Below are 88,809 nucleotides of genomic sequence, written 5' to 3' on the forward strand. Positions count from 1 at the left end.
GCGCGGATGATCTGCTTGCCGTCGTACAGGTACTCCGGCCCGATGAAGCCGACCACGGTGTTGGTCAGCAGCGGCGAGAACGCGCGCGCCACCGCGTAGGCGCGCGCCTCGCAGGTCTGCTGGTCGACGCCGTGGTGCGCATCGGCCGACAGCGCCGAGCCCTGGCCGGTCTCGAAATACATCACGTTGGCGGTGGCCGGGTCGCCGACCGTCGCGCGCTTCAACGACAGCGCGGCGGCCTGCGCCTCGCGCAGCAGCGCGAGGTCGATGCCGAAGCTGGCGTTCGCCCGTTGCGTGCCGGCCACCGACTGGAACACCAGGTCGACCGGCGCGCCGGCCTCGATCGCCTGCACGGTGTTGGTGACGTGGGTCAGGATGCACGACTGCGTCGGGATCTCGAAGCGGCGGATCAGCTCGTCGAGCAGGTGCAGCAGGTCGACCAGCGCCGGCATGCTGTCGCTGACCGGGTTGATCCCGATCACCGCATCGCCGGCGCCGTAGAGCAGGCCGTCGAGCATCGACACCGCGATGCCGCGCGGGCTGTCGGTCGGGTGGTTGGGTTGCAGGCGCACCGAGAGGCGGCCGGGCAGCCCGATGGTGTTGCGGAAGCGCGTGACGACGCGGCATTTGCGCGCGGCCAGGATCAGGTCCTGGTTGCGCATCAGCTTGCTGACGGCGGCCGCCATCTCGGGCGTGATGCCGGCGCGAACGCGCGCGAGGGTGGCTTCGTCGGCCGCGTCGGAGAGCAGCCAGTCGCGCAGGCCGCCGACCGTCAGGTGCGATATCGGTGCGAAGGCTTCGCGGTCGTGCGTGTCGACGATGAGCCGCGTGACCTCGTCGTCTTCGTAGGGCACCAGCGCTTCGTCGAGGAAGCGCTGCAGCGGCAGGTCGGCCAGGCACATGCGTGCGGCCATGCGCTCGGCGGCGCTGCCGGCCGCGATGCCGGCGAGCTGGTCGCCCGAGCGCGCCGGGGTGGCGCGCGCCATCACCGCCTTCAGATCGGCGAACTGCCAGGTCTGCGTGCCGATGGTGTGGCGATAGCGCATGCTTTTCCTCAGGGCTGGGCGGCAAGAGCCGCGGCTCGCCGCTCGCGGCCGCTGACCAGGAACAGCACGGTGGCCGCGGCCATCAGCCCGGCGAAGATCAGCGACAGCAACAGGTTGTACCAGACCATCGCGACGAGGCACAGCAGCGCGAGCGCCAGCGCGATGGCGGGAAACACCGGGTAGCCGATGGCGGGGAACGGCCGCTCGAGGGTGGGCTCTTTCTTGCGCAGCGCGAACAGGCTGAGCATCGACATGATGTACATCACGATCGCGCCGAACACCGACATCGTGACGATGTTGGCGGTGAGCGTCTGGCCGCCGAACGAGAACAGCTCGTCGCTGAAGATCGCCGCGATGCCGATCACCCCGCCGGCCAGCACCGCGCGGTGCGGCGTGCCGAAGCGCGGGTGGATGACGGCGAGCCAGGCGGGCAGGAAGCCGGCGCGGGCCAGCGCGAACATCTGCCGCGAGTAGCCGAGGATGATGCCGTGGAACGAGGCCACGAGGCCGAACAGCCCGATCCACACCAGCATGTGCAGCCAGCCGCTGTTCTCGCCGACGACGGTCTTCATGGCCTGGGGCAGCGGGTCGTTGATGTTGGAGAGCTTGCGCCAGTCGCCGACGCCGCCGGCGAACACCATCACGCCGATCGCGAGCAGCACCAGCGTGACGATGCCGGCGATGTAGGCCACCGGGATGGTGCGCTTCGGGTCCTTGGCTTCTTCGGCGGCCATCGCGACGCCCTCGATCGCGAGGAAGAACCAGATCGCGAACGGAATGGCGGCAAACATGCCGGACAGCGCGAGCGGGCTGAAGCTGTCCTGCCCGGCCCAGCCGTGCGCGACGAAGTTGGCGGCCGAGAAGCCCGGTGCGACCACGCCCATGAAGACCAGCAGCTCGAAGATCGCGAGCACGGTGACGATCAGCTCGAAGGTGGCGGCCGTGCGCACGCCGACGATGTTGAGTGCCATGAACACGATGTAGGCGCCGCAGGCCATCAGCTTCGGGCTGGCGGCCGGAAACTGCACCTGCAGGTAGGCGCCGATGGCCATCGCGATGGCGGGCGGCGCGAACACGAACTCGATCAAGGTGGCGAAGCCGGCGATCAGGCCGCCGACCGGTCCGAAGGCGCGACTCGCGTAGGCGAACGGGCCACCGGCGTTCGGGATCGCGGTGGTGAGTTCGGTGAAGCTGAAGATGAAGGTGGTGTACATCGCCGCGACGACGGTGGCGGTGACGAGGAAGCCGAGGGTGCCGGCGCTGGCCCAGCCGTAGCTCCAGCCGAAGTACTCGCCGGAGATGACCAGCCCGACGGCCAGTCCCCACAGGTGCCAGGCGTTCAGCGTGGCTTTGAGATGACCCGTCTGTTGACCCGTTTGCATGAAAGCTCCAATCGCTCAGGACAAGGTTGGGAGGGACTGCTCTTGTGTTTCTCGCAAGATTTGTTCCGTGCGGGCGCTGCGGGTGGCGGGAGGGGGTGGGAGCTCATGCTGGGGCGGTCGGCCCGGGGGCCGACTCCACGAAGAAGATCGGCTTTGGGGATGCATCGGCAAACTCCCTCCACTCACTTCGTTCGTTGTGGTCAAACAGTGCCGATGAGTATGTCTACGAAGCGTGCTGGCGCACGCCATCCCCAAAGCCGATCTTCTTCGTCGCCCCAGAAATCGCCCCCACCCCCTCCCGCCACCCGCCGCGCAGAACCACTTGCTCTGTTTGGGGGGAAAAGATTGAACAGAGGGTTGAGCATGCGAGCGTTGGCGCGCTTCGTCTGTCAGTTCAGTCCTTTCCCCCAAACACAGCGCGGCGGTTCCACAAAGGCGCGGGTGGGGAGGCTGTGGAGCGCCAATAGGGACGGGGCGCCGGAGCTGGCTGGTTTCATGGCCCCGCGCGAAGCGCGTTCGTGAACTGACTGTCGCCGACTGTTTGACCACAACGAACGAAGTGAGTGGCGGGAGTTTCGGCGACGGGCCATGAAACCAGTCAGTGGAGGGTAGTCTTCGCCCCGAGAGGGGCGAAGACCGCATCGGCCGGCGAGCCACGGTCTCCCCACCCGCGCCTTTGTTCAAACGGGAACCGGCCCGCAAACACACCGCGTGCAAGGCGTCACATTCCCCGACTTGCGCTCGGCGGCAACCGTTCTAAGATGGGGCATCCGACCGCAGCCCTGGCTTCAGACCACGGAGAACACCATGACGAGACAACGTTCGGCCCTGGACCTCCTGTCGCAGTACGCGGCCTACCACCGCGACCGCCGCAACATCACCACCCATTTCGCCGGCATCCCGCTGATCGTGTTCTCGATCGGCGTGCTGCTCGCCAAACCAGCCTTCACCCTCGGCAACCTCGCGCTCACCCCCGCCTGGATCGCCTGGGGCCTCTCGGTGGTCTGGTATCTGACGCGGGGCAACCTGGCGCTCGGACTCGCCGTCAGCCTCGTCAACGGCGTGCTGATCGCACTGGCGCAACAGGTGTCGGGCGGCAGCCTCGCCAGCTGGCTGGGCTGGGGCATCGGCAGCTTCGTGCTGGGCTGGGTCATCCAGTTCATCGGCCACTACTACGAAGGGCGCAAACCGGCCTTCGTCGACGACATCGTCGGACTGCTGGTCGGCCCGATGTTCGTGACCGCCGAAGTGCTGTTCGCACTGGGCTGGGGCCGGCCGATCCTGGCCGAGATCGAGCGCCGCGTCGGCCCGACCGTGCTGCGCGACCTCGCCCACCCGGCCGCCTGATTCCCGCCGCCTGATTCGTGCTCCTTCGCTGGGTTCGGCGCGCCGCGCTGGCGCTCGCGGTGCTGCTGGTCCTGGCCATCGCCTTCCTGGTGGTCCAGGCGCGGCGCCATCCTCCCCTCGATGACTACCAGGCCCTGACCCTGCCGCCCGCGCCCGCTGGTGCGGCGGTGACGGTGCGCTTCGCCGGCGTCGCGACGCTGCTGTTCGACGACGGCGAGACCGCCTGGATGACCGACGGCTTCTTCTCGCGGCCCGGGATGCGCCAGACCTTCTTCGGGCGCATCGGGCCCGATGCCGCGGCCATCGACAGCGCGCTGAAGCGCCTGGGCATCACCAGGCTCGCAGCCGTGGTGCCGGTGCACTCCCACTACGACCACGCGATGGATTCGCCCACCGTCGCGCTGCGCACCGGCGCGGTGCTGATCGGCTCGAACTCGACGATGCAGATCGGCTTCGGCGCCGGGCTGCCGCCGGCGCAGTTGCGCGAAGTGCAGCCCGGCGACACCGTCAGGCTCGGCAAGTTCAGCGTGAGCTTCATCGCCTCACGCCACAGCCCGACGCCGTGGAGCGACGGGGTCTCGGTCGAGAACATCATGGCGCCGGTGGTGCCGCCAACGCGGGCGCCGGCCTGGCGCGAGGGCCAGGTGTGGTCCATCGTCGTGGAACATGCGTCCGGCGGGCGCTGGCTGATCGAGGGCAGCGCCGGCTTCATCCCCGGCGCGCTGGCCGGGCGCCGCGTCGACACCGTGTTCCTCGGCGTCGGAACGCTCGGCCGCAAGGATGACGCCTACCGCAGCGCCTACTGGCACGAGACGGTGCAGCTGACCGGCGCCAAGCGCGTCGTGCCGATCCACTGGGATGACTTCTGGCTGCCGCTGGACCAGCCGCTGCAGGCGATGCCGCTGCTGTTCGACGACTTCGGCACGACGATGGCCGATCTCTCGCAGCGGGCGAAGCAGGACGGCGTCGAGCTGCGACTGCCGCCGCTCTTCACGCCCTTCGCTCCCTAGCCTCGCTCCTTTAGCACACCGGGCCATCGGATGCGTGCATGGCGCCATCGCGCGTCGGCATGGCTGACTGCAATTTCTCTGCACAAAGCGAACCTAGTCTCTGCGGCCTCACAGGCTCCCGGAGTGCAGGATGACGATCGATTCGAACTCGGCGGACATGCCGGTCCCCCACACCAGCCCACGGCAGCCGATGCTGCGCTGGAGCTGGACCGGCTTCGTGATGGCGGTGACTTACCTGTACCTGTGCGTTGGCTGCATCACGATCGCCGGCGGCCTGAGCGGCAGAACGCCAGGGCAGCGCGAGTGGCTGTGGTATCCGCTCGCGCCGCAGACCTGGCTGCTCGACCAGACCGGGTTGGGCTGGATGATGGATTGCACCAGTTGGCGCAATGCCTACCTTCAGGTCGGTGGCGCCACCGTGGTGGTTCTGTTCGTGCTGGGATATGGGATCGACTGGGGCATGAGACGGCCGACTCAGCGGAGCGGACGATGAGCGAGCTTGAACCGATCATCGGCAGCCGCATCCAGCTGTTGCGCGACCAGCGCGTGATGCTGGATGCCGATTTGGCGGCGCTCTATGGCGTGCCGACCAAGGCGCTGGTGCAGGCGGTCAAGCGCAATCAGGTGCGCTTCCCCGGCGACTTCATGTTCCAGCTCTCCGCCGAGGAGTTCTCGGCTTTGAGGTCACAGTTTGTGACCTCAAACGCCCCAGGTCGCGGCGGCCGGCGTACGGCACCCTACGCCTTCACCGAGCAGGGTGTGGCCATGCTGTCTTCGGTACTGGGCAGCGCCAGCGCCATTGCCGTGAACATCGAGATCATGCGCACCTTCGTCAAGGTGCGGCAACTCGCCACCACGCATGCCGACCTTGCATTGCGGCTCAGCGAACTCGAGGAGAAAACCGAAGCGCTATCGCTAAGCCACGACACCTTCGGTCGCAATACGCGCAACCAGCTCAGGCAGGTTTTCGACACTCTGCGCGAACTCATGACGCCACCCGAACCACCCAGGCAGCCTATCGGCTTCGTCACCCCCGAAAGCAGCGACAGGAAGACATCGGGAGAAGCAACCTGCGATCAGGCCCTCACTCCGCCCAGGTGACCACCCCGCTCCAGGCCGTCACCAGCACCACGATGCCGAACACGATGCGGTACCACGCGAACGGCACGAAGGTGTGCGTGGAGATGTAGCGCAGCAGCCAGCGCACGCAGAAGAAGGCCGAGACGAAGGCCGCGACCATGCCGACCACCCACATGCCCAAGTCGTCGGCCGACAGCAGCGCGCGCTCCTTGTACAGCGAGTACACCGACGCGACACCGAGCGTCGGGATCGCCAGGTAGAAGGTGAACTCGGTCGCCACCTGGCGCGACAGCCCGAACAGCATGCCGCCGATGATCGTCGCGCCCGAACGGCTCGTGCCGGGGATCAGCGCGAAGGCCTGCGCAATGCCGACCTTCAGCGCGTCCAGCGGCGTCATCTCGTCGACCGAATGCACCCGCACGCTGTGCTGGCGCCGCTCGGCCCACAGGATGACCAGCCCGCCGACGATGAAGGTGGTGGCCACCGTCGGCGCATTGAAGAGGTTCGCCTTCAGCATCTTGCCGAACAGCAGGCCCAGCACCGCCAGCGGCAGGAACGCGATCCCGACGTTCAGCAGCAGCCGGCGCGCCTTCGGGTCGTGACCGAGCCCGCCCAGCACGCCGCCGATGCGGCCGCGAAACTCCCAGACCACAGCCAGGATCGCCGCCGACTGGATCACGATCTCGAACAGCTTGCCGCGCGCATCGTTGAAATGCATCAACGACCCGGCCAGGATCAGGTGCCCGGTGCTCGACACCGGCAGGAACTCCGTCAGCCCCTCGACGACGCCCATCACCGCCGCCTTCAACAACAGTACGAAGTCCAATCGCATTCCCCGGCAAAAATGAGCGCCGATGATAGCGGCCGGCCGCACCCGGCCCGGGCTGCGAACAGGGGGTTCCCCGCCCCGGCTTGACCCTCCGCATCCCCATCGCCTACATTACTGACCAGTCAGTCAGTACCAGTCCATGAGTACCCCTCCCCCGATCCCCGCCCGCCAACGCCGCAAAGAGGCCCGTCCGCAGGAACTGCTGGACGCGGCTTTGGCGTTGTTTTCTGAAAAGGGTTTCTCTGCGACCCGGTCGGAAGAGGTCGCGGCCGCGGCCGGGGTGTCCAAGGGCACGCTCTATCTCTATTACCCGAGCAAGGAAGAGCTGTTGAAGGCGGTGATCCGCGAGCGGGTGTCGACCGAGATCCAGAGCGGCGTCGACGAGGTGCTCGCCTTCACCGGCAGCAACGCCCAGGTGCTGCGCGAGGTGCTGCCGCGCTGGTGGCTGCGCATCTTCGAGAGCCCGGCGTCGGCCGTCTTCAAGCTGATCGTCACCGAGGTGCGCAACTTCCCCGACATCGCCGAGTACTACGGTGAGCAGGTGGTCGAGCCCGGCTCGCAACTGGTCGGTGGCATCGTGCAGCGCGGCATCGACGCCGGCGAGTTCCGCCCCGTCGACGTCGAATCCACCGTGCACTCGCTGATCCTGCCGATGATCATGCTGTGCATGCACAAGCACTCGCTGGGCGCCTGCTCGCCGGTGCCGTCGCTGATGTCCCCCCACGATTTCGTCTACCGACACATGGACACCGTCACCCGCGGCATCGAGCGCCACCCGAAGCCCGACCTCTCATGAAACGCTGGGTGAAGTGGGCCGTTCCCGTCGTCGTCGTCGCGCTGATCGGCGGCTTCGTCGCGCGCGCGCTGAGCGCCCGCAAGCAGGAGCAGGCCGCGCTCGGCGCCCCCAAGGCGCCGTCGGCGCTGGAGCTCTCGCCGGGCGACCTGCTGGTGCTGCACGCGCAGCCGTTTGCCCGCACGCTGGCGGTGTCGGGCGGGCTGAAGGCGGTCAACAGTGCGGTGGTGCGCGCCAAGGTCGCGGCCGAGGTCAAGTCGCTGACGGTGCGCGAAGGCGACACCGTGAAGGCCGGCCAGGTGATCGGCCAGCTCGAGACCACCGAGGTCGAACTGCGCCTGCGCCAGGCCGAGCAGAACGCCGCGTCGGCACGCGGCCAGCTCGACATCGCCAAGCGCGCGTTGGAGAACAACAAGGCGCTTGTCGCGCAGGGCTTCATCTCGGCGACCGGCCTGGAGACCTCGGTGTCGAACGAGGCCTCGGCCCAGGCCACCTATGGCGCAGCCGTCGCCGCGGTCGACCTGGCCCGCAAGTCGCGCACCGATGCGCAGCTGGTCGCGCCGATCAACGGCATCGTCTCGGTGCGCGCGGTGCAGCCGAGCGAGCGCGTCGCCATCGACACCAGGCTGGTCGAGGTGGTCGACCTGTCGCGCATCGAGCTCGAAGCTGCGGTCGCCCCCGAGGATGTCGGCGCGGTGCAGGTCGGCCAGACCGCCATGCTGCAGGTCGACGGCCTCGCGGCGCCCGCGCAGGCCAAGGTCGTGCGCATCAACCCGAGCACGCAGTCGGGCACGCGGGCGGTGATGGTCTACCTCGAGTTGCTGCCGCAGCCCGGCCTGCGCCAGGGGCTGTTCGCGCGCGGCGCGATCGAGATCGAGCGCAAGACCGCGCTGGTCGTGCCGGCCAACGCGGTACGCGTCGACCAGGCCCGGCCCTATGTGCTGGCGGTGGTCGACGGCAAGGTGGCGCAGCGGCCGGTGACGCTGGGCGCGCGTGGCACCGGCACCGAGCGCGACAGCCTGGTCGAGCTGCTGCAAGGCGCCGCCGACGGCATGACGCTGCTGCGCGGTACCGTCGGTCAGGTGCGCGAAGGCACGGCCGTGCGCGTCACCGGCGCGGCCTCGGCCCCCTGAGCCTCCAGCGCCCGCAGCACCATGTGGTTCACCCGCGTCTCGATCGGCAACCCGGTGATGGCCACGATGGTCATGCTGGCCTTCGTCGTGCTCGGGCTGTTCAGCTACCAGCGGCTCGCGGTCGACCAGTTCCCGAACATCGACTTCCCGACCGTCGTCGTGCAGATGGACTACCCGGGCGCCTCGCCCGAGATCGTCGAGAGCGAGGTCACGAAAAAGATCGAGGAGGCGGTCAACACCGTCGCCGGCATCAACTCGCTGTACTCCCGCTCGTATGAAGGCACGGCGGTCGTCATCGTCGAGTTCAACCTCGACGTCGACGGGCGCAAGGCGGCCGACGACGTGCGCGAGAAGGTCGCGCTGATCCGCCCGAACCTGCGCGACGAGGTCAAGGAGTCGCGCATCTCGCGCTTCGACCCGGCCAGCCAGCCGATCTTCAACGTCGCGGTGCTGTCCGCCGACGGCCGGCGCTCGCCGCAGGAGCTGACCACCTGGGCCACCCAGGTGCTGCAGAAGCGGCTCGAGAACGTGCGCGGCGTCGGCGCGGTCAGCGTGATCGGCGGCGTCGAGCGCGAGATCAACGTCTACGTGCGGCCGGCCGCGCTCGATGCCCTCGGCCTGAGCGTCGACCAGGTCGTCGCCGCGGTGCGCAGCGAGAACCAGGAGCTGCCGATGGGCTCGATCCGCACCCGCGAGCAGGAGCGCGTGGTGCAGATCAACGCGCGGCTGAAGCGGCCGGAGGATTTCCGCGAGATCATCGTCGCCCGCCGCGGCGCGAACGGCGGCAATGCCGTCAAGCTGTGGCAGGTGGCCGACGTGGTCGACGGCCCGCAGGAGATCGAGAGCCTCGCGCTCTACAACGGCCAGCGCACCGTGCTGCTGTCGGTGCAGAAATCGCAGGGCGAGAACACCATCGAGGTGGTCGACGGGCTGAACAAGGCGCTGGCCGGTTCGGCCGCGCTGACGCCGCCGGGCATCCGCGTCGAGGTCAACCGCGACAGCTCGCGCGGCATCCGCGTCTCGGTGGCCAACGTCAAGCGCACGCTGTTCGAAGGCGCGGCCCTGACGGTGCTGATCGTCTTCCTGTTCCTGAACTCGTGGCGCTCGACCATCATCACCGGCCTGACGCTGCCGATCGCGCTGATCGGCACCTTCCTGTTCATGTACGTGTTCGGTTTCACGATCAACACCATCACGATGATGGCGCTGAGCCTGTGCGTGGGCCTGCTGATCGACGACGCGATCGTCGTGCGCGAGAACATCGTGCGCCATGTGCAGATGGGCAAGAGCGCGCACCAGGCGGCGCTGGACGGCACCAACGAGATCGGGCTGGCGGTGCTGGCCACCACGCTGTCGATCGTCGCGGTGTTCCTGCCGATCGGCTTCATGGGCGGCATCGTCGGCAAGTTCTTCCACGAGTTCGGGCTCACCATCGTCGCGGCGGTGCTGATCTCGATGTTCGTCAGCTTCACGCTCGATCCGATGCTGTCGAGCATCTGGAACGACCCCGCTGCGCATGGCGTGCGCCACGGCCCGCCGGTGACGCTCTACGACAAGACCATCGGCCGCGTGACCGGCGCATTCGACCGCTTCACGCGGTGGCTGTCGCGCGCCTACCAGGAGATCCTCCGGTGGGCGCTCGCGCACAAGCCCGCCACGCTCGGCATCGCGCTCGCCACCTTCGTCGGCAGCTTCTTCCTGATCCCGGTGCTCGGCGCCGAGTTCGTGCCGAAGGCCGATTTCTCCGAGACGCAGGTCAACTTCTACACGCCGGTCGGCTCGTCGATCGAGGTCACCGAAATGCGCGCGAAGCAGATCGACGCGGTGCTGCGCGAGATGCCCGAGGTGCGCCACACCGTGACCACGATCAACAGCGGCAATGCGCTCGGCAAGATCTACGGTTCCACCTACGTGCGGCTGGTCGACCGCGCGAACCGCAGCCGCAACCTGAACGAGCTCAGCGTGGCGCTGCGCGAGCGGCTGTCGCGCATCCCCGGCATCACCGTCACCAACATCGGCCCGACCGACCTGGGTGGCGGCAAGAGCCTGCAGTTCTCGATCCAGGGCGCCGACCTGGCCGAGCTCGCACGGCTGTCGGCCCAGCTCGATCTGAAGCTGCGCGCGATCCCCGGCCTGGTCGACCTCGACACCACGCTGAAGCCCGACAAGCCGACCGTCGCGATCGACGTGAAGCGCGACGCCGCCTCCGATGTCGGGCTGAACGTCAACGCGCTCGCGAACAGCCTGCGCACGCTGGTGGCCGGCACCACGGTGGGCAACTGGCGCGCCCCGGACGGCGAGAACTACGACGTGAACGTGCGCCTGACGCCCGACAGCCGCCACACGCTCGAAGACCTGCAGCGCCTGCCGATCAACGTCGGCGCGGCGGCCGACGGCTCGGCGCGCTCGGTGCGGCTGTCGCAGGTGGCCGAGGTCACGCCGTCGACCGGCCCGAACCAGATCAACCGGCGCGACCTGAACCGCGAGATCAACATCGACGGCAATGCCTATGGCCGCAGCGCCGGCGATGTCTCGGCCGACATCCGCCGCGCGCTCGACACCATCAGCTGGCCGCCGGGCTACCGCTACGTGTTCGGCGGCTCGACCAAGAACATGAACGAGTCGTTCGCGTACGCGGTCGGCGCGCTGGCGCTGGCGGTGGTGTTCATCTACATGATCCTCGCGAGCCAGTTCCGCAGCTTCCTGCAGCCGCTGGCGCTGATGAGCTCGCTGCCGCTGACGCTGATCGGCGTGGTGCTGGCGCTGCTGATGTTCCGCTCGACGCTGAACATGTTCAGCATCATCGGCATCGTGATGCTGATGGGCCTGGTGACGAAGAACGCGATCCTGCTGGTGGATTTCGCGATCCGCTCGCGCGCCGGCGAACACCGCGGCGACCACGGGCTCGACCACGACGAGCCGCCGATGACCCGCGAGCAGGCGCTGCTGCATGCGGCCGAGGTGCGGCTGCGCCCGATCCTGATGACGACGCTCGCGATGATCTTCGGCATGGTGCCGCTCGCGTTCGCGCTGTCCGAAGGCTCGGAGCAGCGCGCGCCGATGGGCCAGGCGGTGATCGGCGGGGTGATCACCTCGTCGCTGCTGACGCTGGTGGTCGTGCCCGTCATCTACTGCTACCTCGACGACCTCGCGACCTGGGCCAGACGCAGGTGGGCGCCCCCTAAAATGCCGGGTTTGCCCCCACCCCACCCTGCCTCCGGAGGAACGCCGCCATGACCGTCGAACAAGCCCGCTTCAACATGATCGAGCAGCAGATCCGCCCGTGGGACGTGCTCGACCCCGGCGTGCTGACGCTGCTGGGCGTGATCAAGCGCGAGGATTTCGTGCCGGCCGCCTACCGCGCGATGGCCTTCATGGACACCGAGGTCCCGCTGCCGGGCGGCCAGCAGATGCTGGCACCGCGCGTCGAGGCCCGGCTGCTGCAGGAACTGAACGTGCGCCGCCACGAGCGCGTGCTCGAGATCGGTGCCGGCTCGGGCTTCATGGCCGCGCTGCTGTCGCACAAGGCGCGCCAGGTGGTGACGCTGGAGATCGTGCCCGAGCTGGCCCGGCTGGCCGCCGACAACCTGCGCCGCGCGGCGGTCGCCAACGTCAGCGTGGTCGAGGGCGACGGCTCGAAGAAGCTGCCGACCGCCGGCCCGTTCGACGTGATCCTGCTGTCGGGCTCGATCGCCGCGGTGCCGTCGGCGCTGCTCAATGAACTGAAAGTGGGTGGGCGCCTCGCCGCGATCGTCGGGCAGGAACCGGTGATGCGCGCGACGCTGGTCACGCGCGTCGGCGAGGCCGACTTCCGCAGCGTCGAGCTGTTCGACACCGTCGCGCCCCGGCTGCTGGGCTTCGACGAGCCCTCGCGTTTCCACTTCTGATCGACACAGGACACACCGCGACATGCAACAGGTTCGAGTCACCGACGTGCCGGCGCTCCTCGCGAGCTTCGGCCCCGAGGCCCGCCCGGTGATCCTGGACGTGCGCGAGCCGTGGGAGGTGCAGACCGCGTCGCTGGCCGTGCCGGGCGTGCCCACCGTGTGCATCCCGATGCGCGAGATCCCGCAGCGCCTGGGCGAGCTCGATGCGGCGCAGCCCATCCTGGGTTTGTGTCACCACGGCATGCGAAGTCTGCAGGTCGTCGCATTCCTCGAGCGCGAGGGCCATGCCGACGTGTACAACATTGCCGGCGGCATCGACGCGTGGTCCCGCGAGGTCGACGCGTCCGTGCCGCTCTATTGATTCCTGATCACCCATCCCCCAAGGAACGTCCCATGTCCGCTGTGTCCCCGACCCGTTTGCCGAAGCTCAGCCGCCTGGTGCTGGCCTGCGCCGCCCTGACCGGCGCCGCGCCCTTCGCGCAGGCGCAAAGCCTGGCCGAGCTCTACGACACGGCGCGCGGCTACGACGCGACCTACCTGGCAGCCAGGGCGCAGGCCGAATCGACGCAGTACAAGGCCGAGCAGGCGCATGCGCTGCGCCGGCCGCAGGTCGGGGCGCAGCTGCAGGCCGGACGCAGCGACAGCGAGTCGCCGCTGAGCGAATCGACCAGCCGTTCGACCACCGCCGGGCTGAACGCATCGCAGACGATTTTCAACCGTGCCAACGACAAGACGATCGACCAGGCGGACCTGGGCGTCGACATCTCGCGCGCCGACCTGGAGACGGCCGAGCAGGACCTGATCGTCCGCGTGGCGCAGGCCTACTTCGACGTGCTGGCGGCGCAGGATGCGCTCGCGACGGCGCAGGCCAACAAGAACGGCATCGCCGAGCAGCTGGCCTCGGCCAAGCGCAACTTCGAGGTCGGCACCGCGACCATCACCGACACCCGCGAAGCGCAGGCCCGCTTCGACCTCGCCACTGCGCAGGAGATCGCGGCCGACAACGACCTGCGCACCAAGCGCATCGCGCTCGACCAGCTGGTGGGCCGCGACGGCGTCGTGCCGAAGCCGCTGGCGACGCCGGTCGCGCTGCCTGGCACCACACCGAACAACGTCGAAGCCTGGGTGTCGCAGACCGACACCTCGCCGACGGTGCGCCGGGCGCAGCTCGGCTACGACATCGCGAAGCTCGAGACCGAGAAGGCGCGTGCCGGGCACCTGCCGACCGTCGGCCTGAGCGGCAACTACGGGCGCGGCCACACCAAGATCACCAATCCGCTCGACGCGTCGGGCCGGGTGACCAGCTCGGACGTCGCGCTGACGATGACGGTGCCGCTGTTCGCCGGCTTCGCGATCCAGAACCGCGTGAAGGAAACGCTGCAGCTCGAAGAGCAGTCGCGCAACCTGCTCGACTCGGCACGCCGCGGCACCGCGCAGGCGACGCGCCAGGTGTTCTACGGCGTGCAGTCGGGCCAGGCGCAGGTGAAGGCGCTGGAAGCCGCCGAGTCGTCGAGCCAGCTCGCGCTCGAAGCCACGCAGCTCGGCTACAAGGTCGGCGTGCGGGTGAACCTGGACGTGCTGAACGCGCAAACCCAGCTGTTCACGACACGGCGCGACCTGGCAAAGGCGCGCTACGACGTGCTGGTCAACAGCCTGAAGCTGCGCCAGGCGGCCGGCCAGCTGAAGCCCGACGACCTGCGGGCGTTGAACGCGCTGATCGCGCCCTGACGGCTCACGGCCGTTCTGGCTGAGGGACCGGCGCTCCGTCCGGCCCTTCGTGCCGGACGATGGTGTGCATCACCCGCTGCGGGAACGGGATCTGGATGTCTTCCGCATTCAGCACGTCCAGCACCGCCAGGTGCACGTCCGACTTCACCTGCCCCTGCCCGTTCTCCGGGTCGCGGATCCAGAAGTTGATCGTCAGGTCCATGCCGTCGGCCGCGAAGTTCGACAACTGCACGCCCGGCGCCGGGTCGGCGATCACCCGCTCGACCTTCAGGATCGCGTCGACCAGTTTCGGCTGCAGCGCGCGCACGTCGGTGCCGTAGGCCACCTGCACCATCGTCTGGATCAGCACCCGCGGGTCGGCCAGCGACAGGTTCTCGACCCGCTGCGTGATCAGCATCTCGTTCGGCACCACCGCCTCGCGCCCGCCCAGGGAGCGGATCACCGTGTAGCGGGTGCGGATGTCGGTGACGCGGCCCTCGAAGTTGTCGACCTTGACCATGTCGCCGATGCGCAGCGAGCGCTCGGCCAGGATCACGAAGCCGCTGATGTAGTTGGCCGCGATCTTCTGCAGGCCGAAGCCGAGGCCGACACCCACCGCACCGCCCAGCACGCTCAGCGCCGTCAGGTTGATGCCGACCGCCGACATCGCGAACAGCAGCCCGACGAACAGCAGCAGCGCACGCACGATGTTCGACACCATCTTGCGCATCGACAGGTCGTCGCCGGTGCCGTGGATGATCTTGCGCTCGATCGCCGACGACAGCCACAGCGCCATCACCATCACGACGCCGGCCGTCAGCGCGCCCTCGATCATCGTGCGCAGCGACACCATGCCGCCGGCCACCTGCCAGCGCACGCTGTCGAGTTCTTCGAGCACCGCCGGCATCACGCCGGTGATCCACAGCACGACGGCGATCCACGCGATCCACGAGATCGTGCGCTCGGTCGCGCGCATCCAGCTGGAGTTCGGGAAGGCCGCCGACAGCACCCGCACCGCGAAACGGATCAGCGCGAGCGACAGCAGGATCGGGATCGCGACGCGGAACACCGCGACCTTCACGACGCCCATCAGCAGGTGCCGCGCGATCACCGCCAGCACCAGCGCCACCAGCGGGAACAGCACGCCGTCGACCACGTTGCGGCCGAAGATGACCGCGCCGTTGACCTTGACCATGCGCCGCAGCAGCATGCACACCAGCCACGACAGGCCCAGGCAACCGAGCAGCACCGCCGCCTCGGTCAGCGCGCTGGTGGTGGCCAGGTCGCGCAGCAGTTCGTTGAAATCTTGGACGCCCAGGGACGAATTCATCGGTGAATCGCTCGCTTCTTGTCGACAGGGGAAGGGCCGCCGCGCGGCCCGCGGAAATCACAGGTCGGCCAGCACCCGCAGATGCGCCGCGACGCTGCGCGCCAGCGCGCCGAGCGCATAGCCGCCCTCCAGGCACGAGACGATGCGCCCGCCGGCATGGCGGTCGGCCACGGCCTTGATGCGGCGCGTGAGCCATTCGTAGTCGGCCTCGACCAGGCCGAGCTGGCCGAGCTCGTCTTCGCGGTGCGCATCGAAGCCGGCCGAGACGAAGATCATCTGCGGCTTGAATTCTTCGAGCCGCGGCATCCACATCGCCTCGACGATCTCGCGCATCTCGGCACCCCGGGTGTACGGCGGCAGCGGCAGGTTCAGCATGTTGTCGCCCTTCGGCACGCCGCCGCTGTACGGGTACAGCGGGTGCTGGAAGAAGCTGACCATCAGCACGCGTTCATCACCGGCCAGGATGTCTTCGGTGCCGTTGCCGTGGTGCACGTCGAAATCGACCACCGCCACCCGCTCCAGGCCGCGCACGTCGAGCGCATGGCGGGCCGCGATCGCGACGTTGTTGAAGAAGCAGAAGCCCATGGTCTCGTTGCGCGTCGCGTGGTGGCCGGGCGGGCGCACCGCGCAGAACGCGTTGTCGACCTGGCCGTCGATCACCGCATCGGTGGCCGCCACCGCGGCACCGGCGGCGCGCTGCACGGCGCGCCAGGTGCCGGCGTTCGCGACGGTGTCGGGGTCGAGCGCGCGGCTCTCGCCGGAGGTCGCCAGCTCCTCGAGCACCGCCCGCAGCTCGTCGACGTACAGGCTCTCGTGCGCCAGCGCCACGTCGTGCAGGTCGACCAGCGGCGCGTCGCGGCGCTCGAGCGCCATGTCGAGGCCGGTCGCCAGCAGGTGGTCGTTGATCGCGTCGAGGCGCTGCGGGCACTCGGGGTGGCCGCGGCCCATGTCGTGCTGCCGGCACTCGGGATGGCTGAAGAACGCAGTGGGCATCGGTGTTCAGGGTCCGGAATCGAGGCGGTTTCAGGTATGGTGGCTGCATGAGCACGGACCTGTTGAAAGCCCTTCCCCACCTGAACCGCCTGATCGACCAGATTAGCACGATCATCGTCGGCAAGCGCCCCCAGATCCGTGACTGCGTGGCCTGCCTGCTGGCCGGCGGCCACCTGCTGATCGAGGACGTTCCCGGCGTCGGCAAGACGACGCTCGCGCATGCGCTGGCGGTCTCGCTCGGGCTCAAGTTCTCGCGCAGCCAGTTCACCGCCGACCTGCTGCCGTCCGACCTGATCGGCGTCAGCATCTACGAGCGCAGCAAGGAAGCCTTCGTGTTCCACCCCGGCCCGGTGTTCGCGCAGGTGCTGCTGGCCGACGAGATCAACCGCGCCGGCCCGAAGACGCAGAGCGCATTGCTCGAGGCGATGGAAGAGCACCAGGTCAGCATCGAAGGCGAGACGCGCGCGCTGCCGTCGCCGTTCTTCGTGATCGCGACGCAGAACCCGACCGACCAGCTCGGCACCTACCCGCTGCCCGAGTCGCAGCTCGACCGCTTCCTGATGTGCATCACGCTCGGCTACCCCGACCATGCGAGCGAACGCGCGCTGCTGGCCGGCATCGACCGGCGCGAGGCGATCGGCGGGCTGACGGCGGTGATGACGCCGCAGGACCTGCTGTCGGCGCAACAGGACGCGCTGCGCGTGCACGCCTCCGACGCGCTGCTCGACTACCTGCAGGCGCTGATCGGCGCGACGCGCAGCGGCACCTGGTTCGTCGACGGGCTGAGCCCGCGCGCCGGCATCGCGGTGCTGCGCGCCGCGAAGGCGCACGCGCTGCTCGATTCGCGCGACTACGTGGCGCCCGACGACGTGCAGGCGATCCTCGCGCAGACCGTCTCGCACCGGCTGGTGCCGGTGGCCGGTGCCGGCCGCGGTTCACGCGAGCAAGTGCGCGCGATGATCGAGTCCATCGCCCTGCCCTGACCCGACGCCTGCCGCCACCATGCAGGCCGCCGACGCCCTGAAGCTCCCGCTGCGCCCGTTCACGCTCGCCGCCGGCGCGGTGCGCCAGCGCTTTCGCGCCTGGTGGCAGGCCAGGGTGCCGCGCACCGACACGCTGCTGCTGACGCAGCGCAACGTCTACATCCTGCCGACCCGCGCCGGGCTGATGTTCGCGCTGACGCTGATGGTGCTGCTGGTCGCGTCGATCAACTACCAGCTCAACCTCGGCTACGTGCTGACCTTCCTGCTGGCCGGCAGCGGCATCGTCTCGATGCACCTGACGCACAACACGCTGCGCGGCATGACGCTGCACCTGCGCCCGCCGGCGGCCGGGTTCGCCGGCGATGCGGCGCCGCTCGCGGTCACGCTGACGAGCCCGGCCTCCGAACGCTTCGGCATCGGCCTGCGCCTCGAATCCGCCGACACGGCGACGCTGACCTGGGCCGACGTGCCGGCCGGCGGCCAGGCCCCGGCGCACGTCAGCTTCGTTCCCGCCACGCGCGGGCTGCACGAGGTGCCGGCGATCAGCATCGAGACGCGCTTTCCGCTCGGGTTGTTCCGCGCCTGGGCGGTGTGGCGCCCGGCCGCCCAGGTGCTCGTCTACCCGCGCCCCGAGCGCCCGCCGGCCCCGCTGCCGCCCGCCCACCCGACGCCCGGCGGTCCGGCCACCGGCCGGCGCACCGATGGCGGCGAGCTCGAAGGCGTGCGCAGCTACCGGCGCGGCGACCCGATGAAGCTGGTGGTCTGGAAGAAGGCCGCGCGCAGCCTCGAGACCGGCGGCGAGCTGGTCAGTCGCGACACCAGCGCCACCGTGCAGCAGCAACTGTGGCTCGACTGGCAGCGCTGCGCCGGCCTCGCGCCCGAAGACCGGCTGTCGCGGCTGGCCGCCTGGGTGCTGTCGGCCGAGCGCGCCGGCGCCGACTACGGGCTGCGCCTGCCCGGCCTGCAGATCGATCCGGCCCAGGGCGAGCTGCAGCGCCGGCGTTGCCTGGAGGCGCTGGCCTTGCACGGCGGCAGCGGAGCGGGCACATGAACGCGACAGCGACCGCCTGGCTGCCGCGCTGGCCCGGCTGGCGGCACCTGCCGCGCGACACGCGCGACACGCTGTTCCTGCTGCTCGTGATCGCCTGGACCGTGCTGCCGCACCTTCTGCACCTGCCGCCGTGGTGCGCCGCGCTGACCGCCGGCGTGCTGCTGTGGCGCGGCCGCCTCGCGCTGAGCGGCAGCGCGCTGCCCAACCGGTGGGTGCGCGGCGGGCTGCTGGCGCTCGCGATCGGGCTGACGCTGTTCTCGTTCCGCTCGCTGCTCGGCAAGGAGCCCGGCATCACGCTCGCGGTGGTGCTGATGTCGATGAAGACGCTGGAGCTGCGGGCCCGGCGCGATGCCTTCGTCGTGTTCTTCCTCGGCTTCTTCCTGGTGCTGACGCACTTCCTGTACTCGCAGTCGCTGCCGGTCGCGGCCGCGATGCTGCTGTCGGTGTGGGGCCTGCTGACCGCGCTGGTGCTGGCGCACATGCCGGTCGGTCAGCCGCAGCTGCGCAAGGCGGCGCGGCTGGCGCTGCGCAGCGCAGCGCTGGGCGCGCCGGTGATGGTGCTGCTGTTCGTGATGTTCCCGCGCCTCGGGCCGCTGTGGGGCGTGCCGCAGGACGGCATGTCGACGACCGGCCTGTCCAACAGCATGCGCATGGGGTCGGTCGCCGAGGTCGCGAACGACGACAGCGTCGCGATGCGCATCCGCTTCCTCGGGCCGGTGCCGCCGCCCGAGGCGATGTACTTCCGCGGCCCGGTGCTCGCGCGCTACGACGGCGATGAATGGCGGCCGCTGTTCCGCTCCGAGTTCGCGCCGCCACTGCGCGGCGCGTTGCGAACCGACGGCCCGGCGTACCGCTACGAGGTGACGCTCGAGCCGCTGCGCCTGCCGCTGCTGCCGCTGCTGGAGGCGACGACCGAGGTCGAACCGATCGACAACCTGCCGGTGTCGCGCCGCGACGACCTGTCGTGGCGGACGCAGCGGCCGGTCACCGAGCGGCTGCGCTTCACGGCGGTCGCGCACACGCGCTTCCAGCACGGGCCGGTGAAACGCGGCAACGAGTTGCGCGAGTTCGTGCAGCTGCCGACCGGCTACAACCCGCGCACGATCGCGTGGGCCGCGCAGTTTCTGAAGCGGCCCGATCTGGCGCAGGCCGATTCGGGCACGCTGGCCCGCGCGGTGCTGCAGCACATCGCCAGCAGCGGCTTCGGCTACACGCTGGCGCCGGGCGTGTACGGCGAGGCCGATCCGCGCACCGCGGTCGACGAGTTCTGGCTCGATCGAAAGCTCGGCTTCTGCGAGCACTTCGCCGCCGCGTTCGTGATCGTGATGCGGGCGATGGACGTGCCGGCGCGGGTCGTCACCGGCTACCAGGGCACCGACCCGGCGCCGGTCGACGGCTTCTACATCGTGCGCCAGAGCTCGGCGCATGCCTGGGCCGAGTACTGGCAGGAGGGCATCGGCTGGGTGCGCGCCGACCCGACCGCCGCGGTGGCGCCGGACCGCATCGCGCGCAGCACGCGGCTCGCGCCGCAGCCGGGGCTGGTGGCCGGCGCGATCGGCTCGGTCAGCCCGGCGCTGCTGGCGCAGTTGCGCGGCGCGTGGGAGTCGGTCAACAACCGCTGGAACCAGTGGGTGCTGAACTACTCGCGCGGGCAGCAGCTCGATCTGCTGAAGAACCTGGGCTTCAGCTCGCCGAGCTGGGAAGACCTGGCGCTGCTGCTGATCGGCGCGCTGAGCACGCTGGCGCTGCTGGGCGCCGGCTGGGCGTGGTGGGACCGGCACCGGCAGGAGCCATGGCAGCGGCAGGCGCGGCAGTTGCGCGCCGCGCTGCAGCGGCTGGGGCTGGCCGCGCTGCCGCATGACACGCCGCGGGCGCTGGCGGGGCAGGTCGACGCGCGCTTCGGTGCGCGGGGTGCACCGCTGGTGGCGCTGCTGCAGGTGCTCGACGCGCAGCGCTATGGTCGCGGCGCGATCGAGCGGCCTTCGGCACCATGGCTGCGCGCGGTGCAAGCGCAGGTGCGCGCGCTGAAAGACGCGTTGGCGAATGCCCCGAGATGACGAGGCTCGCCGACGCCGATAATTTGCCGATGTCCCCAGGTTCCCGTCGCCCGTTTTCTGCACTGCCAGCGCTGCTGGCCGCAGCCTGCCTGCTCGCCGGCACCGGCATCGCCGACGCCAAGCCGAAGAAGAAGCACCCTGCCCCCGCAGCGGCGCGCGTCGAGAACGCCCCCGACACGGTGAGCTACGCCGGCCGCGACGACGTGATGCGCTTCGGCGCCGAGCTGGCCGAGCGGCAGGGCCTGGACGCTGGCTGGGTGCAGTCTCAACTGGCCGAGGCGCGCTACATCCCGAACGTCGCGAAGTTCATCATGCCGCCGCCGGCCGGCACCGCGAAAGACTGGGCCGCCTACCGCGGCCGCTTCGTCGAGCCCAAGCGCATCCGCGCCGGCCTCGCGTTCTGGCGCGACAACGAGAAGTGGCTGGCGCGCGCCGAAGAGCTCTACGGCGTGCCGGCCGAGATCGTCGTCGGCATCGTCGGCGTCGAGACGATCTACGGCCAGCAGATGGGCGGCTTCCGCGTGATCGATGCGCTGGCCACGCTGGCCTTCGATTTCCCGACCGGCCGGCGCGACCGCAGCGGCTTCTTCCGCGACGAGCTGGAGCAGTACTTCGTGCTGTGCCACAGCGAGAACATCGACCCGCTCGCGCTGAAAGGCAGCTATGCCGGCGCGATGGGCATGGGGCAGTTCATGCCCAGCAGCTGGAACCGCTATGCGGTGGATTTCGACGGCGACGGCCGCGTCGACCTGCACACGAGCGGCGCCGACATCGTCGGCAGCGTCGCCCACTACCTGGCCGAGTTCGGCTGGCAGCGCGGCATGCCGACGCACTTCGACGTGGCCGCGCCGGTCGATGCCGCCGACCGCGCGACGCTGCTGGTGCCCGACATCGTGCCGAGCTTCACGCCGCAGGAGTTCCTCGCGCATGGCGCCGCACTGCCGGCCGCGGCCCGCGAGTTCGGCGACAAGCTCGCGCTGATCGAGCTGCAGAACGGCGATGCCGCGCCGAGCTATGTGGCCGGCACGCCGAACTTCTATGCAGTGACGCGCTACAACTGGTCAAGCTACTACGCACTGGCGGTGATCGAGCTGGGGCAGGCGGTGGCGTTGATACAAGGCCGCACGCGCTGACATGGCGAGCTGCTGATCCACGGATCGGCAACCCTGACGGAGACGATCGGCCCGAGACAAGCGCATCGCTCCATCATGCTGCCCGTTCTCCGGGAACGAAGCATTGCATCGTGCGACTAAAGGCGCTTCGGCACCCCGAAGCCATGACTGCCCGGAAGTTTCCCAATGCAACCCAGCATCCGCCCCCTTCACACGCCCGCGCGACCCCCGACAGGGCCAACCGGCGTCCACGGCACGCCAACCTCGAAGGAAGGGGGGACCACCGCAGCGGACTGGCGGAAACATCTCGAGCTGCAGCGAGGGCTTCCGCCGTTCGATCTTGTTCCCCGCGGCGACACGTGGGTCGACATCGGGGTCCGGGATGAGTTCGGTTCGCCGTTCGCACTGAACTGGGACGCAGGCCGGTCGCTGCTGCGCCGCTTCTATGCCTGCAAAGCATCCACCGACATGCGTCTCGCCGAGCGAGACGGGAAACCGCTGACAGCAAGCGATTTCGTCCGGCAACTGACACGGGTGCTGCACGAGCTGCAGGAAGAAGCGAACCAGACGCAGACGCCGGACTTGCGAGTCACCTACGACTGCGCCACCGAAAGCGAACACTTTGTGCCCATCAGCTGCGTCCTCGTCGAAGGCCGTTGGCACGTCATCGTGGCCGACTCCCTCGAGATGAGCGAACCGCTCAAAGACGCCCTCAAGCAAGCCGCGAGCGAACTGCCCCCGACCGTCCAGCTCCATGTGGTCGAGGCGGCCGGCATGGCGAGCCACGGATGCCGCGAACAGACCTTGCTCTTCGGCCGGCGCCTGACGGCCCGCGATCCAAGCGGAGAACCGCTGATCAGCGCCGCGTCATTGTTTGAAGAATCCAGGAATCCCAAGAGCAAGCGCTTCCCGGGGGCCCTGACGATGCATCTGCCGGACCGGCTGCGCTTCTATGCCGAGCGTCCCGGCCTTCGCAACACGGACCGGGAGGTCGGGCAACCGGTTGTCCACCAACGCAAGAATGCGGATGGCGCGCGCCACGGCGAGACGCTTGAACAGTGGTTCGTGCGCCATTCCCCGGGCAGGCGCATGGAGTACCTGCGCCTGAAAGGATTGCGGCTGGCCGTGCGGGTGCGCATCCAGCACTACCTGGAAAAGCTGGATGCGAACCCGGGCAGCCGGTGGCCGGACGCGGCGAAGCGCAGCTTCATCGTCGAAGCGAAGAAGGTATTGCGCAGCAGCGCAAGGAATCACGTCGCCCGCAAGGATCTCGACAACCTGCACCTCGACCTGGATGCCGTTGATGCGTGGCTTGCCGAGAGCGGGGTTGTCACCTGGTCGGCGCAGGTGCTCAGACAGACCGACGGCTCCGGTGGTACCTCCCTGCTTTCGCAAGTCCGCGACCATGGGTCGGTCTGGTCCCAGTCGCGTGTGCTGCGGCATTGCATGCCCATGCTGATGCAGCTGACGAGCGACGAGCGCGTCTCGCTGCTGTCGATGGCGCTGAACTGCGAGGACGACGCCTGCCTCGCAGACGTGCTGGCCGCCATGGCAGAGCAACACGAGATTTCAGCGGCTTTGGGGCGCCTGGACGCGTTGCAACCAGGGTACGACCTTGGCCGCAACAACCTGTTGTCCGCCTTGAGCCATGTCGCCGCCGCAGGCCTTGCTGAGACCGTGTCCCGTTTGCTGCAGCTCGGGATCGACCCGAAAGGCGACGTGGCAACGGCAGAGCTTCAGAAAACGCTTCTCGCGCAACGCGCCAACGCAGAGGCCGTCGCCGAGAGGCTGGTGCAAGGCGGGGCGCGATGGTCGGACTGGTTGCTGGCGCTGTGGTCCAGCGGCCAGGGTGACACCCCGGCTGCCAAGTGGCTGGAGCAAAGACCGCGCGAGGTTGATGGCGGACGCACTCCCTTCATGCTGGCCGCCGGGGCTGGAAATCTGGAGAAGCTTCGCGCGCTCCACACCGACAGGACACTGAAGGACGTGACCGACAGCGATTGCAACGCGCTCACCTACGCCGCGGCGTCAGGTCATGTCGAGAGCTGCAAGCAGCTTCTCGAATGGGGCGCCGACCCGAGCCGGCACGCGCTGTCCCAAGCCGCCCGCAACGGTCACCCGGCCGTCGTCGAGTTGCTGTTGGGCCATAGCGGGATCGATATCGACCAAGTGGATCCGCTCGGGAACAGACCCGCGATCGCCGCACTGCTCGCCGGACATGTCAACGTGGCAAAGATCCTGACGAACGCTGGAGCCGACCTGGCCGGCGCGCTGGGCCGGCCAGCGGCCACGGACGGCCGCATGGAAATGCGCATGGACGTTTTCCGCTCGGCGATCAATCACGACCGGGTCGACGTGATCAGGGCACTGGCAGAGATGGATGGCTTTGCGGCAGACTACGTCGATCCGTGGGGACGGACACCCTTGTTCTACGCGGCCATGACCCCCTCGCTTCGCAGCGCGAGGGCGTTGCTCGAGCTCGGCGCCAATCGTGACCACTCGGACAATGGCGGGAAAACGGCGTTGCAGTACGCCAGAGGGACTGAGATGACATCCCTCCTCACGACCTACCAGAGAATGTAGAGGTCGTGGCCATCCCGGATTGGCATTCGGGCTACGAGAACAACCGCCGCGCCGCCGCGGTGCCGGCCGCCAGGTCGTGCGTCTCCAGCGCCTGGTACAGCTGCCCCAGTTCCCCGCCGATCGCGGCGAACCCCTCGGGCCGCAGCAACTGCCCGTTGTCGTCGACGATCGCCGCATCCATGCCGAGCGACAAGGCCTGCGCGCTCGCCTGCCAGGCGATGAACGGCTCGGCGCGCGCATCGGTCTGCGGCACGTCGAAGCTCAGCGTCACGTCGCGCACCACCGACTTGTTCGGGTCGTCGGCGAACGCCGCCTGCGAATCGAAGCTCAGCGTCAGCACCGGCGGCGCGCCCTCGTCGCTCGCGGGCAGCACCAGCCTGCCCGGCACCACGCCCGGCACGAAGCCGTGCCGCGCCGCATGCTGGTGGATGTAGCCGACGCTCCACGCCGCCGAGCGCGCCTGCAGGTGCACCGCGAGCTGCGCATCGTGCTCGCCGGCGAAGCCATCGAGCTCGCGCGCCCGGGCGACCGCATCGAGCATGTCGGGGAAATCGGCCATCGCGCCGATCGATTCGGCAAAGGCCTGCAGCTTCTGCACGAACTCGGAGTACTCGATCTCGTTGACCGCGCCCATCCGGTTGGCCAGTTGCAGCCCGGCCTGGAACTCGCCGTAGCGCTGGCCGGCGGTGGGCGGTTCCCATTCGCCGCTGTCGGCGTTCAGGCCTTCGATCAGGAACGGCTTGCTGCCGGCGCGGCGCGTCGGCGGCAGGTGAGGCAGCACCGATTCGGCGCTGACCGGCGCATCGAGCGTCAGCGTCGCGATCGCGTCGATCAGCGCATCGATGCGCACGGTGGCACGCCGCACCGGCGGCGGCTGCAGCGCACTGCCGAGGTCGATGCGCGACGACAGGTCGTTGCCACCCGCGGCCGGCCCCGGCTCGCCGAACACCGGTTCACGCTGCTCGGACGGTTCGCGGCCTGCCATGACAGCGGGCGAGCCCGGCGGCGGCAATGCCTCCATCGGCCGCCGCGGCCCGGCCTTGCGCGCCTGCCACGCGCCATGCGCGATCACGCCGGCCAGCACGACGCCGCCCAGCGCGGCCAGCGAGACGGTCAGCGTGCTCATCGGCGCTGCGGCACGATCGCCATCAGGCCGCCTCGGCCAAGCTGACCGCCGCTTCCATGTCGACCGCGACGATGCGCGAGACGCCCTGCTCCTGCATCGTCACGCCGATCAGCTGCTCGGCCATCTCCATCGCGATCTTGTTGTGGCTGATGAACAGGAACTGCGTGCCCTCGGCCATCTGCTTCACCAGCTTCGCGTAGCGCTCGGTGTTGGCATCGTCCAGCGGCGCATCGACCTCGTCGAGCAGGCAGAACGGGGCCGGGTTCAGCTGGAAGATCGCGAACACCAGCGCGATCGCGGTCAGCGCCTTCTCGCCGCCCGACAGCAGGTGGATCGTGCTGTTCTTCTTGCCCGGCGGCTGCGCCATCACCTGCACGCCGGCATCGAGGATCTCGTCGCCGGTCATCATCAGCTTGGCCTGGCCACCGCCGAACAGGCTCGGGAACATGCGCCCGAAATGCTCGTTGACCTGGTTGAAGGTGCTGGCGAGCAGGTCGCGCGTTTCCAGGTCGATCTTGTGGATCGCGCCTTCGAGCGTGCTGATCGCCTCGTTCAGGTCGGCGTTCTGCGAATCGAGGAAGGTCTTGCGCTCGCGCGACGCGGTGAGCTCGTCGAGCGCCGCGAGGTTGACCGCGCCGAGCGCGTTGATGTCGCGGTTGATGCGGTCGATCTCGCCCTGCAGGCCGTACAGCTTGACGCTGTTGTCGGCGATGTTCTGCGCCAGCGCCGCGAGGTCGACCTCGGCCGCGGTCAGCTGCTCGAGGAACTGCGCGCCGCCGAGCTGCGCCGCCTGCTCTTCGAGCTGCAGCTTGGTGATGCGGTCGCGCAGCGGCTGCAGGCTCTGCTCGTGCGCCATGCGCTGTTCGTCGGCGCGGCGCAGGCGCAGCGTCAGGTCGTCGTACTCGCTGCGCTTGGCACCGAGCGCGGCCTCGCGGTCGAGCTTCAGGGCCAGCGCGTCTTCGAGCCCGACCTGGGCCGACGCATCGGTCAGCATCACCAGCTCGGCCTGCAGCTGCTCGAACGAGGCCTCGTTCGACGCGACCTGCTGCTGCGCGGTCTCGATGCTGCGCTGCAGCTCCCCGCGGCGGGCGGCCAGCGCGCGCGACGAGAACTGCGCCTCCTGCGCCTGGCGCTCCAGCGAACGCAGCTGCTCGCGCGCGTCGGCCAGCTTGCGCTCGGCGGCGATCACGCCCTCGTCGAGTTCGGCGTGGCGCTCCTGCGTGGTCGCGAGCTGCATGTCGAGTTCCTCGAAGCGCGCTTCGCCGGTGGCGCGGCGTTCATCGAGTTCCTCGAGCTGGGCGTCGATCTCGCCGAGCTCGGCGTCGAGCTGCTCGCGGCGCGCGCTGGTCTGCTCGGCCTGCTGCGACAGGCGCAGCAGCTCGACCTGCAACTGGTGCGCGCGGGTCTGCGTCTCGGCGGCTTCGCGGCGTGCGCCGACCAGGCGCTGCGACGCATCGGTGTAGGCCGCCTCGGCGCGCACCAGCGCGCTGCGCGACTCTTCGGCGATCAGCGTCTGCGCCTTCAGCTGGCGCTCCAGGTTCTCGATCTCCTGGGCGCGGGCCAGCATGCCGGCCTGTTCGGAATCGGGCGCGTAGAAGGCGACCGCGAACTGGCTGACCGCATGGCCTTCGCGGGTCATGATGACCTCGCCGTGGGTCAGCTTCGAGCGATCGGCCAGCGCCTCGTCGATGCTGGCTGCCGTGTAGACGCCTTCGAGCCAGTCGTTCAGCAGCGCCTTCAGGCCGGCTTGGTCGTGGTTGTCCAGGCGCAGCAGGTCGCTCAGCTTCGACAGCGTCTGGTGGGTGTTCGAGATGACGCCTTGCGGTGGCGTGTAGAACGCCAGCTTGGCGGGCGGGGCATCGGTCGCGAAGGCGCGCACCGTCTCGATGCGGCTCACCTCGAGCGCGTTGATGCGCTCGCGCAGCGCGGCTTCGAGCGCGGTCTCCCAGCCGGTCTCGATGTGGATCTTGGTCCACAGGCCTTGCAGGCCTTCGAGGCCGTGCTTGGCAAGCCAGGGCTTCAGCTTGCCTTCGGTCTGCACCTTCTCCTGCAGCGCGCGCAGCGCGTCGAGGCGGGCGCTCAGGTCGGCCTGGCGGCCGCCTTGCGCATTGACCTGGTCCTGCGTGTCGCGGCGCGCTTCGTCGAGCGCCGGCACCTGCTCCTGCAGCTCGTGCAGGCGGGCATCGGCGACGCCCTGCTGCTCGTCGGCCGCGGCCGATTGCTGCTTCAGCTCAGCCAGGCGCGCCATGTCGGGCGACGCGAGCTGGCGGCGCTCGCCGTCAAGGCGCTCGCGGCGCGCGTTGAACTGGCGGCGCTGGTCGTCGAGGTTGCGGCTCTCGGCGGCCAGCACCTGGATCTGCTGCTGCACGCCGCTGACGGCGGTGCGCTGCTCGTTGCTGCGGTTCTGCGCGGCACGCACCGCGTCTTCGACCTGCGGCAGGTTGCCGGCCTGCTCTTCGGCCTGCGCGGCCAGCACCTCGGCCTGCTCGTCGGCACCGGCGATCTGCTCGGCGATCTGCTCCAGCTCGTCCTGCGCCTGCTGCGAGCGCTCGGCCCACTGCTCGCTCTGCACCTTCAGCTCGGTCAGGCGCTGCTCGACGCGCTGGCGGCCCTCGACCACGTAGCGGATGCGCTCTTCGAGCCGGCTCACTTCGAGCGAGGCCTCGGCCAGCGCGCCCTGCGCGGTGTGCAATTCGTCGCTCGCGGCGTAATGGGCCTGGCGGATGGTCTCGAGCTCGGCCTCGCCGTGGCGCAGTTCGGCCATGCGGGCTTCGAGCCCGTTGGTGGCTTCCAGCACCTCTTTCTTCACGCGGTCCTGCTCGCTGGCCGCGTCGCGGTGCTTCAGGAACCACAGCTGGTGCAGCTTCAGCGTGCCGGATTCCTGCAGGGCGCGGTAACGCGTCGCGACCTCGGCCTGCTTCTCCAGCTTGTCGAGGTTGGCGTTCAGCTCGCGCAGGATGTCTTCGACGCGGGTCAGGTTCTCGCGCGTGTCCTTCAGCCGGTTCTCGGTTTCGCGGCGGCGTTCCTTGTACTTCGAGACGCCGGCGGCTTCTTCGAGGAACAGGCGCAGTTCCTCGGGCTTGCTCTCGATGATGCGGCTGATGGTGCCCTGGCCGATGATCGCGTAGGCGCGCGGGCCGAGGCCGGTGCCGAGGAAGACGTCCTGCACGTCGCGGCGGCGCACCGGCTGGTTGTTGATGTAGTAGCTGCTGGTGCCGTCGCGGGTGAGCACGCGCTTGACGGCGATCTCGGTGAACTGGTTCCACTGGCCGCCGGCGCGGGCGTCTTCGTTGCTGAACACCAGCTCGACGCTGGCGCGGCTGGCCGGCTTGCGATTGCCGGAGCCGTTGAAGATCACGTCCTGCATCGATTCGCCGCGCAGTTCGCTGGCCTTCGATTCGCCCAGCACCCAGCGCACCGCGTCCATGATGTTGGACTTGCCGCAGCCGTTGGGCCCGACCACGCCGACCAGCTGGCCCGGCAGCTGGAAGTGCGTCGGTTCGGCGAATGACTTGAAGCCCGACAGCTTGATGGAGTTCAGACGCATGGAGAGCAGTCCCGGCGGGCTGCGGCGGAGGGTGCCGCAAGTCGCCTAAGTCATTGATTTATTTAGGGAATTCCACGTGTACGCGGACTTCGGGCGAGGCGCGATGATACCATCGCGCCCTCTTGCGGCAGCCTGCCGAAACCCTCTCAAAACGTGACGCCCCTTATGGCCAAGTTGTCCAAGTTGTCTTCGAAAGTCGCTCTTCCGACCATCGCGCCCACCACCCCGCTGCGCATGCGCGAGGCGCCGGCCAAGCCGCCGTCGATGCCGAGCAAGCAGCTCGACGTGTTCCCGAACCCGAGCCCGAAGCGCGACTACGCGATCCAGTTCCAGGTGCCCGAGTTCACCTGCCACTGCCCGCTGACGGGGCAGCCCGATTTCGCGCACTTCACGATCGACATGATTGCGGACAAGCTCTGCGTCGAACTGAAGAGCCTGAAGATGTACATGTGGAGCTACCGCAACGAGGGCGCGTTCCACGAGAAGGTCACGAACGACATCCTCGACGACATCGTGAAGGCGACCGACCCGCGCTTCATCCGCATCACGGCCAAGTGGTACGTGCGCGGCGGGATTTATACGAACGTGGTGGCGGAGCACCGCAAGAAGGGCTGGAAGCCGCTGCCGGTGGTGCAGATGCCGGCTCACGGGGCTCAGACGGGACTGCTCTGATCTGCATCTGCGCGGGCGCGGCGGGTGGCGGGAGGGGCTGGGGGCTCATGCTGGGGCGGTCCGCGCCCCCACCGGGGGCGCGGACTCCACGAAGAAGATCGGCTTCGAGGGTGCATCGGCAAACTCCCTCCACTCACTTCGTTCGTTGTGGTCAGACAGTGCCGATGAGTCAGTCCACGAAGCGTGCTGCGCACGCCACCCCCGAAGCCGATCTTCTTCGTCGCCCCAGAAATCGCCCCCAGCCCCTCCCGCCACCCGCCGCGCAACACCACCTGCGCTTGTGGGGGGAAAAGACTGAAGTGAGGGTTGGGCGTGCGAGCGTTTGCGCGCTTCGTCTGTCTGTTCAGTCTTTTCCACCCCACGCACAGAGCGGCGGTGTCGGCAAAGGCGCGGGTGGGGAGGCTGTGGAGCGCCAATAGGGACGGGGCGCCGGAGCTGGCTGGTTTCATGGCCCCGCGCGCAGCGCGTTCGTGAACTGACTGTCGCCGACTGTTTGACCACAACGAACGAAGTGAGTGACGGGAGTTTCGGCGACGGGCCATGAAACCAGCCAGCGGAGGGCAGTCTTCGCCCCGCCAGGGGCGAAGACCGCACCGGCCGGCGAGCCACAGCCTCCCCACCCGCGCCTTTGCAAGCACCGATAATCGACAAGATGAACCCGCTGCTCGGCAAACTCCATCCCTATCCGTTCGAGCGGCTGCGCGCCCTCACCCGCGACATCACGCCGAACCCGGCCTTCAAGCCCATCAGCCTGGGCATCGGCGAACCCCGCCATGCCACGCCGCAGCTGATCCTCGACGCCCTGTCGGCGCACTTCAGCGGCCTTGCCAGCTACCCCGCCACCGCCGGCGACATCGCGCTGCGCCAGGCCTGCGCCGACTGGGTCGAGCGCCGCTACGGCGTCACGCTCGATGCCGCCACGCAGGTGCTGCCGGTCAACGGCTCGCGCGAGGCCCTGTTCGCGCTGGCCCAGACCCTCATCGACCCGACCCGCCCCGGCGCGACCGTCGTCTGCCCCAATCCGTTCTATCAAATCTACGAAGGCGCGGCACTGCTCGCCGGCGCACAGACCTTCTTCGCCAACAGCGACCCGGCCCGCAACTTCGCGGCCGACTGGGCCCAGGTGCCCGACGAGGTCTGGGCGCGCACCCAGTTGCTCTACGTCTGCTCGCCCGGCAACCCGACCGGCGCCGTGATGCCGCTCGACGAATGGCGCCGGCTGTTCGATCTCAGCGAGCGCTTCGGCTTCGTGATCGCCTCCGACGAGTGCTACTCCGAGATCTACTTCCGCGAAGACCCGCCGCTCGGCGCGCTCGACGCCGCAATGCGGCTCGGCCGGCGCGATTTCCGCAACCTCGTCGTGTTCACCAGCCTGTCCAAGCGCTCCAACGTGCCGGGCATGCGCTCCGGTTTCGTCGCCGGCGATGCGGCCGTGCTGAAACAGTTCCTGCTGTACCGCACCTACCACGGCAGCGCGATGAGCCCGATGGTGCAGCAGGCCAGCATCGCCGCCTGGCGCGACGAGGCCCACGTGGTCGACAACCGCGACCAGTACCGCCGCAAGTTCGCGCAGGTCACGCCCCTGCTGGCCGAGGTACTCGACGTGCGCCTGCCCGACGCCGGCTTCTACCTGTGGGCCGCCGTGCCCGGGGGCGACGACGTGGCCTTCGCCCGCGGCCTGCTGGCTCAATACAATGTCGCCGTCCTGCCCGGCAGCCTGCTGGCACGCGAGGCGCAAGGCGTCAATCCCGGGGCAGGCCGCATCCGCCTGGCCCTGGTGGCCGAGGTCGAGGAATGCCTAGCGGCCGCCGAACGCATCGTTTCCTTCGTCAAGTCCGTCTGATCTCGAGAACCCCATGAGCCAACAGCAACTGCAAAGCATCATCGACCTCGCCTGGGAAGGCCGCGCCCAGATCAACGCCGTCAACTCACCCGAAGTGCGCGAGGCCGTCGAATCGGTGATCGCCGACCTGAACAAGGGCCGCATCCGCGTCGCCGAGCGCGAAAGCGTCGGCCAGTGGAAGGTCAACCAGTGGGTCAAGAAGGCGGTGCTGCTGTCGTTCCGCCTGAACGACAACCAGCTGATGCATGCCGGCGATCTGACCTTCTTCGACAAGGTCAAGACCAAGTTCTCGCACATCAGCGACGAAGAAGTGCGCGCCGCCGGCGTGCGCGTGGTGCCGCCGGCCGTCGCGCGCCACGGCAGCTACCTCGCGAAGAACGTGATCCTGATGCCGTCGTACGTGAACATCGGCGCCTACGTCGACGAAGGCACGATGGTCGACACCTGGGCCACCGTCGGCTCGTGCGCCCAGATCGGCAAGAACGTGCACCTGTCGGGCGGCGTCGGCATCGGCGGCGTGCTGGAGCCGCTGCAGGCCAACCCGACCATCATCGAGGACAACTGCTTCATCGGCGCCCGCTCCGAGGTGGTCGAAGGCGTGATCGTCGAGGAGAACTCCGTCATCTCGATGGGCGTCTACATCGGCCAGAGCACCAAGATCTACGACCGCGCCACCGGCGAAGTCAGCTACGGCCGCATCCCGTCCGGCTCGGTGGTGGTCAGCGGCAACCTGCCGAGCGCCGACGGCAAGTACAGCCTGTATTGCGCCGTCATCGTCAAGCGCGTCGACGCGCAAACCCGCGCGAAGACCAGCATCAACGAACTGTTGCGCGCCTGACGCTCGAACCCGCCGGCCGGCGTGCCATGATGCTTTCTTCCGTTCAACAAGGTCCCGAAAGGACACAGCGATGACAGCCTCCAACGGCGGCAACATGGAACGCGTGCTGCGGATGATGGCCGACAAGGGCGCCTCCGACGTCTACCTGTCGGCCAACACGCCGATCCTGATCAAGATCAACGGCCAGATCCTGCAGCTGAGCGACCAGCCGCTCACCGCCACGCAGCCGCGCCAGCTGCTGGCCGAACTGCTGACGCCGACCCAGCTCGAAGACCTGGAAGACACCGGCGAGTTGAACGTGGGCATCGGGCTGTCGGGTGTCGGCAGCTTCCGGCTCAGCGCATTTCGCCAGCGCGGCTCGATCGCCGGGGTGTTCCGCTGCATCCCGCACGACATCCCGGCGCTCGGCAGCCTGAACCTGCCGCAGGTGCTGAACACGCTGGTGCTCGAGAAGCGCGGCCTGATCCTGATGGTGGGCGCCACCGGCACCGGCAAGAGCACCACGCTCGCGTCGATGCTGGAGCAGCGCAACCAGCAGATGGCCGGCCACATCCTGACCATCGAGGACCCGATCGAGTTCATGTTCAGCAACAAGCGCTCGGTCGTGAACCAGCGCGAGGTCGGCCGCGACACGCAGTCGCTGCAGGTCGCGCTGAAGAACGCGCTGCGCCAGGCGCCCGATTGCATCTACATCGGCGAGATCCGCGACCGCGAGACGATGACGATGGCGATCTCGTACGCGCTGTCGGGCCACCTGGTGGTCTCGACGCTGCACGCGAACAACAGCTACCACGCGCTCGGCCGGATCCTGTCGTTCTACTCGCCCGAGTCGCGCCCCGCGCTGCTGGCCGACCTGGCCGCCGGCCTGCGTGCGATCGTCTCGCAGCGCCTGGTGCGCGCCACGGCCGGCGGGCGCCGTCCGGCGGTCGAGGTGCTGCTGAACACCAAGCTGGTGTCTGAGCTGATCGAGCAGGGCGACTTCAGCGGCGTCAAGGAGGCGATGGAGAAGTCGATGGCCGAAGGCTCGCAGAGCTTCGAGTCCGACCTGGCCCGCCTGATCACCGAAGGCGTGATCACGCGCGACGAAGGCCTCGCGTTCTCCGATTCGCCGACCAACCTGATGTGGCGCCTCGCCAACGACACCGAGCCGGTGTCGCGCCAGGTTCCGAAGAAGGAAGAAACGGACGACAAACCGACCTTCACCGAGATCACGCTGGACGTGCACGACGAGCGCAACACCGGGTTCTCCACGCGTTTCTAGTTTTCGATGTCCGCGACCCTGCAACTCACCGAGGCCCTGATCAGCCGCCGCTCCGTCACCCCCGATGACGGCGGCTGCCAGGCGCTGCTGATCGAACGGCTCGCGCCACTGGGCTTCGAGTGCGAGACGATCGAGAGCGGCCCGGCCGATTTCCGCGTCACCAACCTGTGGGCGCTGCGGCGCGGCAAGCGATCAGGAAGCAACGGCAAGCTGCTGATGTTCGCCGGCCACACCGACGTGGTGCCCACCGGCCCGCTGGCGCAGTGGCAGAGCGACCCCTTCGTGCCGACGCACCGTGGCGGCAAGCTCTACGGGCGCGGCGCGGCCGACATGAAGACCTCGATCGCCGCGATGGCGGTCGCGATCGAGGAGTTCGTCGCGGCGCACGGCGAGCACTGCGGCGGCATCGCGCTGCTGATCACCAGCGACGAAGAAGGCCCGTCGGTCGACGGCACCGTGAAGGTCTGCGAGCTGCTGAAGCAGCGCGGCGAGCGCATCGACTACTGCATCGTCGGCGAGCCGACCTCCGTCGGCCAGCTCGGCGACATGATCAAGAACGGCCGGCGCGGCTCGCTGTCGGGCAAGCTGACGGTGCATGGCGCGCAAGGCCACATCGCCTACCCGCACCTGGCCGACAACCCGATCCACCGCGCCGCACCGGCGCTGGCGGCGCTCGGCGCGGTCGAGTGGGACCGCGGCAACCGCTACTTCCCGGCCACCAGCTGGCAGATGTCGAACATCCACGGCGGCACCGGCGCCGGCAACGTGATCCCCGGCGAGGTGGTGATCGACTTCAACTTCCGCTTCTCGACCGAATCGACGCCGGAATCGCTGAAGTCGCGCCTGCAGGCGGTGCTCGATGCGCACGGGCTGCGCTACGACCTGGCGTGGACGCTCGGCGGCGAACCGTTCCTGACGCCGGTCGGCGCGCTGAGCGACGCGATGAGCGCGGCGATCCTCGCCGAGACCGGCATTCGCACCGAGCTGTCGACCACCGGTGGCACCTCCGACGGGCGCTTCATCGCGAAGATCTGCCCGCAGGTCGTCGAGTTCGGGCCGCTGAACGCCAGCATCCACAAGATCGACGAGAACGTCGAGGTCGCGAGCCTCGACCCACTGAAGAACATCTACCGACGCACGTTGGAAGGCTTGCTGCTATGAAGTTGATCGATCTCATCACCGCGCAGAGCGCCCGCCTCAAGACGGCGGGCGTTTCGTTTGGGCACGGCACCACCAATGCCTTCGACGAATCGGCCTGGCTGGTGCTGTGGGCGCTGGGCATGCCGCTCGACGCGCTCGAGGAGCACGCGCAGCGCGAGCTGTCGGCCGAAGAAGAAGCGACCGCGCTCGCGCTGGTCGACGAGCGCATCCGCTCGCGCCGCCCGGCCGCCTACCTGACCCGCGAAGCCTGGCTGCAGAACGTGCCGTTCTACATCGACGAGCGCAGCATCGTGCCGCGCTCGTTCATCGCCGAACTGCTGGTCGACGGCGAAGGCGAAGGCACGCTCGACGCCTGGCTGTCCGACCAGACGCACACGGTGCTCGACCTGTGCACCGGCAACGGCAGCCTGGCAGTGATCGCCGCGCTGGCCTACCCCGACGTGGTGGTCGACGCGGCCGACCTGTCCGACGACGCGCTGGCGGTGGCGCGCATCAACGTCGACAAGCACAAGCTCGGCAAGCGCATCACGCTGCTGCAGTCGGACCTGCTGGCGAGCGTCGGCGGGCCCTACGACCTGATCCTGTGCAACCCGCCGTACGTCAACACCACCAGCATGGCGGCGCTGCCGGAGGAATACCGCCATGAACCCGCCATCGCGCTGGCCGGCGGCGACGACGGCATGGACCTGGTGCGCCGCATCCTGCGCGACGCGCCGGCGAAGATGGCGCCCGAGGGCGTGCTGCTGCTGGAGATCGGCAACGAGCGCCCGCACTTCGAGCATGCGTTCCGCAAGCTCGAGGTGGCGTGGCTGGACACCAGCGCCGGCGACGATCAGGTGCTGCTGGTGACCCGCGAAGCGCTCGCGCGCTGGAACCGCTAGACGGCGGCCAATGCGCGTTCGAAATCGGCGCGCAGATCCTCATGGTCTTCAATCCCCACCGACACGCGGATCAGCGAATCCGCGATGCCCATCGCTTGCCGCCGCTGCGCGCCCATCTCCCAGAAGATGGTGTGTGCGACGGGGATCGCGAGCGTGCGGTTGTCGCCCAGGTGGCTCGATTTGATGACCACGTCCAGTGCGTCGAGGAAGGCAAGGCAGTCGCGCGAATCGTCCAGCTCGAAGCTCATCAGCGCGCCGCCGGCCTTGAACCAGCGCTTCGCGTTGGCATGCTGCGGGTGCGTCTCCAGCCCCGGGTGGTTGACGCGCTTGACGCCCGGCTGCGCCGCCAGCCACGTGGCCAGGCGCAAGGCGTTGTCGCAGGCGCGGTCCATGCGCAGCGCGAGCGTCTCGGCGCCGGTCGCGATGCGGTGCGCCGCGTCGGCCGCGAGCGTCGCGCCGATGTCGCGCAGCCCGCGCTTGCGGATCTGCAGCAGGCCCCAGCCGCGCGGCTCGCCCTTCTTGTACGGCTCGGCGATGTTGGCGAAGCGGGCCCAGTCGAACATGCCGGTGTCGGTGACGGCACCGCCCAGCGCGTTGCCGTGGCCGCCGATCGACTTGGTCAGCGAGTTCACCACCAGGCCGGCACCCACCGCCTTCGGGCGGAACAGGTAGGGCGTCGTCATCGTGTTGTCGACCACGTACAGCAGCCCGCGCTCGCCGCACAGCCGGCCGATCGCCTCCAGGTCGGCGACCTGCGTGCCGGGGTTCGCGATGGTCTCGACGAACACCAGCCGGGTGCGCGGCGTGATCGCCCGTTCGACCTCGGCTGCGTCGGTCGCGTCGACCAGCGTCAGCCCGCAGCCCAGGCCTTCGAGCGTGTTCAGCAGGCTGGCGGTGTTGCCGAACAGGAAGCGGCTCGCGACGATGTGGTCGTCGCGCTTCAGCAGCGCGACCAGCAGCGACGCGATCGCGGCCATGCCGGTCGCGAAGCTGACCGTGCCGACGCCGTCTTCCAGCAGCGTCAGCTTGGTTTCCAGCGCCGCGTTGGTCGGATTGCCCTGGCGCGCGTAGACATGCCCGCTGCGTTCACCCTTGAAAACCGACACCAGTTCACGCGCCGTGTCGTAGCCGAAGGCCGACGACGGGTGCAGCGGCTTGTGCGTGGCACCATGCTCGACACCGCCGCGGCGGTCCGCGTGCAGCAGCCGGGTGGTCAGGCCCTCGGTCTTGCCGTCTCCTGCGATCTTTCCCATGCTTTTTTCCCGTTGGTGAGTTACCCATGATTGTCATCAAGAACGTCACGCTGCGGCGCGGCACCAAGATCGTGCTGCAGGACGCGAGCGTCACGCTGCAGCCCGGCGAGAAGGTCGGCCTGGTCGGGCGCAACGGCGCCGGCAAGTCCTCGCTGTTCTCGCTGCTCACGCACCGGCTGCAGTCCGATGCCGGCGACGTGGCGATCCCGCCGCGCTGGCTGGTCGGCGAGGTCGCGCAGTCGATGCCGGAAACCGACGATTCGGCCACCGACTTCGTGCTCGAAGGCGACACCCGGCTGAACGCCGCGAACACCGCGCTGGCCGCGGCCGAGGCGGCCGACGACGGCCATGCGATGGCCGAGGCGCACCAGCTGATCGCCGAGGCTGGCGGCTTCGAGGCCCGCCCGCGTGCGCAGGCCTTGCTGATGGGCCTGGGCTTCCGCCTCGACCAGCTCGACGAGCCGGTCAACAGCTTCTCGGGCGGCTGGCGCATGCGGCTGCAACTGGCCCGCGCGCTGATGTGCCCGGCCGACCTGATGCTGCTCGACGAGCCGACCAACCACTTGGACCTCGACGCGCTGGTGTGGCTGGAAGCCTGGCTGCAGCGCTACGAGGGCACAATGATCGTGATCAGCCACGACCGCGAATTCCTCGACGCGATCACCCGCGTGACCCTGCACCTCGACGAGACGCGCCTGACCCGCTACACCGGCAACTACACCGCGTTCGAGGAAATGCGGGCCGAGCGGATGATGCAGGCGCAGGCCAACTTCGCGAAGCAGCAGGAGCGCATGGCCCACCTGCAGAAGTTCATCGACCGCTTCAAGGCCAAGGCCAGCAAGGCCAAGCAGGCGCAGAGCCGCGTGAAGGCGCTGGCCCGCATGGAGAAGCTCGGGCCGGTGCTGACCAGCAGCGATTTCCAGTTCGAGTTCCGCGAGCCGCTCTCGCTGCCGAACCCGATGCTCGCGTTCTCGGTGATGTCGTGCGGCTACGCCGGCGTGCCGATCGTCAGCAACGTCAACCGCTCGGTGCTGGCCGGCCAGCGCATCGGCATCCTGGGCGCCAACGGCCAGGGCAAGTCGACGCTGGTGAAGACCATCGCGAAGGAGATCCCGCTGGTGGCCGGCGAGGTCACCGAGGGCAAGGGCTTGTCGATCGGCTACTTCGCGCAGCAGGAACTCGACGTGCTGTCGCTCGACGACGGCCCGCTGATGCACATGATCCGGCTCGCGCGCGATGTGGGCCCACAGGCGCGCGAGCAGGAGCTGCGCGACTTCCTCGGCTCGTTCCGCTTCGTCGGCGAGATGGTCACGCAGGCCGTCGGCTCGCTGAGCGGCGGCGAGAAGGCGCGGCTGGTGCTCGCGATGCTGGTGTGGCAGCGCCCCAACCTGCTGCTGCTGGACGAGCCGACCAACCACCTCGACCTGACCACCCGCGAGGCGCTGTCGATGGCGCTCAACGAGTTCGAGGGCACGGTGATGCTGGTGAGCCACGATCGCGCGCTGCTGCGCGAGGTGTGCGACGAGTTCTGGCTGGTCAGCGAAGGCGCGGTGAAGCCGTTCGACGGCGACCTGGACGACTACCAGAAGTGGCTGCTCGAGACCTCGCGCGAGATGGCGAAGGAAGCGCGCGAGGCGGGGTCGGCGAAGGCGAAGGCCAAGAAGGCGGAAGCCGCTGCCGCTGCGGCGGCACCGAAGCCGGGCAAGGACGACCGCAAGGCCGGCGCCCAGCAACGACAGAAGGCTGCCGAGCAGACCAAGCCGCTGCGCACCGAGCTGGCAACGCTCGAGAAGCGCATCGCGTCGCTGACGCAGGAGAAGGCCAACATCGCCGAGGCCTCGGGCCGCCCGGACGTGAGCGCGGCGCAGCGCGTCGAGCAGGGCAAGCGGCTGAAGCAGCTCGGCGACGAGCTCGACGCGGCCGAGGGCCGCTGGCTCGAGGTGACTGGCGAGCTGGACGCGCTGGGCACCTGACCCGCTTCGCGCTGCCACACGCGGCTTCCGGTCGCTGGCTGGTGCGCCGCGGCGCACGGCCTATCGTTCGTTCCCATGATGGCCCTCCAGAAAGCGCAGACAGGTGACCGGTCGGGCAGCAACGCCGGGCAGCGGAACACCGCCGCCCGTGCCGCCGAGCCGGCCGCGGCACCGACCATCAACCCGGCGCTGCTCGGGCGCTTTCGCGCGCTGATCGACGAGGTGGCCGACGAGCTGATGGAAGGCCGCAGCGGCGACCGCAACAGCTACCGCGCCGACGCGATCACGCTGCTGATCGCGACCAGCCGCGAGATCGAAGGGCCGCCCGATGGTGTCGAGAGCCCGCTGAGCTACCTGCTGCGCGAGGAGCAGCAGAAGGCCGCCGCCGTGCTCGGCAGCGCCGCCGAGCCCGACCACCTGCTCACGTTCATGAAGGTCTGAGGACGCGATGGCAATCAACGGAATCAAGGGGCTGGCCGAACGTGCACCGCGCAGCCTGAGCACCCGACCTGGCGACAGCACGGCCACCCCGAGCCGCGCACGCGAGCGCGGCACGAACGCGCTCGGCCAGGCCTTGGGCAGCCGCCCGCGCACGCCGCGGCCCGATGCCGCGCCGGAGATGGCCTCCAACGTCGTCGGCAAGGTCTACGGAGGCGACGTGTCCCTGCGGAAGAATCCTTCCGCCGCCGGCCTCACTGCGGCGACGCTCCTCGCAGCGAAAGGCCTGCTGTCGATCTGCCGCGCCAACCCGCAACTGCTCCGGTAGCCCGGGTGCCAACCCGGGATCTCCCTCCCGCCAGCCGGGGATTTATATTGCACACAATTCAATTGCCAGATTGAGAATACAGTCTCGTCCATGGCAAGCACACACCGCCCCCGTCGACAGGACCGCAGCAGCGCGCCCGCGCTGCCGGCCGATGTGGATTGGCTGCAGCTCGACAACCAGGTCTGCTTCGCGCTGTACTCCACCTCGCTCGCGATGACCAAGCTGTACAAGCCGCTGCTCGCGCCGCTCGGCCTCACCTACCCGCAGTACCTGGCGTTCCTGGTGCTGTGGGAGCGCGATGCGCTGACGGTGGGCGAGCTCGGCGAGCGGCTGTTCCTCGACTCCGGCACGCTGACGCCGCTGCTCAAGCGCATGGAAGCCGCCGGCTGGCTGCAGCGCCAGCGCGCCGCCGACGACGAGCGCCGCGTGATCGTCAGCCTGACGCCCGAAGGCCGCGCGCTGCGCCAGCAGGCGCGCGCCGTGCCCGCGCAGCTGGCCCAGGCCAGCGGCTGCAGCGTCGGCGAGCTGACCGACTTGACCCAACGCCTGCAGCAGCTGCGCCAGCAGCTGCTCGATGACGCGCCCGATGCGGCGCATGCGTGAACGTTGTATCCCGACCCAACCACCCCACCACTGAAGAGGAAGACACCATGAAGCTCGAAAAAGCCCTGTACACCGCCCACGCCACCTCCACCGGCGGCCGCGAAGGCACGTCGAAGTCGTCCGACGGCGTGCTGGACCTGCGCCTGACCACGCCGAAGGAACTGGGCGGCAACGGCGCCGTCGGCACCAACCCGGAACAGCTGTTCGCGGCCGGCTACTCGGCCTGCTTCATCGGCGCGATGAAGGTCGCCGCCGGCCAGCAGAAGGTGGCCCTGCCGGCCGACACCTCGATCGCCGCGAGCGTCAGCATCGGCCCGATCCCGCAAGGCTTCGGCATCCAGGTCGCGATGACCATCACGGTGCCGGGCGTCGAGCGCGCGGTCGCGCAGAAGATCGTCGACGCGGCGCACCAGATCTGCCCGTACTCGAACGCGACGCGCGGCAATGTGGACGTGGCGCTGACGCTGGCCTGAGCCTGAGCGTCCCGGCCGCGATGGCTCACGCGTAAGGCGTGCCCACCATCGCGGCGTTCAGCCCGAGGGTGCCCTTGTCGACCAGGGCGAGGAACAGGGCTTTCGCCGCCTCGGCGTCTTGCCGATCGCGAAAGCTCCGGTGTGCCTGGATGAGAGCGGCGGTCCACGTCGCCAGCAGCAGGCTTGCGGCCAGATGCGCGGCCGGATCGCCGGGTTCCCGCGCTGCCCCTTCAGCCAGCGCCTCGGTGACGACCTGCGCGATCTCGTCGCGTATCGCCCGGGCCCGGGCCTTCAGCGTGTCGCTGCCTTCGATGGTCTCGATGAAGCCCTGGCTGTCCGCGGAGAACTCGACGTACGGGCTGCCGTCGTCGACCAGCCGGTGCGCGAGCAGGCGCAGCGCCTCGATCGGCGAGACGCCCGGCTCGCGCTGCCGCAACGCGTCGCGCAGCACCTCGCGGACCTCTTCGTCGCGGTCGAAGAACATGTCTTCCTTGCGCGGAAAGTGATTGAACACCGTCATCCGCCCGACGTCGGCGGCCGCCGCGATCTCGTCCACCGTCACCTTGTCGAAGCCGCGCGCCAGGAAAAGGCGCGTCGCGGCGTTGGAGATGCCTTGCCGCGTGGCGAGGCGCTTGCGGGATCGCAGGTCGGACGGGATTGACATGTCTTCATTGTACTGAGTACATTTACTGTACTCAGTACAACTTGGAGTGCAGTACATGGAAATGCCGGTGGATGTGGTGGTGGTCGGTGCCGGGCCGGTCGGGCTGCTGGCCGCCATCGAGCTGGGCCTGGGCGGTGCGCGCGTCGTCGTGTTGGAGCGCCTGGCCGCGCCGAGCATGGCCATCAAGGCGATGTCGGTCGGGCCGCTCGGCAGCGAGGCGCTGATGCGCCGCGGGATGGCGCAGGCCCTCGCCAATGCCGAGGCGCGCAGCGTCGCGGCGATGCAGCAGTTCATCACGCAGCCGGGCGCCGCCGCGCGCGGGCCGGGGTCGAAGTTCAGCGGCCATTTCGCCGGCCTCGCCCTCATTCGCAAGGATGCGCAGAAGGAACCGGAGCGGCGTGCCCGGCCGGTGGACCAGCAGGGCGTCGAGGCGATGCTGGCCGAGCGCGCCGGCGCGCTCGGGATCGAGGTGCGCCGCGGCTGCGAGGTGACCGGCTTCGTGCAGCAGCACGACGGCATCGACGTGGCGTGGGCGTCTCCGGCCGGCGCAGGCCGCCTGCGCTGCGCCTGGCTGGTGGGATGCGATGGCGGGCGCAGCAGCATCCGCAAGATGGCCGGCTTCGACTTCCCCGGCACCGCGCCGACCTCGACCTTCTACCAGGCCGTCGCCGAGATCGACCATCCCGACCGCCTGCTGCCGGTGGGCTGGCATCGCACGCCGGCGGGCGTGTTCTCGCACGGGCCGGTGCCGGGGCGCTTGTTCATGCTGGATTTCACCGGCCCGCCCGAAGACCGGCAGGCGCCGGTCACGCGCGACGAGATCGAGGCGGTGCTGCGTCGCATCAGCGGCACCGATGTCCGCGTGAACGTACTTGCCAGCGCCAACCGGTGGGCGGACAACACGCGGCTCGTCGACAGCTACCGGCGCGGCCGGGTGCTGCTGGCCGGCGATGCGGCGCATGTCCATTCGCCGTTCGGCGGCCAGGGCCTGAGCCTCGGCCTGGTGGACGCGGCGAACCTCGGCTGGAAGCTCGCGGCGGTGATTCGCGGCGAGATGCCGGACAGCCTGCTCGACAGCTACACCGCCGAGCGGCGCCCCGCGGCCGAAGCCGTTCTGCAGAACACGCTGGCCCAGGTCGCGATCCTGCGGCCCGATCCGCAAGCGGGTGCGATGCGCGAGCTCGTCGCGACGCTGATGGCGTTCGACGACGTGAACCGGTTGATCGGCGAGACGATGAGCGGCCTGTCGACGCGGTACGAACTCGGGTCGGCACGGGACGAGGTCGGCCGGCTGGTCGGCGATGTCTCGATCGGCGAGCTGATGCAGGACGGGCGCGGCGTTTTTCTCGACGCCTCCACGGACGGCAAGGCCTCGCAGCTCGTGAGGGCCGCCACGCGGTGGGTGCGATGCGTCGCGGTCGACGCGGGGCCTTCGATGCTGGTCCGACCCGATGCCTGCGTGGCCTGGGCCGGCGACGACAACGACACGGACGGACTGGAAGAAGCGCTGCGCCGCTGGTTCAGCCCCGCGCTGGAAAGCATGTCCTAGTCGGCGAGCAGTTGCAGCAGCAGCTCGATGCGCGCCTGGTACGGCGACAGCTCGCCACCGGCCGGCAGCACATCGCCAGGCTGCGCGAACACCGGGCCGCCGGCCACGCGGCTGCAGCGCAGCACACGCACGCCGGCCGCCTGGGCCCGCAGCAGCGCCGACTCCAGCGCGTGGTGCACGGTGCCGTGGCCGGTGCCGGCGACCACGATGCCGCGTGCGCCCCGCTCGACCAGCGCATCGACCAGCGCGCCGTCGACGCCCGCATGGCTGAGCAGGATGTCGACGCGCGGCCACTCGGCACCATCGACCAGCCGGGCCAGCGTCGCTTCAGCGAGCGCCTCACCGGCCGGCCACGGGCGAAACACCCGCAGCCGCCCTTCCTCGATGCGCCCGACCGGGCCGGCATCGCCCGAATCGAAGGCCTCGATGCGGTAGGTGTGGACCTTGCGCACATCCGCCGCACCATGCACCACGCCGCCGAGCACCGCCAGCACGCCGCGCGCGCCGGGGTGCTGTGCGACGGTCACCGCGTCGAGCAGGTTCTGCGGCCCGTCGGGCTGCAGCGAGGTGGCAGGCCGCATCGCCGCGGTCAGCACCACCGGCTTGCCCGGCGCGAGCACGCGCTGCAGCAGCCACGCGGTCTCCTCCAGCGTGTCGGTGCCGTGCGTGACGACCACGCCGGTCACCTCGGGCCGCGCCAGGTGGTGGGCGAGCCGCTTCAGCAGCGCGCGCCACACGTCGGCGCTCATGTCCTTGCTGTCGACCTGCGCGACCTGCTCGGGCTCGAGCGGCACCGCGGCGAGTGCCGGCACCGCCTTCACGAGCTGCGCGACACCCAGCTGCGCCGCGGTGTAGCCGATGTTGTCGCCGGGGGCCGCCGAGGTGCCGGCGATGGTGCCGCCGGTGCCGAGCATGACGACGGTTGGGTCAGTTCTTTGCATTTTTCACGAAGCTGGATAAAAATACAGTCACTGGATGGATGTTCAGTCCGCTGCTCACTGCCGCGCGAATCATCAACCCGAGGCCCGCGATGAACGAAACCCCGAAGCTCACCGACCGCCAGCAGCAGATCCTCGACCTGGTGCAGAGCGCGATCGAGCGCACCGGCGCCCCACCGACCCGCGCCGAGATCGCGAACGAGCTGGGCTTCAAGTCGGCCAACGCCGCCGAGGAACACCTGCAGGCGCTGGCCCGCAAGGGCGTCATCGAGCTGGTGGGGGGCACCTCGCGAGGCATCCGTCTGCAGTCTGACACATTGCGTGCGCTGAACCAGAGCCGCGGCAAGCAGTTCAGCCTGCCGCTGCCCAGCCTCTCGCAGCTCACGCTGCCGCTGGTCGGGCGGGTCGCGGCGGGCAGCCCGATCCTCGCGCAGGAGCACATCGACCAGACCTACCTGATGGAAGCCAGCCTGTTCAGCCGCCGGCCCGATTTCCTGCTGAAGGTGCGCGGCATGAGCATGCGCGACGCCGGCATCATGGACGGCGACCTGCTCGCGGTGCAGAAGGCCAAGGATGCGAAGAACGGGCAGATCGTCGTCGCGCGGCTGGGCGACGAGGTCACCGTCAAGCGCTTCAAGCGCACCCGCACCAGCATCGAGCTGCTGCCGGAGAACCCCGATTTCGAGCCCATCGTCGTGCCGTTCGGCGACGTCGACTTCGAACTCGAAGGGCTGGCGGTCGGCCTGATCCGCAACAGCATGCTGTGATGGAGGCTGCCGTGGTGATCAAGGCCCCGAAGGCGGCGAGTGCCGCGGAGTGCAAGTCGCTCGAACAACTGCCCAACATCGGCCCGGCGCTGGCCGCCGACCTGCGGCTGATCGGCATCCAGGCGCCGCAAGACCTGCGCGGCAAGGATGCCTTCGTGCTGTATCAGCGGCTGTGCGCGATCACCGGCGAGCGCCACGACCCCTGCGTGCTCGACACCTTCATGGCCGCCACCGATTTCATGGGCGGTGCGCCGGCCGCGCCGTGGTGGGCCTACACCGCGCAGCGCAAGGCCTTGTTCGGGTCGGTGTGACCCACCCCCGGAAGCGCCTTCGGCGCTGGCCGCCCAGGGCGTGCGGCTGCTGAGCACGCGGGAGATCGTCAGCCAGCTGGCTCAGCTCGACCGCTGACCTCTCGACCGCTGATCAGCGCGGCATCAGCGTGGCTTCAGCACCAGCGTGTGCTCCGCCGCCCCGCCCCACACCGGCACGTCTTCCACCTTCGCCCAGCGCTCGACGAAGTTGCGGTACAGCGGTGAAAACACGATGCCCGACTGCCCGCTCGACTGCATGAAGCGTGAACGCCCCCGGTCGCCCAGGTCGTACAGAGCCCGCAGTGACGGGCCGTGCTCAGCCAGGTACAGCTCGCCGGTCGTCGCATCCGGCCGCAGGCCGACCCGCGACACGTTGATGGTGTAGGTGTCGCCGCCCACCGGCGCACGCAGTTCGAACCAAGGCGCCAGCGCCTTCACCTTGCTGAACGGCCGGTGCTCGGCCCGCGCCTGGTGCGCCCGACCCCATTGCCAGGCCGAGACATCGCCGCCCTGCGACTGCTGCAGCTCGTCGAGCGCCCGCGTGAACGCCGCATCCACCTGCTGCGCGCAGGTCTCGACCGCCGGCGTCGTCTTGTCGTCGCACCACCAGCCGTCCTGGCGTTCCAGCACGCCCTCCAGCGCTTCGCGAAAACTGCGGCTGCCGAGCTGCCGCTCGTACAAGGCGCTGCCGAGTTCGTCGCTGAACACCGCCTGCGTCAGCTGCCGCGTCCAGGCCGACAGGATCAGCGGCGCGGCGCGATCGGCCGCCATCGTGCCGTCGAACGACGCCAGCTCGCGCTGCGCCGCAGCCGCCAGCGGATGGTTCGACACCGCACGCTTCAGCACCGGCAGTAGCTTCAGTGCCGCCAGCGACAGCTGGTCGCGCTGGATCGTCCGCAGGCTGTCAATCGAATGCTTCGGCGTCGCGGCCAGCAGCTGCTCGATGCGCTGGTGGCGGTACGGCGGCGCCCATTCGCTGGTCAGGAAATGCGGGTACGCCGGCCCGACGATGCGCTGGTTCGCGGTCGCGATCCAGCCGCGGGCGGGATCGACCTCGCGCGGCGTCTCGCCGGCCGGCACGCTGCCGACCCAGTCGTAGCGCGCGTCCCAGCCCGGGGACGGCACCAAGCCCTTCAGGTCATTCGCGGGCCCACGGACCGGCACGCGCCCGGCCGCCACCATCGCGATGCGGCCTTGCGTGTCGGCCACCACCATGCTTTGCATCGGCGCGACATAGCCCGCCGATGCCGCGATGAACTCGTCCACCGAGCGGGCCGAATTGAAACCGATGCCAGCATCGACCGAATCGGCATCCGCATCGAGCGCCGTCCAGCGCATCGCCAAGGCGTAGGTGGGCGCGTTCGGCACACCGGTCAGCCCTTCGGTCGGGCCGCCGGCGTCCGAGATCACCGGCCCGTGCCGGGTGCTGCGCACGGTCATCGTCACGTCGGCATGGCCCTTGACCTTGATGACTTCAGTGCTGCGCTCGAACGCCGTCCAGCCGTCGGGGGTCTGGTACTGCGTCGCGTCGTCGGGCCGGATGCGTTCGAGGTACAGGTCCTGCACGTCGGGCGCGGTGTTGGTGAAGCCCCAGGCGATGTGCTCGTTCTGGCCGAGCACGACGATCGGCAGGCCGGGCATCGTCGCGCCGGCCACCTGGAAGCCGGGGGCGTCGAGCCGCGCCAGGTACCACAGCGACGGCGCGCTGAGCTTCAGGTGCGGGTCGTTGGCCAGCAGCGGCTTGCCGCTGTCGGTGTGCGAGCCGGCGACCACCCAGTTGTTGGAGCCGACGCCTTCGACGCCGGACTCTGGCGCCCTCAGCAGCGCCTGGCGGCCGAGCGTGCCGTCGACCTTCAGCCCGCGGAACAGCGCCGCGTAGTCGGCCGTCGCCAGCGGCTGCTCGCCGGGGTACGGCGGCAACAGCTCGTTGATGCGCTCGACCGGCATCTTCAGCGACAAGCGCATCCGCAGCAGCTCGCTCGACCAGTTGCCGCCCAGGTCCCAGGCCATCATCGTCGCCCAGGCCAGGCTGTCGACCGGCGTCCAGCGCTGCGGCTGCAGCCCGAGCAGCACGAACTCCGGCGGCCGCGCCTTCAGCGAGCCGGCGAGGTAGGCGTTGATGCCGGCGCTGTAGGCCTCGAGTGCGGCCCGCGTGGCCGGGCTGGCCCGCTGCCACTGCGCCTGCGCGGCACGGCGCACGCCGAGCGCGCGCAGGAAGCGGTCGGTGTCGAGCGCCGGCTCGCCGAAGGCCTCGGCCAGCTGGCCCGCGCCGATGCGGCGGTGCGTCTCCAACTGCCACAACCGGTCCTGGGCGTGGGCGAAACCGAGGCCGAACATCGCGTCCTCGCGCGAGGCCGCGTGGATGGTCGGCACGCCCTGCGCATCGCGTTCGATGCGCACTTCGCCGCGCAGGCCGTCGACACGCTGTTCGCCGTCGAGCTGCGGCAGCGTGCGCCGCGCAACCACCCACAGCAGCGCCGCCGCCAGCAGCAGCACGACCACCAGCCCCACGACTCCGCGCCGCAGCCATTTCATCGTTCGTTCCTTCCAGTGCGTTCCCGCGCAGCGTAGCCGGCCCCGATGAACGGCAGGCAGAAGTGCCTCATTTCGTGCGATCTGCGGCACCGGCCGCTGTACAGAATGCCAGGGCACCTACACCAGCGTGCGCGCCAGCCGAAAGCCATGCCAGTGAAGACACCCGCCATCGCCATGAAAACTGCACGACTTTCGCCCGAGCTCGACGCCTCTCTGCAGAACATCCCCGGGATGCCGCAGGAGCGATTGGCCCGGGTCGCCGCGCGCCGTGTCTTCGTCGAGATGAAGCAGTGCTTCATGGAATCGGCGGCGGGCCTGCAGGGGGCGTCGGCCGCGCTGCTGAAGCGCCAGCTGCGCATCGCCGGCGACATCGGCGAGCTGCTCGAACTGAGCGACACGCTGCTGGCCGTGCTGCCGCCCGAGGAGCGCAAGGCGGTGCGGCGCCAGCTCGACGCCGCCTTCCCGATGGCCGGCCGCGACACGGAGTTCGTTCCGCTCTGACCGGCTGCCGCCTCAGGGTTGCAGCGGCCCCAGGTAATCGCTTTTCCCCAGCTCGACGCCGTTGTGGCGCAGCAGCGCGTAGATCGTCGTCGCGTGGAAGAAAAAGTTGGGCAGCACGAAGGTGCGCAGGTAGACCTCGCCCTTCAGCGTCAGCGGGCCGTCGCGGCGCGGGATCGTCACGTCGCGGTCGTCGCTGCCGATGATCTTCTCGGACGGGATCGATTCGAGGAAGGCCACCGTCTTCGCGATGCGCTCGCGCAGCTCGGGCAGCGTCGTCTCCACATCGTCGAACTTCGGCGACTCGATGCCGGCCAGCCGGGCGGCACCGAACTTCGCGGCATCGCTGGTCAGCTGCACCTGCCGCGTGAACGACAGCATGTCGGGCGACAGGCGCGTGCCGAGCAGCACGGCGACATCGAACTTCTTCGCCTGCGCATGGGCTTCGGCCTTGTCGAGCCACTTGCCGATGTTGCCGAGGGTGCGCAGGAAGATCGGCACGCTGGCCGAGTACATGGTGAGGGACATTGTTCGTCTCCGGGTTTGGGGTGTGGGGGCGGATGCTAGCCTTCCTGGCTGCACCGTGCCGGCATGGGGTGGCTGCGCCCCGCCGAGCATGCACAATCAAAGCCGTGAACATCATCATCCTCGACGACTACCAAGATGCGGTCCGCAAGCTCAAGTGCGCCCAGCGCCTGGAGCAGCTGAATGCCAAGGTGTTCACCAACACCGTCAAGGGCATCGGCCAGCTGGCGGTGCGCCTGCGCGACGCCGAAGTGCTGGTGCTGATCCGCGAACGCACCCAGTTCCCGCGCCAGCTGCTCGAAAAGCTGCCGAAGCTGAAGCTGATCTCGCAGACCGGCCGCGTCGGCTCGCACATCGACCTCGAGACCTGCACGCGGCTGGGCATCGCGGTGGCCGAGGGCGTCGGCTCGCCGGTCGCGCCGGCCGAGCTGACCTGGGCGCTGATCATGTCGGCGATGCGCCGGCTGCCGCAGTACATCGGCAACCTGAAGCACGGCGCGTGGCAGCAATCGGGCCTGAAATCGGCCTCGATGCCGCCGAACTTCGGGCTCGGCATGGTGCTGAAGGGCAAGACGCTCGGCCTGTGGGGCTACGGCAAGATCGGGCAGATGGTGGCCGGCTACGGCCGGGCGTTCGGCATGAACGTCGTCGTCTGGGGCAGCGAAGCCTCGCGCGAGAAGGCGCGGGCCGACGGTCACCAGGCCGCCGAATCGCGCGAGGCCTTCTTCGAGACCTGCGACGTGCTGTCGCTGCACCTGCGGCTGGTCGACGAGACCCGCGGCATCGTCGGTGCCGACGACCTCGCCCGCATGAAGCCGACCGCGCTGCTGGTCAACACCTCGCGCGCCGAGTTGGTCGAAGAAGGCGCGCTGGTGTCGGCGCTGAACCGCGGCCGCCCCGGCATGGCGGCGGTCGACGTGTTCGAGAGCGAGCCGATCCTGCAGGGCCACCCGCTGCTGCGGCTCGAGAACGCGGTGTGCACGCCGCACATCGGCTATGTCGAGCAGGACAGCTACGAGCTCTACTTCAGCGCGGCCTTCGACAACGTCGTGAACTTCATCAATGGCACGCCGACGAAACTGGTGAACCCCGAAGCGCTGCGAGTCATCCGTTGAGCGAACCGCTGCCCGCGCTGCGCCAGCCGGGCTCGCTCGGCGAGCTGTTCCGCGTCTTCAACCGGCTCGCGCTGCAGGGCTTCGGCGGCGTGCTGGCCGTCGCGCAGCGCGAGCTGGTGGAGCGCGAACGCTGGCTCGACCGCGACGAGTTCGTCGAGATCCTGTCGGTCGCCCAGGTGCTGCCCGGGCCGAACATCGTGAACCTGTCGCTGATGATCGGCGACCGCTTCTTCGGCCTGCGCGGCGCATTCACCGCGCTGGCCGGCATGATGCTCGCGCCGCTCGTCATCGTGCTGGTGCTGGCCGCGCTGTACGCGCGGGCGGCGCAGCACCCGCTGGTCAGCGGCGCGCTGCGCGGCATGGGCGCGGTGTCGGCGGGGCTGATCATCGCGACCGGCCTGAAGCTGGCCGTCAGCCTGAAGCGCAACGAGATGGGCCTGCCGCTCAGCCTCGCGATCGGCGCCTGCACCTTCGTGATGGTGGCGCTGATGCGCTGGTCGCTGATCTGGGTGCTCGCGGGGCTGGGCTCGCTGGGCATCGCGGCCGCCTGGTGGAGGCTGCGCAAGTGACTGAGTTGGGCATGCACGGCTTGAGCGTCGGCGACCTGCTCGCGCTGTTCACCCACTTCCTGATGCTGAGCCTGCTGGCGGTCGGCGGCGCGATCACCACCGCGCCCGACATGCACCGTTACGTGGTCGGCGAGCGGCACTGGCTGAGCGACGACCTGTTCACCGCGTCGGTCGCGCTGGCGCAGGCGGCGCCGGGACCGAACGTGCTGTTCGTCGCGGTGCTCGGTTTCAATGCGGCGGGCCTTGCGGGCGCTGCTGCCACGCTGCTGGGGATCATGCTGCCGTCGACCACGCTCGCGCTGTGGGCGACGCGCTGGAGCCATTCGCGGCGCGACACGCTGGGCGTGCGGGCGTTCAAGACCGGCCTCGCGCCGCTGACGCTCGGCCTGCTGCTGGCCACCGGCTGGATCCTGGCCGATCCGGTGCGCGACCGGCCCGCGGCGATCGTGCTGATCGGCGTGACGGTCTTGGTGATGTTGATGACGCGGCTCAGCCCGCTGTGGCTGGTGGCGCTCGGCGCCGTCGTCGGTGCGCTGGGCTGGGTCTGATTCGCAGGTTGAAGGGCTTGCGTAGTTTTGCGCGAGCAAAGGCGCGGGCGGGGGGTGTGGGGCTCGCCGGCCAGTGCACCGTCCCTATTGGCGCTCCCCACACCCCCCGCCCGCGCCTTTGCCGAGGCAGTGGCTCGATGCGTAGAAAACACGCGCGACTCTTAGCCCGGATGCCCATCCGGGGACCAACCTTCACTTCAGTGTTTCAACCCCCAAAGGAGCACGGCGTCTCGCAAAGGCGCGTGCGGGGAGGCTGTGGAGCGCCAATAGGGACGGGGCGCCGGAGCTGGCTGGTTTGATGGCCCCGCGCGAAGCGCGATCGTGAACTGACTGTCGCCGACTGTTTGACCACAACGAACGAAGTGAGTGACGGGAGTTTCGGCGACGGGCCATCAAACCAGTCAGCGGAGCGGAGTCGATGCGCCCCCCGGGGGCGCGTCGACCGCCCCGTCCGGCGCGCCACAGCCTCCCCGCACGCGCCTTTGCCGCGCAGACCCGATCAGGACAGCGCTTCAGCCACCAGCGCCGGCAAATCAGCCAGGTCGTGCAGCAGTTCCGGCGACAGCCCCTCGGGCAGTTCGTCGAGCGCCGCGCCGCGCCACATCACCTCGGTGCTGCCGTTCGCGCCGCGCTGCACCACCACGCGCAGCAGCAGGTCGGGCGACGCATCGGAACTGGTCATCAGCACCGGCGTGCCGCCTTGCGTCGATTCGAAGACGATCACCAGGCGCTGGCGATCATTGTCCTCGCCGACGCTCTGCTGCAGCCGCACCAGCACCGGCATGCCATGCCGCTCGGCGCAGGCTTCGATGCGCTGCACCGTCTCGGTCACGCCGAACCGGCTCACGCTCGCTCGCGTCAGCCGCTCCTCGGCACCAAAGGCGCGCGAACCACCCAGGGCTGCGACGATCATCGCAATGCCACCGGTCATCCAGAAACGAAACGGGCTCTTCATCGGGGGTCTCCCTCGGGTCACCGACAGACGATAGGGGTCGAACAGCGGTCCTTCAAGGGTCTGAATGTCACTCAACGTCGCTCCACAGTTAACGACGGTGTCGCGACCGTCACACCGTGCTCAGCACGAACGCAGAGTGTGGCCTGAAGCGGTGACGCTTTGGTGAACGGCCCCCGAGCAATAGGGATATCCAACGAACATTCATGCGGCACTGCAGCACGCTGCAGGCCGCGAATTCACTTGGTCCCGAAGATCTTGTCGCCGGCGTCGCCGAGGCCCGGGATGATGTAGCCGAGTTCGTTCAGGTGGCTGTCGATCGACGCCGTCCAGCAGCGCACGTCGGGGTGGGCTTGCTGCAGTGCAGCGACGCCCTCCGGCGCGGCCACCAGCACCAGCGCGCGGATGTCGGTGCAGCCGCGGCGCTTCAGCAGGTCGATGGTCGCGATCATCGAGCCGGCGGTGGCCAGCATCGGGTCGACGATCAGCGCGGTGCGCTCGTCGAGGTGGCCGACGAACTTCTCGAAGTAGTGCTCCGGCTGCAGCGTCTCGTGGTTGCGCGACAGCCCGACGACGCTGATCTTCGCGTTCGGAATCATGTCGAGCACGCCATCGAGCATGCCGAGGCCGGCCCGCAGGATCGGCACCACCGTCACCTTGCGGCCGCTGATCTGGTCGATCTCGACCGGACCGCTCCAGCATTCGATCGTCGTCTTGGTCAAGGGCCAGTCGGCCGTGGCCTCGTAGGCGAGCAGCCGCGCGAGCTCGTGGGTCAGCTCGCGGAACTTCTTGGTCGAGATGTCGGCCTCGCGCAGCAGGCCGATCTTGTGTCGCACGAGCGGGTGGTTGACGGCAATGGTCGGCATGGCGTGCTCCGGTGCGCGGGTCAGTCGGCTTGTTGCTTCATCCGCTGCCGCCCGGCCTCGTACAGGCAGATGCCGCTGGCCACCGAGACGTTCAGGCTCTCGACCGCGCCGCGCATCGGCAGCCGCACCAGCACGTCGCAGGTCTTGCCCGTCAGCTGGCGCATGCCGCTGCCTTCGGCGCCGAGCACCAGCGCGACCGGTCCGGTCAGGTCGATGTCGTACAACGACTGCGCTGCGTCATCCGACGTGCCGACGATCAGGATGTCGCGTTCCTTCAGCTCATTCAAGGTCCGTGCCAGGTTGGTGACCATGAAGTAGGGCACCGTGTCGGCCGCGCCGCTGGCCACCTTGGAGACGGTGGCATTGATGCCGACCGCATGGTCCTTCGGTGCGATCACCGCATGCGCGCCGGCGCCGTCGGCCACCCGCAGGCAGGCGCCCAGGTTGTGCGGGTCGGTGATGCCGTCGAGCACCAGCAGCAGCGGGACCTCTTCGACGGCGTCGAGCGTGTCGTCCAGCGAATGGCTCATCGCCATCGCCTCGACCCGCGCGACCACGCCCTGGTGGCGGTGCGAGCCGCACAGCTTCTGCAGGCGGTCGTCGTCGCTGTCGATCAGCTTGGCGCCGGCCTCGGTCGCCCGCTCGACGAACTGCCGCATGCGCTGGTCGCGCCGGCTCGGGTCGACGTGGATCTCGAGGATGGACTTGGGCGCGGTCTTCAGCCGCACGGTGACGGCGTGGAAGCCGAACAGGATCTTGTTGCTCATGGGGCGATGGTACGGCCAGCGCCGTGCGGCGGGTCAGGCGAGGTGGCGCTGCACCAGGCCGACCAGCTCGGCGTAGTCGAAGGGCTTGGCGAGGTAGGCGTCGAAGCCGGACCGCAGGATGCGCTCCTCGTCGCCCTTCATCGCCAGCGCCGTCAGCGCGATGATCTTCAGCCCCGCCGTCGTCGGCCCGGCGCGCAGCAGCCGCGTCGCCTCCAGGCCGTCCATCCCTGGCATCTGGATGTCCATCAGCACCAGGTCGGGCAGGTGCTCGCGCGCCAGCCGCACGCCCTCCTCGCCGCCCTCGGCACACAGCACCTCGTGCCCGCCCTTCTGCAGCACCAGCTGCGCGAGCTTGCGGTTCTGTGCGTTGTCTTCGACGACCAGGATGCGTGCCATGGTGTGTTGTCCTCGCCTTGTGCTCGTGTCGCCCGTGTCAGGCGGATGCTGGCGCCGCCGGCAGCGGCGGCAGCGTGAAGTAGAAGGTGGCGCCCCGGCCCGGTGCCGATTCGGCCCAGATGCGCCCGCCGTGCTTGGTCACGACCCGCTGGGCAATCGCCAGGCCCACGCCGTTGCCGGGGAACTGCGAGCCGGGGTGGAAGCGCTGGAACGGCCGGAACAGCCGCTCGCCGGCCGCCGCGGCGTCGAAGCCGGCACCGTTGTCGCGCACGCAGAACGCCGCATCGCCCACCGTGCCGGCGCGCCGCAACTCGATCTGCGGCGCCGCGGCCCCAGCGCTGTACTTCCACGCATTGCCCAGCAGGTTCGACAACGCGACACGCAGCAACCCCGGGTCGCCCTGCACCGTCAGGTCGTCATCATGGCGCCACGCCACCTGGCGCTGCGGCTGCGCCTGCGCCAGCTCGCCGACGATCTCGCCGGCCATCGCCGCCAGGTCGACCGGCTCGGATTGCATCTCGGTGCGCGACATGCGCGCCAGCACCAGCATGTCGTCGATCAGGCGGTTCATGCGCTGGGCCGCGCCCTGGATGTGGCCCAGGAAACCCTGGCCCTTGGCATCGAGCGAATGCCCGTGGCCCTGCTGCAGCAACTGCGCGAAGCCGGCGATCTGCCCGAGCGGCGTGCGCAGGTCGTGCGACACCGAATAGCTGAACGCCTCCATCTCGGCATGCGCGCTGCGCAGCTCGCGGTAGGCACGCTCCATCGCGATCGATTGCGCCTCGGTCTCGCGGCGCATGCGGTGCAGGCGCACGAACACCGCGACCTTGGCGCGCAGGATCTCCGGCACGATCGGCGACAGGATGTAGTCGACCGCGCCGATGCGGTAGCCGGCGAAGGTGTCGGCCTCATGGGTGTAGATCGCCGAGACGAACACGATCGGCACGTCGGCACCGCCCGGCAGCTCGCGCAGGCGGCGCGCCACGTCGAAGCCGCTGATGCCGGCCAGGTGCACGTCCAGCAGCACCATCGCCCACGAGCGCTGCGCGAAGCGCTCGAGTGCTGCCTCGCCGCTGTCGACGGTGTGGATCTCGGCCCCCATGTCCTGCAGCGTCGCGCGGTACAGCCTCAGGTTGGCCGGGTTGTCGTCGACGACCAGGATCGAGGGCGTGGCACCATGGTCCATCGTCATGTCCGTCGCGGCCGTCCCTTGGCCAGCGCCCGCTTCACCTCGGCCAGCAGGCTGGCCGGCTGGAACTCGGATTTCTCCATCACCTGCTGCACGCGCCCGCTCAGCAGCGCGCGGTCCTGCACCGTCAGCAGCTTGGCGGTCAGCACGATGATCGGGATGTCGGCGGTGTCGCTGCGCCCGCGCAGCGCCTCGATCACGTCGAAACCCGACAGCTGCGGCATCATCAGGTCGAGCACGATCAGTGCCGGCCGCTGCTGGCGCACCACCTCCAGCGCCTCGCGGCCGCTGTAGGCCAGCATCGGCACGAAGCCGGCCGACTGCAGGTGCTTGCCGACCAGCGTGACGGCCTTCGGATCGTCGTCGACCACCAGCACGCGCGCCCCCGGCAGCTGCCCTTCCAGGCCGACCGCCGCCAGCGCGGCCAGCAGGTCGTCCTTCGAGACCGGCTTGGTCAGCACCTGCGAGGCGCCGAGCGCGAAGCCGCGCCGCGCCTCGGCGGTGATCGACACGATGACGACCGGGATGTGCCCGGTCTGCGCCTGCTCCTTCAGCTGCGACAGCAGCTCCCAGCCGTCGCGGCCGGGCAGGATGATGTCGAGCACCAGCGCGGCCGGCATCAGGGCCGCGGCCCGCGTCAGCCCTTCTTCGGCGCTGCGCGCGACCTCGACGCGGTAGCCGTTGGATTCGAGCTGGGCGCGCATCAGCGTCGCGGTGCGCGGGTCGTCCTCGACGACCAGGATCAGCGGCGCATCGGGCTCGATCTCGCGCGGCTTGCCGTTCGGCGGCGGCAACACGACCGGCTCGGGCGGCGCCTGCTCGCGCTGCGCGCGCTCCGCGTCGTCGCCCGCCGGCCGCCACGGCAGCCAGACCACGAAGGTGGTGCCGACGTTCGGCGTGCTGCGCAGCATCAGCCCGCCGCCATGCAGTTCGACCAGGCGCTTGACCATCATCAGCCCGAGGCCGGTGCCTTCGTATTCGCGCGACAGCGACGAATCGATCTGCACGAAGGGCTGGAACAGCCGCGTGATGCCGTCGGGCGCGATGCCGATGCCGGAATCCTCGATGCGGATCTCCAGGAACGACGGCAGCGTGCGCTCGGACGGCCGGAAGACGCGTGTGTCCTGCGCCTCCAGCACGCCGTCGACATCGGCGCGCGCGACGCGCTGCATCGCCAGCGTGACCACGCCGCCCTCGGGCGTGAACTTGATCGCGTTCGACAGCAGGTTGAAGACGATCTGCTTGGACTTGCGCAGGTCCAGCTGCAGGCTGCCGAGGTCGGGCGCGCACACCGCGTTCAGCCGCAGGCGCTGCGTCGACGCCTTCTCGCGCATCAGCGAGACCGCGCTGGTCATGACGTGCGACGGCTCGGCCACGCCCAGCTCGAGCGGCATGTGCCCCGACTCGACCTTCGACAGGTCGAGGATGTCGTTGATCAGGCTCAGCAGGTGCCGGCCGCTGACGTGGATGTCGTTCGTGTATTCCAGCTGCTCGGCGTTCATCTCGCCGGCCAGGCCGTCCTTCATCAGGCCCGAGAAGCCGATCACCGCGTTCAGCGGCGTGCGCAGCTCGTGCGACATGTTGGCCAGGAACTCGCTCTTCATGCGGTTGGCCTTCTCGAGCTCGGCGTTCTTGATCTGGATGTCTTCGCCGCGCACCCGCAACTGTTCGGCCAGCAGGTTCAGCTCCTGCAACTGGCCGAGGTTGTGCAGCGCCACCGCGAACTGCGCGCACAGCCGCTCGATGAAGCCGCGGTCGCGCGTCGACAGCGGCGCCGACGCGGCCAGCGCAAGCACGCCGATCAAGCGCCCCTGGTAGCTGACCGGGGAAATGAGCAGCGCGGCCGGGCGCAGCGTCGCCAGCCCGGTCTCGATGCGCAGCCCGCTCGCTTCGTCGAAGCGGTCGAAATACGCCGGCCTGCCGCTGCGCGCCACCGCGCCGACCGCGCCGTCGTCGATGCGCAGCACGCTCTTCAGGTCGGCCGGCGCGTTGTGCCGCGCCACCGTGCGCAGCACGCCGCCCCATTCCTCGTGCTCGTAGAACACGGCCACCGGAAACAGCGGGTTCTCGCCGATCAGCGCCAGCGTCTCGGCCAGCACCACCTCGCGCGTCGACTGCGCGTTGTAGAGCGTCAGCGCGCGGGCGTGCAAGGCGTCGTAGCGGCGCTCTTCGGCGACCGCTTGCTCGGCGCGCTGGCGCGCGGCCCAGTCGAGCCGCAGCCGCCAGGCGATCACGCCCAGCAGCAGCACCAGCGCAACCAGGAACACGACGAAGGTGGTGACCGTGGATTGCGAGCGCTGGTCTTCGACGCCCTCGCGCTCGGCGAGCAGCCGCCGTTCCTCGGTGTTGATCTGGTCCAGCAGCGCGCGGACGCGGTCCAGGCGCCGCACGCCGCGCGCGACCCGTTCGTCGAGCGACTGCGGCGTCTCGCTGGGCAAGCGCGCCTCGTTCTCGTGGAAGATCTGCACGCGCGCCGCGATCTCGCCGCGCAGCTCCGACACCCGCGTCTGCTGCTGCGGGTTGTCGGCGGTGAGCCACGCGAACTGGCGCAGCCCGGCGTCGATCACGGCCAGCGTGGCGTCACGCTCCTCGAGGTAGACCCGGTTGCCGCTCGCGATGAAGGCGCGCTGCGCCGCCTCGCTGCGGTAGATGTCCGACTGGATGTCGGAGGTCACGCTGATCACCTGCTGGGTGTGGCTCACGAAGGCCGAGGCCTCGAGCGTCTGGCGTGCGAAGTTCCATCCGATGGCCGCGAGGCTGAGGATGGCGGCCACCGCCACCAGAAAGCCCGCCGTCGCGAGCTGCTGAACCGACAAACGCGTCATCCGTTCTCCGATGCGCGCCTTCTCGAGAGCCTCCTCGAACTACCGGAGGTCATCGGACGACGTCGTTGGACCATCGTGACCATCCCGCCGACCGATGCGGCGAAGAGCGAGTCACCGGTGTATCACAGGTTGCGGCGTTTCGTCGGCGCGTGCGCAGGTCAGCGGCGCAGCATCGTCACCGCCAGCAGCAGGCCGATCAGCACCGGCTGGTGGAGCATGTAGAAGCTCAGCGACCAGCGCCCGAGCACCGCGAACGGGTGCAAGGCCTTCGGCAACGCGCCGGTGACCCACTCGCGGTGGTTCGCGAGCACCCATTGGCCGGCGGCCAGGCCCCACCACATCACGCCGATCCACGGCAGCACCGGCACGTAGTCCTCGGTCACCGGCTTGTGCGTGATCAGGCCGATCCAGTTGGTGAGCCGGGTGTCGAACCACGGGTGCTGCAGCAGCCGCGGCAGCGCGATCGCCACCGCGCCCAGCAGCCACAGCCAGCGGCCGGCATTCGCGGTGACGCGCGTGACGATCAGCATCACCGCGATGCCGTGCAGCACGCCGAAGTAGATGAAGCTGCGCGGGAACATCAGATACGAACCCGCGCTGACCAGCAGCGCACAGCCCGCCACCTGCGCCCAGCGGCGCCAGAAGCGCGGCCAGCCCTGGCCCTGTTCCCACGCGACCGCCTGCCCGAAGCCGGCGCAGAACAGGAACAGCGTGACGATGCAGGTGCGCTGGGTGAGCCAGAACGGATCCGACGTGAAGCTCTGCCGGATGAAGTGGTAGTAGTTCAGGTCGAAGCAGAAGTGGAACGCGGCCATCCACAGGATGGCGACCGCGCGCAGCGCGTCGAGGCGGTCGAACCGGGCGGGCGAGTAGGAAGGCGCGTTCATGAGGCTCGCGATTGTGCGTGACCTGCGTGACCCCGGGAAAGTCCTAGGTTCATGTTCTATTGTTAGGACATTAATGAAACATTAACATCGCCACCGCTTGATACGTCAGGCTCCATAACTCTGACCCCCAGGAGACATGCATGTCGATTTCCCAACGTACCGTGCGCGGCTTGAGCCTCGCGATGATGGCCGCCGGCCTGATGACTGCCACGCTGGCGCAAGCCGGCGAGGTGGAAGTCCTGCACTGGTGGACCTCGGGCGGCGAAGCCAAGGCGGCCGCCGAACTGAAGGCCACGATGCAGTCGAAGGGCCACACCTGGAAGGACTTCGCGGTCGCCGGTGGTGGTGGCGATTCGGCGATGACGGTGCTGAAGTCGCGTGTGGTGTCGGGCAATGCCCCGGCCGCGGCGCAGATCAAGGGCCCGTCGATCCAGGAATGGGCCAAGGAAGGCGTGCTCGCCAACATGGACGACGTCGCCAAGGCCAACAAGTGGGACGACCTGCTGCCCAAGGCCATCGCCGACGGCCTGAAGTACCAGGGCCACTACGTCGCCGCGCCGGTCAACGTGCACCGCGTGAACTGGCTGTGGGCCAACCCGGAAGCCTTCAAGAAGGCCGGCGCCAAGGTGCCGACCACCTGGGACGAGTTCTTCGTCGCCGCTGAAGCGCTGAAGAAGGCCGGCATCATCCCGATCGCCCACGGCGGCCAGAACTGGCAGGACTTCACCACGTTCGAGGCGGTCGCCCTGGGCGTCGGCGGTGCGGACTTCTACAAGAAGGCACTGGTGCAGCTCGACGCCGGCTCGCTGAAGAGCGCGACGATGGACAAGGTGCTGACGACCTTCCGCAAGGTCAAGGGCTACACCGACAAGAACGCTCCGGGCCGCGACTGGAACCTGGCCACCGCGATGGTGATCAAGGGCGAGGCCGGCATGCAGATCATGGGCGACTGGGCCAAGGGCGAGTTCCTGGCTGCCGGCAAGGTCCCGGGCAAGGACTTCACCTGCGTGGCCGCCCCCGGCACCGCGAAGTCGTACACCTACAACGTCGACAGCTTCGCGCTGTTCAAGCTGAAGGATCCGGCCAACCAGAAGGCCCAGCAGGACCTGGCCACCGCGATCATGTCGCCGGAATTCCAGGAAGTGTTCAACCTGAACAAGGGCTCGATCCCGGTTCGCCTGGGCATGGACCTGAAGAAATTCGACGATTGCGCGAAGACCTCGGCAGCCGACTTCGTGTCGACCTCGAAGGCCGGCACGCTGGTTCCGTCGATCGCCCACGGCATGGCCGTTCCTTCGGCTGCCGAAGGCGCGATCAAGGACGTGGTGTCGCAGTTCTGGAACGACGACAAGATCACGTCGGCCCAGGCGCAGGACCGCCTGGTCGCTGCGGCCAAGACGAAGTAATCAGGCTTTAGCCCTGCCTCGGACGGCGCCCTTCGGGGCGCCGTCTTCCTGTTGCACGGGGATGGCGCACCATTCGCGTCTCGCCCCGGTTGGCCCGCTCATGAAATCCTCCGCCTCTGTTCGCCTCAGCCAGTGGATGCCCAAGCTGGTCGTCGCTCCGTCATTCCTGCTGGCCTTCTTCTTCATCTACGGCCTGATCGCGTGGAACGGCTACCTCTCGCTGTCGGCCTCGCGCCTGCTGCCCAACTACGAATTCATCGGGCTGGAGCAGTACACCAACCTGTTCGCGAGCGAACGCTGGTGGGTCGCGCTGAAGAACCTCGGCATCTTCGGCAGCCTGTTCATCTTCTTCGGCATGGCCATCGGCCTGCTGCTCGCGATCCTGCTCGACCAGAAGATCCGCGTCGAAGGCGTGCTGCGCACCGTCTACCTCTACCCGATGGCGCTGAGCTTCATCGTCACCGGCACCGCCTGGAAGTGGATCCTGAACCCCGGTCTCGGCCTCGAGAAGGTCCTGCAGGGCTGGGGCTTCGAGAACTTCCATTTCAGCTGGCTGATCGACCCGGACATGGCGATCTACACCGTGGTCATCGCGGGCGTCTGGCAGAGCGCCGGCTTCGTGATGGCGCTGTTCCTGGCCGGCCTGCGCGGCATCGACGACTCGATCCTGAAGGCCGCGCAGATCGACGGCGCGAGCCTGCCCCGCATCTACTGGCGCATCATCATCCCGAGCCTGCGGCCGGTCTTCTTCAGCACGCTGATGGTGCTGAGCCACCTGGCGATCAAGAGCTTCGACCTGGTGATGGCGCTGACCGCCGGCGGCCCCGGCTACGCGACCGACATGCCCGCCACCTTCATGTACACGATGGCGTTCTCGCGCGGCCAGATCGGCCTGGGCGCGGCATCGGCCACGGTCATGCTGGCCACCGTGGCGGCGCTGGTCGTGCCCTACCTGTATTCGGAATTGCGCGTCAAGCGCTGAGCGGGCGCTGAGAGAACAAGACATGGGAAACAAATTCAACTGGCACCGCGCGGCGCTGTGGTCCGTGCTGCTGCTGTTCGCGGTGGTCTTCCTGATGCCGATGTACGTGATGCTCACGACCTCGCTGAAGGACATGAACGAGGTGCGCGAGGGCAACCTGCTGTCGCTGCCCTCCGCGCCCAGCTTCGCGTCGTGGGCCAAGGCCTGGTCGACCGCCTGCACCGGCATCGACTGCGGCGGCTTGAAGCCGTTCTTCTTCAACTCGGTGCTGATGGTGCTGCCGGCGGTGGCGGTGTCGACCTCGCTCGGCGCGATCAACGGCTATGTGCTGAGCAAGTGGCGCTTCCGCGGCAGCGAGTTCATGTTCGCGATGATGCTGTTCGGCATGTTCATGCCGCTGCAGGTGGTGCTGCTTCCGATGTCGCAGGTGCTCGGCTGGTTCGGCATCGCGAGCTCGATCTGGGGGCTGGTGGCGGTGCACATCATCGCCGGCCTGCCGTCGACGACGCTGTTCTTCCGCAACTACTACGTCGGCCTGCCGGACGAGCTGATCAAGGCGGCGATGCTGGACGGCGCGGGCTTCTGGCGCATCTTCTGGCGCATCGTGCTGCCGCTGTCGACGCCGATCGTGGTCGTCACGCTGATCTGGCAGTTCACGAACATCTGGAACGACTTCCTGTTCGGCGTGGTGTTCTCGGGCGGTGCATCGAAGCCGATCACCGTCGGCCTGAACAACCTGGCCAACACCTCGAGCGCGGTGAAGGAATACAACGTCGACATGGCGGCCGCGATGATCGCCGCGCTGCCGACGCTGTTCGTCTACATCGTCGCAGGCAAATACTTCGTGCGCGGCCTCACCGCCGGCGCCGTCAAGGGCTGACCGGCCCGGGCTTCAAAGAGAAAACGTCATGGGTGCACTTTCAATTCGCAACGTCCGCAAGAGCTACGGCCCGGTGGAGATCCTCAAGGGCATCGACATCGAGGTCGAGAACGGCGAGTTCCTGATCCTGGTCGGCCCGTCCGGCTGCGGCAAGAGCACGCTGCTGTCGATGATCGCCGGGCTGGACACGCCCACCTCGGGCAGCATCCACATCGCCGACCGCGACGTGACCTACGCGCTGCCCAAGGACCGCGACATCGCGATGGTGTTCCAGAGCTACGCGCTGTACCCGAACATGAACGTCGGGCAGAACATCGCGTTCGGGCTGGAGATGCGCAACGTGCCGAAGGCGCAGCGCCAGGAGGCGATCCAGCGCGTCTCGAAGATGCTGCAGATCGAGCACCTGCTCGACCGCAAGCCGGGCCAGCTGTCGGGCGGCCAGCGCCAGCGTGTCGCGATGGGCCGGGCGCTCGCGCGCAACCCGAAGCTGTTCCTGTTCGACGAGCCGCTGTCGAACCTGGACGCGAAGCTGCGCGTCGAGATGCGCGCCGAGATCAAGCTGCTGCACCAGCGCACCAAGACCACCACCGTCTACGTGACGCACGACCAGGTCGAGGCGATGACGCTGGGCGACCGCATCGCGGTGATGCGCGACGGCCTGGTGCAGCAGTTCGGGACGCCCGATGACATCTACTCGCGCCCGGCGACCCGCTTCGTGGCCGAGTTCATCGGCTCGCCGGCGATGAACATCATCGACAGCCAACGGGCGGCCGACGGCCTGGCCGCGCACGGCGTTCCGCTGCTGCTGAACGATGCGCAGCGCGGCGCGCTGCAATCCACCAACGGCGCGGGCATCAGCTACGGGCTGCGGCCGGAGAGCCTGTCGTTCGACGACCAGGGCCTGCCGGGCACGATCAGCATGCTGGAGCCGACCGGGCCGGAAACCTACGCGATGGTCGAGACGGCGGTCGGCAAGCTGACCGCGCGCGTGGCCGGCAAGGTGCACCAGCACGTGGGCGACAGCGTGCACCTGCGCTGGCAGCCGGAAGACGCGCACCTGTTCGACGCGAAGAGCGAGCAGCGCGTGGTGGGGTGAGGGCCATGGGGTGAAGCTCGTGAGTTGATGTGACCACCGTCCGCAGGGACGAAGCGAGGAGGCAGTGCATGACACCGATCATCGACTTCCGCTCACCCGACTTCCTGCGCCGGCACATCCTCCACACGATGTCGTTCTACGAGGGCCGCAGCCGCGACCCGAGCGGCGGCTTCTTCCACTTCTTCAAGGACGACGGCAGCGTCTACGACCGCGAGACGCGCCACCTCGTCAGCAGCGCGCGCTTCGTGTTCAACCATGCGATGGCGGCACGGCATTTCGGGCGGCCCGAGTGGCGCGAGGCCACGCGCCACGGGCTGCGCTTCTTGCGCGATGCGCACCGTGATGCCGACACCGGCGGCTACGCGTGGCAGGTGCGCTGGCACGGTTCCGGTGGCAACTACGGCGAGCGCGACGTGCTCGATGCGACCAACCACTGCCACGGCCTGGCGTTCGTGCTGCTGGCGCATGCGCAGGCGCTGATGGCCGGCATCGAAGACGCCCGGCTCGGCCTGCACGAGACCTTCGGGCTGATGGAGCAGCACTTCTGGGAGCCGGCGCACGGGCTGTACGCCGACGAGGCGAGCGCCGACTGGAAGCTCGCGCCCTACCGTGGGCAGAACGCGAACATGCACGCCTGCGAGGCGATGCTGGCGGCGTTCGAAGCCACCGGCGAGCAGCGGTTTCTCGATCGGGCCGAGACGCTGGTGCGCTCGGCGACGCAGCGGCTCGCGGCGCTGGCGCACGGGCTGGTCTGGGAGCACTACCGGCTCGACTGGTCGATCGACTGGGACCGGCACGGCGACGACCGGCGCAATACCGTCCGGCCCTGGGGCTTCCAGCCGGGGCACCACGCCGAGTGGGCGAAGCTGCTGCTGATCCTCGACCGGCACCGGCCGAGCGACTGGCTGCTGCCGCGGGCGCGCGAGCTCTTTGCGGCGGCGACGCAGCACACCTGGGATGCGAAGCACGGCGGGCTGTTCCATGGCTTCGCGCCGGACTTCAGCGTCTGCGACACCGACAAGTATTGCTGGGTGCAGGCGGAGACGCTGGCGGCCGCGGCGTGCCTGGCGGTGCGCACCGGCGAGGGCGGGTACTGGGATTGGTACGACCGCATCTGGGACCACAGCTGGGCGCACTTCGTCGACCACGAGCATGGGGCGTGGTACCGGATACTGTCGCACGACAACCGGAAGTACAGCGACGAGAAGAGCCCGGCTGGCAAGACGGATTACCACACGATGGGGGCTTGCTACGAGGTGCTCTTGGCGCTGGGTGGGTGACGTTCTTGCTTGGCGCGTGCGGTGTGGCGGGCGGTGGCTGGCGGGGGCTCATGCCGGGGCGGTCGGCGCTGGCGCGCCGACTTCACGAGAAGCACAGGGCCTGAGGGCGCATCGCCAAACTCCCGCCGCTCACTGCGTTCGCTGTGGTCAAACAGTGGCGATGAGTCAGTCCACGAAGCGCGCTGCGCGCGCCGCCCTCAGACCCTGTGCTTCTCGTCGCCTCAGAAATCGCCCCCGCCAGACCGCCCGCCACACCGCACGAACCGCGAGTGTTCGGTCGTCGCCCGCGGCGCGCAATGATCAAAGAATCAGTTTGGCAAGACGAACGAGTCCGAGCAGTACGGCGTTCACGCCGGCGTGCAGGGCGAAGATGAACCAGAACCGGGATGGGAGCGGGACGCTCTTCTCCTTCAAGACGAAGAAGCAGTGAACCAGCCAGATGAAGGGCCAAGCGACCGCGATGGATTTCTCCCACCGGTCGGGGTAGCCGTGAGCCAGAACCAGCGGCGTTGCCGAAATCACGCAAACGAGCCAGTGCGATCGAACGGCTTGCGAAATGAGATGCGCCGGATAAAGCAGCACGCAGTTCTCGACCAAAGGCGCAAAGACGCAGAGCAGAAATACCGCACGCAGCCAGTGATCAGACTCGAAGATTTCGACGCTCTCGGGAGCGGGTGAAGCAGAGAAAACGACGCTCAGAACTCCGCCGATCATCAAACCCGGAATCAGGCATACAAGCAGGTTGGCAACGAAGGACCGCACTGACATCCCAATGGGAACGGCGCCCCCTGAAAAGGGGCCGGAGGCGCGAAACACATCCAGCCCCTTTTTCATCAGAACATGTCACCCATCGGGGTCGTGTTCCCATAGTTGGGTGGCTGACCATTGCCGGCAAATTGAGACAGCGCACCTGCCGCCTTCTCAATACCACTCCAGATCACTCCGGCGATGAGGCTGTCACGTACGCCACCTGAGCCAGACACCTGTTCGATTTCTTCTTGAGTCAGATCCTGCATGAGTTCTCCATATCGATAGAGACAGTACCGGCTGCCACCGTACATCGCTTGCCCTTTCAGGCTGCGGCGGAGTGTAGAAATCCGGCCCTGTTGGGGTCAACCGGTCCAGATGAACCGCTTGCAAACGAGCGAATTCAGCGGTTCAACGCCCGCCGCGCTGCGTACGACAACGCGTCGACGACGGCCACCAGCGCGATCATCGCGAGCAGCACCGTGCAGGTCTCGTGCATCTGGAACAGGCCGAGGTGGAAGTACAGCATCTGGCCCAGGCCGCCGGCGCCCACCACGCCCAGCACCGCCGCGGCGCGGATGTTGTTCTCCCAGCGGTACAGGCTGTACGACAGCAGTTGCGGCAGCACCTGCGGCAAGGTCGCCCACAGGAAGACGCGCACGCGACCGGTGCCGCGCACACGCAGCGCCAGCGCCGGGCCGGCGGCCGCGTTCTCGATGCTCTCGGCGAACAGGCGGCCCAGCACGCCGGTCGTGTGCAAGGCCAGCGCCAAGGTGCCGGGGAACGGGCCCAGCCCGGCCGCGATCAGCAGCAGCGAGGCCCACACCAGCTCGGGGATCGAACGCAGCGCGTTCAGCAACAGGCGCGCACCGGCGTGCACCACGCGCGCCGCGGCACCGCCACGCGCACTCGCCGGCAAGGCCACGCACAGGCCGACCCCTGCCGCGAGCACCGTGCCGAGCAAGGACATCGCCAGCGTCTCGCCCGCCGCGACCAGCGTGCGGCGCAGGAACGCCGGGGCCGTCTCCGGCGGAAAGAAGCTAGCGCCGAACGACGCCAGCTTCGCCAGCTCGGCCGGCGCGAGGAACTCGCGCCAGTGCAGGTCGAGCGTCGCGAAACTCGCCACCACCAGCGCCAGCACGCCGGCCAGCACCAGCAGCCCGCGGCGGCGCGACGAGGTCGGGGGTGGCAGCACGCTGGTCTCGCTCATCGCCTTCATCCCATCACCCGCCGCAACACCGCGCTCACGCGGTCGCTCAACCACACCAGCCCAACGAACACCAGCAGGATGGCGCTCACTTCACTGCCGGCGAACACCTTCGTGGCGCTGTCGAGCAGCTGGCCCAGCCCGCCCGCGCCGACGAAGCCGAGCACCACCGACGAGCGGATCGCGCACTCCCAGCGGTACACCGTGTAGCTGACCAGCTCGCCGGCGCACTCGGGCAGCGCGCCGAACAGCAAGGCCTGCAGCCGCCCGCTGCCGTTGCGCAGCAGCGCCTGCGTGGCCGCAGGGTCGCTGCTTTCCAGGATGTCCGCATACACCTTGCCCAGCATGCCGCCGTAGGTGATCGCGATCGCCAGCACACCCGAGGTCGGCCCCAGGCCCACGGCCCGCACGAACAACAGCGCCCACACCAGCTCGGGAATCGAGCGCAGCACCACCAGCACCCAGCGCACCACCTGCCGAAACGCCATCGGCAGCGGCCCCATGGTCGCGGCCAGGCCGCTGAGGGACAGGCGAGCCGTCGACAGCAGCGCCAGCGGCACCGCCAGCAGCCACGCGAGCGCCAGGCCCGCCGTCGCGATCGCGACGGTGCGCCAGGTTTCGCGCAGCAGCTCGGCCAGGAAATCGGCATCGTGCTTCGGCGGCACGAAGTCGGCGACGAACTTCCAGGTCGCGCGCAGGCTGCGCGCCTCCAGCAAGGTCGCCGGATTGAACTCGGTCCACACCAGCACCGGCCACGCGAGCACCGCCGCCACCAGCAACCACGACACCCTGCGCAGCAGCGCCGGGTCGTGCAACGCGGCACCGGTCGGACGCATGGCCTGCCCGATCATCGGCACATGCTCTCGGGCAACGCGTCGGGGGCCGGCATCGGGTCGGCCGGCGCGCTCCCCGGCAGCTCGCCGGCGTACAGCTCGCGCAAGCCGGCATCGTCCAGCCCGGTCGCCGGGCCGTCGTACACGCAGACGCCGGCACGCAGCGCGACGATGCGCTCGAAGCGCTCGCGCGCCACGTCGACCTGGTGCAGGCTGCAGACCAGCGTGCGGCCGTCGCGCCGCGCGGCACCGAGCAGCGCATCGATCACGCCGCGCGCGCGGGTCGGGTCCAGCGCCGACAAGGGCTCGTCGACCAGCCACAGGCTCGCCTGCGACACCAGCGCGCGCGCCAGCCCGACACGCTGCCGCTCGCCACCCGACAGGCGGTCGACGCGCAGCCACAGCTTGTCGGCCAGGCCCACCTCCGTCAGCGCCGCCTGCGCGAGCCCCGCGTCACGCGGACTCCACAGCGTGCGCAGGCTCTGCAGCAGCCCCATCGCCGGCAGCCGCCCGGCCAGCACCGCCGTGACGACACGCTGGCGCGGCGGCAGCGGTGGCACCTGCGGCGCGAGGAACAAGCGGCCGCGCATCCGGCGCAGGTCGCGCGCCGGCATCGCCCACGGATCGCGGCCGAACAGCGACACGCTGCCGCTCGCCGGCCGCACCGCGCAGGCCAGCGCCATCAGCAGGCTGGTCTTGCCCGCGCCCGAGGCCCCGATCACCGCGACCTGCTCGCCCGCCGCGATGCGCAGGTCCAGCCCACGCAACGCGAGGCCCGGCACGCCCGGCGCCGCCGGGGCCGACAGGCCGCGCAGCTCGACGGCCGCTGCAGCTTCGTTCACTTCAGCAGGCCGGCGTTCTCTGCCGCGGCCTTGATGCCGACGTAGTTCTCGGGCTTGGTCGCAATGAAGCGGGTCGCGCGCTGCAGGCCCAGGATTTCCTTGCCTTCCGGCGTGGCCGGGTCGAGCGCGAGGAAGGCCTGCTGGATCTTGTTGCGCAGCTCGGCCGGCATGTCGGCATGCACCGTCCAGTTGTAGTCGTAGTAGGCCGGCGTCGTGAAGAACACCTTCACCTGGCTGGTGTCGACCTTCTTGTCGGCCACGAACTTCTCCCACACCGAGATGTTCAGCGCGCCGGCGTCGACCTTGCCGCTGGCCACCGCCGCGATCGTCGCGTCGTGCGCGCCCGAGAAGCTGACGCGCTTCAGGTCGGCGTCGGGGTTGATCTTCGCGGCCAGCAGGAAGCTGCGCGGCATCAGGTGGCCCGAGGTGCTCGAGGCCGAGCCGAAGCTCAGCGTCTTGCCCTTCAGGTCCTCGAGCTTCGCGATGCCGCTCTGCGCATCGGTGATGAAGACCGAGCGGAAGCGCTCGTCTTCCTCGCGCTGCACCAGCGGGATCACCTTGCCGTTCGAGCGCACGCTCGCCTGCACGAAGGTGAAGCCGCCGAACCAGGCCAGGTCGATCTTGCGGTTGACCACCGTCTCGACGGCCGCGGCGTAGTCGGTCACCGGCGTCCACTCGACCTTCATGCCGAGCTTGCCCTCCAGGTACTTGCCGAGCGGTGCGAACTTGCGCGCCAGCTCGGTCGGCGATTCGTCGGGGATCGCGGTGACGCGCAGCACGCCGGGCGTGGCGGTCTGCGCCGCGGCGGTGCCGGCGATCAGCGCGAGCGAGACGGTGGCGAACAGGTGGTGGAGCGAGCGTTTCATCGGTGGGATCCAGGGGGTTCAGGAAAGGGAGGCGATGCGCCGCGCGAGTGCCGCGATGCCATCGGGAGAGAGGTCGTCGGCCTCGACGCGTTGCGCCTGGCCGATGCGTTCGAACTGCCGCCCTTGCGAGCGGGCGTAGAGCGGATCGTAATGCTGGGCCATCAGCGCCTCGAACAGGGGCGGCAGCTCGCGCCGCAGCGCCCAGCCCTGCCAGCTTGCCAGCGTCTCTTTCGGCAGAAGTTCACGCAGGCCGCCGAGCTTGTCGGCCAGGCGCTGCGGGTCGTCGCCCAGCCAGGCGTAGTCGCGCAGCAGGTAGGCGAGCCGGGCCTCGCGCGTCGCGGCGATCTCGACGATCGGGCTCGCGCGCAGGCGCTGCAGCAGCGGCTCGGGGACGCTGAGCCGGCCGATGCGGCGGCTCTCGGCCTCGACCCAGATGCGGCGCGACGGATCGAGCGCGTCGAGCGCGTGCAGCAGCTGCGTCTCGAAGCCCTTCTGCGACGGCTGTTCGGTGCCGGGCAGGTCGCCGAGCACCGAGCCGCGGTGGGCGGCCAACGCCTCGAGGTCGAGCACCTGCTCGCCCTGCTCTGCCAAGGCGTGCAGCACGCGCGTCTTCGCGCTGCCGGTCGGGCCGCACAGCACGCGCAGCGGCAGCGCCGGCGCGCGCGTGGCCAGTTCGCTGATCACGTGCGCGCGCCACGACTTGTAGCCGCCCTTCAGCTGCTGCGCATCCCAGCCGACCAGCCGCAGCCAGTTGACGAAGCTGCCGCTGCGCATGCCGCCGCGCCAGCAGTAGAGCAGCGGGCGCCACTCGCGTGGCTTGTCGCGCATCAGCAGGTCGAGGTGGTCGGCGATGTTGCGCGCCACCATCGCGCCGCCGATCTTGCGGGCCTCGAAGGCCGACACCTGCACGTAGGTGGTGCCGACGATGCGGCGCTCGTCGTCGCTGAGCACCGGGCAGTTGATCGCGCCGGGGATGTGGTCGAGCGCGTACTCGGCCGGCGTGCGCACGTCGATCAGCACGCTGAAGGCGGGCAGGTCCTCGACCGTGGTGGGCTTGTGGCTCAAGGGCGTGCCCTCAGGCGTTTTTTGATCGACACTTCAACGATGACCGAACCCATTCGACTCACTTCCTTCTCGCATGGTGGTGGCTGCGGCTGCAAGATCGCACCCGGCGTGCTGGCCGACATCCTCGCGCGCGCGCCGCAGGGCCTGGTGCCGCCCGAGCTGATGGTGGGCACCGAGACCGCCGACGACGCGGCGGTGTACCGGCTGAACGATCAGCAGGCGCTGGTGGCCACCACCGACTTCTTCACGCCGATTGTCGACGACCCGCGCGACTTCGGCCGCATCGCGGCGACGAATGCGATCTCCGACATCTACGCGATGGGCGGCACGCCGATCATGGCGCTCGCGCTGGTCGGCATGCCGCTCGACAAGCTGCCGCCGGCGGTCATCGGCGCCATCCTCGAAGGCGGCGCGAGCATCTGCCGCGAGGCCGGCATCCCGATCGCGGGCGGCCATTCGATCGACGTGCTGGAGCCGATCTACGGGCTGGTCGCGCTCGGGCTGGTGCACCCGGATCGCGTGCGCCGCAATGCCGATGCGCGCGACGGCGACGTGCTGGTGCTGGGCAAGCCGCTCGGCGTCGGCATCCTGTCGGCGGCGCTGAAGAAGGGCTTGCTCGATGCGACGGGGTATGCCGAGATGATCCGGCACACGACGCAGCTGAACCGCGTGGGCAGCGAGTTGGGCGGGCTGGACGGCGTGCATGCGATGACCGACGTGACCGGCTTCGGGTTGGCGGGGCACTTGCTGGAGGTGTGCCGGGGGTCGGGGCTGGCGGCCGAGCTGGACTTCTCCGCGCTGCCCTTGATCGAATCGGCCGCGATCCATGCCCGCAACGGCATCGTGACCGGTGCGTCGGCGCGCAACTGGGCCGGCTATGGCGCCGACGTGACGCTCGCGCCCGAGCTGCAGCCATGGCAGCAGGCGCTGCTGACCGATCCGCAGACCAGCGGGGGACTGCTGGTGAGCTGCGCGCCTGAGGCGGCGGCGCAGGTGCTGGCGCGATTTCATGCCACGGGGTTCGGGCAGGCTGCGGTGATCGGGCGAATGCGGGCGGGGTCGCCGCGATTGGAGATCAGAGCCAGCACACCCCGTTTGCCCTGAGCACATCAGGTCCTTGAAGGGACCCGGCGGTTGCAAAGAAACTCCGTTTCGCGGTACTGCCTCGCATGGGCGCAGCGAATCATCAATGCCGAAGCGCTTTATTCACCTTTTTCGAGAAATCCGACTTCTTCAGAAAATCATTCAAATTTTTCACTATCTTTTTTCGATCCCTCCCGTACTTGGGATTTCCCTTCCCCGCCTCCTGGAGAGACCAATTCTCAACCAATTCACAACTGGCTTTGAGCGTCGCATGAAGATTCCTCATCGCGTCGGGATCGTTCTCAGCATTACATCGTGCATACAGGGCGCGAATCAACCGCTTGCTATTATCAGGTTGAAAATGAATATAGTAACCTGTCAATCTGCAAAGACTGTCAAACTGTTGCTTCCTCAGAGTGACATCACCTGTCATCGCGGGATTCAACACCTCCCAACCATGATTTCCGAGCGTCGCCCCTCGCAACTTCTCCAGTCGCACCCATGAATTTTCAATAGTGGCATCACCATATCTGGCAGAATAATCGCCATTTTCTATGGCATGCTGAAGCATGCTAGCAATATCTTCCCGTTCTTCGCTCAGTCCATCGTTCCTCTTTTGAAGGGCTAGCGTGCCACCGTACAAGTCATAGACATCACTCAGTGACCTACCCATGTCTTCAATTTCCCCCTTGTCTTCAGTTCTGTTGCAGACATCGATAAGAAACTTCACCACTGGCCCTGCGTTCTGAGGTGCGCTGACAGCAAGATCCTTGGCGACTCCGGCGAGATTCGCGAATTTCCGCTTCCTTGTTTCAGAATCAGCCTCGCTTGACAGCGAGCGCGGACGCCAGCGCCCCCCGCGCCCCCGTTCAGCCGCGCCCGCAAAATACGCCGGCCGCCATGCTTGGTCCATCTTTTCCTCTTTACTGAATTTCTTGCCGTCAACAGGCGGCAGTTTGAAATATAGGCACAATCCGGCGCGGAACTCACCTGAAAGCTTGATTTTCAGCTTGGCATCAGGATGACTGATGGAAAACAAATACACCTGTTGGGCCATGATGTCAGGTGCATGCCGATCTGTACAAGAGATGTCCGACAAATCTACCACCCCCGCCTCGGACGCGGAGGCGTTTTTCAAACGAAGCCGGACCTCGTCCTCCAAGGAATCAAGGGGCAACTCTCGCGAGGAAGTCTCAGGCTCCACCTCCTCCGCCCAGACAAATGACAATTGCTCATTATTTTTCTGCGGCTCACTGATTCTCTGAAACGCCTGAACGGCCTTATTCAAATGTTCCGCCCATGAAAATTCCTGCAAGTCTTTACGACCATCTCGGTATTTCCACTTCGTTGCCCATTGTTTTGCGAACGCGGCGACATCGCGCCACTCACATCGCTCGCCTCTGAGGAAACATTGAAAGGCTTTTATCTCGACAACGCCGTCAGACCCAAGTGTCGACTTGAGCATATCTCGCGTCGAAGGCTGCAGAAGATAAGAGAATTTCTCAACATCGTCGAAATCCCCCTGGGAATGCAGAAGTGCATTCGCCTTGTGGGTATTACCGCTGAGAAATGCGTAGCCTATGTGTGAATTGAGCCTCTTTGCGGCCTTTCGCAAATCGGCGGTACGCTCTCGAAAGGGAGATTTTGGAGGCTCAGAATGAGCCCGCTGGTGGATTGGTCGATCACTGACTTTTTGCATCACTACAGCCTTGTTGGGCAACGGTTCACGGGACGAATTTCCATTTCGCCAGCGTTGTGCCGGGCTCCATGGCCCCCTCTAAGTCGCACGCGCGCTCAAGGCGTTCCAAAGACTTTTGTCCTCGACGCTTCCGTGTCGGCTCAGCAAGGCGTCATTCGGCCGATGTGCCACGCACCTTGATCGCCCGGTTCATTTCCTCGAGCGTCACGGTGCGAGCCGCCTTGCCAAACATGCCTTTCAGTTCGGTGACAGAGTCGTTGGGCATGTCATCGAACTTCTTCGCCAGGAAATCCACCAGCGCCCTGACCCGCCCCGGCACGAAGCGGCCGCTCGGCAGCAGCGCGTGCAGCGGGTAAGGCTCGGTCTCCCACTCGGGCAGCAGCGGCACCAGCGCACCGTTGAGCAGGTCGCCGCGAATGTCGATCTGCGACTTCAGCAGCACCCCTGCCCCTGCCACCGCCCATTCGCGGGCCAGCGAGGCATCGTCGACGGTGCGGTCGCCCTTGACGCGCACCTCGACCCAATGGCCGTCGCGACCGAAGCGCCAGCCGCGGAAGTTGCGCCCACCGCGGTCGAAGGTCAGGCAGTTGTGCTGCAACAAGTCTTGCGGCACCTGCGGGGCGGGATGCCGGCGCAGGTAGTCGGGCGATGCACACAGCACCGGCCGCGCCGGCACCAGCAGCCGCGCGACCAGACCCGAGTCGGCCGGCGTGCCGTAGCGCAACGCGACATCGACATCGTCGCGCACCACGTCCTTCGGGCGATCGCCGACCGACAGCGACAACTGCAACCCGGGATGCGCCGCGAGGAACTCGCTGAACCACGGCAGCAGCGTCGTGCGCGTCAGGTCCGAAGGCGCCGCGACGCGCAAGCTGCCGACCAGCGCACCGCGCTCTTCCGTCACCTGCGATTCGCCCTCGGCCAGCAGCTCGAACGCGCGGGTCGCATAGCCGAGCAGCGTCTGCCCTTGCGCCGTCAGCCGCATCGCGCGCGTCGAGCGCTCGAACAGCCGCGTGCCGAGTTGCGTCTCCAGCCGCTTCAGCATCGCGCTGGCCGCCGCCGGCGTGATGCCGAGCGCCGCGGCGGCAGCCGTCAGCGAGCCGCCCCGCGCGGTCTGGATCAGCACGTCGAAGTCCGCGATATTGCCAACTTTCATTTGAAATTGATACTTTCTGAGGAGTCTTATCAATCGATGGTTGCGATTCTAGAGTTCGGGCCTCACTCACTGGAAGCCCCATGAACCACTCGCAGACCTCTCTCACCATTGCGTCCACGTCGATCGCCCGCGACGCTGCGGCGCGCCTGATCGACGCCGCCCGCGCCGCCTGCCGGGACATCGGCATCGAAGCCACCATCGCCATCACCGATGCCGGCGGTCACCTGAAGGCACTGGACCGCACCGACAACGCCCCGTTCCTGACCGTCGACGTCGCGATCGACAAGGCCTGGACGGCTGCGTCGTTCGGCCTCGGCACCCACGTGTGGAGCGACATCGTGAAGGACCCGGTCGTTGCCCAACTCGCGCACCGGCCGCGGCTGGTCGCGGTCGGCGGCGGCTGCCCGATCGTCCACGACGGCCGCGTCGTCGGCGGCATCGGCATCTCGGGCGGCAACGCGCTGCAGGACCAGCAGGCGGCCGAGATCGCGCTGAAGGCCGTCGGCTTCGACATCGCGCCGGCCTGACCCGCATGCCACCCCGTCGCCACCTCGCGTCGATCGCCCTCTCGATGACGCTGCTCAACGCCCTGTCCGCCAGCGCCGAGCCCGACCCGGCCGCGGCCACCGCCGACTTCTTCGCGAAGATCACCGCGAAGGACCTCGATGCCGTCGCGCGCTACCTGCCCGCCGAGGGCTTCACCGAGACCGTGCCGGAGTCGAAGGAGCTGCTGCACCTGGATGCGAAAGCCTTCGACGGCCTGTTCAAGTCCGGCAGGCAGATCGACCTGCGGGTCGCCGACCTGAAGCTGCAGAGCTTCGGCGACACCGCCCTCGTGACCGGCACGCGCCTGGGTGGCATCGGCATGCCGGACAAGGCGCCGGCCTCCGCACGGCTCGCGTTCACGATGCTGTGGACGCGTGCCCCGTCCGGCTGGCAGCTGCGCCACCTGCACCTTTCGCCGCAACCCTGAGCAGCCTCAGCCCAGCGGCCTGCAGGAGATGCGGAAATCGACGTGGTAGTGCTCGTCGTGCCGCACCCACGCGCGGCCCTTCATGAAGTTGACGTGCTCGCGCAGCCAGTCACCGCGCGGCGTGGCCAGCAGCATCGGCAGGTACGGCGGATCGAAGATCACCATCGCGAGGCCCGCGCCGTGACGCCGTGCCGACTCCGCGAGCTGGAACAGGTGCTCCGCGATCGCCGCGAAGTCGATGCGCAGGTCGCCGAAGCGCCCCGCCGCATCGAACTCGATCGCATACCCGAGCTTGTTCGTCACGCCCGTCGACAGCGGCACCGACGCGCCGCCCGCGTTGCGCACCGGCACGAAGAAGTCGACCGACAGGCCGTTCTGGTGGCTGCGGTGCGGCCGGATGCGGCCGCCTCCCGCCCAGCCGGTCTCGCCGTAGACGAACACCGTGCCGGGCAGCGCCGTCGCGAGCTGCGCATAGGCGTCGACGACGATGTCGCGCACCGTCGAGTGCACATGGGTGCGGCCGGCCGTCACGCCGAGCCGGCTGTAGGCCGAGTAGTTGGCACCGTCCTTCGGCAGCGCAACGCCGTCTTCGAGCCTGCCCTGGGCCACCGTGCCGAAGCAGCGGCTCGCCGCCCACGACGGCAGCGCGGCCGCCGATCCGCACAACGCGAGCAGCGCCCGCCGTTGGAGGCGGCTCACGGCGGCAGCGCCTCGCTCTCGCCGCGCTGCCAGATCTCGTGCCGGTGGATGCCGCCCTGCGCATCGACCGCCAGGTAGCCGACGTTCTGCGACTGCAGGAACGCCAGCGCGTCGCCCTGCAACAGCATCGCGATCGTCGTCAGCGCGCCGGCGGCCAGGCAGGCCGGCGCCACCACGCTGACCGACTGCCAGTGCGACACCGGCATGCCGCTTCGCGGGTCGAGGATGTGGCAGTAACGCACGCCGTCCTGCTCGAAGAAGCGCTCGTAGTCGCCGCTGGTCGCGAGTGCGCCGTCGGCCAGGTCGATGCGGGCGATCAGCGAGCGCTCGTGCCGCGGGTGCTGCACGCCGAGCACCCAGGGCCGGCCGTCGGGCCGCGGGCCGATCAGGCGGATGTCGCCGCCCAGGTTGACCATACCGTGGCGCACGCCGCGCGACTGCAGCAGCGTCGCGGCGCGGTCGGCCGCGTACTCCTTGCCGAAGCCGCCGAAGTCGAGCTCCATGCCGGCCATCGGCAGCTCGATGCGCCCGATCTGCCCCGGTCCGCGGCGCTGCCAGCGCAGCTTGCTCCAGCCGACACGCGGCAGCAGCTGCGCGAGCTGGCCGTCGGCAGGCTTGCGGCCAGCCTTGAAATCCCAGGCCTGGCGCAACATGCCCGAGGTGATGTCGAACAGCCCGCCGCTGCTCGCATGCAGCTGCGCCGCAAAGTCGAGCAGGTCCGCCGTCTCGACGTCGACCTCGACCGGCTGCCCGCCGCCGGCCGCGGCGTTGATGCGCGACACCACGCTCGCATCGCGGTAACGCGAGAACTTCGATTCGATGCGCCGCACCTCGTCGATCGCCTCGCGCGCCAGCGGCTCGGCCTTCTTGCGACCGAGGCCGGCGATGCGGATCTCGCATTCGCAGGCCATCGCACCGAAGCCGAAGCCGAGGTCGTCGGCCTGCGCCTCGGCGCGCGCCGACATCGGGTGGAACACGGTGCTCACGTTCAGAATTTGCGGCTGATGCCGACCTGCACCATGCGCGCCTTGAACGGCTCCAGCCCCTTCGAACCCTCGCCGCCGGCGCGCCACTCGCCGCGCTGCTGGTAGGCCTCGCCCTTCAGGTCGAAGGTCCACAGCGCGTCGACGGCCCATTGCAGCTTCAGCCCGAGCGTGAACGCACCGAAGGCCGACAGCCGCTGGTCCAGCGAGTTGTAGGCGTTTGCATCCCAGCCCACCGGGAAGGGCGCGCCGAGCGTCGTGTCGTACACCGGATCGGCGTAGAACGATGCGGCGCTCTGCGTGTAGTAGCGCAGCAGCGGCGTCAGGCTGACGCCGCCGCCGACCGGCTTCACCCATTCGAGCTGCAGCGTGCTCGCCTTGACCTGCCAGCTGTCGTTGTAGGCGCGGTAGCTGCTGCGCAGCGTCGAGCCGTCACCAGCGAAGTGGTGGTTCCAGCGCAGCAGCAGCGCGGTCTGGCGGCGCTCGCTGGGGCGCACGTCGAGCGCCTTGTACGGATCGTTCAGGTAGCCGGTGCTGCGGCTGTGCGTCAGGTTGGCCTGCACCAGGTCGTCGCCGGTGACGGCCTGCGTGACGCCGACGATGAAGTCGTTGGTGCGCTTGCGTTCGTCGGCGACGTTGCCGTCGTAGCCGCCGTCGGTCGGGTCGATCTTGTCGCCGGCATGGCCGAAGCCGGCATTCCAGGTGGTGTTGTTGTCGTCGCTGGCCAGCGTGCCGGCCAGCGAGAACGCGCGCGACAGGTAGTCGTGCTCGGTCGAGTACGCGCCGCCGAGCGACACCGATGCGCGCTGGAAGTAGCGCGTCACCTTCAGGTCGCCGGCCTTGCGCTCGTCGTCCATCGTCGACGCGCCGGACACGTTGCTGTGGTAGCGCGGCGTCGCGCCGGACACGTGGTCCACCGTGGCGGTCGCCTCCAGGCCCCAGTCGCGGCCGATGGGTGCGACGAGCAGGAACGACGGCGAGTTCACCGTGACGCGTTTCCAGCCGGGCTGCGAGTCCTGGTAGTTCAGGAAGCGCAGGCCGACCAGGCCTTGCTCGGGGGCGTTCTCGGCATGTGCTGACACATGCACGACACCGGGCAGGGCCATCGCGGCGAGCACGAGGGGGCCGAAGGGAGCGTTCTTCAATTGCATCCGCAGCCTCCGCCACCCACGCCGTAGCCGCCGGACGCGTTCTCCTTGCTGGTGTAGATGTGCTGCTCGAAGCGCTGCTCCAGCGCATCGCCGCCCATCGTCATCTCGGGCTTGGCCAGGTTGCCTTTTTCCCAGGCCTTGGGCGGTTCGTAGTTGGCGCAGCCGGCCGTCACGGCGAGGCAGGCTGCGAGCATCGCGGTCGCGAATTTCTTCATGACGGTCCCCTGTTGTCGCGCGACTTTACCCGGCCCCGCGTGGAACGCTTCATGCATGCCGCAGCCCACCGTTTGAACGCTGGAGGATCGCGATGCTGGACAGCACCACCACGAAGTTCTCACACGTGAAGCCGGGCGACACCGCCTGGCGCAGCGACGGGCTGCGGGATTTCTTCCTGTACCGCGACCTCGGCGTCGAGCAGGCCACGCACGGCCGGGTGCTCGCGCAGCTCGTCAAGGCCAACCTGGCACCCGAAAAGGGCACCGGCTGGCACCGTCATGAGGCGGAGTTCCACATCGTCATCATGACCAAGGGCTGGGCGAAGTTCATGTACGAGGACCGCGAGACGCTGGTCTCGGCCGGCGACTGCGTGCACCAGCGCCCCGGCATCGTGCACTACCTGTTCGACTACTCGCCCGACATGGAGTACATCGAGATCGTCGGGCCGTCGGATTTCACGTCGATCGACATGCCGGCGCCCTGCGAGGTGCCCGCCGTGACACCCTGGACTGGGTCTTAGAACTCCATGTCCAGCTCTTCGATGTCGTCGGGCTCGGCCTTCGCCGCGGCGATCCACTCCTTCATCTCCGGCATCGCCAGGATGGTCTGGCAGTACAGGATGCAGGGCTTGTTCAGCTTGACGCCGTAGGTCACGAAGCGCGTGGCGACCGGTGCGTACATCGCGTCGGCCATCGTGCGCTGCGCACCGAACAGGTACGGGCCGCCGTACAACTCGAGGCACTCGGTCCAGATCTCGGTGATGCGATCGATGTCCGGCTGCGCACCGGCCCAGATCTTGTGCCCCGGATGGTGCGCCTTCAGGTTCATCGGCAGCGAGCTGCGCAGGTTCGCGAAGCCCGAGTTCATCTCGCCGCTGACCGAGCGGCAGTGCGCGCGCGCGATCCGATCCTTCGGCATCAACCCGGCACCGGGCTTGATCTCGTCGAGGTACTGCGCGATCGCCAGCGTGTTCCACACCTTCGCGCCCTCGTGCGTCAGGCAGGGCACGCGGATCGACGGCGCGAGCAGCAGCAGCTCCTTGCGCGCATCGGCGTCGTCGGGCGACACCATCACCTCGTCGAAGTCCAGCCCCGCGAAGCGCGCCAGCAGCCAGCCGCGCAGCGACCACGACGAGTAGTTGCGGCTGCTGAGCGTCAGCGTCGCCTTCGCGGTGGCCGGCTCCGCCTTCTTCGTTGCGGGCCTGGCGGCAGGCTTCTTCGCGGCGACGGTCGACATGCGGGGTCTCCGAAACCACGCGGCGGGGCGGCGTGTCGGCAGTGGTCTTGCAAGCGCTGTGCCACGGGCTGGCGCGCAAGTTGCTGGCTCTCCAATGCGCGCCACCGCGCGCAGGAGAACCCATGATGTACCAGGCTTACCAGGCCCATGCCGACATGATGTGGCCACTGCAGACGCTGGCGCGCACGGCGCTGCCGATGCTGCAGGACCCGAGCTTCGGCTGGGCCGCGTGGGCCCCCAACCGCAAACTCGCAGCCGCCTGCGAGTTGATGGGCCTGGCCCAGGTCACGCACCACCGCCCGGCGTTCGGCATCGACTGCGTGCTGGTCGCCGGCGAGCCGGTCGCCGTCACCGAGGAGGCCGCGCTGGTCACGCCGTTCGCGACGCTGCTGCACTTCCGCAAGGACACTCCGGTGCCGCAGCCGCGCGTGCTGATCGTCGCGCCGATGTCCGGCCACTTCGCGACGCTGCTGCGCGACACCGTGCGCACGATGCTCGCCGACCACGACGTCTACATCACCGACTGGCACAACGGCCGCGAGATGCCGCTCGCGGCCGGCCCGTTCGGGCTCGACGAGTACACGCAGCACCTGATCGATTTCCTCGCGGCGATCGGCGAGGGCGCGCACCTGATGGCGATCTGCCAGCCCTGCGTGAGCGCGCTGAGTGCCGTCGCGATCATGTCGGAAGACCGCCACCCGGCCACGCCGCTGAGCCTGACGCTGATGGCCGGGCCGATCGATTGCCGCATCAGCCCGACCGAGGTCAACAAGCTCGCGACGACGCAGGACATCGCCTGGTTCGAGAAGAACCTGATCGGCACCGTGCCGTGGCGCTACCCCGGCGCCGGCCGGCGCGTCTACCCGGGCTTCGTGCAGCTGACCGCGTTCATGAGCATGAACAAGGAGCGGCACATCAACGCCTTCAAGGCCTACTACGAGAACCTGGCGCACCCCGAGCCCGATGAAGACCAGCTGAAGCAGGCCGCCGCGACGCGCCATTTCTACGAGGAGTACTTCGCGGTCGCCGACCTGCCGGCCGAGTTCTACCTCGAGACCGTGCGGCTGGTGTTCCAGGAGTACGCGCTCCCACTGGGCCAGCTCAGGTTCCGCGGCCGCCCGGTCAACCCGGCCGCGATCCGCCGCACCGCCCTGCTGACGGTCGAAGGCGAGCGCGACGACATCTGCGCGCCCGGCCAGACGCTGGCCGCGCAGGACCTGTGCAGCGGGCTGCGGCCCTACATGCGCACGCACTACGTGCAGGCCGGCGTCGGCCACTACGGCGTGTTCAGCGGCCGGCGCTGGCAGAACCACATCTACCCGATCGTGCGCGACGTGATCCATGTCTCGCGCTAGCCGGCCTTGCAGAACTTCGGCGGCTAGAATGCCGCCTTCACCCGTCATTGGGGAGTAGCCGCCCTGCAGCACCTGCAGGGGCTTGCGTCAACACACTTGGCCCCACCGGCCATGGCGCAGGCAGCAGCGACCACGTCGCCCGCCTGGCAAGACCGATGACCGTGCTGCCTCCGGAAGGGCCGGGGTCGCGGCGCGGTCATTGCGTCCACCGGCCCCGGAAAATCCTTCCATGGAAGCCTTCCTCGTCTCGACCGGCGCCGTCGCGCTCGGCGAAATCGGCGACAAGACCCAACTGCTGGCGCTGCTGCTGGCCGCCAAGTTCCGCCGCCCGGTGCCAATCATCCTCGGCATCCTGGTCGCGACCCTCGTGAACCATGCGCTGGCCGGCGCCGTCGGCACCGCGATCGCGGCCTGGCTCGGGCCCGACACGCTGCGCTGGATCATCGGCGGGTCGTTCATCGCGATGGCCGCGTGGATGCTGATTCCCGACAAGATCGACGAGGACGACGGCACGCCGCAACGCTTCGGCGTGTTCGGCACCACGGTGATCGCGTTCTTCCTCGCCGAGATGGGCGACAAGACGCAGATCGCGACCGTCGCGCTGGCCGCGCGGTATGCCGACCTCCCCGCAGTGGTGGCCGGCACGACGCTCGGGATGATGCTGGCCAACGTGCCGGCGGTGCTGCTGGGGCACCAAGCTGCGACGAAGCTGCCGATCGGGCTGGTGCACGGCATCGCGGCGGTGATCTTCGCGGTGCTGGGGCTGCTGACCCTGTTCAACGTCGGGCGCTTGTTCTGATCGCTCTTGGCTACTTGGCGACGAGGTCACCGGACGGCAGCGCCGGCGTCTCGTCGTGCACCGGCGCCGGTTTGCGCTCGCGCACCAGGTACGAGTAGACGACCGGCACCACAATCAGCGTCAGCAGCGTCGACGTGATCACCCCGCCGATGATCGCCCGCCCCATCGAGGCCTGGATCTCGCCGCCCTCGTCGAGCGCGAGCGCCAGCGGCAGCATGCCGAACACCATCGCCGCCGTCGTCATGATGATCGGGCGCATCCGCACCAGCCCGGCCTGCAGCAGCGCGTCGGCCATGCTCAAGCCCGCCTTGCGGCCGTGGTTCGCGAAGTCGACCAGCAGGATCGCGTTCTTCGTCACCAGCCCCATCAGCATCACCAGCCCGATCATCGAGAACAGGTTCAGCGTCGAGCGCGTCACCCACAGCGCGAGCATCACGCCCAGCAGCGCCAGCGGCAGCGACACCATGATCGCGATGGGCTGTAGGAAGCTGCCGAACTGCGAGGCCAGCACGATGTAGATGAAGATGACCGCGGCCACCAGCGCCAGCAGGATGCCGCTCGTCGCCTCGGCCTGGTCCTTGGTCTGCCCGCCCACGTCGAAGCGGTAGCCCGGCGGCAGCTGCGTCTCCTTGACGATCTTCTGCACGTCGGCGCCCACGTCGCCGCTCGGGCGGCCCTGCGTGCCGGCGTAGATGGCCTGGCGGCGCTGCAGGTCCTGGCGCTTGATCACCAGCGGGTTCACCACCGGCACGATGTCGGCCACGCGCGACAACGCGATCGGCGTGCCGTCCTTCGCGTACGCCACCGGCAGGTTGTCGAGCTGCGTGATGTTCTCGCGCGAGGCCTGCGGCAGCCGCAGCTCCACATCGACCTGCTCGCCGTCGGGCGAGGTCCACCAGGTCGCGACGTCGCCGTTCACATAGCTGCGCAGGCTGGCCGCCAGCTGGCTGGTGGTCAGGCCCAGCTCGCGCACCGCATCGGGCTTCAGCCGCACCGCATAGGCCGGCAGGCCGGGCTTCACCGAGGTCGTCAGGTCGGCGATGCCCTTCACCTTGGCGACCTTGTCGGCGAGGCGCTGCACCTCGGTCTCGAGCACCTGCGGATCGGGTCCGAGCAGCGCGACGTAGATCGGCTGCTGGCCGACCGTGATCTCGATGCCGGGGATCGGCTTCAGCGCCTCGCGCATCGCCGCCTCGATATCGCTCTGCTTGCGCTTGCGCTCGTGCGGCTTCACCAGCTGGATGGCGAGCGTGGCCGAGTTGCGGCTGCCGTTGCCGGTGTCGCCGATGGTGGTCGAGGTCAGGCGCACCTCGCTCATGCCGCGGATCACCTGCTCGACCTGCGCCAGCTTCGCGCTCGCGCGCGGCAGGCTGGTGCCCACCGGCAGCGTCACGTTCAGCTGGATGTAGCTGTTGTCGGCGTCGGGGATGAATTCGCTGCCGATCTGCGTCGACAACGCGATCGCCAGCACGAAGCTGCCGACCGCGCCCCAGCCGACCAGGCCGCGCGGCGTCAGCGTGACCAGCCGCAGGCGGCGCGGCTGCGACTTGTCGCGCTGGCCTGCTGCATCGAAGGGGCGGCCCCAGGCGGGAATCGGCGGCACGAACACCCGATAGCGCCGGCCCGAGAACACCCAGCGGATCGTGCGCTCGTAGACGACGTGCAGCACGTCCATGCCGCGGTCGGTCCAGCGCATCAGGTGGCCGAGCACCGGCAACTTCGCGAGGCGGTTGGTCGGCGGGTCGCGCCAGATGCTGGACAGCATCGGGTCGAGCGTGAAGCTGACGAACAGCGACACCAGCACCGCCACCGCCACCGTGACGCCGAACGGGAAGAAGAACTTGCCGATGATGCCCTTCATGAAGGCCACCGGCACGAACACCGCGCAGATCGCGAAGGTGGTGGCCATCACCGCCAGGCCGATCTCCTCGGTGCCCTCGCGCGCGGCCTGCACGTGGCTCTTGCCCATGTGCACGTGGCGCACGATGTTCTCGCGCACCACGATCGCATCGTCGATCAGCAGCCCGATGCACAGGCTCAGCGCCATCATCGTCATGAAGTTCAGCGTGAAGCCGAACGCGTACACCGCGATGAACGACGAGATCACCGCGATCGGCAGCGTGAGGCCGGTGATCACCGTGCTGCGCCAGCTGTGCAGGAACAGGAAGACGATCGCGATCGTCAGCAGCGCGCCTTCGACCAGCGTGTGCTTGACGCCCGACAGGCTGCGCTCGACCCAGTCGCTGTCGGCATACACCAGCCGCAGCTCGACGCCGGGGGGCAGGCTCTTGCGCAACTCCTCGGCCGCCTCCTTGATGGCGGCGCCGGTCTCGACGATGTTGGCGTCCTGCTGCTTGTAGACCTGGAACGAGATCGCCGGCACGCCGTCGACGCGCGACAGCGAATCGGGCTCGCGCTCGCGCTCGACCAGCTCGCCCAGGTCGGCCAGCCGCACCACCATGTTGTTGCGCGACGCGACCACCACGTCGGCAAACGCCTTGGCGTCGCGCACCTTGCCCTCGACGCGCACGATCGCGTCTTCCTTCGGGCTGCTGAGCAGGCCGACCGGCATGTCGGCATTGGCACGCTGCAGCGCGGCCGACACGTCGGCCGGCGTCAGCTGGTAGGCGCGCAGGCGCTGCGGGTCGAGGTCGATGCGCACCTGGCGCACCGTCATGCCGCCGACGTCGACACGGGCGACGCCGGTCGAGCGCTCGAGCCGCTTGCGCACGATCTGGTCGGCCAGCAGCGAGAGTTCGCGCGCGCTGCGGTCGGGCGCCAGCAGCGACAGGTAGACGGTGGGCTGCGCGTTGTCGCCGTCGAAGCGCGAGACGAACGGCGTCTTCGCGTCGCGCGGGAACGCCGGCTGCACCGCCGCGACCTTGTCGCGCACGTCCTGCACCGCGCGCGCCATGTCGGCGCTGAGCTGGAATTCGACGACCGTCTCGCTGCGGCCCTCGAAGCTGTTCGAGCGGATCATCTTCACGCCGGCGATGCCGTTCAGCGCCAGCTCGATCGGGCGCGTGAGTTCGGTCTCGATCGCATCGGGCGAGGCGCCCGGGTAGGCGACGCTGATGAACACGATCGGCGGCGAGATGTCGGGCAGGCGCTCGACGCGCAGCTGGCTGTACGAGAACAGGCCGAGCACGCACAGCGCGGCCATGATCATCGTCGCGAAGACGGGGTTGTTGATGGAGACGCGGGTGAACCACATGGCGGTCTGTCTCCGGAACTCAGGAACGGGCGGCCGCGGCCGAGGCCGCGCTGGCGGCCTTCGGCGCCGTGCGCTGCGTGACGATCTTCGCCGGCTGGCCTTCGCGCAGGTTGTCGAAGCGCGCCCCGAGCACCTGGCTGTCGGCCGCGAGGCCCTTGCTGATCTCGATGCGGTCGCTGGCGGCGTCCTTGCGGCCGGTGATCACGATGCGGCGCACCAGCGCGTCTTTCTCGAGCGTCCAGACGAAGTCCTGGCCCGAAGCCTGGCCGACGGCGCTGATCGGCAGCGTGAGGCGCGGCGCGTCATCGGGCAGCACCACGTGGGCCTGCGCGTACTGGCCGGCGCGGAACAGCTCCTGGCGGTTGTCCAGCACCACGACCACGCCGATCGCGCGCGTGCCGGCTTCGGCCGCCGGGGCGATGCGGTCGATGCGGCCCGGCACCGGCTTGCCCTGCCCTTCCACCTGCACCTGCACCGGCTGGCCCGGCTTCAGCAGCGACACCTCGTGCGTGCCGACGGTGCCGGCCAGTTCGAGCGTCGACAGGTCGACCACCGTCAGCAGCTGCTGCTCGGGACTGACCTTCTCGCCGGGCACCACATGGCGCTTGCCGACGATGCCGGAGATGGGGGCGACCAGCGCCGCTTCCTTGACGCCGACGCGCGAGGTGGCCAGCTGCGCCTGCGCCGACTTGAGCTGTGCGCGGGCCGAATCGAGCCGGGCCTGCGACGACTGCAGCGCGCTCGACGAGATGAAGTTCTGCGCCGACAGGCCGACGTTCGCAGCATGCGTGCGTTCGGCCTCGACCAGTGCGGCCTGGGCCGACTCGACCGACGCGGAGCGGTCGGCGACGCGGCTCTGCAGGTCGGCCAGGTCGATGTCGCCGAGCAGCTGGCCGGCCTTGACGCGGCTGCCTTCGGCCACCTTCAGTTCGAGCAGCGTGCCGGTTGCCTTGGCGCGGATCACCGCGGTGCGCGGCGCGACCAGGGGGCCGGAGAACTCGATCACCAGCGGCATCGCGAGCTGCTTCGGCTGCACGACCTCGGACGCGACGAACTCGAGCGCGACGGGCGCCGCATCCTTCTTGGCCGCGGCCGCCTTCGAGCTGCTGGTGAGGCCGGGCACCAGCGCCAGCGCGAGGCCGGCGACGGCCACCGCGCCGACCGCGCCGCCCACCCAGAGTCTGCGCCGGGAGGTCCGTGATGATCCTCCGCCCACCGGCTGCAGCCCGTGTGGGCCCGCGCCGTGATCGTTGTGTGCTGTATTCATGGGCGCGAGTTTAGGTTCGGCCCCCACCGGTCTGACAAGGTCTGCGACAGACTGCAGATTGGGGGGGCCGAGCCGTCAAAAATGACGACCCCGCGCCCGCTTGGCCGCCGACTTTACGAATGGCCGGCGATCGGGTGCGGCTCGTAGCCTTCGCCGAGCGCCTGCAGCTCGTCCGCTGACAACGACAGTTCGGCCGCCGCCACCGCTTCGTCGAGCTGCGGCAGCTTGCTCGCGCCAATGATCGGCGCAGTGACGCCCGGCTGGTGCAACAACCACGCATAGGCCAGCGTCGCCGGACTGACGCCGCGCTGCACGGCCAGGGCCTTCAGCCGGTCCACCGTCTTGAAGTCGCTGTCGCGGTAGTACAGGTTCTGCGCGATGTTGTCGGTCTGCGCCCGAGAGGTCGCGCCACCCGCCTTGTCATCCCGCGAACGGTTGCCGGCCAGGAAGCCGCGCGCCAGCGGGCTCCACGGGATCAGGCCCACACCCTGGTCACGGCACAGCGGGATCATCTCGCGCTCTTCCTCTCGGTAGGCCAGGTTGTAGTGGTTCTGCATGCTGATGAACGGCGTCCAGCCGTGGCGGCGCGCGGTCTCCTGCATCTTCGCGAACTGCCAGGCCCACATCGAGCTCGCGCCGAGGTAGCGCAGCTTGCCGGCCTTCACCAGGTCGTGCAGCGCCTCCATCGTCTCCTCGACCGGCGTGTTCGGGTCGAAGCGGTGGATCTGGTAGAGATCGATGTAGTCGGTCTTCAGGCGGGCGAGGCTCGCATCGACCGCATGGAACAAGCGCTTGCGGCTCAGGCCATGGAGATTGGGCGGCGCCTTGTCGAAGGCAGTGGCCGCGTTGCGGTATTCCATCTCGACCAGGTAGTAGGCCTTGCTCGCGATGACGACCTCGTCGCGCCGGCAGAACTCGCGGACGAAGCGGCCGGTCAACACCTCGCTCTCGCCGGACGAGTACATGTCGGCGGTGTCGAAGAAGTTGATGCCGAGCTCGACGGCCCGCTTCACGAGCGACCGGCTCGCGGCCTCGTCGAGCACCCAGGGCCGCCAGTCGGGGCGGCCGTAGGTCATCATGCCGAGCGCGATGCGCGACACCTGCAGGCCGCTGCGGCCGAGTCGGAGGGTTTTCATGGTCACCAGCGTAGCGCCTGAGGCAAGGGCATCCGCACGTGTGGGCTAGCAGGGCCCGCGCCGCCGGTCAGATCTTCGGCGTCTCGACCCGCACGTCCCCGCACTGCGCCCGGTGCCGCAGCGCGTGGTCCATCAGCACCAGCGCCAGCATCGCTTCGGCGATCGGCGTGGCCCGGATGCCGACGCACGGGTCATGCCGACCATGCGTCTGCACGACGGTCGGATGGCCTTGCAGGTCGATCGAATCGCGTGGGCTGTGAATGGAACTGGTCGGCTTGATCGCGATGTTGACGGTGATGTCCTGGCCGGTGCTGATCCCGCCCAGCACGCCACCGGCGTTGTTGGTGCGAAAGCCTTGCGGCGTCAGCTCGTCACCGTGCTGCGTGCCGCGTTGCGCGACGCTCGCGAAGCCGGCGCCGATCTCGACGCCCTTGACCGCGTTGATGCCCATCATCGCGTAGGCGATGTCGGCATCGAGCTTGTCGAACAGCGGCTCGCCCAGCCCGACCGGCACCTGCGTCGCCTCGACGCGGATGCGCGCGCCGACCGAATCGCCGGACTTGCGCAGCGCATCCATGTAGGCCTCGAGTTCGGCGATCTTCGATGCGTTGGCGGCGAAGAACGGGTTGTCGGGGATGTGCTGGTGGCCTTCGAACGGAATCTCCAGGTCGCCGAGCTGCGTCATGTAGCCCCGGAACGAGGTGCCGTACTGCGCCTTCAGCCATTTGCGCGCGACCGCGCCGGCCCCGACCATCGGCGCGGTGAGCCGGGCCGACGAACGCCCGCCGCCGCGCGGGTCGCGGATGCCGTACTTGTGCCAGTAGGTGTAGTCGGCGTGACCAGGCCGGAAGGTCTGCAGGATGTTGCCGTAGTCCTTGCTGCGCTGGTCGGTGTTGCGGATCAGCAGGCAGATCGGCGTGCCGGTGGTCTTGCCCTCGTAGACGCCGGACAGGATCTCGACCGCATCCGGCTCGTTGCGCTGCGTCACGTGGCGCGAGGTGCCCGGGCGCCGGCGATCCAGCTCGGGCTGGATGTCGGCCTCGCTGAGCTCCATCCCCGGCGGGCAACCGTCGATCACGCACCCGATGGCCGGCCCGTGCGACTCGCCGAAGTTGGTGACGCGGAACAGGGTGCCGAGGGTGCTGCCGGACATGGGGGCCTTGTGGACGGAGAACGAAATCGGAGGAAGGGCAAGAGACACCGACACATCGTGACGCGAAGGCGAGCTTGAAGTTTAAGGGTTCGCCCCTTGGGAGCGCAGCACCAGGCTTCAAGAGGGACATCGTTGCCATTTTCGCAATGCCGACTTGCCGCAGGCGTGGTTTTTCTCGATCAGGGACAACCCTAGCATTCGACCCCAAGACGCAGCACCGGTCGGTGCCTGCCACGCGGTCGATGTGTGACGCGTGCCTGTGGGACAAGGGGTCCGCCTACTGATCGGAGAGAATCGCATGAAGTTCGCCACCTTTGCCGTGACCGCGATGGCGCTGGCCGCCTCGGCTGCCGCCAACGCGCAAGACGCACAACAATCCACCACCAACGTGACGCTGTACGGCGTCGCCGACGCCTACGTGCAGATCGCCAATGGCGCGGCCAACCTGAGCCGCGTGCAGTCCGGCGGCCTGCAAGGCTCGCGCTTCGGCCTGCGCATCACCGAAGACCTCGGCGGCGGCCTGCGTGCCCTGGCCGTGCTCGAGAGCGGCGTCAACATCGACGACGGCACCAACGGCCAGAACGCCTTCTGGGGCCGCCAGTCGTACGTCGGCCTCGGCTCGGCGCAGCTCGGTACCCTGACCCTGGGTCGCCAATACGGCAGCATCTACAACCTGTCGAGCGACTTCAGCGAGTTCTCGAACGTCTCCACCGGCGCCAGCACCGCCGTGATCGGCGGCTTCGGCGGCTACGAGCCGGTGCGCGGCGGCACCACCTACAGCGCCACCGGCAACGGCGGCCCGGCCCGCATCAACAACTCGGTCAAGTACGAGTCGCCCACCTTCGCCGGCTTCAAGGCCGGTGC

General features: G+C 68.7%; 82 protein-coding genes and 1 riboswitch (1 of these 83 cut by a window edge). Of the genes, 45 read left to right on the forward strand and 37 right to left on the reverse strand.

All coding sequences use genetic code 11. The features are described from left to right. Together BUE42_RS18730 and eat are read right to left on the reverse strand one after the other, a co-directional pair. Positions 1 to 1,046: the 5' portion of an ethanolamine ammonia-lyase subunit EutB gene (locus BUE42_RS18730; protein WP_073466766.1), read on the reverse strand. The gene continues 361 nt to the left of window position 1, outside the view; 1,046 of the gene's 1,407 nt are visible here — the first part of the coding sequence; the start codon lies at positions 1,044 to 1,046; the stop codon falls past the left edge of the window. Between the two features lie 8 nt (positions 1,047 to 1,054). Then, entirely contained in the window at positions 1,055 to 2,428 is a 1,374-nt protein-coding gene (eat, locus tag BUE42_RS18735; RefSeq protein ID WP_073466767.1) for an ethanolamine permease, read from the reverse strand. An 807-nt stretch (positions 2,429 to 3,235) separates the two neighbouring features. Between eat and BUE42_RS18740 the strand changes: the two genes are divergently transcribed. The 4 genes from BUE42_RS18740 (at position 3,236) to BUE42_RS18755 (ending at position 5,886) form a co-directional block, all read left to right on the forward strand. Beyond that, positions 3,236 to 3,775 carry an Mpo1 family 2-hydroxy fatty acid dioxygenase gene (locus BUE42_RS18740; RefSeq protein ID WP_073466768.1) on the forward strand — a complete coding sequence of 180 codons (540 nt, stop codon included), beginning with the start codon at positions 3,236 to 3,238 and terminating at the stop codon, positions 3,773 to 3,775. Between the two features lie 17 nt (positions 3,776 to 3,792). Further along, the gene (locus BUE42_RS18745; RefSeq protein WP_200798993.1) at positions 3,793 to 4,785 is read left to right on the forward strand and encodes an MBL fold metallo-hydrolase; all 993 of its coding nucleotides are present in this window, start codon (positions 3,793 to 3,795) and stop codon (positions 4,783 to 4,785) included. Between the two features lie 130 nt (positions 4,786 to 4,915). Then, positions 4,916 to 5,278: a hypothetical protein gene (locus BUE42_RS18750; protein WP_073466769.1), complete on the forward strand. Its 363-nt coding sequence runs from the start codon at positions 4,916 to 4,918 to the stop codon at positions 5,276 to 5,278. After that, a complete protein-coding gene (locus tag BUE42_RS18755) occupies positions 5,275 to 5,886 on the forward strand; it encodes an ORF6N domain-containing protein (RefSeq protein ID WP_073466770.1) in 612 nt (203 codons plus the stop codon). The genes BUE42_RS18750 and BUE42_RS18755 overlap by 4 nt, the downstream gene beginning before the upstream one ends. Here the strand turns inward: BUE42_RS18755 and BUE42_RS18760 are convergent. Beyond that, positions 5,870 to 6,691 carry an undecaprenyl-diphosphate phosphatase gene (locus BUE42_RS18760; protein ID WP_073466771.1) on the reverse strand — a complete coding sequence of 274 codons (822 nt, stop codon included), beginning with the start codon at positions 6,689 to 6,691 and terminating at the stop codon, positions 5,870 to 5,872. The genes BUE42_RS18755 and BUE42_RS18760 overlap by 17 nt on opposite strands. A 142-nt stretch (positions 6,692 to 6,833) precedes the next feature. On the opposite strand from BUE42_RS18760, the gene BUE42_RS18765 reads away from it, so the two are divergent. Genes BUE42_RS18765 through BUE42_RS18790 form a run of 6 tightly spaced genes read left to right on the forward strand, consistent with a single transcriptional unit; the run spans position 6,834 to position 14,235 of the window. Beyond that, a complete protein-coding gene (locus BUE42_RS18765; protein WP_073466772.1) occupies positions 6,834 to 7,490 on the forward strand; it encodes a TetR/AcrR family transcriptional regulator in 657 nt (218 codons plus the stop codon). Continuing rightward, positions 7,487 to 8,620 carry an efflux RND transporter periplasmic adaptor subunit gene (locus BUE42_RS18770; protein ID WP_073466773.1) on the forward strand — a complete coding sequence of 378 codons (1,134 nt, stop codon included), beginning with the start codon at positions 7,487 to 7,489 and terminating at the stop codon, positions 8,618 to 8,620. The genes BUE42_RS18765 and BUE42_RS18770 overlap by 4 nt, the downstream gene beginning before the upstream one ends. 21 nt (positions 8,621 to 8,641) lie before the next feature. Next, positions 8,642 to 11,857, forward strand: coding sequence for an efflux RND transporter permease subunit (locus BUE42_RS18775; protein WP_073466774.1), 3,216 nt, complete (start codon positions 8,642 to 8,644; stop codon positions 11,855 to 11,857). Beyond that, on the forward strand, positions 11,854 to 12,507 hold the full coding sequence (locus BUE42_RS18780) for a protein-L-isoaspartate O-methyltransferase family protein (RefSeq protein ID WP_073466775.1): 654 nt from the start codon (positions 11,854 to 11,856) through the stop codon (positions 12,505 to 12,507). Before BUE42_RS18775 ends, BUE42_RS18780 begins: the two co-directional genes overlap by 4 nt. A gap of 22 nt (positions 12,508 to 12,529) precedes the next feature. Next, entirely contained in the window at positions 12,530 to 12,868 is a 339-nt protein-coding gene (locus BUE42_RS18785) for a rhodanese-like domain-containing protein (protein ID WP_073466776.1), read from the forward strand. A gap of 32 nt (positions 12,869 to 12,900) precedes the next feature. Further along, positions 12,901 to 14,235 (forward strand): TolC family outer membrane protein, encoded by a 1,335-nt coding sequence (locus BUE42_RS18790; protein ID WP_073466777.1) that lies wholly within the window; start codon positions 12,901 to 12,903, stop codon positions 14,233 to 14,235. Between the two features lie 4 nt (positions 14,236 to 14,239). Here BUE42_RS18790 and BUE42_RS18795 read toward each other — a convergent pair whose 3' ends face one another. Both BUE42_RS18795 and BUE42_RS18800 read right to left on the reverse strand, forming a co-directional pair. Next, positions 14,240 to 15,544, reverse strand: a complete 1,305-nt coding sequence (locus BUE42_RS18795; protein ID WP_073466778.1) for a mechanosensitive ion channel family protein — start codon at positions 15,542 to 15,544, stop codon at positions 14,240 to 14,242. Between the two features lie 57 nt (positions 15,545 to 15,601). Further along, the gene (locus tag BUE42_RS18800; protein WP_073466779.1) at positions 15,602 to 16,537 is read right to left on the reverse strand and encodes a histone deacetylase family protein; all 936 of its coding nucleotides are present in this window, start codon (positions 16,535 to 16,537) and stop codon (positions 15,602 to 15,604) included. A 47-nt stretch (positions 16,538 to 16,584) separates the two neighbouring features. On the opposite strand from BUE42_RS18800, the gene BUE42_RS18805 reads away from it, so the two are divergent. From BUE42_RS18805 to BUE42_RS18825, 5 genes are all read left to right on the forward strand, one after another. Next, positions 16,585 to 17,520, forward strand: coding sequence for an AAA family ATPase (locus tag BUE42_RS18805; protein ID WP_073466780.1), 936 nt, complete (start codon positions 16,585 to 16,587; stop codon positions 17,518 to 17,520). A 19-nt stretch (positions 17,521 to 17,539) separates the two neighbouring features. Continuing rightward, a complete protein-coding gene (locus BUE42_RS18810) occupies positions 17,540 to 18,571 on the forward strand; it encodes a DUF58 domain-containing protein (RefSeq protein ID WP_073466781.1) in 1,032 nt (343 codons plus the stop codon). Further along, positions 18,568 to 20,628: a transglutaminase TgpA family protein gene (locus BUE42_RS18815; protein ID WP_073466782.1), complete on the forward strand. Its 2,061-nt coding sequence runs from the start codon at positions 18,568 to 18,570 to the stop codon at positions 20,626 to 20,628. The genes BUE42_RS18810 and BUE42_RS18815 overlap by 4 nt, the downstream gene beginning before the upstream one ends. Positions 20,629 to 20,657: 29 nt before the next feature. After that, a complete protein-coding gene (gene mltB, locus BUE42_RS18820) occupies positions 20,658 to 21,761 on the forward strand; it encodes a lytic murein transglycosylase B (protein WP_073466783.1) in 1,104 nt (367 codons plus the stop codon). Positions 21,762 to 21,926: 165 nt separating this feature from the next. After that, the gene (locus BUE42_RS18825) at positions 21,927 to 24,323 is read left to right on the forward strand and encodes an ankyrin repeat domain-containing protein (RefSeq protein WP_083614262.1); all 2,397 of its coding nucleotides are present in this window, start codon (positions 21,927 to 21,929) and stop codon (positions 24,321 to 24,323) included. Between the two features lie 31 nt (positions 24,324 to 24,354). On the opposite strand, the gene BUE42_RS18830 is transcribed toward BUE42_RS18825, so the two are convergent. Both BUE42_RS18830 and smc read right to left on the reverse strand, forming a co-directional pair. Further along, positions 24,355 to 25,449: a cell division protein FtsZ gene (locus BUE42_RS18830; protein ID WP_073466785.1), complete on the reverse strand. Its 1,095-nt coding sequence runs from the start codon at positions 25,447 to 25,449 to the stop codon at positions 24,355 to 24,357. A gap of 22 nt (positions 25,450 to 25,471) precedes the next feature. Beyond that, positions 25,472 to 28,996, reverse strand: a complete 3,525-nt coding sequence (gene smc, locus BUE42_RS18835) for a chromosome segregation protein SMC (RefSeq protein WP_073466786.1) — start codon at positions 28,994 to 28,996, stop codon at positions 25,472 to 25,474. Positions 28,997 to 29,230: 234 nt separating this feature from the next. On the opposite strand from smc, the gene queF reads away from it, so the two are divergent. From queF to prmB, 6 genes are all read left to right on the forward strand, one after another. After that, complete coding sequence (queF, locus tag BUE42_RS18840; protein ID WP_073466787.1) at positions 29,231 to 29,668, forward strand: preQ(1) synthase; 438 nt, start codon at positions 29,231 to 29,233, stop codon at positions 29,666 to 29,668. Between the two features lie 652 nt (positions 29,669 to 30,320). Continuing rightward, positions 30,321 to 31,511: a succinyldiaminopimelate transaminase gene (dapC, locus tag BUE42_RS18845; protein ID WP_073466788.1), complete on the forward strand. Its 1,191-nt coding sequence runs from the start codon at positions 30,321 to 30,323 to the stop codon at positions 31,509 to 31,511. A gap of 13 nt (positions 31,512 to 31,524) precedes the next feature. Continuing rightward, entirely contained in the window at positions 31,525 to 32,349 is an 825-nt protein-coding gene (gene dapD, locus BUE42_RS18850; RefSeq protein WP_073466789.1) for a 2,3,4,5-tetrahydropyridine-2,6-dicarboxylate N-succinyltransferase, read from the forward strand. A 70-nt stretch (positions 32,350 to 32,419) separates the two neighbouring features. Then, on the forward strand, positions 32,420 to 33,610 hold the full coding sequence (locus BUE42_RS18855) for a PilT/PilU family type 4a pilus ATPase (RefSeq protein WP_083614264.1): 1,191 nt from the start codon (positions 32,420 to 32,422) through the stop codon (positions 33,608 to 33,610). Positions 33,611 to 33,616: 6 nt separating this feature from the next. Then, complete coding sequence (gene dapE, locus BUE42_RS18860) at positions 33,617 to 34,771, forward strand: succinyl-diaminopimelate desuccinylase (RefSeq protein ID WP_073466790.1); 1,155 nt, start codon at positions 33,617 to 33,619, stop codon at positions 34,769 to 34,771. Next, complete coding sequence (prmB, locus tag BUE42_RS18865; RefSeq protein ID WP_073466791.1) at positions 34,768 to 35,652, forward strand: 50S ribosomal protein L3 N(5)-glutamine methyltransferase; 885 nt, start codon at positions 34,768 to 34,770, stop codon at positions 35,650 to 35,652. The genes dapE and prmB overlap by 4 nt, the downstream gene beginning before the upstream one ends. On the opposite strand, the gene BUE42_RS18870 is transcribed toward prmB, so the two are convergent. Then, entirely contained in the window at positions 35,649 to 36,905 is a 1,257-nt protein-coding gene (locus tag BUE42_RS18870; protein WP_073466792.1) for a cystathionine gamma-synthase family protein, read from the reverse strand. The two genes, prmB and BUE42_RS18870, sit on opposite strands and share 4 nt — an antisense overlap. A gap of 26 nt (positions 36,906 to 36,931) precedes the next feature. Here BUE42_RS18870 and BUE42_RS18875 point away from each other — a divergent pair, with 26 nt between their 5' ends. The 5 genes from BUE42_RS18875 to BUE42_RS18895 all read left to right on the forward strand — a co-directional run bounded on the left by BUE42_RS18875 (position 36,932) and on the right by BUE42_RS18895 (position 40,720). After that, positions 36,932 to 38,878, forward strand: a complete 1,947-nt coding sequence (locus tag BUE42_RS18875) for an ABC-F family ATP-binding cassette domain-containing protein (RefSeq protein ID WP_073466793.1) — start codon at positions 36,932 to 36,934, stop codon at positions 38,876 to 38,878. A gap of 75 nt (positions 38,879 to 38,953) precedes the next feature. Beyond that, a complete protein-coding gene (locus BUE42_RS18880; RefSeq protein ID WP_073466794.1) occupies positions 38,954 to 39,319 on the forward strand; it encodes a hypothetical protein in 366 nt (121 codons plus the stop codon). 7 nt (positions 39,320 to 39,326) lie between these two features. Beyond that, a complete protein-coding gene (locus tag BUE42_RS18885) occupies positions 39,327 to 39,644 on the forward strand; it encodes a hypothetical protein (RefSeq protein ID WP_073466795.1) in 318 nt (105 codons plus the stop codon). Positions 39,645 to 39,734: 90 nt separating this feature from the next. Beyond that, the gene (locus BUE42_RS18890) at positions 39,735 to 40,247 is read left to right on the forward strand and encodes a MarR family winged helix-turn-helix transcriptional regulator (protein WP_073466796.1); all 513 of its coding nucleotides are present in this window, start codon (positions 39,735 to 39,737) and stop codon (positions 40,245 to 40,247) included. Positions 40,248 to 40,294: 47 nt separating this feature from the next. Continuing rightward, on the forward strand, positions 40,295 to 40,720 hold the full coding sequence (locus tag BUE42_RS18895; RefSeq protein WP_073466797.1) for an organic hydroperoxide resistance protein: 426 nt from the start codon (positions 40,295 to 40,297) through the stop codon (positions 40,718 to 40,720). Positions 40,721 to 40,745: 25 nt separating this feature from the next. Here BUE42_RS18895 and BUE42_RS18900 read toward each other — a convergent pair whose 3' ends face one another. Then, positions 40,746 to 41,501 carry a TetR/AcrR family transcriptional regulator gene (locus tag BUE42_RS18900; protein ID WP_235002453.1) on the reverse strand — a complete coding sequence of 252 codons (756 nt, stop codon included), beginning with the start codon at positions 41,499 to 41,501 and terminating at the stop codon, positions 40,746 to 40,748. Between BUE42_RS18900 and BUE42_RS18905 the strand changes: the two genes are divergently transcribed. Further along, a complete protein-coding gene (locus BUE42_RS18905; RefSeq protein ID WP_073466799.1) occupies positions 41,440 to 42,933 on the forward strand; it encodes an FAD-dependent monooxygenase in 1,494 nt (497 codons plus the stop codon). The genes BUE42_RS18900 and BUE42_RS18905 overlap by 62 nt on opposite strands. Here the strand turns inward: BUE42_RS18905 and BUE42_RS18910 are convergent. Then, positions 42,930 to 43,847: an asparaginase gene (locus BUE42_RS18910; protein WP_235002455.1), complete on the reverse strand. Its 918-nt coding sequence runs from the start codon at positions 43,845 to 43,847 to the stop codon at positions 42,930 to 42,932. The two genes, BUE42_RS18905 and BUE42_RS18910, sit on opposite strands and share 4 nt — an antisense overlap. A 116-nt stretch (positions 43,848 to 43,963) precedes the next feature. On the opposite strand from BUE42_RS18910, the gene lexA reads away from it, so the two are divergent. Together lexA and BUE42_RS18920 are read left to right on the forward strand one after the other, a co-directional pair. Then, the gene (lexA, locus tag BUE42_RS18915) at positions 43,964 to 44,638 is read left to right on the forward strand and encodes a transcriptional repressor LexA (protein ID WP_073466870.1); all 675 of its coding nucleotides are present in this window, start codon (positions 43,964 to 43,966) and stop codon (positions 44,636 to 44,638) included. Next, the gene (locus tag BUE42_RS18920) at positions 44,638 to 44,949 is read left to right on the forward strand and encodes a helix-hairpin-helix domain-containing protein (RefSeq protein ID WP_073466801.1); all 312 of its coding nucleotides are present in this window, start codon (positions 44,638 to 44,640) and stop codon (positions 44,947 to 44,949) included. Before lexA ends, BUE42_RS18920 begins: the two co-directional genes overlap by 1 nt. A gap of 123 nt (positions 44,950 to 45,072) precedes the next feature. On the opposite strand, the gene BUE42_RS18925 is transcribed toward BUE42_RS18920, so the two are convergent. Next, positions 45,073 to 47,484, reverse strand: coding sequence for a penicillin acylase family protein (locus BUE42_RS18925; RefSeq protein WP_073466802.1), 2,412 nt, complete (start codon positions 47,482 to 47,484; stop codon positions 45,073 to 45,075). Between the two features lie 174 nt (positions 47,485 to 47,658). Between BUE42_RS18925 and BUE42_RS18930 the strand changes: the two genes are divergently transcribed. Continuing rightward, on the forward strand, positions 47,659 to 47,985 hold the full coding sequence (locus BUE42_RS18930) for a hypothetical protein (protein ID WP_143171596.1): 327 nt from the start codon (positions 47,659 to 47,661) through the stop codon (positions 47,983 to 47,985). A gap of 12 nt (positions 47,986 to 47,997) precedes the next feature. Here the strand turns inward: BUE42_RS18930 and BUE42_RS18935 are convergent, their stop codons facing one another. After that, a complete protein-coding gene (locus tag BUE42_RS18935; RefSeq protein WP_073466804.1) occupies positions 47,998 to 48,510 on the reverse strand; it encodes a DUF1993 domain-containing protein in 513 nt (170 codons plus the stop codon). A gap of 104 nt (positions 48,511 to 48,614) precedes the next feature. On the opposite strand from BUE42_RS18935, the gene BUE42_RS18940 reads away from it, so the two are divergent. The 3 genes from BUE42_RS18940 to BUE42_RS18950 are packed head-to-tail and all read left to right on the forward strand — an operon-like array spanning position 48,615 to position 50,739. Beyond that, the gene (locus BUE42_RS18940) at positions 48,615 to 49,622 is read left to right on the forward strand and encodes a D-2-hydroxyacid dehydrogenase family protein (RefSeq protein WP_073466805.1); all 1,008 of its coding nucleotides are present in this window, start codon (positions 48,615 to 48,617) and stop codon (positions 49,620 to 49,622) included. Beyond that, positions 49,619 to 50,191 (forward strand): chromate transporter, encoded by a 573-nt coding sequence (locus tag BUE42_RS18945; RefSeq protein WP_073466806.1) that lies wholly within the window; start codon positions 49,619 to 49,621, stop codon positions 50,189 to 50,191. The genes BUE42_RS18940 and BUE42_RS18945 overlap by 4 nt, the downstream gene beginning before the upstream one ends. A gap of 11 nt (positions 50,192 to 50,202) precedes the next feature. Continuing rightward, positions 50,203 to 50,739 carry a chromate transporter gene (locus tag BUE42_RS18950; RefSeq protein WP_073466871.1) on the forward strand — a complete coding sequence of 179 codons (537 nt, stop codon included), beginning with the start codon at positions 50,203 to 50,205 and terminating at the stop codon, positions 50,737 to 50,739. Positions 50,740 to 51,238: 499 nt separating this feature from the next. Here BUE42_RS18950 and BUE42_RS18955 read toward each other — a convergent pair whose 3' ends face one another. The 7 genes from BUE42_RS18955 to BUE42_RS18985 all read right to left on the reverse strand — a co-directional run bounded on the left by BUE42_RS18955 (position 51,239) and on the right by BUE42_RS18985 (position 58,621). After that, complete coding sequence (locus BUE42_RS18955) at positions 51,239 to 51,694, reverse strand: hypothetical protein (protein ID WP_073466807.1); 456 nt, start codon at positions 51,692 to 51,694, stop codon at positions 51,239 to 51,241. Between the two features lie 236 nt (positions 51,695 to 51,930). Further along, entirely contained in the window at positions 51,931 to 52,557 is a 627-nt protein-coding gene (upp, locus tag BUE42_RS18960; protein WP_073466808.1) for a uracil phosphoribosyltransferase, read from the reverse strand. 20 nt (positions 52,558 to 52,577) lie between these two features. Next, entirely contained in the window at positions 52,578 to 53,324 is a 747-nt protein-coding gene (gene rlmB / locus BUE42_RS18965; RefSeq protein ID WP_073466809.1) for a 23S rRNA (guanosine(2251)-2'-O)-methyltransferase RlmB, read from the reverse strand. A gap of 33 nt (positions 53,325 to 53,357) precedes the next feature. Then, positions 53,358 to 53,720 carry a response regulator gene (locus BUE42_RS18970; protein WP_073466810.1) on the reverse strand — a complete coding sequence of 121 codons (363 nt, stop codon included), beginning with the start codon at positions 53,718 to 53,720 and terminating at the stop codon, positions 53,358 to 53,360. Positions 53,721 to 53,757: 37 nt separating this feature from the next. Then, positions 53,758 to 54,906 (reverse strand): sensor histidine kinase, encoded by a 1,149-nt coding sequence (locus BUE42_RS18975; protein ID WP_073466811.1) that lies wholly within the window; start codon positions 54,904 to 54,906, stop codon positions 53,758 to 53,760. A gap of 2 nt (positions 54,907 to 54,908) precedes the next feature. Next, complete coding sequence (locus tag BUE42_RS18980; protein WP_073466812.1) at positions 54,909 to 57,734, reverse strand: response regulator; 2,826 nt, start codon at positions 57,732 to 57,734, stop codon at positions 54,909 to 54,911. Positions 57,735 to 57,892: 158 nt separating this feature from the next. After that, complete coding sequence (locus BUE42_RS18985; protein WP_073466813.1) at positions 57,893 to 58,621, reverse strand: acetyltransferase domain-containing protein; 729 nt, start codon at positions 58,619 to 58,621, stop codon at positions 57,893 to 57,895. A gap of 182 nt (positions 58,622 to 58,803) precedes the next feature. On the opposite strand from BUE42_RS18985, the gene BUE42_RS18990 reads away from it, so the two are divergent. From BUE42_RS18990 to BUE42_RS19010, 5 genes are all read left to right on the forward strand, one after another. After that, positions 58,804 to 60,027, forward strand: coding sequence for an ABC transporter substrate-binding protein (locus BUE42_RS18990; RefSeq protein WP_143171602.1), 1,224 nt, complete (start codon positions 58,804 to 58,806; stop codon positions 60,025 to 60,027). Between the two features lie 100 nt (positions 60,028 to 60,127). After that, positions 60,128 to 61,009 (forward strand): carbohydrate ABC transporter permease, encoded by an 882-nt coding sequence (locus BUE42_RS18995; protein WP_073466815.1) that lies wholly within the window; start codon positions 60,128 to 60,130, stop codon positions 61,007 to 61,009. A gap of 22 nt (positions 61,010 to 61,031) precedes the next feature. Further along, positions 61,032 to 61,889, forward strand: a complete 858-nt coding sequence (locus BUE42_RS19000; RefSeq protein ID WP_073466816.1) for a carbohydrate ABC transporter permease — start codon at positions 61,032 to 61,034, stop codon at positions 61,887 to 61,889. A gap of 28 nt (positions 61,890 to 61,917) precedes the next feature. Further along, the gene (locus BUE42_RS19005) at positions 61,918 to 62,985 is read left to right on the forward strand and encodes an ABC transporter ATP-binding protein (protein WP_073466817.1); all 1,068 of its coding nucleotides are present in this window, start codon (positions 61,918 to 61,920) and stop codon (positions 62,983 to 62,985) included. A 68-nt stretch (positions 62,986 to 63,053) separates the two neighbouring features. Next, on the forward strand, positions 63,054 to 64,265 hold the full coding sequence (locus BUE42_RS19010) for an AGE family epimerase/isomerase (RefSeq protein WP_073466818.1): 1,212 nt from the start codon (positions 63,054 to 63,056) through the stop codon (positions 64,263 to 64,265). Between the two features lie 300 nt (positions 64,266 to 64,565). Here BUE42_RS19010 and BUE42_RS19015 read toward each other — a convergent pair whose 3' ends face one another. The 7 genes from BUE42_RS19015 to mnmH form a co-directional block, all read right to left on the reverse strand. Further along, complete coding sequence (locus BUE42_RS19015) at positions 64,566 to 65,099, reverse strand: hypothetical protein (protein ID WP_143171597.1); 534 nt, start codon at positions 65,097 to 65,099, stop codon at positions 64,566 to 64,568. Then, positions 65,099 to 65,281, reverse strand: a complete 183-nt coding sequence (locus BUE42_RS32335) for a hypothetical protein (RefSeq protein ID WP_143171598.1) — start codon at positions 65,279 to 65,281, stop codon at positions 65,099 to 65,101. Before BUE42_RS32335 ends, BUE42_RS19015 begins: the two co-directional genes overlap by 1 nt. A gap of 134 nt (positions 65,282 to 65,415) precedes the next feature. Next, a complete protein-coding gene (gene phnE, locus BUE42_RS19020) occupies positions 65,416 to 66,231 on the reverse strand; it encodes a phosphonate ABC transporter, permease protein PhnE (protein ID WP_073466820.1) in 816 nt (271 codons plus the stop codon). Next, a complete protein-coding gene (locus BUE42_RS19025; RefSeq protein WP_073466821.1) occupies positions 66,228 to 67,070 on the reverse strand; it encodes a PhnE/PtxC family ABC transporter permease in 843 nt (280 codons plus the stop codon). Before BUE42_RS19025 ends, phnE begins: the two co-directional genes overlap by 4 nt. Continuing rightward, positions 67,067 to 67,894, reverse strand: coding sequence for a phosphonate ABC transporter ATP-binding protein (locus tag BUE42_RS19030; protein WP_083614267.1), 828 nt, complete (start codon positions 67,892 to 67,894; stop codon positions 67,067 to 67,069). Before BUE42_RS19030 ends, BUE42_RS19025 begins: the two co-directional genes overlap by 4 nt. After that, the gene (locus tag BUE42_RS19035) at positions 67,891 to 68,760 is read right to left on the reverse strand and encodes a putative selenate ABC transporter substrate-binding protein (protein ID WP_073466822.1); all 870 of its coding nucleotides are present in this window, start codon (positions 68,758 to 68,760) and stop codon (positions 67,891 to 67,893) included. Before BUE42_RS19035 ends, BUE42_RS19030 begins: the two co-directional genes overlap by 4 nt. Positions 68,761 to 68,778: 18 nt before the next feature. Further along, on the reverse strand, positions 68,779 to 69,825 hold the full coding sequence (gene mnmH / locus BUE42_RS19040) for a tRNA 2-selenouridine(34) synthase MnmH (RefSeq protein WP_073466823.1): 1,047 nt from the start codon (positions 69,823 to 69,825) through the stop codon (positions 68,779 to 68,781). Positions 69,826 to 69,864: 39 nt separating this feature from the next. On the opposite strand from mnmH, the gene selD reads away from it, so the two are divergent. After that, positions 69,865 to 70,929: a selenide, water dikinase SelD gene (gene selD / locus BUE42_RS19045; RefSeq protein ID WP_073466824.1), complete on the forward strand. Its 1,065-nt coding sequence runs from the start codon at positions 69,865 to 69,867 to the stop codon at positions 70,927 to 70,929. 82 nt (positions 70,930 to 71,011) lie between these two features. Here the strand turns inward: selD and BUE42_RS32340 are convergent, their stop codons facing one another. Together BUE42_RS32340 and BUE42_RS19050 are read right to left on the reverse strand one after the other, a co-directional pair. Beyond that, positions 71,012 to 72,607: a hypothetical protein gene (locus tag BUE42_RS32340; RefSeq protein WP_143171600.1), complete on the reverse strand. Its 1,596-nt coding sequence runs from the start codon at positions 72,605 to 72,607 to the stop codon at positions 71,012 to 71,014. Positions 72,608 to 72,758: 151 nt separating this feature from the next. Next, positions 72,759 to 73,763: a LysR family transcriptional regulator gene (locus BUE42_RS19050; RefSeq protein WP_083614268.1), complete on the reverse strand. Its 1,005-nt coding sequence runs from the start codon at positions 73,761 to 73,763 to the stop codon at positions 72,759 to 72,761. An 80-nt stretch (positions 73,764 to 73,843) separates the two neighbouring features. Between BUE42_RS19050 and BUE42_RS19055 the strand changes: the two genes are divergently transcribed. Continuing rightward, complete coding sequence (locus BUE42_RS19055; RefSeq protein ID WP_073466825.1) at positions 73,844 to 74,290, forward strand: GlcG/HbpS family heme-binding protein; 447 nt, start codon at positions 73,844 to 73,846, stop codon at positions 74,288 to 74,290. 5 nt (positions 74,291 to 74,295) lie between these two features. Further along, positions 74,296 to 74,736 (forward strand): YybH family protein, encoded by a 441-nt coding sequence (locus tag BUE42_RS19060; RefSeq protein WP_083614269.1) that lies wholly within the window; start codon positions 74,296 to 74,298, stop codon positions 74,734 to 74,736. A gap of 6 nt (positions 74,737 to 74,742) precedes the next feature. Here the strand turns inward: BUE42_RS19060 and BUE42_RS19065 are convergent, their stop codons facing one another. The 4 genes from BUE42_RS19065 to BUE42_RS19080 are packed head-to-tail and all read right to left on the reverse strand — an operon-like array spanning position 74,743 to position 77,784. Next, positions 74,743 to 75,435: a penicillin-insensitive murein endopeptidase gene (locus tag BUE42_RS19065; RefSeq protein WP_083614270.1), complete on the reverse strand. Its 693-nt coding sequence runs from the start codon at positions 75,433 to 75,435 to the stop codon at positions 74,743 to 74,745. Continuing rightward, on the reverse strand, positions 75,432 to 76,421 hold the full coding sequence (locus tag BUE42_RS19070) for an FAD:protein FMN transferase (protein WP_235002458.1): 990 nt from the start codon (positions 76,419 to 76,421) through the stop codon (positions 75,432 to 75,434). Before BUE42_RS19070 ends, BUE42_RS19065 begins: the two co-directional genes overlap by 4 nt. A 2-nt stretch (positions 76,422 to 76,423) precedes the next feature. Then, positions 76,424 to 77,569, reverse strand: a complete 1,146-nt coding sequence (locus tag BUE42_RS19075) for a DUF3570 domain-containing protein (RefSeq protein ID WP_073466829.1) — start codon at positions 77,567 to 77,569, stop codon at positions 76,424 to 76,426. Next, positions 77,560 to 77,784, reverse strand: a complete 225-nt coding sequence (locus BUE42_RS19080; protein WP_073466831.1) for a DUF4266 domain-containing protein — start codon at positions 77,782 to 77,784, stop codon at positions 77,560 to 77,562. Before BUE42_RS19080 ends, BUE42_RS19075 begins: the two co-directional genes overlap by 10 nt. 92 nt (positions 77,785 to 77,876) lie before the next feature. On the opposite strand from BUE42_RS19080, the gene BUE42_RS19085 reads away from it, so the two are divergent. Beyond that, positions 77,877 to 78,305 carry a cupin domain-containing protein gene (locus BUE42_RS19085; protein ID WP_073466833.1) on the forward strand — a complete coding sequence of 143 codons (429 nt, stop codon included), beginning with the start codon at positions 77,877 to 77,879 and terminating at the stop codon, positions 78,303 to 78,305. Here the strand turns inward: BUE42_RS19085 and BUE42_RS19090 are convergent. After that, positions 78,302 to 79,021 (reverse strand): glutathione S-transferase family protein, encoded by a 720-nt coding sequence (locus tag BUE42_RS19090; protein WP_083614271.1) that lies wholly within the window; start codon positions 79,019 to 79,021, stop codon positions 78,302 to 78,304. The two genes, BUE42_RS19085 and BUE42_RS19090, sit on opposite strands and share 4 nt — an antisense overlap. 122 nt (positions 79,022 to 79,143) lie before the next feature. On the opposite strand from BUE42_RS19090, the gene BUE42_RS19095 reads away from it, so the two are divergent. Further along, complete coding sequence (locus BUE42_RS19095; protein ID WP_073466836.1) at positions 79,144 to 80,376, forward strand: polyhydroxyalkanoate depolymerase; 1,233 nt, start codon at positions 79,144 to 79,146, stop codon at positions 80,374 to 80,376. Between the two features lie 37 nt (positions 80,377 to 80,413). Beyond that, positions 80,414 to 80,545: riboswitch (yybP-ykoY riboswitch) on the forward strand. A 60-nt stretch (positions 80,546 to 80,605) separates the two neighbouring features. Further along, positions 80,606 to 81,175, forward strand: a complete 570-nt coding sequence (locus BUE42_RS19100) for a TMEM165/GDT1 family protein (protein ID WP_073466838.1) — start codon at positions 80,606 to 80,608, stop codon at positions 81,173 to 81,175. A 10-nt stretch (positions 81,176 to 81,185) separates the two neighbouring features. Here the strand turns inward: BUE42_RS19100 and BUE42_RS19105 are convergent, their stop codons facing one another. The 4 genes from BUE42_RS19105 to aroC all read right to left on the reverse strand — a co-directional run bounded on the left by BUE42_RS19105 (position 81,186) and on the right by aroC (position 87,945). Continuing rightward, entirely contained in the window at positions 81,186 to 84,389 is a 3,204-nt protein-coding gene (locus BUE42_RS19105) for an efflux RND transporter permease subunit (protein WP_073466840.1), read from the reverse strand. A 19-nt stretch (positions 84,390 to 84,408) separates the two neighbouring features. Continuing rightward, positions 84,409 to 85,656, reverse strand: a complete 1,248-nt coding sequence (locus tag BUE42_RS19110) for an efflux RND transporter periplasmic adaptor subunit (RefSeq protein ID WP_083614272.1) — start codon at positions 85,654 to 85,656, stop codon at positions 84,409 to 84,411. A gap of 113 nt (positions 85,657 to 85,769) precedes the next feature. After that, on the reverse strand, positions 85,770 to 86,792 hold the full coding sequence (locus tag BUE42_RS19115) for an aldo/keto reductase (RefSeq protein WP_073466842.1): 1,023 nt from the start codon (positions 86,790 to 86,792) through the stop codon (positions 85,770 to 85,772). A 67-nt stretch (positions 86,793 to 86,859) separates the two neighbouring features. Beyond that, complete coding sequence (gene aroC, locus BUE42_RS19120; protein ID WP_073466844.1) at positions 86,860 to 87,945, reverse strand: chorismate synthase; 1,086 nt, start codon at positions 87,943 to 87,945, stop codon at positions 86,860 to 86,862. 298 nt (positions 87,946 to 88,243) lie between these two features. On the opposite strand from aroC, the gene BUE42_RS19125 reads away from it, so the two are divergent. After that, positions 88,244 to 88,809 (forward strand): porin (locus tag BUE42_RS19125; RefSeq protein ID WP_143171601.1); only part of this gene is annotated, 566 nt, incomplete at its 3' end.

The organism is Rhizobacter sp. OV335 (assembly GCF_900142965.1).
Classification (GTDB): domain Bacteria; phylum Pseudomonadota; class Gammaproteobacteria; order Burkholderiales; family Burkholderiaceae_C; genus Rhizobacter.

Bases quoted from the DNA above. Each gene is read 5' to 3' on its own strand.
- BUE42_RS19015 (WP_143171597.1), bottom strand. From the start codon at position 65,099: ATGAAAAAGGGGCTGGATGTGTTTCGCGCCTCCGGCCCCTTTTCAGGG.
- BUE42_RS18870 (WP_073466792.1), bottom strand. From the start codon at position 36,905: ATGGGAAAGATCGCAGGAGACGGCAAGACCGAGGGCCTGACCACCCGG.
- BUE42_RS19105 (WP_073466840.1), bottom strand. From the start codon at position 84,389: ATGTGGTTCACCCGCGTCTCCATCAACAACCCCGTCTTCGCGACGATG.
- BUE42_RS19075 (WP_073466829.1), bottom strand. From the start codon at position 77,569: ATGCAATTGAAGAACGCTCCCTTCGGCCCCCTCGTGCTCGCCGCGATG.
- aroC (WP_073466844.1), bottom strand. From the start codon at position 87,945: ATGTCCGGCAGCACCCTCGGCACCCTGTTCCGCGTCACCAACTTCGGC.
- BUE42_RS19110 (WP_083614272.1), bottom strand. From the start codon at position 85,656: ATGAATACAGCACACAACGATCACGGCGCGGGCCCACACGGGCTGCAG.
- BUE42_RS18825 (WP_083614262.1), top strand. From the start codon at position 21,927: ATGCAACCCAGCATCCGCCCCCTTCACACGCCCGCGCGACCCCCGACA.
- dapE (WP_073466790.1), top strand. From the start codon at position 33,617: ATGTCCGCGACCCTGCAACTCACCGAGGCCCTGATCAGCCGCCGCTCC.
- upp (WP_073466808.1), bottom strand. From the start codon at position 52,557: ATGCCGACCATTGCCGTCAACCACCCGCTCGTGCGACACAAGATCGGC.
- BUE42_RS19080 (WP_073466831.1), bottom strand. From the start codon at position 77,784: ATGAAGAAATTCGCGACCGCGATGCTCGCAGCCTGCCTCGCCGTGACG.
- BUE42_RS18740 (WP_073466768.1), top strand. From the start codon at position 3,236: ATGACGAGACAACGTTCGGCCCTGGACCTCCTGTCGCAGTACGCGGCC.
- BUE42_RS18970 (WP_073466810.1), bottom strand. From the start codon at position 53,720: ATGGCACGCATCCTGGTCGTCGAAGACAACGCACAGAACCGCAAGCTC.
- BUE42_RS19115 (WP_073466842.1), bottom strand. From the start codon at position 86,792: ATGAAAACCCTCCGACTCGGCCGCAGCGGCCTGCAGGTGTCGCGCATC.
- BUE42_RS32340 (WP_143171600.1), bottom strand. From the start codon at position 72,607: ATGCAAAAAGTCAGTGATCGACCAATCCACCAGCGGGCTCATTCTGAG.
- BUE42_RS19035 (WP_073466822.1), bottom strand. From the start codon at position 68,760: ATGAAACGCTCGCTCCACCACCTGTTCGCCACCGTCTCGCTCGCGCTG.
- rlmB (WP_073466809.1), bottom strand. From the start codon at position 53,324: ATGAGCAACAAGATCCTGTTCGGCTTCCACGCCGTCACCGTGCGGCTG.
- BUE42_RS19090 (WP_083614271.1), bottom strand. From the start codon at position 79,021: ATGTCGACCGTCGCCGCGAAGAAGCCTGCCGCCAGGCCCGCAACGAAG.
- BUE42_RS18785 (WP_073466776.1), top strand. From the start codon at position 12,530: ATGCAACAGGTTCGAGTCACCGACGTGCCGGCGCTCCTCGCGAGCTTC.
- BUE42_RS19005 (WP_073466817.1), top strand. From the start codon at position 61,918: ATGGGTGCACTTTCAATTCGCAACGTCCGCAAGAGCTACGGCCCGGTG.
- BUE42_RS18900 (WP_235002453.1), bottom strand. From the start codon at position 41,501: ATGGCGGCCAGCAGCCCGACCGGCCCGGCACCGACCACCACCACATCC.
- BUE42_RS18990 (WP_143171602.1), top strand. From the start codon at position 58,804: ATGATGGCCGCCGGCCTGATGACTGCCACGCTGGCGCAAGCCGGCGAG.
- BUE42_RS18950 (WP_073466871.1), top strand. From the start codon at position 50,203: ATGCACGGCTTGAGCGTCGGCGACCTGCTCGCGCTGTTCACCCACTTC.
- BUE42_RS18805 (WP_073466780.1), top strand. From the start codon at position 16,585: ATGAGCACGGACCTGTTGAAAGCCCTTCCCCACCTGAACCGCCTGATC.
- BUE42_RS18810 (WP_073466781.1), top strand. From the start codon at position 17,540: ATGCAGGCCGCCGACGCCCTGAAGCTCCCGCTGCGCCCGTTCACGCTC.
- BUE42_RS18790 (WP_073466777.1), top strand. From the start codon at position 12,901: ATGTCCGCTGTGTCCCCGACCCGTTTGCCGAAGCTCAGCCGCCTGGTG.
- BUE42_RS18750 (WP_073466769.1), top strand. From the start codon at position 4,916: ATGACGATCGATTCGAACTCGGCGGACATGCCGGTCCCCCACACCAGC.
- BUE42_RS18800 (WP_073466779.1), bottom strand. From the start codon at position 16,537: ATGCCCACTGCGTTCTTCAGCCATCCCGAGTGCCGGCAGCACGACATG.
- dapC (WP_073466788.1), top strand. From the start codon at position 30,321: ATGAACCCGCTGCTCGGCAAACTCCATCCCTATCCGTTCGAGCGGCTG.
- prmB (WP_073466791.1), top strand. From the start codon at position 34,768: ATGAAGTTGATCGATCTCATCACCGCGCAGAGCGCCCGCCTCAAGACG.
- BUE42_RS18780 (WP_073466775.1), top strand. From the start codon at position 11,854: ATGACCGTCGAACAAGCCCGCTTCAACATGATCGAGCAGCAGATCCGC.
- BUE42_RS19025 (WP_073466821.1), bottom strand. From the start codon at position 67,070: ATGATCGGGCAGGCCATGCGTCCGACCGGTGCCGCGTTGCACGACCCG.
- BUE42_RS18855 (WP_083614264.1), top strand. From the start codon at position 32,420: ATGACAGCCTCCAACGGCGGCAACATGGAACGCGTGCTGCGGATGATG.
- BUE42_RS32335 (WP_143171598.1), bottom strand. From the start codon at position 65,281: ATGCAGGATCTGACTCAAGAAGAAATCGAACAGGTGTCTGGCTCAGGT.
- BUE42_RS19100 (WP_073466838.1), top strand. From the start codon at position 80,606: ATGGAAGCCTTCCTCGTCTCGACCGGCGCCGTCGCGCTCGGCGAAATC.
- BUE42_RS18975 (WP_073466811.1), bottom strand. From the start codon at position 54,906: ATGGACCATGGTGCCACGCCCTCGATCCTGGTCGTCGACGACAACCCG.
- BUE42_RS18935 (WP_073466804.1), bottom strand. From the start codon at position 48,510: ATGTCCCTCACCATGTACTCGGCCAGCGTGCCGATCTTCCTGCGCACC.
- BUE42_RS19055 (WP_073466825.1), top strand. From the start codon at position 73,844: ATGAACCACTCGCAGACCTCTCTCACCATTGCGTCCACGTCGATCGCC.
- BUE42_RS18880 (WP_073466794.1), top strand. From the start codon at position 38,954: ATGATGGCCCTCCAGAAAGCGCAGACAGGTGACCGGTCGGGCAGCAAC.
- eat (WP_073466767.1), bottom strand. From the start codon at position 2,428: ATGCAAACGGGTCAACAGACGGGTCATCTCAAAGCCACGCTGAACGCC.
- phnE (WP_073466820.1), bottom strand. From the start codon at position 66,231: ATGAAGGCGATGAGCGAGACCAGCGTGCTGCCACCCCCGACCTCGTCG.
- BUE42_RS18980 (WP_073466812.1), bottom strand. From the start codon at position 57,734: ATGACGCGTTTGTCGGTTCAGCAGCTCGCGACGGCGGGCTTTCTGGTG.
- BUE42_RS18875 (WP_073466793.1), top strand. From the start codon at position 36,932: ATGATTGTCATCAAGAACGTCACGCTGCGGCGCGGCACCAAGATCGTG.
- BUE42_RS18955 (WP_073466807.1), bottom strand. From the start codon at position 51,694: ATGAAGAGCCCGTTTCGTTTCTGGATGACCGGTGGCATTGCGATGATC.
- selD (WP_073466824.1), top strand. From the start codon at position 69,865: ATGACCGAACCCATTCGACTCACTTCCTTCTCGCATGGTGGTGGCTGC.
- lexA (WP_073466870.1), top strand. From the start codon at position 43,964: ATGAACGAAACCCCGAAGCTCACCGACCGCCAGCAGCAGATCCTCGAC.
- BUE42_RS18905 (WP_073466799.1), top strand. From the start codon at position 41,440: ATGGAAATGCCGGTGGATGTGGTGGTGGTCGGTGCCGGGCCGGTCGGG.
- BUE42_RS19050 (WP_083614268.1), bottom strand. From the start codon at position 73,763: ATGAAAGTTGGCAATATCGCGGACTTCGACGTGCTGATCCAGACCGCG.
- BUE42_RS18930 (WP_143171596.1), top strand. From the start codon at position 47,659: ATGAAAACTGCACGACTTTCGCCCGAGCTCGACGCCTCTCTGCAGAAC.
- BUE42_RS18995 (WP_073466815.1), top strand. From the start codon at position 60,128: ATGAAATCCTCCGCCTCTGTTCGCCTCAGCCAGTGGATGCCCAAGCTG.
- BUE42_RS19095 (WP_073466836.1), top strand. From the start codon at position 79,144: ATGATGTACCAGGCTTACCAGGCCCATGCCGACATGATGTGGCCACTG.
- BUE42_RS18765 (WP_073466772.1), top strand. From the start codon at position 6,834: ATGAGTACCCCTCCCCCGATCCCCGCCCGCCAACGCCGCAAAGAGGCC.
- BUE42_RS18755 (WP_073466770.1), top strand. From the start codon at position 5,275: ATGAGCGAGCTTGAACCGATCATCGGCAGCCGCATCCAGCTGTTGCGC.
- BUE42_RS18770 (WP_073466773.1), top strand. From the start codon at position 7,487: ATGAAACGCTGGGTGAAGTGGGCCGTTCCCGTCGTCGTCGTCGCGCTG.
- dapD (WP_073466789.1), top strand. From the start codon at position 31,525: ATGAGCCAACAGCAACTGCAAAGCATCATCGACCTCGCCTGGGAAGGC.
- BUE42_RS19000 (WP_073466816.1), top strand. From the start codon at position 61,032: ATGGGAAACAAATTCAACTGGCACCGCGCGGCGCTGTGGTCCGTGCTG.
- BUE42_RS18910 (WP_235002455.1), bottom strand. From the start codon at position 43,847: ATGCTCGGCACCGGCGGCACCATCGCCGGCACCTCGGCGGCCCCCGGC.
- queF (WP_073466787.1), top strand. From the start codon at position 29,231: ATGCGCGAGGCGCCGGCCAAGCCGCCGTCGATGCCGAGCAAGCAGCTC.
- BUE42_RS18895 (WP_073466797.1), top strand. From the start codon at position 40,295: ATGAAGCTCGAAAAAGCCCTGTACACCGCCCACGCCACCTCCACCGGC.
- BUE42_RS18985 (WP_073466813.1), bottom strand. From the start codon at position 58,621: ATGAACGCGCCTTCCTACTCGCCCGCCCGGTTCGACCGCCTCGACGCG.
- BUE42_RS19010 (WP_073466818.1), top strand. From the start codon at position 63,054: ATGACACCGATCATCGACTTCCGCTCACCCGACTTCCTGCGCCGGCAC.
- BUE42_RS18830 (WP_073466785.1), bottom strand. From the start codon at position 25,449: ATGAGCACGCTGACCGTCTCGCTGGCCGCGCTGGGCGGCGTCGTGCTG.
- BUE42_RS19060 (WP_083614269.1), top strand. From the start codon at position 74,296: ATGCCACCCCGTCGCCACCTCGCGTCGATCGCCCTCTCGATGACGCTG.
- BUE42_RS18775 (WP_073466774.1), top strand. From the start codon at position 8,642: ATGTGGTTCACCCGCGTCTCGATCGGCAACCCGGTGATGGCCACGATG.
- BUE42_RS18815 (WP_073466782.1), top strand. From the start codon at position 18,568: ATGAACGCGACAGCGACCGCCTGGCTGCCGCGCTGGCCCGGCTGGCGG.
- mltB (WP_073466783.1), top strand. From the start codon at position 20,658: ATGTCCCCAGGTTCCCGTCGCCCGTTTTCTGCACTGCCAGCGCTGCTG.
- smc (WP_073466786.1), bottom strand. From the start codon at position 28,996: ATGCGTCTGAACTCCATCAAGCTGTCGGGCTTCAAGTCATTCGCCGAA.
- BUE42_RS18920 (WP_073466801.1), top strand. From the start codon at position 44,638: ATGGAGGCTGCCGTGGTGATCAAGGCCCCGAAGGCGGCGAGTGCCGCG.
- BUE42_RS18925 (WP_073466802.1), bottom strand. From the start codon at position 47,484: ATGAAATGGCTGCGGCGCGGAGTCGTGGGGCTGGTGGTCGTGCTGCTG.
- BUE42_RS18890 (WP_073466796.1), top strand. From the start codon at position 39,735: ATGGCAAGCACACACCGCCCCCGTCGACAGGACCGCAGCAGCGCGCCC.
- BUE42_RS18885 (WP_073466795.1), top strand. From the start codon at position 39,327: ATGGCAATCAACGGAATCAAGGGGCTGGCCGAACGTGCACCGCGCAGC.
- BUE42_RS18795 (WP_073466778.1), bottom strand. From the start codon at position 15,544: ATGAATTCGTCCCTGGGCGTCCAAGATTTCAACGAACTGCTGCGCGAC.
- BUE42_RS19085 (WP_073466833.1), top strand. From the start codon at position 77,877: ATGCTGGACAGCACCACCACGAAGTTCTCACACGTGAAGCCGGGCGAC.